Origin of the sequence: Nocardia sp. alder85J (genome assembly GCF_020176955.2) — a bacterium.
In the GTDB taxonomy this organism is placed as follows: Bacteria; Actinomycetota; Actinomycetes; order Mycobacteriales; family Mycobacteriaceae; genus Nocardia.
On sequence record NZ_JAIUCZ020000014.1, the window covers coordinates 55,538 to 170,880 of the forward strand.

A 115,343-nucleotide genomic window follows, 5' to 3' on the forward strand; every position below is an offset into this window, starting at 1 on the left:
CGGCACCGGCGATCGTCACCGTTTGCGAGCCAGACCGCCGAACGCGCCGGAATCGCGCGGGTGCGCGCCCACCTCCTCGGCATGATCCGGCCGCCACAGCGGCAGATGGACCAGCCCGGGTTCCAGCAGCGTCCAGTTGTGGAAGTAGCCGCCGATCTCCTCCTTGGACCGCGGCACGATCTCGGTGGCGGTGCGCCCGGACAACCGCTGCGCCGCGAGCACCTCCTCGGGCTGGCCGTCGGCGGTGGCGTGGCTGATGGCCAGATAGCTGCCCGGCACCACCGCCTCCTGCAACCGGGCCACCGCGCCCGCCGGATCGGCGGCGTCGGGCAGGAAGTGCAGCACACCCATCAGCAGCACCGCGATCGGCCGCTCGAAGTCCAGCAGACCGGTGACCAGTGGATCGTGCAGCAGCGCATCGGGATCGGCGATATCGGCGTGCACCACCGCCACGCGCGGGTTGCCGTCCAGCAGGGCCCGGCTGTGCTCGACCGCCACCGGATCGACGTCGACATAGACGACGTTCACCTCCGGATTGCGCTCCTGCGCGACCTCGTGCACATTACCGACGGTCGGAATTCCGGAGCCGAGATCCAGGAACTGGATGACGTTGGCGTCCTCGACCAGATACCGCACGATCCGGCGTAGCAACTCCCGGTTGGCGCGCATGGTGTGGGCGACATTCGGTGTGAGCGCCTCGATCTGGCGGGCGAGCTCACGATCTATGTCGAAGTTGTGTGTACCTCCGACGAAATAATCGTAGACTCGGGAAGCGCTGGGACGGTCCAGGTCGATGCCTTCCGGTGCCCAACTGGGTCTGGTCATTCCAACCTCTCTGACAACCTGCCCGGCCGGAAGCCGAAGCAGGGCAATCGTATTCGAGGAACACTTACCATCCTGCGGTTAGCACACGCGTAACGATCCGGCTACGATCGGCAGATGGCGTGGGACGGCGGTTCGGTCGGCACGGAGGCCGGCGACACGGCCGAGCTCGCTCGGGGCTGGGCAGCGGCGCTGGCCAGCGGTGCCCGGGAACAGTCCGTCGCGCCGGGTGCGGCCGCGGTGATCCAGCTGCTCACGCGCTTGGCGGACGGCCTGGATACCGCCGCGCGCCAAGGCGATACGCAGGCCGCGGTGGCGCTCGGCGCCGAGCTGGCCCGCGCCCGGTTCATCGACGACGAGGTGCTCGGCCGGAGCGTCGCGACCCTGTCCGCTCACTTCGCCGCCCACGGCGTGGACGCCGCCGCCGTGCTGGGCGCCTTCGGTACCGGCTATCTGCGAGCGTTCCGGGCCTGGCTGCTCGCCGAGCAGGAGGGGATGCGGGCCGCCGAGATCGCGGCCCGCCGCGCCGCCGAGCAACGGCTGCGTGACAGTGAGGCGCGGTTGCGCTTCCACGCCCATCACGATCCGCTGACCGGACTGGCCAACCGGTCCCGCTTCTTCGACGGACTCACCGTCGCCTTCGCCGATTCCGGTGCGCTGGTGGGCCTGTGCCACATCGATCTCGACGGGCTCGAATCGGTCAACGAGACCCTCGGCCACGTGCTCGGCGACGAACTGCTCATCCAGGTGGCGGCCCGGGTCGCCGCGCTGGCCGGTGGCGAGCGGCTGGCCGCGCGCACCGGGGGCGACGAGTTCGCGATCCTGGTGCCGGACGCGTCCGGCAACGCGGAACTGGCCGGCCTCGCCGATGCCGTGCTGCGGGCGCTGGCCGACCCATTCGAGGTGCACGGGCAACGGCTGACCATGACCGCGGGCATCGGCGTGGCCGCCGAACGCGCCGAGCTCACCCATCCCGACGAGTTGTTGCAGGCCGCGGACACCGCGCTGTACTGGGCCAAGGCCGACGGCCGCGGCCGCTGGGCGATGTTCGACCCGGAGCGGCAGCAGCGCGAGCAGACCCGGCTCGATCTGGTGTCGGAACTGCCGGGCGCGGTGGCCCGCGGCGAGTTCTTCCTCGAATACCAGCCGATCGTCACCCTCGCCGACCACCGGCCCGGCGCGGTGGAGGCGCTGGTGCGCTGGCGGCATCCGGAGGAGGGTGTGCTGGCGCCGGGCCGCTTCATCGACCTGGCCGAGGATTCCGGGCACATCGGCGCACTGGGCTCGGAGGTGCTGACGATGGCCTGCCGGCAGGCCCGGCAATGGCACGACCGGCTCGGGGCGGCCGCGCCGGTGGTGAGCGTGAACGTGTCCGCCGCCGAGGTCGACGACGGCGACTGGCTGCCGCGGGTGCAGGACACCATCGCCGACACCGGCATCCCGACCTGGCAACTGCAACTGGAGCTGACCGAGCGGACGTTCATGCACACCACCGGCCGGCCGTTGCAGGCCCTGCGCATCCTCGCCGACAGCGGTGTCCGGATCGCGATCGACGATTTCGGCACCGGATATTCGAATCTGGCCTATCTCGGCCGGTTGCCGCTGCACGTGGTGAAGCTGGCGGGGCCGTTCATCCAGCGCATCCGCACCCCGGGCAGCGCCGGACGCAACGATCTGCTCGTGCTGGAATCCATCATCGGCCTCAGCCATGCGCTGGGCCTCACGGTCACCGCCGAATGCGTGGAGACCCGGTACCAGGCCGATCGGCTGCTCGAACTCGGCTGCGACAGCGCGCAGGGCTGGCTGTTCCACCGCCCGCTGGCGGTGGAACGGGCCACCGAACAGCTGACCGCCGCGGCGTCGGTGGCAGACTGAGTCGGTGCACGCCACAGCAGGCCGGTAGTTCGTGTCGACGACCGAAAGGCTGGTAGCACCGATGCAGAGCACCCGGATCGTCCTGGCCGCCCGTCCCGACGGCATGCCACAGCCGAGCGACTTCCGTACCGAGACCGTCACCCTGGATCCGCCCCGGCCCGGCTGGACGCTGCTGGAGACCCGCTACCTCTCGCTGGACCCGTACATGCGCGGGCGGATGAGCGATGCTCCCTCGTACGCCCCGCCGGTGCAGATCGGCCGGACCATGGTCGGCGCGACGGTGTCCCGGGTGGTGGCGAGCGTGCCCGGCGACGACGGGACCGAGGCCCTGAAACCCGGCGACATCGTACTGGGTTACGGTGGCTGGCAGACACATTCGGTGGAACGCACCGATCTGCTGCGGCTGCTGGATCCGGCCGCGGCGCCGGTGACCACCGCCCTCGGGGTGCTCGGCATGCCCGGCTTCACCGCCTACGCCGGGCTGTCGGTCATCGGGCGGCCGCAGCCGGGTGAGACCGTGGTGGTCGCGGCGGCCACCGGTCCGGTGGGTTCCGCGGTCGGGCAGATCGCGCGGATCAAGGGTGCCCGCGCGGTGGGCATCGCGGGCGGCCCGGCCAAGGTGGCGCTGCTGCGCGACTATTTCGGTTTCGACGCCGCCGTCGATCATCGGGCCCCGGATTTCGCCGAGCAACTGGCCGCCGCCACCGGTGACGGCATCGACGTGTACTTCGAGAACGTCGGCGGCGCGGTCTTCGACGCCGTGCTGCCGCGGCTGAACTCGTTCGCACGAATCCCGTTGTGCGGCTTGATCGCCGACTACAACGCCACCGGCCTGCCCGCCGGGCCGGATCGGCTGGGCCTGCTGATGTCCACGGTGCTGCGTAAGAGTCTGACCGTCCGGGGCTTCATCCAGTCCGAATTCGCCGCCGACCAGTATCCGGCCTTCCTCGACGACACCACCCGCTGGCTGCGCGACTCCCGGCTGGAGTATCTGGAGGACATCGTCGAGGGGCTGGACCAGGCGATCGAGGCATTCCGGGGACTGCTGGTCGGGAAGAATCTCGGCAAGCTGATCGTGCAGGTGGCGGACTAGCCTCCCGGCCGGGTCAGGTCTCGCCCAGCACCTCGTCCACCAGCGTCGCCACCGTCGCCGCGTGCTCGGTCAGATAGAAGTGCCCGCCCGGGAGCACCCGGATCCGGAATCCGGCGGCGGTGTGCCCGGCCCACTCCCGCACCTCGCCGACCGGTACCCGAGGGTCGCGGTCCCCGGTGACCGCGACGATCGGGCAACTCACCCGGACACCGGGTTCGCAGCGGTAGGTCTCCACCGCCGTGTAGTCGCTGCGCACCACCGACAGGTACATCCGGGCCATCTCCTGGTCGTCGAAGATCCGCCCGTCGGTGCCGCCCAGCAACCGCATCTCCGAGATCAGGCCGGCATCCGGGCGCCGGTGCACCGCCTCGGCCCGGTACCGCGCGGGCGCGCGCCGCGCCGACACGAAAAGTGCTGCGACCGAGAGCCCTTCCTGCTCCAATCGGCGGACGACCTCGAAGGCCTGAACCGCTCCCATGCTGTGGCCGAACAACGCCGTCGGCCGGTCCAGTGCCTTGCGGATGCTCGGCAGCACACCGTCGGCGAGTTCGGCGATCGACTCCAGCCGCGGTTCGGCGTACCGCTCCTGCCGGCCAGGATTCTGCACCCCGACGACCTCCACCCGCGACGCCAGCGACCGGGACAGCGGGAGGTAGGCCGTCGCCGAGCCACCGGCGTGCGGGAAACAGACCAGCCGGGCGGGCGCCGAGCCGTCGCCCGGCGGCAACCGCCGCAGCCACGGCCCGGTGATCACACCGCCTCCGTCTGCGGGGTATCGGTCTCGTCGGTGAGCGCCGCGGCCAGCCCGGCCCGGCGGGTCACCCCGAGCTTGCGGTAGACGCGGGTGAGGTGCTGTTCCACGGTGCTGGTCGTGATGTGCAGTTCGCGGGCGATCTCCCGATTGCGGCAGCCGTCGGCGGCCAGCCGGGCCACCTTCAGCTCGGACGGGCTCAGCGATTCCACCGCCCCGCGCGGATTCTCCTGGACCGGCACCGGGTGCAGGTTCGCCGCCCGCGGCCCGGCCAGCCGGCGGCGCAGTGGCTCCGCGCCGCACTGCTCGGCCAGCCGCAGCGCCCGCCGCGCGGCGGTCCGGGCCCGGTCACGCTCGCCGACCACGTGATAGGCGTCGGCCAGATCGGCCAGGGCCGTGGCGGTGTCGAGCAGTTGCGCACCGGATGCCGCGATGTGCACCGACTTTCGCAACAGCCCGACCCGCTGCGGCGGCGCACTGGTCGCGGCGATCAGTCGCAGCGACACACTGCCACTGGAATGCTTTGCGGCACTGCGAATCATGGCCAGATGCTCGGCAGCCCAGCGACGAGCCCCCGGCAGGTCGCCGGCCGCCAGCTGCACCTCGGCGAGGTCGTTGCGCCACGCGACCAGCCCCGGAATGTCCATGTGCCAGTTGCGCATCCGCTCCCCACAGGTGAGGAAATCGGCGCGGGCGCCGTCCAGTTCACCGACGGCGAGCCGGTACCGGCCCCGGGCGTGCAGATAGTGCAGGCCGACCCGTGCCATCGAGACCGTCTCCGGCACTTCGGTTTCCAGATACGAAGCGGCCTCCCGCAGCCGCCCCGCGGCGGTCGCCGCCTCGACCAGGCAGGCCACCGCCAGGCCACCGTAGGTGCCCAGGCCGTCGCCGCGCACCCGGCTCAGCGCCGTGACCGCGTGCCCGATCGCGTCGTCCACCGCGCCGGCCCGCAGATACATCGCCGACCGCCAGATCCCGAAGATCGCCTGCCAGGCCGGCGCCTGCCGCGCATTGGCCTCGAGCATCAGCGAATCACACCAGGACGCCGCCGATTCCAGCCGGTCGCTGTAGACCAGGGCATCCAACGCGGTCAGCAGTGAGCACACCGTCCGGTCGTCGAGGCGATGCGCCCGCAGCAGGCGCTGCGCCCGCGCGATGCTGTGATCGCAGGCGCCGTGCGTGAAGATGTCGGACAGCAGCGTCACCGCGACGCCGTCGGATTCGTACCAGCCGCACCGGCGCAGCGTCCGGTCCTGATCCGGACCGCCACCGCGAAGGTCCGGCTCGGCCGCGGCCGCGGTCGCCAGCCCCGGATACAGGCAGCGCAGCCACTGCTGGAACATGGCCCGGTTGGCGACCGCCAGCGGTTCGCCGGTGGTCGCGGCGTCGTCCAGCAGGCGCACCGCGCGGGTGGCGTCCTCGGTGCGGCCGGAGTAGAGCAGGTAGCGCGCGGCCATGGCCAGGCCGGACGCGGGCATCGCGCCGCTGTGCACCATGTTCACCAGCCGCGCGAAGCTGCGCGTCGAGGTCGACGGGCTCAGCCGCCAGCGAATCACCGCCAGGTGCACCAGCATCGAGCCGCGGTCGGCGTCGTTGTCGGCGGCCCGGCACGCCAGTTCGAGATATTCGATGGCACTGGGCACATCGTCGTCGGCGATGGCGTGCCGGGCCGCGTTGCGCAGCACCGACACCGCCCACGGCACCCGGACCTCCGCGCCGCCGATCAGGTGATCGGCCACCTGGGTGGCCGGCGCCGAACACTCGTACAACACCTCCGCTATCCGCTGGTGCAGTCGCCGCCGCAGGGTGATCGGCGTCTCGCGCAGCACCGCGTCCCGGACATCCCGATGCCGGAACTGGCTGTACGCCACGAGTTTCGCCGCGGTGAGCTCACCGATCGCCGCGCGCACCGCGGCCCGGTCCGCGTCCAGTATCTCGGCCAGGATCCACAACGACGTCGGTGCGTCGATCACGGCCAGTAGTTGCGCCACCCGCAGCCGGGCGGCCCCGCCGCCGCGTAAATACGACAGGGCCGATGTTTGCGACCAGGCGCGTTGTGGAACACCGTTCGTACCGCCCGTACCCGACGGTCTCCGACGAGATTCCGTTATTTGTCCAACAGGTTCCATGGGCATAACCCCCGCCCCACACAGCCGACCGGCCGCTGCTGCGACCGGCATCGGATACCGAAGGGCGACTTCGTCGTCCGCCGTTGCAGATACTAATCGCACGGTGGACCGGATGTGTTTACGAAAGCGACCGACCGGGACCGGTAATCCCAGGTCGGCCGGGCCCTCATTGATCCGACGAATTTCCGCGCTGACATATCAACGATCGGTTCAACCGCCACGCCGGGTCCGCGCAGGTCCGGAATTTTTCCGATCGCCGTCAGCGGGAATTGGTTGCACCCGAGACGACATCCGGGCGTATCGGGTGCACCGATACGCCACGGGGTGAAATGTCTGAAATTTTACGACGTCACATGTACGTCACAAAGGCCTTCCGGTCTCGAAATCTTCTGGCCGGTACCGACACGGGCTCGGCGACGAGCCCGTGTCTATGAAATAGGTCACACAACGCCTTCGGTCAGCGCGGACTCCGCTCCCGCACCGGCGGCCGGCTCGGCTTCCACCAGCGGCGGGCCGGTCATCGGCAGTGCCGCGACCACCACCGGCACCATGGCCGCCGCGGCGAACCAGAACACCGCGTGCAGACCGTCGAGCCAGCCCGTGGTCACCGAGACGGTGATCGCGGCGAAGGCGGCGATACCCAGACCGCCACCCATCTGCCGGGCCGTCATGCTCATGCCGTATCCGGAGGCAAAGTTGGCCTGCGGCAACGAGGTTGCCGCCGCCGAGGACACCGCCGTCATGAGCAGGCCGATCGCCAGACCGGACAGCAGACCGACCGGCAGCCAGACCGCCAGGAAGGCCGGGTGCGCGTCCAGCAGGGTGGCGAACAGGATCCCGGAGATGCCGAACAGGATGGCGCCCAACACAGTTGCGATCCGCTGGATGTCCGGGTTCTTGGACCGGCCCACGACGCCCGCGCCGATGGCCGCGGTGAAGGCGCCGGGCGAATTCGCCAGGCCCGCTTCCCATACCGAGTACTTCCACACCACGATCGTCCACAACGGACAGGCCAGCAGCCAGGCGTACATGGCGATGCCGAACAGGAACGAGACGCCGCTGGCCGCGGCGAACTTCCGGTCGGCCCAGAGCTTCACCTCGAACACCGGCACCGGATGCCGCAGCGAGCGGAGGATGCCGAGGACCAGCAACACCACACCGCCGAGGGTGGTGACGAGGAACGCCGCGCTGGTCCAGCCCCAGTCGCCGCCCTGGGTCAGCCCCACGACGACGGCGCCGACGCCCACGCCGACCAGGACCGCGCCGACCGGATCGGGCCGCACCCGCAGCTGCGGCCGGATCTCGGGCAGCCAGGCCAGGCCCGCCACGAAGGCCAGCAGGCCCACCGGCACGTTGATGAGGAACACCGCACGCCAGTCCCAGGCCCAGACCAGGACACCGCCGAGCGCGGGCCCGAAGGCGGCGGCCGCGGAGGAGGCCGCCGCCCAGGCCGCCACCGCGGCCACCCTGCGCTCGACGGGGTACGAGCCGAGCACCAGGCCCAGTGCGGCGGGGATCATGCCGCCGGCGGCGACGCCCTGCAGGGCTCGCGCGCCGATCAGGAATTCGACGTTCGGGGCGATGGTGCACAATGCGGAGGCCACCGTGAAGCCCAGCAGCGACCACACGAACACCGCCTTGCGCCCGAACACGTCGGCGTATCGGCCGACCGGGGTCAGCACCGCCGCGAAGAACACGGCGTATCCGGACACCACCCACGACAGGGTGGACAGTTTGGTGCCCGGGAAACTCTGATACATGTCCGTGAAAGCCACGTTTACCACGGACATGTCGAGGAAGGCCACGAAGGTGGCCACAGAGGTGATGAGCAGTACCCGGCGCGGTTCGACCGCGGCGGGGACCTCGTTCGCAACGCTGTCAGTCATCGTCCACCTGCCGAATAGTCGTCGAAGAACGCATCACAGACCCTTGCTGTCATTGAACCGAACGTTCATGCTCTTTCATTAACGCACGAACGTTCGCTCGGGTCAAGGCGACGGCGAGCGGGCGGCGAGCACATATCGCGGGCCGCACCCGCATCGACCACCGGAATCTCGCGACAACGGGATCGACGTCCGGGACCAGGGGCTATACCTGGCCGAACGATCGTTCAGCTAATATGGACAGGGCCGTACACACTGGGGCGGCGACTAAGGAGAACTAGGCGGATGACCGAGACACGGCCCATGCGTGGGCAGGATACCCGCCGCGCCATTCTGCGCGAAGCGGTTCAGGTCGGCACGGCGGAAGGTCTGGACCGGCTCACCATAGGCCGGCTGGCCACCGCCCTCGGCGCCAGCAAGAGTGGGGTCTTCGGCCTGTTCGGCTCCAAGGAGGAGCTGCAACTGGCCGCGATCGAGGAGGCCAAGGCCAGTTTCATCACCGAGGTGATCGGACCGGCGCTGCGGCAGCCCTCGGGCATCGGGCGGTTGCAGACCCTGTGCGAGGCCTGGCTCGAACACACCAGTAAGGACACCGCCGCCGGCGGGGCCTGCTTCTTCCTCTCCGTCGGCGCCGAGTACGGGTCCCGGCCCGGGCGGGTGCGCGACGCCATCGTCTCCGTCTGGCGGCAGTGGCACGACTTCCATCGCCAAACCATCGTCGAGGCACAGCAACTCGGCGAGATCCGCGCCGACACCGACCCGGTCCAGCTGGCCTTCGAGCTGTCCGCCTTCGAACGCAGCGCCGCCTCCGACCGGACCCTGTTCGAGGATACCGAGGTTTTCGAGCGGGCGCGCGCCGCGATGCGGCGGGTGCTGCGCGAGAACGCCGTTCAGCCCGACCGAATTCCCTTGACGGCCTAGCGATTCCGCCGGGCCGCCGGCATCCGTGCGGCGGCCCGGCACCCCAGGTTAGGGGACGCGTAGGGGTTACGCGGCCGGGCCGGGTCGGCGACAGTTGGCCTATGCGTTCAGTTTCCGGTCCCGACGTCCAGGCCGGACGCCTCACTCCCCTGCGCCGGCGCCCCCGGGTCGGCCACATAGAGTTCCTCAACTGGCTGCCGATCCTGTGGGGCCTGGCCCGCTCGGGCAGCCTGATCGAACTCGACCTCGTCCGGGGCAGCCCGGAACGGCTCAATGCCGAACTGGCCTCCGGCGTGCTGGACATGGGGCCGATCAGCCTCGTCGAATTCCTTTCGCACGCCGACGATCTGGTGATGCTTCCGGATCTGGCGATCGGCTGCGACGGGCCGGTGATGTCGTGCCTGATCGTCAGCCGGGTACCGCTGGAGCGGCTCGACGGGGTTCCGGTGGCGCTGAGCTCCACCAGCCGCACCTCGGTCCGGCTGGCCGAACTGCTGCTGGCCGAGCGCATCGGCGTGCGGCCCCGATTCTTCTCCAGCCCACCGAATCTCGACGTGATGTTCGCGCAGGCGCCCGCGGCGGTGCTGATCGGCGACGTCGCATTGCGCACCGCGCTGTACTACGCGCCCATGCGCGGGCTGGTGGTGCACGACCTGGGCCGGATGTGGCGGGAATGGACGGGGCTGCCGTTCGTGTTCGCCGTGGTCGCCGCGCGCCGCGAATTCCTCGACCGCGAACCGGAGACGGTGCGCCGGGTGCACTCCGCCTGGCTCGACGCCCGCGACCGGGCCATCACCGAGATGGACGAACTGTGCGAGCGGACCGCGCGCTGGGAACAGTTCGACGCCGACACCCTGCACCGGTACTACACCGACGCACTGGACTTCCGGCTCGGCCCACGCCAGCAGCAGGGCATCGCGGAATTCGCCGCGCGCACCGGATTCGGTGTGGATGTTCCTGCGACACTGCTGGACTCGGCCTAGCCGGGCACTGGAGGTAGCTCATCGTGATCGTGCCGACGACGACAGAACTGAGCCCGGCCGCGCGCATCGATACGCTGGCACGGGAGACCGGCCGCCGGGTCGCGGTGGTCTACGAGGGTAGTACCTACGGGTACGCCGCCCTCGCCGAGCAGGCGCGGCGGCTGGCCGCGGCCCTTGCCCGCGGCGGCGCCGGCGACGGTGACCGCGTGGTGTATCTGGGCGGCAACAGCGTCACCTTCCTGACCACCTTCCTCGCGGCCGCGCGGCTGGGCGCGGTGTTCGTGCCGGTCAACTCGCGGCTGACCGCGCCGGAGGTGGCGATCGTGCTGGCGGACTGCGCACCCCACACCATCGTGGCCGAACCGGAGTACCGCCCGATCGCCGAGGCCGCCGCGCCCGGCCCGGCCCGATTGCTCTCGGTCCCCGGCGATCCGGCCCTGGCCGTGGGCGAGGCGCCGCCGCCGTGGGAGTCGCTACCCGCCGAGACGCCCGCGGCGCCGGCGGCGGTGCACTGCGAGCCCGGCCGAATCGCCATGCTGGCCTACACATCCGGCACCACCGGCCGGCCCAAGGGCGTCGAGCTGACGCACGGCAACCTGTGGTGGAACGGCATCAATCAGGACATGGTCGCCACCGCGGCGGCGCTGGACGTCACCCTGGTGGTGGCGCCGCTGTTCCACACCGCGCCCTTCGGCTGCTTCATGCTGCGCACGCTGATGCGCGGCGGCACCGTCGTGCTGCGCCGCGGCTTCGAGGCCGCGAACATGCTCGCCGACCTCGAGACATATGGTGTGACGACAGTTTTCGCGGTACCCGCGATGTTCGCCGCGGTCGCCGCGCGCGACGATTTCGCGGCCGCCGACCTGTCGGCGCTGCGTACCGCCGTCACCGCCGGGGCGCCCGCGCCCGCCCCGCTCATCGAGCGCTACCGCGAGCGGGGCATCGCGCTGCAACAGGCGTACGGCCTGACCGAGACGCTGTTCGTCGCCTACCTGCCCGCCGATCGGATCGCCGCACATCCGGGCTCGGTGGGACTCGCGCTGCCCTACACCGACATCCGGATCATCGACCCGTCCGATCCGGAGTTGCCCGGGGCCGCGGCGCTGCCGCCGGGAGAACGCGGCGAGGTGGTCCTGCGCGCGCCCACGGTGGCCCGGGGCTACCGCAACAAGCCCGAGGCCACCGCGGAGGTGTTCGCCGACGGCTGGTTCCGCACCGGCGACATCGGCTACCTCGACCCCGACGGTTATCTGTACCTGGTCGACCGGCGCAAGGACATGATCATCGTCGGTGGCGACAACGTCTACTCCGCCGAGGTCGAACAGGTGCTCGGACGCCACCCGGACGTCGAGGACGTCGCGGTGGTGGGCCTGCCCGACGAGCACGAGGGTGAGAGCGTGGTCGCGATCGTCACCGGCCACACCGCCACCGGCCTGGCCGAACTGCGCCGGTTCGCCGAGCAGGAACTGGCGCGCTACAAGCTGCCGACCCGGGTGGTCCACGCCGAGCGCATCCCGCGCAACGCGATGGGCAAGATCGACAAACCGGCCATCCGCGCGGCCCTCGCCGCCGGGGACGAGAACATCTTCAGCGCGGCCGCCGCGGCACCGGCCGAAACGCCCGCCACGGCTCCCGTGGTCACCCCCGCGCCCGCGCCGGATCCGGTGCCCGCCTGGTTGTTCTCGCTGCCGTCGCTGCCGCCGGACGAGCAGCACCGCCTGGTCTTCGACGTGGTGGTCGCCGGCATCGCCCGCACCATCCGCGGCGCCCGGCCGGTGGTCGGGCCCGAGGACCGGTTGCAGGACATCGGATTGGGCTCGCTGGCCGCGGTCGAACTCGCCCGCCGCCTCGGCGACACCTTCCGGCTGCGGCTGCCCAGCACCACCCTGTTCGATCACGACACCGTCGACGCGCTGGTCCGCCACCTGTGCGCCCAGGTCGCCGCGGGCAACGCCCGGCCGGAGGTGCTGGACCGGCTGACCGACTTCGAACGCGCGGTCCGGGACGCGCCGGCCGATCCGGCCGTGCGCGCGGAATTGCGTACCCGGTTGCGCGGCGCGCTCAATCGCCTCGCCGTCGACGACCGCCCCCTCGCGCCGGTACCCGCCGGCGCCGCCACCGACCGAGATCTGTTCGCCCTGCTCGACGCCGAGCTCGGCCCGGCCTGAGCCGCGGAGGAAGAATCATGACCGACGAGGCAACCCTGCGGCGCTACCTCGAGCGCGCCACCACCGCGCTGCTGGAGACCCGGGCACAACTGCACCGGCTGGAGGCCGCGCACAACGAGCCGATCGCGGTGGTCGGGATCGGCTGCCGGTACCCCGGCGGCATCCGCACCCCGCAACAGCTGTGGGAGCTGGTGGCCGGCGAGCGGGACGTGATCGGGCCGTTCCCGGCCGATCGGGGCTGGGAGCCGGCGACACTGCTCGGCGACGACCCGGACCGGCCGCACACCGTGACCGCGGAGGCCGGCGGATTCCTGGACGCCCCTTTCGAATTCGATGCCGACTTCTTCGGGATCTCACCGCGCGAGGCGACCGCGATGGATCCGCAGCAGCGGCTGCTGCTCGAAGTGTCCTGGGAGGCACTGGAACACGGCGGCCTCGATCCGATCACGCTGCGCGGCACCGATTGTGGCGTGTTCGTCGGCGCGATGTACCACGACTACGCCAGCCGGCTGCGGCAGGTGCCCGGCGAGCTGGAGGCCCAGCTGGGCACCGGCAGCGCCGCCGGGGTGCTGTCGGGCCGGATCGCCTACACCTTCGGCTTCTCCGGCCCCACCGTGACCGTGGACACCGCCTGCTCGTCGTCGCTGGTCGCGATGCATCAGGCCGTGGCCGCGCTGCGCAACGGGGAATGCCCGCTGGCTCTGGCCGGCGGGGTGACGGTGATGTCGACCCCGGCGAGTTTCATCGAGTTCAGCCGCCAGCGCGGGCTGGCCCGCGACGGCCGCTGCAAGTCGTACGCCGCCGGGGCCGACGGCACCGGCTTCTCCGAGGGCGTCGGCGTGCTGGTGCTGGAACGGTTGTCCGACGCGCAGCGCCTCGGCCACCGGGTGCACGCGGTGCTGCGCGGGTCGGCGGTCAATTCCGACGGCGCGGCGGCCGGGCTGACCGTACCCAGCGGCGCGGCCCAGCAGCGCGTGGTCCGGCAGGCCCTGGCCGCGGCGGGACTGCAACCGGGTGAGATCGATGTCGTCGACGGCCACGGCACCGGCACCACCCTCGGCGATCCGATCGAGGCGCGGGCACTGCTGGAGGTGTTCGGCGAGCGCGAGGCCGAGCCGCTGTGGCTCGGCTCGGTGAAGTCGAATCTCGGGCACACCCAGGCCGCCGCCGGGGTGGCCGGGGTGATCAAGATGATCATGGCGATGCGGCACGGCATCGTCCCGGCGACGCTGCACGTCGACGCGCCGACCCCGCACGTGGACTGGTCCGCCGGCGCGGTCCGGCCGGTGCTCACGGCCCGGCCGTGGCCGGAGACCGGACGGCCGCGCCGGGCCGGGGTGTCGTCGTTCGGCATCAGCGGCACCAACGCCCATCTGATCGTGGAGCAGGCGCCGGCCGGACAGGCGGCCGCGACGCCGCGGAATCCGTTGTCGCCCTGGGTGGTCTGGGAGCTGTCCGCGCGCTCGGAGGCGGCGCTGGCCGGACAGGCGGCGGAACTGGCCCGATACGTCCGCGACCACGCCGACCTGCCCCTGGACGGGGTGGGCCGGGCGCTGGCGACGCGGACCCGATTCGCCCGGCGCGCAGTGATATTCGGGCACGACCGCGGGGAACTGCTGGCGGCGCTGACCGCCGTGGCCGCCGGCGGCCGCTCCGCCGCGGTGGTGCAGGGCGCCACGACGGCGCCGGGCGAGGCCGGGGAGCGGACCACCGCCGGCGCGACGGCCGTGATGTTCCCGGGGCAGGGCGCGCAGCGGGTGGCCATGGGCCGCGAACTGCACGCCGCCCACCCGGTTTTCGCGCAGCACTTCGACGAGCTCTGCGCCGCCTTCGGCGCGCACTTCGAGACCCCGCTCGCCGACGTGATCTTCGCCGAGCCCGGCACCGCCGCGGCGGAACTGCTGGGCCGCACCGACTACACCCAGGCGGCGCTGTTCGCCGTCGAGGTGGCGCTCTACCGGGTGGCCGAATCCCTGGGCCTGCGACCGGATTACCTGATCGGCCACTCCATCGGCGAGCTGACCGCCGCGCATCTGGCGGGCGTGTGGACCCTGCCGGACGCCGTCGCGGTGGTCGCCGCCCGGGGCCGGCTGATGGCCCGATTGCCCGGACGCGGCACCATGATCGCCGTCGCGGCCGCCGAGCACAAGGTGACCCCGCTGCTGGTCGGCCGTGAGCACGTGGCGTCGCTGGCCGCGGTGAACGGCACCTCGGCGGTGGTGGTGTCCGGCGTCGACACCGTGATCGGCGAGATCGCGGCCACGCTGGAGACCTTGGGGCGCAGGGTATCCCGGCTGCGGGTGGCGCACGCGTTCCACTCCCCGCTGATGGATCCGATGCTGGACGAGTTCGCCGAGGTGTGCCAGACGGTGGCGTATCACGAGCCGTCGATTCCGATCGTCTCGAATGTCACCGGCGCCCTGGCGGATCCGGATCAGTTGCGGGATCCGGAGTACTGGGTGGAGCAGGTGCGCCGGCCGGTCCGCTTCTACGACGGGCTGCGCAGCCTGCACGACGAACTCGGGGTGCGGGTGTTCGTGGAGTCCGGCCCCGGCAGCACGCTCACCGCGCTCGCGCGGGAGGCGTTCACCGCCGAGCCGGGGGTGACGGCCGCCCCGCTGCTGCCCGGCCGGGCCGCCGAGACGCCCGCGGTGATCGCCGGGCTCGCGGCCGCGCAGACCGCGGGCGCGCCGATCGAGTGGTACCCGGAGGCCGCCGCCGAGGTCGAACTGCCGACCTACGCGTTCCGGCGCCGCCGCTACTGGCTCGACGCGGGCGTGGCCACCGGCGGTCCCGCCGCCGGTGAGCCCACCGGACATCCGGTGCTGGACCGGCGGCTGTCGCTGGCCGACGGCGTCGTCCTGTTCACCGGCGGTCTGTCCCGGGCACGCAGCCCGTGGCTGGCCGATCATGCCGTGCACGAGGCGACGCTGCTGCCCGCGACGGCCTTCCTGGACATGGCGCTGCTGGCCGCCGACCGGACCGGCGCGGACCGCGTCGAGGAACTCACGCTGCTCGAGCCGCTGCTGGTCCCCGAGGCCGGCGAAACGGAGATGCAGGCGATCCTCGGCGCGGCCGGCCGCGCCGGTGAGCGCACGCTGACCGTGCATTCGCGCCGCCTGCCGCACGGCCAGTGGGTCCGCCACGCGGAGGCCACCCTGTCGGCCCGGTTCGCCCCGCCGCCGCCGGTGCGGATCCGCAGCTGGCCACCGGACAACGCGGAACCGGTCGATCTGACCGAGCGCTACCGCGCACTGGCCGCCGCCGGCTACCACTACGGGCCCGCCTTCCGCGGCACCCGTGCGCTGTACGTGCGCGGCGACGAGATGTTCAGCGAGATCGACCTGCCCGCCGGGATCGATCCGGCCGGTCACCTGATCCATCCGGCGGTGCTCGACGCCGCGCTGCACCCGCTGGCGGCGATCGACGGCCCCACCCGGCTGCCGTTCTCCTGGCGCGGCGTGCGCAGCCACGCGCCCGCGACCGGGCCGCTGCGGGCCCGGCTGACCGATATCGGCACCGACGAGGCCGCGCTCGAGGTGGTCGACACCGCCGACCGGCCGGTGCTGTCCGCGGAGCTGCTGGTGTTGCGGCCGGTCACCGCGGCCGCGCTGACCGGCGACCACAACGACGATCACCATGTGCTGGACTGGGTGCCCGCGCCCGCCATCACCCCCACCGACGGACTGCACTGGTCGGAACTGAGCTGGTTCGAACTCCCCGAATTCGAGCCGACGCCGGCCGGTGTGCGCGCCGCGGTGGCGGCGACGCTGCCGCGGATCCGGTCCTGGCTCACCGAGGCCGACGAGGGCCTGCTGGGCATCCGCACCCGTGGCGCGGTCACGCTGCCCGGCGAGCCGGGCAGCAGTGCGGCCGCCGCGGCCGTCTGGGGTCTGGTCCGTTCGGCGCAGACCGAACATCCGGGCCGATTCCTGCTGCTGGACACCGACGGCGACCCGGTCGGGCCACTGCCGGCCGATGAGCCCCAGATCGTCGCGCGCGCAGGCGAATTGCGGGTGCCGCGGCTTGTTCCCGGCTCCGGCTCGGGCGGCGGCGCGCCGTGGCGGCCGGGTGGCACGGTCCTGGTCACCGGGGCCGGCGGCGGGCTCGGCGGGCTGGTGGCCCGGCATCTCGCGGCCCGCGCCGAGGTCGGTCACCTGCTGCTGCTGGGCCGCGGGCCGATCGATACCGACGGCATCGACATCCCGGTCACCACGGCCCGTTGCGATATCGCCGACCGGGACGCGCTGGCCGCGGTGCTGGCCGCGATCCCGGCGGACCGGCCGCTGACGGCGGTGGTGCACGCCGCCGGTGTCGCCGACGACGGACTGCTGGAATCGTTGTCGCCGGAGCAGTTCGACCGGGTGCTGCGGCCGAAGGTGGACGGCGCCTGGAATCTGCACGAGCTGACCGCGCATCTGAATCTCTCGGCGTTCGTGCTGTTCTCGTCGGTGGCGGGAGTGCTGGGCGCGGCCGGGCAGGCCAATTACGCTGCCGCCAATGCCTATCTGGACGGCCTGGCCCGCCTGCGCCGGGAACGCGGCCTGTCCGCCACGGCCCTGGCCTGGGGCCTGTGGTCGCGCGAGACCGGGGTGTCCGGACATCTGACCGCCGCCGACCGGGCGCGGCTGGCCCGCACCGGCATGGCGGCGCTGGCCGACGCCGAGGGGCTGGCCCTGTTCGACGCCGCCTGCGGTGCGGACGAACCGAATCCGGTGCTGATGGCGCTGGACCGCTCCCGGCTGGACGAGCAGGCCGCCCCGCCGCTGCGCGGCCTGGCCCGCTCCCGCCCCGACGGCGCCGTGCGGGCGCCCGAGACCTTCTCCTTCTCCGCCCGTTTCGCGGCGCTGGGCGCGACCGGGCGGCGCGAGCTCATCCACGATCTGGTCTACGAACTGGTGGCCGCGGTGCTCGGGCACACCGACGAGGCGCCCGACACCGACCGGACCTTCGCCGAACTGGGCTTCGATTCGCTGACCGGGATGGAGCTGCGCACCCGGCTGGTCGACACCACCGGCCTGCGGTTACCCGCGACGCTGGTGTTCGATCATCCGACCCCCGATGCGCTGGCCGCGCACCTGCACGCGAAATTACTTGCCACGCAAGCGGAACCGGAAGCCGCAGCGGATCCGGAGACGCCGGTCGCGGGACCGGACGGCAACGGGGAATCCGATGCCGCGATCGCGTCCATGGACGTCGCCAACCTGATCCGGCTGGCCTACAGCAACGGTGACACCGCAGCCGACACCGGCTCGGACGGCGACACCGATTTCTGGACCGACGGCCACGACTTCTTCGGGGCCGAGGGCGCGGTCCTCAGCGACGGCAGCGCGACCGACGGGGTCTTCCGCAGTGTCTTCGGGCACCGGGCGCCGCGCGGCGTCGCCGGTGACGATCGAGGCCCGCGATGACCGATCCGAACGCCGAACTGGTTGCGGCGCTTCGCAACACACTGGTCGAACGCGACCGGCTGCGGCAGGACAACGCGCGGCTGACCGCCCGGCTCGCCGAGCCGATCGCGATCATCGGGATGAGCTGCCGGTTCCCCGGCGGCGTCCGCACGCTCACCGACTGGTGGGAACTGCTGGCCGAGGGCCGGGACGCGGTCGGCGACTTCCCGGCCGACCGGGGCTGGCGCGAGGACGACCGATCCGAACGCGGCGACTATCCCCGCGTCGGCGGATTCCTCACCGACGCACTCGATTTCGATCCCGACCTGTTCGGCATCTCGCCGCGCGAGGCGCTCGCGATGGATCCACAACAGCGGCTGCTGCTGGAAGTGTCCTGGGAGGCGATCGAACACGCGCGCCTGGATCCGCTGGCGCTACGGGGTTCGCCGACAGCGGTTTTCGCGGGCGTGATGTACCACGACTACGCGGACCGGCTGCCCACGGTGCCCGAACGCGTGGAGGGACATCTGCGCACCGGCAGCCTGGCCAGCGTGGTGTCCGGACGGGTGGCGTACGCGCTGGGCCTGCACGGCCCGGCGGTCACCGTCGACACCGCCTGTTCCTCCTCACTGGTGACCATGCATCTGGCGGCGCAGGCGCTGCGTCAGGGCGAGTGCACGCTCGCGCTGGCCGGCGGCGTCACGGTGATGTCGACGCCGAAGGTGTTCGCCGAATTCGCCCGGCAGGGCGGTTTGGCTCCGGACGGCCGCTGCAAGGCGTTCGCGGCCGCGGCGGACGGCACCGGCTGGGCCGAGGGCGTCGGCGTGCTGGTCCTGGAACGACTCTCGGAGGCACAGCGACTCGGGCACCGGATCCTCGCGGTGATGCGCGGCTCGGCGGTCAACTCCGACGGCGCCTCCAACGGGCTCACCGCGCCGAACGGGCCCGCGCAGCAGCGGGTGATCCGGCAGGCGCTGACCTCCGCCGGTCTGCGCACCGGTGACATCGATGTGGTGGAGGGGCACGGCACCGGCACCCGGCTCGGCGACCCGGTCGAGATCCAGGCGTTGCTGGAGACCTACGGCCGCGGCCGCACCCGCCCGCTGTGGCTGGGCTCGGTGAAATCCAATGTGGGCCATACCCAGGCCGCGGCCGGGGTCGCCGGGGTGATCAAGACGGTGCTGGGCATGCAGCACGGCGTCGTCCCGCCGACCATGCACGTGGACGAGCCGTCGCCACATGTCGACTGGTCCGCCGGGCCGGTGCGGCTGGTCACCGAGCCACAGCCGTGGCCCGAGACCGGCGGTCCGCGCCGGGCGGCGGTGTCGTCGTTCGGGATCAGCGGGACCAACGCGCACATCGTCCTGGAACAGGCGCCTGCCGGTGCGGCGAGCGGCGGTACGGCCGTATCGCCGCAGTTGCCGGTGGTCTGGCCGTTGTCGGGACATACCGCCGCGGCGGTCGCCGGGCAGGCGGCGCGGTTGCGCGATCATCTGGCCGCGCATCCGGCGGCCGGGATCGCCGACATCGGGCTGTCGCTGGCCACGACCCGTGCCCTGTTCGGGCCGCGCGCGGCCGTGATCGGCAGCGACCGTGGCGAATTCGACGAGCGGCTGGCCACGCTCGCCGCCGGTGAACCGGCGGCGGGCGTGGTGTCCGGCGAGGCGACGCCCAAGACACGGCTGGCGCTGCTGTTCCCGGGGCAGGGTTCGCAGCGGCTCGGGATGGGCGCCGAACTGTACCGGCGCTACCCGGTCTTCGCGGCCGCCTTCGACAAGATCTGCGCCGCAATGGATCCCAAGCTGCCCCGGCCGCTGCGCGAGGTCCTCTGGGCCGCACCGGATTCCGCCGCGGCGGCGTTGCTGGACGGCACCGATTTCACGCAGGCGGCACTGTTCACGGTGGAGGTGGCGCTGTACGAACTGCTGCGCTCCTGGGGTGTGGAACCGGCCTTCCTGCTGGGACATTCGATCGGTGAGGTCACCGCCGCCTATCTGGCGGGAGTGTGGTCGCCGGCCGACGCCACCACGCTGGTGGCCGCGCGCGGGCGGCTGATGCAGAGCCTGCCGCCCGGCGGCGCCATGCTCGCCGTCGCGGCCGACGAGACGGCGGTGACCGGTCTGCTGGCGGGCCGGACCGCGCGGGCGGGTATCGCGGCGATCAACGGGCCGACGGCGGTGGTGGTCTCCGGTGACGAGCCGGTGATCGACGAGATCGCCGAACTGGCGGCCGCACGCGGCTTCCCGGCCCGGCGGCTGCGGGTCGGTCACGCCTTCCACTCGCCGCGGATGCGGCCGATCCTCGACGACTTCGCGGCCGTGTGCGGCACGCTCACCTTCCGGCAGCCGACCGTGCCGATCGTCTCCAATCTGACCGGGCAACCCGCCGATCCCGCCGAATTGTGCACGCCCGGTTACTGGGTGCGGCACATCGCCGAACCGGTCCGGTTCGCCGACGGGGTGCGCTGGCTCCAGGACAAGGGCCGGGTCACCCTCTTCCTGGAGACCGGTCCGGGCGCGGCACTGGCCTCGGCGGTCGCCGATGCCGGCGGCGCCGCGACGGTCGCCTCCACCCTGCGCCGCGACCGGCCGGAACCGGAATCGGTGGCCGGCGCACTGGCCGAGGCGTTCGTGGCCGGCGCCACGGTGGACTGGGCCGCCCGGCTGCCCGCCGCCACCGTGGTCGACCTGCCCGGCTATGCCTTTCAGCGGCAACGGTTCTGGCTCGACGCCGCGGCCGCGGGCGCGGATGTGCAGACCGCCGGGCTCAGCGCCGCCGGGCATCCGCTGCTCGGCGCACTGGTGTCGGCGCCCGACGGCGAGACCACCGTGCTGACCGGGCGGCTGTCGGCCACCACCCCCGACTGGCTGGCCGATCATCGCGTGGGTGGCCGAATCCTGGTGCCCGCCACCGCCTTCGTCGATCTGACCCTGCGCGCGGCCGAGGAGGTCGGCAGCGACCGGATCGTGAGCCTGGTGGTGAACACACCGCTGCCGCTGACCGGCGAACCGGTGCCGATCCAGGTCCGCGTCGGACCGCCCGACCCCACCGGCGCGCACCCGGTCTCGATCGCGGCCCGCACCGGCGAGGACGGCTGGACGATCCACGCCGAGGCCGTCGTCACCGCGGGCACCGGCGCCCGGCCGCCCGCGGCCACCGCCGCGTGGCCGCCACCGGGTGCGGTCCGGCTCGACGCCGACGAGATCTACCGGCACCTGGCCGAATCGGGGCTGGACTACGGTCCGGCCTTCCGCGGCCTGCGCGAACTGTGGCGCGACGGAACGGATCTGGTGGCCCGGGTACGCCTGCCCGAAGACGTCGACACCAGCGGCTACCGAATCCACCCCGCGCTGCTGGACGCGGCGCTGCACGCGGCGGCCGCCCGCGACACCGGCGGTGAATCCACCTCGGACGGCACCTATCTCCCGTTCGCCTGGCACGGCATCACGGTGGACGCGGTCGGCGCCACCGAGGTCCGCGTGCGGCTGTCGAACCCCTCGCCGGACCGCATCACCGTGACCCTCACCGATCCGGACGGACTGCTCGTCGCCACCGTCGAAGCGCTGGAACTGCGCCCGGCCCCGGTCGCCTCGGCCGCCGCAACCGCCACCCGCCGCACCCCGCTCTACGCGGTCGACTGGACACCGCTCACCGACGAACCGGCCCCCGCCACCACGGACCGGACGGACGGACCGAGACCCATCATCCTGCGGGCCGACGAAATGCTGCCCTCCGGAGTTCCTGCGGCACAGCCGCTCCCGGACGCGGGATCGTTCTCCCCGCAGGCCACCCGCGCACTGCTGGTGCAGGTGCTCGACCGGGTGCAGTTGCTGCTGGCCGAATCCGACGCTCCGCTGGTGGTCGTCACCAGGAGGGCGGTGGCGCTCGATCCGGCGATCGAGGATCCCGACGGCAGCGCCGGGGCGGTCCGGGGCCTGCTGCGCAGCGCACAGGCCGAGTATCCGGAGCGAATCGTATTGCTGGACCTGGATTCCCGTGGCGGCGAGCTGCCCGGGCCGGAGCTGGACGCGCTGGTGCGGCGCGCACTGGCGACCGGCGAGCCCGACCTCGCGGTCCGGGACGCGGCGCTGTATGTGCCGCGGCTGGCCCGGGCCGCCGCCGACGGCCCCGATCTGTTGCGCGGCGATCCGTGGCGGTTGATCGTCGGGGTACCGGGCACCATCGACTCGGTGCGGTTGGAGCACACCGAGGCGGCGAGCGCACCGCTGGCGCCGCATCAGGTTCGCATCGCGATGCGGGCGGCGGGGGTGAACTTCCGCGATGTGCTGATCGGGCTGGGCATGTATCCCGATCCCGGAGCCCCACTCGGCGGTGAGGGCGCGGGCGTGGTGCTCGAAACCGGTTCCGCGGTCACCGAACTGGCTCCCGGCGATCGGGTGATGGGCCTGTTCGACGGGATCGGCTCGACCGTCACCACCGACCATCGGCTGGTCACCGCGATCCCCGCGGGCTGGTCCTACGCCCAGGCGGCCGCGGTTCCCGTGGTGTTCCTCACCGCCTACTACGGGTTGGCCGATCTGGCCGGGCTGCGGGCCGGGGAATCGGTGCTGATCCATGCGGCGACCGGTGGAGTCGGCACGGCCGCAATGCAATTGGCGCGACACTGGGGGGCCGAGATCTTCGCGACCGCCGGTCCCGGCAAATGGCAGGTGCTGCGCGAGCGCGGACTCGACGACGACCACATCGCGAACTCCCGGACCCTGGACTTCGAACAGGAGTTCCGCACCGTCACCGAAGGCGCCGGGGTCGATGTCGTACTCGACGCGCTGGCAGGCGAATTCGTCGACGCGTCGCTGCGGCTGCTGCCGCGCGGCGGGCGGTTCGTGGAGATGGGTGTCACCGATATTCGCGATCCCGCCGCGGTCGCCGCGGCGCACGCCGAGGTCGACTATCACTCGTTCCTGATCACCGAGGTGGATCCGGAGCGGATCGCGGAGATGCTCACCGCCCTGGTGACCCTGTTCGATCAGGGCGTCCTCACGCCCCCGCCGATCACCGGCTGGGACGTGCGCGAGGCGGTCGGCGCGCTGCGGTACGTGGGGCAGGCGCGGCACATCGGCAAGGTGGTGCTGCACTGGCCGCCGGCGCTGGATCCGGACGGCACCGTGCTGGTCACCGGCGGCACCGGCATGATCGGCCGCACGGTGGCCCGGCATCTGGTGACCGCCTACGGCGCGCGGAATCTGGTGCTGGCGGGGCGATCCGGTCCGTCCGCCCCGGGCGCGGCGGAACTGGCCGCGGAACTCGGGGCGCTCGGTGCCCGGGTCCGGCTGGCGGCCTGCGACATCACCGACGCGGCCGCGCTGGCCGGGCTGCTGGACGAGATTCCCGCCGAGCACCCGCCCACGCTGGTGATCCACGCCGCCGGCGTCGTCGACGACGCGCTGTTCGCCGATCAGAGCGCCGGACATCTGGATCGGGTGCTGCCCGCCAAGATCACCGCCGCCTGGCAGCTGCACCGGCTCACCGCCGGCCACGACCTCGCGGGCTTCCTGGTGTTCTCCTCGGCCGCAGGCGTTCTCGGCACCGCCGGGCAGGCCAACTACGCCGCCGCCAACGCCTACCTGGATGCCCTGGCCGACCATCGCCGCCATCTGCTGCTGCCGGCGCTGTCGCTGGCCTGGGGGCTGTGGGCGCAACCCAGCGGGGTCAGTGCCCATCTCGGGGAGCGCGATCTGGCCCGCATGCGCCGCAACGGATTCCACGCACTGACCGACGAGCAGGCGCTGGCCCTGTTCGACGCGGCCCTGCGCGGCGGACGCGGCACCGCGGTCCCGATCACCGTCGACATCGCCGCCGTGACGGATCCGCCGCCGCTCCTGCGCACTCTGGTGCGCACCCGTCGCGCCGCCGCACCCGCGGTCGCGACCGCCGACCTGCCGGGCCTGCTGGCCGGGCGCGGCGCCGCCGATCAGCGCCGGCTGCTGCTGGACCTGATCGCGCGGCACGTGGCCACGGTGCTCGACCACGGCGCCGGGCGCGGTTTCGATCACGAGAAACCGTTCGCGGACCTGGGTTTCGACTCGCTGACCACGGTCGAGCTGCGCAACCACCTGCGCCGGTCGACGGGGGTGACGCTGTCGCCGACGGCGATCTTCGATCACCCGACCCCGGCCGCGCTGGCCGAGCACCTGCACACGGTGCTGGCCCGCCCCGAACCCACCGGTGATCTGGTGGCCGAGGCGGGACGACTGCTGGATCGGCTGATCGAAACCGGCGCCGCCCGAGCGGATCTGGAACGCCTGGCCGGCCGGCTCGCCACCGCGATGCATCAGCGCGACGGTGACGCCACCGCCGAACTCATCGAGATCGCCGAAGACGACGAGATCTTCGACCTCATCGACCGGCGCGCGGACGGTCTGCGCGCCTGATCGGCCGCCGATCGGAGCAGTGGAACATGAATGTGAGCGAGGAATACGACGTCGTGGTCGCCGGTGGCGGTTCGGCCGGGGTGGCCGCCGCCGTCGCCGCCCGCCGCGCCGGGGCGCGCACACTGCTGGTGGAGCGCGGCCCCTGTCTGGGTGGCGCGGCCACGCTGCGCAATGTGCTGACCTACTGCGGGATCTACACCCGCCAGGATCCGCCGCGGCAGGTGGTGTTCGGGGTGGCCGAGCAGGTCCTGCAACAGCTGCGGGCCCGGTCAGCGGTCAGCGAACCGACCCGATTCACCTCCGTCACCGTGGTTTTCGATCCGGAGTCGGTCAAGCGGGTACTGGACCAGCTGTGCCTGGACACCGGGGTGCGGGTCCGCCTGGACAGTCAGCTGGTGGACGCCACCCGCGGCGAGACCGGCATCGACTCCGCGCTGGTCGCCGATCATCAAGGCGTGCACACGATCCGGGCCACCGCGTGGATCGACGCCACCGGCGAGGCGGATCTGGCGGCCTTCGCCGGGGCCGCGGTGCGCTACGGCAACGACGGTGTGGTGCAGAACGGTACGCTCGGCGTCCGATTCGGCGGCATACCCCCGCACGCCGAGGTCACCCGCGACACCCTCGCGGTCGCCATCGCGGGCGCCAAGCGCCGCGGTGCGGCGCTGTCGGCCGAACGCGGCCTGGTGGCGCGGCTGCCGATCTCCGGCGATGTCGTCGCCTACGTCGTCGACGAGGGCTACGACGCTCGCGACGCCGGGGAGCTGACCCGCGCCGAGATGAGCGCCCGCCGGCAGGCGGGCGAATACCTGGCCGTGCTGCGCACGCTGCCCGGCTGCGGCAACGCCTACATCGTCGGCACCGGACCGGAGATCGGCACCCGGGAATCCCGCCACGTCCTCGGCCGCTACCGGCTGTCCACCGACGAGGTCCTCACCGGCGCCCGGCATCCCGATCGAATCGCGCTGGGCGCCTGGCCGATCGAATACCACCCGGGTCCCGGACTGGTCCCGCAGTGGCAGTTCATCGCCGGTGACGGGTACTACGACATCCCCTTCGGCGTCCTGCACAGCATCGACACCGACAATCTGTTCGCCGCCGGCCGGACCGTGGACGCCGACCGGTACGCCGGGGCGTCGCTGCGCGTCATGGGCACGGCCTTCGCGACCGGCCAGGCCGCCGGGGTCGGCGCGGCGCTGTACGCCCTGCACGGCCTCCATCCCCCGGTTCCGGTGGTGCAGCGCGAATTGCTGCGCCAGGGCGCGTATCTGGGGCACTGAGCACCCCGCGACAGCGATCGAGGCCCGGCGGACGATCCGCCGGGCCTCGCCGTGCCGGGTGACCGCCGGTCGAGTCCGAGCCCGGCACGCACGGCAGCGGCCGCGCCGCCCCGGTTCGGGCGGCGCGGCCGTGTCCGTGGCCGGACCCGATGATCAGGCGGCCGCCACCGAGGTCGGCTCCGAAGCCGTTTCCGCCCTGGCGGTTTCACCGTGCAGGCCGAACACCAGGCCGTTCTTCCAGGCGCTGCGCTCGAACATCCGATAGATCGGCGTCGCGACGAAGGTCGTCACGATCGTCATGACCGCCAGGATCGTGTACAGCGACTGGTTGATCAGGCCCTGGGTCAGGCCGACATTGAGCAGCACCAACTCCATCAGCCCGCGAGCGTTGGCCAGCGAACCCATGGAACCCGCTTCCCGCCAGCTCATCCCCTGCCAGCGGGCCGCCAGCGTCACCGCGCCGAACTTGCCGACGAACGACACCACCAGCACCACACCCACGACGATCAGCGCCGCCGGGTGGAACAGCAGGCTCAGTTTGGTGTTCAGACCGGTGAAGATGAAGAACGCGGGCAGCAGCAGATGCGACACGATCGGCTCGGTGCGTTCCCGTACCGCGTCCAGCAACCGGCCGCGCGGCATCACGACGCCGGCGATGAACGCGCCGAACACCGAGTACACCCCGACCCAGTCGGTGAACCAGGCGCCGGCCAGCAGCACCATCAGCATCGCCATGAACGGCCCGACGGGAAGCGCTGCGCCGGCACGCATCTCGCGCTCCCCCCAGGCGTCGAGCCGCTTCAGCAGCCGTGTTCCCACCACCAGCATGAACACCACGAAGCCGACACCGCCGGCCACCGCCAGGACCGCGCCGTTCATATTGGTCTTGGTGGTGGCGACCACGGTGGCCAGCAGGATCCAGGACACCGCGTCGTCGGAGGCCGCGCACGACAGCGCCATCGTCCCGAGCCGGGTGTTGTGCAGCCCGGAGTCGTGAATGATCCACGCCAGCATGGGGAACGACGTGATCGCGATGGCCGCGGCGAGGAACAGCCCACCCTGCCAGGCGTGTACCTTGCCGGTGAAGTAGTCACCGTGACCGACGAGCAGGAACCCGGTGATGCCGCCGAGCGCCATCGGCACCACCACGCCCGCCGAGGCGGTGACCCCCGCGACCTTGATGTGGTCGGTGAGAATGCTGGTCCGGAAGGACGTCCCCACCAGGAACATGTACAGCACCAGGCCCAACTGGCCGATCACATACATGACCGTCAGCGACGGATGCGGAATCGACTGTCCCCCGATGACCAGGGTGGTGGGGAACAGCCAGTGCTGCGCCTGCGGCCACACCAGGCCGAACACCGAAGGGCCGAGCAGGAATCCGGCCGCCATGATGGCGACCACCTGCACCTGCCCGAGCCGCTTGAACAGCTGCCACACCAGACGATAGGCGACGAGGATCACCGTCATCTGCAGGAAGAAGTGGAGAGTCAGGTCCAGAAAGGACGGCATCGCAGCTCCTTCCGGGCTATGCCACGACGGCGCTGGGATAGATCGGGCAGTCGGTGAGCAGATCGAACGGCGCGAACAGGCTCCAGTCCTTCTCCGCCCGAAGCCGATTCACCAGCGGGCTCTCACCGGTCCAGAAGTCGCCGCTGACCAGCCGGACGTGCCACTTCGGGTCCAGATCGGCCGCCAGGTCCAGGATGACCTGGCCCATGATCGGCTGCCGATGGTCGTACACCGCGCAGATCAGCCGGTAGTAGGTCTCGTAACCGGTCTTGAAGAAGGCGTTGTAGAGATCGGCGATCTCGGTCTCGGTCTTGTTGCCCTCCAGCCGATCCGCGGCCAGTTCGGCGGCCTTGCGTCCGGTGGCCAGGGCCAGCAGCACGCCGCCGGAGAACACCGGGTCGGTGAAACTGCCGGCGTCGCCGACAAGGAAATAGCCGGGCCCGGCAAGGGTTTCGGAGTGGTACTCGAAGTTGCGCTCGCCCTTGAGCTCCCGGATCACCTTCGCACCGCGCAGCCGCTCCTGGATGCGCGGCAGGCGGGCCAGGTGCTCGTCGAAAACGGCCTCCGGGCGGTCGGATTGCAGAATCGCCATCGGTGCGACGGCGCCGATGCTGATGGCGTCCGAGCGCAGCGGGATGCCCCACATCCAGCCGTCGGGGTGGATGCCGAGCTGGGTGTCACCCTCCACGCCCGGATTCTGGCTCTCGTCGAGATCGCCGTAGTGCTTGAACACCGCGGCCATCTTCAGCCGGCTGTCGGCCACCCGCAGGTTCAGCCGCTTCGGGATCACCCCGGCCCGGCCGGAGGCGTCCGCGATGAATGTCGCCGTGGCGTGGTGGGTTTCGCCGTTCACGGTGTAGGTGACGCCGGTGACGCGGCCGTCGACGACGTCGACGTCGGTGACGGTCGCCTCCTCCAGCACGGTCACCCCGGCCGCGGCGGTCTCGTCGAGCAGGGTCTTGTCGAATTCGGCGCGCTCGACCTGGATGGCCCAGGTGCGGCGGTTGTCGCCGATCATGCCGAAGTCGATGCGGCGCACGCTACCGGCCATCCCGGTCAGCTCCACGCCGGGCTTGTAGGCGTACGGCTTGGCCATCACCGCGTCGAGCAGGCCCAGCTGATCGAGGATCTCGGTGGTGTAGGGCAGGAACGACTCCCCGATGTGGAAACGCGGAAAGGGCACCTTTTCCAGCAGCAGTACCGAATATCCGCGCCGCAGCATGGTCAGCGCATACGCGCACCCCGCGGGCCCGCCGCCGATGACGATGGTGTCGTAGGACGTGTCGGCCATGGTTGTGACTCCGTTTCCGTATCAGCGGAAGGTGATTCGTTGAACGACCCGAGCCAGTTCGGCCTCGGGATCGGCGGCCGCGTCGGTGCGGCGCCAGGCGACGTAGTGATCGGGCCGAACCAGCAGGACGCCGTCGTCGCCGATGCCGCGCAGGTCGTTCCAGATGTCGGAAGTGCCTGCGGCGGCATCGAATACCACGGATTCCAGCGGTATCCCGGTTCGATCCCGCAGCCGGTGCGCCGCCTCGCGCCACGGCTGCCCGGCGCTGCCGGTGACGAGGGTGTACGAGTCGATCCCGACGAAGTCGTGGGTCGACCGCCGGGTGCCGTCCCGATCGACCCAGGCGTGCGGCAGCCGGTGACCGGGCCGGGCGACCGGAAAGAACTCGGCTCCCATGGGATCGGAGTCCGGCGTGGGGGTGCCGTCGGGGATCAGCGCCCCCTGCTCGTACACCGCGCCGAGTTCGATATCCAGTGCCTGACAGTCGATCCGGTGGGTGTTGAAGACCTCACCGGCGCGGGCGCGGGCGGTCCGGCCGCGTGCCGACTGCTCGAAGTAGGTGTTGAAGAAGGTGGGCCGCATCCATTCCGGCACGTGCGGTCCCAGCCCGAGCGCGGCCTCGCTGACCAGTTCCGAGTTGGCGATGATGCCCACCGCCCAGTCGAGATTGCGGCGGCCGATCGGCCGCCGCTCCGGCTCGTAGGTGTCGAGCAGTTCCGCACCGGCGTGCCCGCGCTCCACCGCGGCGATCTTCCAGGCCAGGTTGTGCACGTCCTGCACGGCGGTGTTGAGGCCCAGTCCCGCCGCCGGCGGTAGCTTGTGCGCGGCGTCGCCGGCGAGGAAAACTCTTCCGCTGCGGTAACTCTGGGCGTTGACCGCGTCCACGGTCCAGTTGCTGACCTTGTGCAGCCGCACCCGCAGCGCCGGGGTGCCGAGGGTGTCGCGGATGCGGGCGAGCACCGCCTCGCGGTCGGAGCGGGCCGGGTCGTCGGGGCCGGTGGTGAAGTGCAGGCCCCACTCCTCGCTGAAACGTCCCCAGGTGGGGCCCATTTCGACCAGGGTGGCGCCGGACAGCTCCGGCCGCTTGGGATTCACGAAGTAGGTAAGCAGCGCGCCGTCGCGCTGCCAGCGGGACAGGTCCGCGCTGAAATGCACCGTGGTGACGTGATGGAATTTCGGCCAGCCGTCGAACCGCACACCCAGTTTCGGGCCGACGGTACGACCGCCGTCGGCGGCGATCAGGTACTTCGCCGTCACCGTCGTGGTGCCGCCGCTCTCGTCGCGCACGGTCGCGACGAGCCGGTCGTCGTGCTCGACCCAGTCGATCAGCTCGTGCCCGTAGCGGACCCGATCCGGCGCGCGCCGCTCGGCGGCCGCGCGCAGCAACGGTTCCGAGCGGATCTGCGGCAGGTTGGTGGCCGACACCGGGCTGGCCGCCTCCCAGTACTCCCGCAGTTCACCGCCGCCGAAGGCGTCCATCTCGTGGATCACCCGGCCGTCGAAGGGCCCCTTGCCGGCCAGGGTGGTCTGCCAGCACACCTTGCCGAACTTCTCCAGCGGGGCGCCGGCGAGATCGAACTCCTCGGCGATCCCGTGCTGGCGGAAGATCTCCATGGTGCGGTGATTCATGTAGTGCGCCTTGGGAAGCCGCGCGGTCTCCGGTCGCGCTTCGATCAGCCGGTGATCGATTCCCAAGTTGGACAGAAAGATCGACGCCGTCAGTCCGCCGACGCCCGCGCCGACGACCAGAACCGTCGTCTCTATTGCCGTCTCGCTCGTCATCGCGCCACCTCACCGTCAATGTCCGTGATGCTCGGGCAGATCCGGTCCGACCGCGGTCGGACCCTGGGGGTAGGGGAACGATTCCGGGATGCCGCCGTCGTGACCGGCGATGGTCTGCGCGGTGTCGAGGGCGCCGGTGATCGGGGTGTCCTCGCCGGGTACCAGCCAGATGTGCAGATCCCAGGCCCGCGGATGTACCAGGCCGGGCGGATTCGGCAGCGCCAGTGGGATGGTGCCCGGATCGGCGCCCATCCACGGCTCCGCCGGCGGCTGCATCACCATGTCGAAATTGGGGAAGGCGTGCACGCCGCGCTCGTGGAAACCCCAGTCGGTCGGGTACACACACAGCCCGTTCTCGATCGGGGTGATGCCCGGGGTGTAGACCGCCCCGTAGAACCAGCCCACCAGCTCGTACGGGAACGACGGCGTATAGGCGTCGTCGTACCCCGGATTCGGGTTCAGCGACCGGTAGAACAATCCGGTCGGCTCCCCGCTGACGACCGTGTCCCGGGCCGTCGTCCCCGCGGTGACGCCGTCGATACCGCGGGCGATGATGTCCAGGGAGCGCGGCAGATTCAGCAGGCCGACACCCACGTCGCGGTACTGCACCCAGCCGTGCGAATCCGGTCCCCACGCGCCGAGCGCGGCCAGTTGCATCACGTCGTCGGGGCCGTTGAGGGTGCGCAGGTGTCCCAGCCGGTTCAGCACCCGCTGCTGATCGGCGGTGAGACTGTCGGCCCGCTCCTGCGCGGTGCACTGCCGGTCCGACACCGGGACCACGTCGGGGGTCATGGTGTCGGCGTCGGCCGCCGCCAGCGGCGGCACCGCCACCGCCGTCCAGGCGGTCAGTGCCAGTGCGCCGCGCAGCAGCGTCGAAAACATCGCAGCCATCGAAAAGATCTCCCGGGTCAGGCGGTCGGCGGAGCCGGCTGGTCGATGAACTCGAACAGTTCGTCGTCACCGGCGGTGTCCAGGTCGTCGAGGATCCCGTCGAGTTCGCCGCCGCGCAGGCGCAGCAGCAAGCCGTCCAGGCGAGCGGTGATGTCGGCCACCGCATCCGGATCCAGTTCGGCCTCGTCGCAACTGTCGGCGAGAGTCGCGATCTGGGCCTTGATCACCGCGGCGGGATCGACCGCGGGGGCGATCTCGTCGCGGATGTAGCGCGCCAGCGCCAGCGGGGTCGGATAGTCGAACACCACGGTGGTGGCGAGTTTCAGGCCCGTCGCGGTCTTCAGCCGGTTGCGGAATTCCACCGCGCCCAGCGAATCGAAGCCGAGATCGGTGAACGCCTGGTCCTGTCCGATCGCCTCCGGCGACTCGTGCCCCAGCACCGCCGCGGCGTGACTGCGAATCGTGGCCAGTATCAGCGCTTCCTGATCGCCTCGACCGCGACCGTTGAGCGAGGCAGCCAGTTTCGACGAGGCGTCGGCGACGGAGCTGTCCGCCGTGCGCCTGACACCGCGCAGCAGCCCGCGCAGTGCCGGAGGCAGCATCTGCGCGTCCTGGGCGCCGACGGCCTGGATGGCCGGCACGTCCAGTTTCGCGGCGACGGTCAGCGAACGGCCCAGCCGTAGCGCGGCATCGAGCATGGCCAGGCCGTCCTCAGTGGGGATCGGCAGCAGGCCGTCGCGGCGCATCCGGGCGAAATCCTGTTCCGACAGGTGCCCGGTGATGCCGCTGGCCTGCTCCCAGATGCCCCACGCCAGGGAGGACGCCGGCAACCCGAGGCGATGCCGGTGTGCCGCCAGAGCGTCCAGGAACACGTTGGCCGCCGCGTAGTTCGCCTGCCCCGGGCCGCCGAGGACACCGGCGACCGACGAATACAGCACGAACGCGGACAGTTCCAGATCGGCGGTGGCCTCGTGCAGATTCCACGCCGCCTGCGCCTTCGCCCGGAACACCGATTCCACCTGTTGGGTGGTGAGATCGGTGAACAGCCCGTCGTCGACCACACCCGCGGCGTGCACGACGGCGGTGAGCGGATGCTCCGGCGGCACCGCCGCCAGCACCGCGTCCACTGCCGCGCGATCGGCGGTGTCGCAGGCGGCGATGGTCACCGCGGCGCCGAGTCCGGTGAGTTCGGCGTCGAGTTCCGCCGCACCGGCCGCCGCGGCGCCACTGCGGCTGAGCAGCAGCACGTTCCGGGCGCCGTGGGCCTGCACCAGATGCCGGGCCACCGCGGCGCCGAGCACGCCGGTGCCGCCGGTGACGACCACCGTGCCCGCCGGATCCAGCGGAACCGGCACGGTCAGCACGTTCTTGCCGACGTGCCGGGCCTGGCTGAGGTACCGGAACGCCTCCGGCGCCCGGCGCAGATCCCACGGAGTCACCGGAAGCGGTTGCAACACACCGGATTCGAACAGCTTCAGCAGTTCGGACAGGATGTCGTGCAGTCGTTGCGGCCCGGCCTCCATCAGCACGAACCCGCGGTAGGTGACACCCGGATGGTCGGTGGCGACCTCGTCGGGATCGCGGACGTCGGTCTGGCCCATCTCGATGAAGCGGCCGCCGCGCGGCAGCAGACGCAGTGAGGCGTCCACGAATTCGCCGGCGAGCGAGTCGAGGATCACGTCCATGCCCCGGCCGCCGGTCGCCGCCAGGAACTGCGCCTCGAAGTCCAGGGTCCGCGAGTTGGCGATGTGCTCGTCGTCGAAACCCATGCCGCGCAGCGTGTCCCACTTGGGCAGGCTCGCTGTCGTGTAGACCTCCAGCCCGAGATGACGGGCCAGTTGCACCGCGGCCATGCCGACGCCACCGGTCGCGGCGTGGATCAGCAGGCTCTCGCCCTCCCGCACCGAGGCCAGGTCCACCAGCGCGTAGTAGGCGGTGGCGAAGACGGCCGGCACCGCCGCCGCCTGATCGAAGGTCCAGCCCTCGGGCATCGGCACCACCATCGAGCGGTCCGACACCACCGTGTCGCCGATCCCGGCGAACAGGCCCATCACCCGGTCGCCGGGCGCGAATTCGGTGACGTCGGCGGCGACGTCGACCACGACGCCCGCGCCCTCGCCGCCGATCGGGGCGTCCGGGTCCGGATACATGCCGAGCACGATCAGCACATCGCGGAAGTTCATGCCGGTGGCCCGCAGCCGGACCCGCACCTGACCGGAAGTCAGTGCCGCACCGGCGGTCTCGTCCGCGAGGGCGACGATGTTGTCGCCGTCGAGGGTGCCCTTGCCCAGCGAGCCCAGCCGCCACGCGGCGGTCCCGATCAGGTCCGAGCCGCCGAGGCTGTCGGCGCCGGCCCGCGCCAGCCGCGGCACGTGCGCGACTCCGCCACGCACCGCGACCTGCGGTTCGGCCTCGAGTGCCAGCGCCGCGGCCACCGCCGCGCGGTACTCCTCGGGCTTGTCGACGTCGACGAGCACCAGCCGTTCCGGATTCTCCGCCTGCGCACTGCGCAGCAGGCCCCACACCGGGGCCGCCGCCAGATCGGTGACGTCTTCGCCGCCCTCGACCGCGATCGCGCCGCTGGTGACCACCACGACGACCGGCGCCGGCCGGCGGTCCTCGGCCCACAGGCCGCGGACCCGGGCGAGTACCCCGGTCACGGTGGTGAGCGCGCGGGCGGCGGTGTCGGTTCCGGCCGCGCCACCGGTCCGGCACCGCAGCACGATCGCCTCGGTGCCGGCGTGGGTGAACTGCTCGGCCGGGAACGGCCGCCCCGCAGCCGAATCCGTGGTGTCCCAGTGACCTTCCAGCGCGGGCTGCGACATCGCCACCCAGTTCACGGCGTACAGATCCGCGGCCGCCGCGGCGGTCGGCGCGAGCCGATCGGCCGACAGCGCCCGCACGGTCAGCGCCGAGACGGCCGCCACCGTGTTACCCGCCGCGTCGGCGACGGTGACCGACAGCCGGTCGGTGCCGTTGGGCGCCAGATGCACTCGCAGCGCGGTGGCGCCGACGGCGTACAGCGAGACGCCTTCCCAGGCGAACGGCAGCCGCACGGGCTGCCCCGGCTCGTCGCCGGTGACCGCCACCGCGGCCATCGCGTGCAGCGACGCGTCCAGCAGCACCGGGTGGATGCCGAACTCCGCCGCCTCGGCGCGGATCGGCTCGGGCAGTTCCACTTCGGCGAACAGTTCCGCACCGCGGCGCCACATCGCGGTCAGGCCCCGGAAGGCCGGGCCGTAGCCGTAACCGGCGGCGGCCAGTTGCTCGTAGACGTCACCGACCTCCACCGCGACCGCGTCGCGCGGCGGCCACACCGCGAATTCGGTGGCCGGTGGCGCACTCTCGGTGGTCGAGAGGTTGCCGGTGGCGTGACAGGTCCAGTCCGGACCGGCGGCGTCATGCGACCGCGAGTAGATCGCCACGCTCGGCTCGGCCGCGCCGTCGACGACCACCTGGACGTCGGCGCCGGTGCCGCTGAGCACCAGCGGCGCCTGCAACACCAGTTCGCCGATCCCGGTCGCACCCACCAGATCGGCGGCACGCAGCGCCATCTCGATGAAGGCGGTGCCGGGCACCAGGATGTTGCCGGCCATGGCGTGATCGGCGAGCCACGGCTGCGCGGCGACCGATACCCGGCCGGTCGCGACCACCCCGGTGCCGGCGGCGAGCGGAATGGTGGCCGCCAGCAACGGATGTCCGAGCGTGCCCAGACCGGCGGCGCTGAGATCCCCGGCGCCGGCGGGCTTCTCCAGCCAGAACCGGCGGCGCTGGAACGCGTAGGTCGGCAGATCCACGTGCTGCGACCGCCCGGCCAGCAGCGTCGACGCCCAGTCCACGGTCGTCCCGGCGACGAACGCCGCCGCCAGCGCGGCGTGGAAGGACAGCGCCTCTTCGCGTTTCGGATCCATCGCGGGCGCGGCGGTCAGCGGATCGTTGTCGTCGTCGGCCAGGCCGTCGCGGGTCAGTGCCGTCAGGGTCGTGCCGGGTCCGGCCTCGAGGAAGACCGTCGCACCGTACGCGCGGGCCGCCCGCACCCCGGCCAGATAACGGACCGGCTCACGCACGTGCCGCACCCAGTAGTCGGGATCGCACAGCTGCTGCGGATCGGCGAGTTCACCGGTGACGTTGGACACCACCGGAATCGCCGGCGGATGGTAGGTCAGGCTCGCACAGACACCGGCGAAGTCGGCCAGGATCGGATCCATCCGCGGCGAGTGGAAGGCGTGGCTGACCCGCAGCCGCCGCGCGGTGTACCCGCGCTCGGCCACCACCGCCGCCACCTCGTCCACGGCGGCCTCGTCACCGGAGACCACCACGGTGGCCGGGCCGTTGACGGCCGCGATCGCGATCCGCCCGGAGCGGCCGGCCAGCAGCGGGGCCACGTCCTCCTCGGCCATCGGCACCGACAGCATGGCGCCGCCTTCGGGCAGCGCCTGCATCAGCAGGCCCCGCGCCGCAACGAGTTTCGCGGCGTCGGCCAGCGACCAGACCCCCGCCAGATAGGCGGCGGTCACCTCGCCGATGGAGTGACCCATCAGCAGATCCGGTCGCACACCGAACGATTCGAACAGCCGGTAGGTCGCGACCTCGACGCAGAACAGCGCGGCCTGGGTGTAGGAGGTCTGGGCGAGCAGCGCCGCGGCGCTGCTGTCCGGATCGGCGAAGATCACCTCCCGCAGCGGCGGATCGAAGCGATCGTCGAACTGCGCGCACACCTCGTCGAAGGCATTCGCGTAGACCGGGTAGGCGTCGTAGAGCGTGCGGCCCATGCCGATCCGCTGCGCGCCCTGGCCGGGGAACAGCAGGGCCGTCTTGGCGCCGGGAAGCGACTGCCCGACAGCCACGTTCGGCGACGGCTTCGCCGCGTTCAGCGCCGCCAGCGCGCTCACCAACTCCGCGCGGTCGGCGCCGAGCAGGACCGCCCGATGCGTGAGCCGGGCCCGGCCGGCCGCCAGCGTGTACCCGATACCCTCCGCGGATGCCTCGGGATGCGACGCGACGAATTCGGCCAGCCGCGCCGCCTGTGCGGCCCGGGCCTCCTCGGTACTGCCGGACAACGCCCAGGCCAGCACCGGAGGCAGTGCCACCTCCTCGACCGGAACCGTTGGCACAGCTCCGTTTTCGGCGACGTCGGTGACTTCGCCGTCGGATTCCGCGGCGGGAGCGGACTGTTCGTACTGCTCCAGGATCACGTGCGCGTTGGTGCCGCTGATCCCGAACGCGGACACGCCCGCCCGGCGCGGCCGGCCGTCGTGCTCCCACGGCTGCGCCTCGGTGGCCAGCCGCACGTCGCCGACGGTCCAATCCACGTGCGGGGAGGGCTCACCCACGTGCAGGGTGGGCGGCACGGTCTCGTTGTGCATCGCCATCACCATCTTGATGACGCCCGCGACACCCGCGGCGGCGCTGGAGTGGCCCATGTTGGACTTCACCGAGCCCAGCCACAGCGGCGTGCGGCGACCGCGGCCGTAGGTGGCCAGCAGCGCCTGCGCCTCGATCGGATCGCCCAGCGGTGTGCCGGTGCCGTGCGCCTCCACCACGTCGACGTCGGCGGTGGTCAGCCGGGCACTGTTCAGCGCCGCCTCGATCACCCGGCGCTGCGAGGGGCCGTTGGGGGCGGTGAGCCCGTTGGAGGCGCCGTCGGAGTTCACCGCGGACCCGCGGATCACCGCCAGCACCCGGTGCCCGCGCCGCTGCGCCTCCGAAAGCCGCTCCAGCACAAGCATTCCCACGCCCTCGGCCCAGGCCGTGCCGTTGGCGTCCGCGGAGAACGGCTTGGCCCGCCCGTCCGGCGAGATCACCCGCTGCCGGGAGAAGGCGATGAACGCCTCCGCCGTCGGCATCACGGTCACACCGCCGGCCAGTGCCAGATTGCACTCGCCGGAGCGCAGGGCCCGCGCCGCGTCGTGCATCGCCACCAGCGACGACGAGCAGGCGGTGTCGATCGACACCGCCGGGCCCTCCAGCCCGAGCACGTACGCCACCCGGCCGGACGCGACACTGGTGGTGCGGCCGGTCATCAGCAGGCCCGCCAGGCCGCTGCGGTCCTCGGCGATGCTGGGCCCGTACTGGACCTCGATGATGCCGGTGAACACGCCGGTTGTACTGCCCCGCAACGTGGTCGGATCGATCCCGGACCGCTCCAGCGCCTCCCAGGACACCTCCAGCAGCTGCCGCTGCTGGGGCTCCATGGCCAGCGCCTCCTTCGGACTCACGCCGAAGAACGCGGCGTCGAAATCCGTTGCGCCACGGAGGAATCCTCCCTCACGCGCATAAGAGGTGCCCTCGTGGTCGGGGTCCGGGTGATAGAGCCCGGCCACATCCCAGCCGCGGTCGTCGGGGAACTCCGAGATCACGTCGCGGCCGTCGGCCACCACCTGCCACAGTTCCTCCGGCGATGTCACGCCGCCGGGAAAACGGCAGGCCATGCCGATGATCGCGATCGGTTCCACCGCTCGCGACTCCAGTTCCTGCAAACGCTGCCGCGTCTTGTGCAGGTCGATTGCAGCCCGCTTCAGATAGGTGCGCAGTTTTTCTTCGGTCGCCATGCCCGTCTCCAGAATTCGGCAAGGTTCGGCTGTCACGGCGGAACGACTGCCGGTGCCGCGAACGATCCCATCGTCGCCGCCCGGGACGAATGTAGGTAACCCCTAGACGGCCCCTAACTGTCGGATCGGGGGCGGACGACGGTCACGAGTTCTGCCTATACTCCAGTGCGGCGCACAGTCATTCGCGTTCGCCTGCCCGAAGACGGGCCGGAACAGAGTTAGGTCACCGGTATGAAACGCAGAGGGAATCCGCGCGGTCTCGGAATTCCGAAAAGATATCGATCGGCACTGCCGGCGTTCGCGCTGGCATGTCTGCTGGCCGCCGCGACGGCCACGGCGGCGACCGCGCACGCCGAACCCGGCGACGGCGGCTGCGGCAGTCCGCATTGGGTGGGCAGCTGGCTGATGTCACCGTCGGACGCCGTACCCGTCTCGGATATGGCGCTGACCCCCACCCGATCGTTGTTCGATCAGACGTACCGGATCGTGGTGGTGCCGCATCTGGGCGGGCAGACGCTGCGCATCCACCTCACCAATCGCCACAATCCGCTGCCGGTCACCTTCGGCGCGGTCACGGTGGCGGCTCAGGATCAGGGCTCCACGATCCGCCCGGACACGCTGCGGCAGGTCACTTTCGGCGGGCAGGGGTCGGTGACCGCGGCGCCGGACGCCGATCTGGTCAGCGATCCGATCCAGCTCGATGTCGACGCCTTCGAACCGCTGGCCATCAGCGTCTTCGTGCCCGGCCTGTCGGTCATGGCCGCGGAGAACATCGTCGGCCTGTCGACCAGTTACTACGGTCCGCCCGGCTCCGGCGATCACACCGCCGACCCGGCCGGCGACGCGCTGACCCAGACCACCACGAGCGTGCTGTTCGCCTTCGGCGTCGACGTGCTCGCGCCGGCGGCATATTCCAGCGTGGTCACCGTGGGTGATTCCATCAGCACCGGATACGAGGGTGCGACATATTACGAGGGCCCGCAGGATCCGGCGGTGGTGGACCGTAATCTCCGCTACACCGATTTTCTCCAGCGCCGCCTGACGGCCGCGGGAATTCCGCTGTCGGTATTGAATTCCAGCACCTGGGGAAACCGCCTAGTGCTCGATGAAACCATTCCGCAGACCGGGCCCGGCGCACTCGCTCGCCTGCAACGCGACGTGATCGACACCGCGGGAATCAGCGATGTCATTCTCGCGATGGGAACCAACGATCTGGCATTTCCGCCGACCCAGACCCCGGAACAGCTGGCGGCGGCCTACACCGATGTCGCCGACCGTTTGCACGCGGCCGGAATCCGATTGCACCTGGCCACGATTCCGCCGTCGGTGCGGTCGTTCATCGCCGGCGGCATCTCACCGAACTCCGACCCGGTGCGGCAGCAGGTGAACGCCTGGATCCGCAGCCAGCACGTGGCCGACGACGTGATCGACTTCGACGCGGTGCTGCGTGATCCGGCGGATCCGGCCGCCGACCGGCCGGATCTGGTGTCGCCCACTCTGGTGCACCCCAATCCGCGGGGGCACCAGGCGATGGCCGACAGCATCGATCTCGGGGTGTTCCAGGGATCGCGGTGCCGATAATCGGTGCGTTACAACCGATCTCGGGTCTCGGCCTGGGTGCGGAAGACCGGGGACATGCGCCGGGCCATCCGATCGGCGAAACCCGGGGAGAGCTGGGTGGTCGCGAACATCGACCGCACCGGCATCCCCATGTCCAGCACCTCGGGCCGGTCCCGCCGGATCGCGCCGACGATCTTCCCGGCGATCCGGTCCACCGTGGTCGACCCGAGGATCGGGCTGGCCTTCACGCCCTTGTCGACCCAGACCTGGTACATGCCGTCACCTTTGACGAAACCGGGCAGGACCACCGAGAAGCCGAGCGGGGTGCCGTTGTACTCGGCCCGCAGCGACTGCGACAGCGCCGCGAGCCCGGCCTTGGTGGCGGCGTAGGGCGCCTGATAGGCCGGCGCCACCTTGGCCGCGCCGCTGGAGACGAACACGACGTGACCGGCGCCCCGCTCGGCCATCCCCGGCAGCACCCGGCGGGTCAGCAGCATGGGCGCCGTCAGGTTCACATTGATGATCCAATTCAGCTCGGCCGGTTCGTATTTCGCCAGCGCCGAGGCCAGTTCCACACCGGCGTTGTTGATCAGCACGTCGATCGGCCCCAGTGCCTGTTCGGCCCGATCCACCAGATCGTCGAGCGTGCCGAGGTCGGCCAGATCGCCGATCACGGGCTCGGCCTTCACCCCTTTGCCCCGCAGTTCCTCGGCGAGCGAGCCGAGGACGTCCGCCTGCCGCCCGACCAGCGCCACATGCGCGCCCTCGGCGGCCAGCAGCCGCGCCACCTGTTTGCCGATGCCACCGGAGGCACCCGTCAACAGCACGGTCCGGTCCTTGAGATCCTTCACAGCTCCTCCTGGAGTTCTGTCGACGAGAGATACGAGCGCCGGACGGCGCAACCGTGTCCGAACGACCGTTCGCCGATGCGATCAGGCTCACCCGCAGCGACCGCGCAGGTAAACCCCTATCCGCCCCCTAAGCGAGGCGGCGCCGACGACACCACAGCTTCCTTGACCACCGACCAGTTCGCCGGTAAGTTCGACCGCACGCACGTTCGTTCTTTGAACTATGATCAATGGTACGCCCGCAAAGCTCCGCGGCAACACGCTCGAGAGGGGAAGCCATGGCGAATTCCGCCGGGCTCGGCTACACCGAAGACACCGATCCGGATTGCCTCACCGACGATGTTGCCGTCGAGATGCTGCGCAGCGCCCCCTGGCGGCGGATCGCCCTCGTCGGCGACAGTACCGCCCACGGTGTCGGCGATGCCAGCCCCGGATATCGGGAACTGTTCTGGGCCGCCCGGGTCGTCTCCGTATTGCGGACCGCCGTCGGTGAGGTCGAATTCCTGAACCTCGGCCGGATCAACGCCACCACCCGCCAGGTGGCCGACGAACAACTGGATGCCGCACTGCGTTTCGAGCCGGACCTGTTGTATGTCGCCTGCGGCGGTAACGATCTGTGGACGGATCAACCGGATTACGAGGCCGCCGAGCGCAATCTGGACCGGATTTTCGGCGCGGGCCGCAAGATCGGCGCCCGCCTGGCCACCATGACGATCGCCGACGCGGTCCCGGAGGACCAGCCCCAGCTGGCCCCGTTCCGCGACCGCCTGGATCGGATCAACAAGGTCATCCGCCGGGTCGCCGACCGCCACGACGCCATCCTGGTCGACCTGTGGTGGCATCCGGTGGGCCGCCGGCCCGACATCCTCTCCGCCGACAACATCCACTTCAACATCTCCGGCCACGCCGTCGTCGCGGCCGAGGTGGTCAAGGCGCTGTCGGCCGCGAGCAACAGCCACTGAACCACGCCCTCGCACCCGGACACCCGTGCCCGGCGGCCCCACCGCCGGGCACGGCCATGCCGCCCGGTCCCGGAGGCCACTGCCCAGGCCGGTCGGCCCCAGCGCGGCCCACCGGACCCGGTGATCATCCAGTGCGGCGACCGGTCACCATCGCGCTGTGACAAGCGGCCGGTCACCAGACCCGGTAATCCACTCCCACGGTGTACCCGGTGACCCGATCGGTCACGACGGTCAGCCGCAGCCGCCACATACCGGCCAGTGGCACCCGAATGCGCTGCGACACAAAATACTTCGACCCCAGCTCGACCGGGTCCACGCCGCGGAACGCGATGCCGATCGGCCCCGGCCCGCCCGCGGCCCGGGTCAGCTGCCCGCTGACCGACTCCGCCCCCACCGCCGCACCGGTGCCGTCCCGCAGCCGCACGGTCAGCTCCTGGTCCCCTACCCCGGCGTGATCCACGGTGACCTCCGCACGCAGCGGACCCACCGCGGTCGTGAACGCAACCGGCGGATCGTAGGCGTCCCGCGCCGGGGTGGTCCCGGCCAGCACGGCAGTGACCACCAAAATCAGTATCTGACAGGCTAATTCGACTGTCAGCAGAGTACGCCCCCACCGCCGCGACACCGTCCGCGCGACCAGCACCGCCACCAGCGCCACGCCGACCACCGCCACCTTCAGCAGCAACAGCCGCCCCCATACCGTCGACCACAGCGCGGCCACCGGATCCACCGACCGCCACGCCTGATAGACACCGGTCACCGCCAACGCCCCCACGGCCACCGATGCGACCCCGGTCAGCCGCGGCAGCAACTCCGCTCGCTCCTCGCGCCGCCACACCAGCACCGCGAGCACCAGCCCCGCCACCCACACGGCCATCGCCGCCACATGCACCGCAGTCGACACCACCGCCAACCACCGTGTATGCCCGGACACCGCGTGCCCGGAAACAGCCGTGGCCACGACGATCACCAGCAACCCTGCCCAGCGCACCGCGCGGAGCCCCACTGCCACCATGTCGTCCCGCCGGGCACGGGTGGTCACCGCCGGACCGGCCGAGGGTCCATGGCCGGTCGGCCCCGTGACGGCAGATGCTCGCGAGCGGCGCACAGACATCAGCACCGGTAGAGCCGCGAGCACCCGAATGAGTTGCGGCAGTGTCGAAGACGAGTCGAGCACACGATTCCACACCGCCAGCTCGAACCAGCCGCCCGGCCCGGCCAGCCGGACCGGTGCCGCCACCACGACGAGTAGCGACCCCACCGCCACCGCCACCGCACCGATGCGAATCAATTGCGGCACCGCCGGGCTCCGCGCGCCGCCGGGCCAGACCCGTGCGGCCACCACCGGTACCCCGACACCGAGTACGACACCGAAATACACTACGGCCGTGAGCATCCGGACCATTCCGTCCGCGGCGACCGCCATCGGATCCCGAGCCGGGGCCACCGTCGCCGGCAGGTCCGGCGGCTCCCCCACCCCGAACACGCTCGACCCGCCGACGGTGTGCCCGTCCGCCGACAGCACCACCCAACTGAGCAGATACGTCCCCGTCGGCAGCTCCGGCCGCAGCGCGACCCACACCGTCCGGCCACCGTCGGCCGACCCGACCGGCCCGGTATCGACCCGCCGCCCGTCCTGATCGGTCACGGTCATCCCGGCCCCCGCCGCCGTCACCGCCTCGTCGAAGTTCGCCGAAACACGAGGTGGCGCAGCGTCGACCGCCACCCCATACGCCGGATCGGTGGCCACCAGCACCGCATGGGCAGCCGCCGTCGCTGCCGCACCCCAGCAGAGTGCGGCCACCACGAACACGCCCAGCAGACCCCGGCAGACCCACCGCGCCCTGTTCACACGCAGCCTCTCCGGCCGCTCATTCCTCCGGCCGGTCCGAGGTGGTCACGCGAGCGGCACGCACTCGCAGCAGCGGGTACGCGGCCGTGACCAGACCGAGTACGGCGATGATCAGGGCGGCGGTCGCCACCACGGTGGCGGTGTCGCTGGAATCGTGCGGCGCTCCGACGCTTTCCGCGGCGATCGCCGGCGCCGCACCACCGTGGTTGTGTCCCGCTGCCACCGGCCCGCCGAGATGCAGGACCGGGGAGGGATGTTCAGCTTCGGTGCCGTCGGCGCTGCGCTCGATCCAGGACACCGTGGTGCCGTCGCTGTAGGTCTGTACGGCGGGCAGGAATACGTCGCCGGATTTCGGTAGCGCGCCCAGCAGCAGGCGGAACTCGCCGAACTGGCCGGGGCCGATCGCGGCGCCGTCGCGGGCGGTGAAGGTCACCGTCGACACCGCGTCGGTCACCTTGCCGCCTTCGCCGTCGTCGACCGGCTGCGGCAGCGCGGTCCGGCGGACGGCCGCATCCCAGCCCGGCGTCGGCTCGGTGCGCACCTCGGTGAACGGATGGTCCTGCGGCAGCGACACTTCCAACTTCACCGTCCCGGCGGTCGCCGATTCGTCGGGTACCCGCAGGGTCACCACGGCGAATCCGCCGGGTGCGGCGTCCGGTGCGGCGGCGGTGACGTGCGCGGCCGCCGTCGCGGCCCCCAGCGCCGGACCGGCGAGCGCCGCGAGCAGTACGGCCGCGCCCCCGGCCCGGCGGTGCCACGGTGTCCGGGAGACGGACCCGGGCGCGGACGTCCTCATGGCTGTACCTCCTTGCGGGCGGCTGCGATCTCCGTTGCGTCGACCAGGGTGACACCACGCCCCTCATGCGCGATCACCACCGGCCCGTCGTAATCGGAGATCCGTTCAGCGGCACGGGAAATCGGATCGGTGGTGCCCACGACCGGCAACGGCGGGCTCAGATGGTCGAGCACCGGATCGGCATCGGGGGCTTGGGCCAGGACGACGGCGCGAGCGGAGCCGAGCACCTCCGCGATCTGCACCGGCCCGGAATCGTTGCGTTGCAACAGGACCGGTAGCGCCGAGGCCGCGCCGAGCAGGGCGCGGGCCGCGCCGACGGTGGCCCGGGATCCGATGGTGGGCGCCTCGCCGTCGAGCGGAACCGTCAGCGCCGCAGCGACGGTCGCCTCGCCGGACGCACCGAACAGCGGAAAGCCCAAGCGTCCCAGCCATTCGTCGTCGAAGTACTTCGACAGGTACGACCGGCCGGAATCCGGCGCGATCACGACCACCACCGCCTCCGGGCCGAGCCCGCGGGCCACCCGCAGCGCCGCCGCCACCGCGGTGCCGGAGGATCCGCCGAGCAGCAGGCCCTCCTCGCGGGCCAGCCGCTGCAACACGTGCAGCGCCTCGGCGTCACCGACGCGTTCGAGCGCATCGATCACGTCGGTGTGGTACGAGGCCGGCCACTGGTCGGCCTCCGTCTCCGGATGCAGGTGGTGCCCGACGGATTCGACGTACCAGGCCCGGCCGTCGCCGCCGCCGTACGCCGAGGTCTCCGGGTCCGCGCCGATCACCCGGACCGCGCCCCCGGATGCCTCCTTCAGGAATTCACCCGCGCCACTGACGGTTCCGCCGGTTCCCACGCCGGCGACGTAATGCGTCACCGCACCGCCGGTCTGGGCCCAGATCTCCGGGCCCGTGGTGGCCCGGTGCGCCTCCGGATTCGCGGGATTGTCGTACTGCCCGGCCAGCCAGCCGCCGGGGATCTCCGCCGCCAGCCGGCGCGCGACGTTCCGCACGAACTCCGGGTGGTGCGAGGGCCGGCTGCCCGGTGAGACGTGCACTTCCGCCCCGTAGGCCCGCAGCAGCGCGACCTTCTCGGCACTGGACTTGTCCGGGACCACCACCACCGAGCGATAGCCACGGGCCGCCGCGATCGCGGCCAGCGCGATCCCGGTATTGCCGGAGGTCGCCTCCACCACGGTGCCGCCCGGCCGCAACTCACCGGACCGCTCGGCCGCGAGGATCATCGACAGCGCCGCCCGATCCTTCACGCTGCCCAGCGGATTCAGATACTCGAGCTTCACGTACACGGTGGCCGCGAGCCCCTCGGTCACCCGATTCAACCGCACCAGCGGCGTATTGCCGATCGCCCCGGCGATCGACTCGAACACCCCACTCATGCCACCAACCTCCCTGTCTCGCCGAGCAGCGCGAGGATCTCGCGGCGCAGTTCCAGATAGCGCGGGGCGTCGTGCACCCGTGGCCGTGATAGATCGATGCGCACGTCCCGCACCACCTTTCCCGGTCGTGCCGTCAGCACGACCACTCGGTCGGCCAGCCGCAGTGCCTCGTCCACGTCGTGGGTCACCAGCACCGCGGTGAAGCCGTCTTCCTGCCACAGCCGGCCGATCTCGGCCTGTAGCGTCGCGCGGGTCAGCGCGTCGAGTTTGCCCAGCGGTTCGTCCAGCAGGAACAGCCGTGGCCGGTTCACCAGCGCCCGTGCCAGCGAAACCCGTTGCGCCATACCGCCGGACAGCTGGGCCGGATACGAATCGCGGAAGCCGTCCAGGCCGACCAGGGTCAGCGCCCGGGTGACCCGCTCACCGTCGGCGGCCAGCGTGCCACGGGCCTGCGGTCCGAGCGCCACGTTCTGTTCCACTGTCCGCCACGGGAACAGCGTCGGATCCTGGAACATCAACGCGCGGTGCGGATCCGGTCCGGCGACCGTGGCGCCGTCGACCCGGACCGTGCCGCGCGCGGGTCGTTCCAGCCCGGCCAGCAGCCGCAGCAGCGTGGACTTGCCGCAGCCGGAAGGCCCCAGCAGCGCGACGAATTCGCCGGATTCGATGTGTAGCGAGACGTCGGTCAGCACCCGCAACCGGCCCAGTTCCTGGGCCCGGGTCGGGACCGGCGCGGGCCGGCCGCGCAGCCGATCGAGCAGCGTCCGCTGCCGGGGCCCGCCCACCGCGAATTGATGTGACACCGACTCGATGTCGATCACACTGCCCCGGTTCACCATCGCACCAGATCCTTCTCCCAGGCCAGCACGCGATTGCGGATCCGGAACAGGATCACCATCAGCGTCCGGCACACCACGATCATGATCGCGATCGCCGCGTACATCCGCGGGTACGCGGCCCAGCCCTTGGTCCACTGGATGTACCAGCCGAGCCCGTTCTTCACCCCGAGCAGTTCCGCGACCGCCAGCGCGCCCAGTGAGGCGCCCAGGCCCATGAACAGGCCGGTGAAGATGCTCGGCAACGCCCCTGGCACCGCCACCCGCCAGATCAGGAATCGCGGTGTGGCGCCGAGGGTCTGCGCCACGTCGAAGTAGCCGCGCGGCACCCCGGCGATACCGGCGCGGGTCAGCACCGACACCGGGAACCACACCCCGAACGCGACCATGAAGACGCTGCCGCTGTAGCTGGTCGGGAACAGCACCAGCACCAGCGGCAACAGGGTCGCCGGCGGCACCGGCCCGAGGGTCTGCAATACCGGATGCCCCCAGTAGGAGGCCAGTCTCGACCAGCCCAGCGCGATTCCGGTGCCCAGCCCCGCCGAGGCGCCGATACCGAAGCCGATCAGCAACAGCAGCAGCGAATGCCAGGTACTGGAGGCGAGGATGCCGCCGTCCTCGTAGAAGATCAGCAGCATATGTTGCGGCGACGCGAAATACGGCGGCCGCAACCATCCGCTCTTGGCGGTGGTGAACTCCCACACCAGCACCCACAGCCCGACCACCGTGAGCCACGGCGCCCAGTGCCGTAACCACAACGCCGACGCCCGGTTCCGGTAGGCATGGCCCGCCCAGCCGGTCAGCGCGACGGCCGCGACGGTCCACACCAGCCCGGCGGCCAGCGGATCGGCGGCGTGCAGGCGATCCGGAACCAGCAGTGTCGCAACGGCGTCCAGCACCCACAGCGCCCAGGCGGCGGTGAACACCGCGCCGGGCCGATAGCGCCGTGCCGCGGTGACCGGGGCCGGAGCCTCGGCCACCGTTTCGCTGTCGGCCCGCAGCGCCTCGGAAGTCGTGGTCACGGTACTCACCAGGTGAGGCCGAGATCGGCGTACACCTTGTCGGACAATGCCTTCGGGTCGGTCTTACGGTCCAGGTAGCCGGTCCTGGCAAACTTCTCGATGCCGGGTTCCAGCGCCCCCCGCAGCCGGGCCGCCGACGGGTCGAAACCGTAGGTCTTCAGCGTCGCCTCGATGATCGGCTGATCCGCCGCGACGTACTTCCTCGACGCCTCGATGGCCGCGGTCGCGCCGACATTGGCGCCGGCCCAGCGGCTGCCCTCGGCCCACGCCGTCACCAATGCCCTTGCGACATCCGGATCTTCGCGCAGCAGGCGGCCGTTGATGGCAGTGGCACAGCAGAACTGCTCCCGGTTGGCGCCCTGGGTGTTGTTGGTCAACTCCCGCGCCCTACCCTTCAGCGTGGGCAGCAGCGCATTCGGATCGCTGCCCGCGATGGCGACGATCTCACCCTTCGCCAGCGCATCGCCGAGCTGATCCCCCGGATACACCTTCCAGTCCACGTCCTGACTGGGATCTATGCCCGCGTCGAGCAGATCGAGGGAGAAGAACGACATCGCCGAATCCCCGATCGCCGCCACCCCGATCGGCTTGTTACGAAGGTCCGCAACGGTTTTGATCGGACTGTCGGTCGGCACCGCGATACGCAGGCAGCCCTCGTGCAGCCCGGCCGCCAGTTTCGCGTCGATACCCTGCTCGATCGGCTTCAGCCAGGAGAAGAAGATGCCCGGCGCGCCGTCGAGTTTGCCCGCACCCACCGCATCCTTGATCTCGTCCGACCCGGTCTTGACGATCTGCACGTCCAGCCCGTGCTTCTCGAAGATCTTCTGCTCGTAGGCGACGTACAGTGGCGCCTCGCACACCCCGCCGCCGTACCCGATCTTCAACGCGCGGTTGACCTTTCCCGATCCCGGTGTGCGCCGGGTGGTCAACCAGGCGGCCAGCCCGCCGCCGGCCACCACGACCGCCGCGATTCCCGTCCCCGCCAGCAGCTTCCGCCGCGACAGCGCCGAGCCCACGGGCTCCTCGGGCACACCCAGGTCCTCTTCCTCGTCCGGCGAGTCGACCGGGCTCGCCGAATCCACTACCGCCGCACCGGCGTCCGCCGACTCCGGACCGCCCGCACCGGAACCCGCCGCCGGCGCCTGATGCTCGTCGTCGCCCTGCGGCGGCTGGGATGAAGTAGACATCGAAACCTCGAATCCGTACCCGGGTCGCCGCGCCCGGCCATCCTCACCGGCGGCGCCATGGCTGTAGAGTCGCAGGACGACGTGCACTGCAACAGAATTGCAGTCACCACGATCCGATTACCCTCCGCGCACACCACCGGACACGCCGGGCTCGGCCGCACACCCGCGCCCGGATCGACGGCGTGACTCCCGCTGTTCGCGAGATTCGGTGGACAGCACCGGCGCGGCCGCCCGGAAACGACACGGGAGACCCGCCGGTATCCGGCGGGTCTCCCGTGACGAGTCGGCGCGCGTTACCGCTTGACGCGTTCGCGCTTCTCCCGCACCCGCACCGAGATGCGGACCGGGGAACCGTCGAAGCCGAACTCCTCGCGCAGCCGCCGTTCCAGGAAGCGGCGATAGCCGGCCTCCAGGAATCCGGTGGTGAACAGCACGAACGTCGGCGGCCGGGTGGTCGCCTGGGTGGCGAACAGCACGCGCGGCAGGCGGCCGCCGCGCATCGGCGGCGGGGTCGCGGCGACGACCTCCTTCAGCCAGTTGTTGAGCCGGCCGGTCGGAATGCGCTTGTCCCAGGACTCCAGCGCGGTTTCCATGGCGGGCACGAGTTTCTGCACCGAACGCCCGGTGTGGGCGGAGATGTTCACCCGCTGCGCCCACCGGATCTGCACCGTCTCGCGGTCGATCTCGCGCTCGAGTTGCTCGCGGCGGTCCTCGTCGACGAGATCCCACTTGTTGAACGCCAGGACCAGCGCGCGCCCGGCCTCGACCACCATCGTGATCACCCGCAGATCCTGCTCGGTGATCGGGACCGACGCGTCGATCAGCATGACCGCCACCTCGGCGGCCTCGATCGCCGCCTTGGTGCGCAGCGACGCGTAGTACTCGGTGCCCGCGGCGGTGCCGACCTTGCGCCGCAGTCCGGCGGTGTCGACGAAACGCCAAGGCCTGCCGTCCAATTCGACCAGCGAGTCGACGGGATCGACGGTGGTGCCGGCCACATCGTGCACCACCGAGCGCTCGTCGCCGGCCAGCTTGTTCAGCAGGCTGGACTTGCCGACGTTCGGCTTGCCGACCAGCGCCACGCGGCGCGGGCCGCCGGTGGCGGGGCCGATGTCCTCGCGCGGCGTCTCCGGCAGCACCTCCAGCACGTCGTCGAGCAGATCGCCGGTGCCGCGACCGTGCGCGGCGCTGACCAGGCGCGGCTCGCCGAGGCCCAGCGACCACAACACCGCCGCCTCGGCCTCCATCCGCTCGCCGTCGACCTTGTTGGCGACCAGGATCACCGGCGTCTTCGAGCGGCGCAACGTCTTCGCCGCCGCCTCGTCGGTCGAGGTGGCGCCGACGGTGGCGTCGACGACCAGCAGGATCGCGTCCGCGGTCCGCATCGCCAGTTCGGCCTGCCGGGCCACGGCCTGTTGCAGTCCCTTGGCGTCCGGCTCCCAGCCGCCGGTGTCCTGCACCAGGAACTTGCGGCCCGCCCACTGCGCCTCGTAGGAGACGCGGTCGCGGGTCACGCCCGGCACATCCTCCACGACCGCCTCGCGACGGCCCAGGATCCGGTTCACCAGAGTGGATTTGCCGACGTTCGGCCGGCCGACCACCGCCAGCGTCGGCATCGGGACGTGCGTGCCGAATTCGCCGTCGTCACCCGAATCGGCGATCTCCCAATCGGATTCGTCGGTCCAGGTACCGTCGGCCACCTCGATCTCGGTCACGACTGCCCTCCCACCGAAATTCGTTCCGCCACAACGTGATACAGCTCGTCGATGACCTCGTCCATGGTGAGATCGCTGGTGTCGACGAGCACCGCGTCCTCCGCCGCCCGTAGCGGCGACACCGCGCGGGTGGAGTCGAGGTTGTCGCGGCGCTGCACATCGGCGAGGACCGCCGCGTAGTCGTCGCCGCGGCCCTCCGCGATGTTCTGCTGGTTGCGCCGCGACGCGCGGGCCTCCGCCGAGGCGGTCAGATAGATCTTGGCGTCGGCGCCGGTCAGCACGACCGTGCCGATGTCGCGGCCCTCGACGACGATCCGGCCGGCCGCCGCGGCCAGCTCGCGCTGCAACGCCACCAGCTGCTCCCGGACCTCGGGCACCGCCGACACCGCCGACACCGCCTTGGTGACCGCGTTACCGCGGATCTCGTCGGAGACGTCCTCGCCGTCGAGCGCGATCGACTCGTGGCTGGGATCGGTGCCGATGGCCAGCGGCAGATCCTTCACCGCGGCGGCGATGGCCGACGGATCGGCCAGATCGGCGCCGACGCGCAGCACCCGCAGCGTGGCCACCCGGTACATGGCGCCGGTGTCCAGGTAGCGGGCGCCCAACCGGGTCGCCAGCCGACGGGACACGCTGGACTTGCCGGTGCCGGAAGGCCCGTCCATCGCCACCGTCAGCGGCGAGGAACCGGTCAGACGATCCGCAACGTCATTCGACATGTGGTCCCCCACGGTCTTCACACCGTTCACAACGACACCGCCTCGTACAGCTTTCCGATTTCGTCGCGGCCGAGCACCCGCAGGGTGCCGGGCCGTTGGTCGCCGAGCGCGACCGGGCCGATATGCGTTCGGACCAGACCGATCACCGGATGGCCCACCGCGTCGAGCAGCCGGCGCACGATGTGCTTGCGGCCCTCGTGCAGCACCACTTTGACCAGCGATCTGCCCTCGCCGAGTTCCAGCACCTGGAATCGGTCCACCTTCGCGGGACCGTCCTCCAGCTCCACACCGTGGTGCAGTTGCTTGCCGGTCTCGCGCTTCACCTCGCCCTGCACGGTGGCCAGATAGGTCTTGGACACCTGGAACGAGGGGTGCATCAGCCGATGGGCCAGATCGCCGTCGTTGGTGAGCAGCAGCAGACCCTCGGTGTCGGCGTCGAGGCGGCCGACGTGGAACAGCCGCTGACCGGCCATCACCCGCTCCGCGACCAGGTCGCCGACACACGGTCGGTTCAGTTCGTCGGACATGGTCGACTGCCAGCCCTTGGGCTTGTTCAGCGCGAGGTAGACCTGCTCCTCGCGCACGACCACGCGGACACCGTCGACTCGGACGACCGCCGTCTCCGGATCGACGCGCAGGCCCTGCTCGCGCACGATGATGCCGTCGACCTCGACGCGGCCCGCATCGATGAGTTCCTCGGCGGCGCGACGGGAGGCCACACCCGCCTTCGCCAGCACCTTCTGCAACCGCTCACCCTCACCCCAGGGCAGCTTCTTCGGGCTCTGCGGCTCCGCCACCGCGTCGACGTTCTGCCGCCGGGCCGGTTTGGCGAAGCTCAGCACGGTCGGCTGCCGCTTCTGTCGCTCCGGCTTGGCCTTGCGGGTCGCCTTGTTCTGCGGCCGGGCAACGTATCCGGCCGATCCGGCGCTGCGCTCGGGTGCCCCGCCGCGGCCATCGTCGGCAGAGCCGTCGCGCCCGGTGCTCGGGCGCCCACGGCCCGCGACCGTGCCGCGGCTCGCCGACGCACGGGTATCGGAGGCCGAGCCCCAGCTCGCGCCCCGGTCCGCGGTGCGACCACCGCGTGCGGAGTCGCCGTAACCACCACGGGTGGAGTTCCTGGACCCTCCTGCGGCGGAGTCGCCGTACGACCCGCGCGGGGAATCGCCGGACCGGCTGCGCCCGGAGTCCCGGGACCCGCGGTAGCCGTCGCGATCACCGTAACCACCACGGTCGGAGCTGCCACGGCCACCGGAACCGTACGAACCGCCACCGCCGTAACCACCGCGACCACCGTCGCGGGACGAACCACCGGCGTAACCACCCCGGCTGTCGTCACGGGAAGATCCGCCGCCGTAACCACCGCGACCACCGTCGCGGGAAGCGCCGCCGCCGTAACCGCCACGACCACCGTCACGGGACGAACCGCCCCCGTACCCACCCCGGCCCGAATCGCGGGACGAACCCCCGCCGTAACCACCACGACCACCGTCACGGGACGAACCGCCCCCGTACCCACCCCGGCCCGAGTCACGGGACGAACCCCCGTTGTATCCGCCGCGGGACGAGCCGCCCGCGTTACCGCCCCGGCCGGAATCGCTGTACGACCCGCGACCGGTGGCACCGGAATCACCGCGACCGGAATTCCCCGATCCACGTCCCCGATCGCCGTATCCCCCCCGTGGCGTGTCGCCGTATCGGCGATCGCCGTCCCCACGTCCCCCGCGCTGCTCTCCTCGAGCGCCGCGTCCATGAGCCGAACCACCTCTGGGTTCGGCCCCGTGTTTTCTGTCATCCGGTGTGCCATCTCGGCGAGCGGGTGTATTCACGATTCCTCTGGTTGTTCCGCAGGCTCCGCTTCGAAGTCCTGTCAATCCTCTGTACCGAGGTCGATGTCCGCCTCGGCAGGTTTTCTGAGCCGGGTGTACCGCGGGTCGGTATCCAGACTCTCGTTGATCTCATCGATCAGGTCGACGCCCGGCAACAGGGGCGCCAGCGCCGGCAGATCCGTCAGCGATGCGAGCCCGATCCGTTCCAGGAACAGTTCGGTGGTGACGTACATCGTGCCGTTGGTCTCCGGATCGGCCCCGGCCTCGGCGATGAGGCCGCGTGCCACCAGGGTGCGGATGACGCCGTCGACGTTCACTCCGCGGACGGCGCTCACTCGTGCTCGGGTAACCGGTTGACGATAGGCGATCACCGCCAAGGTCTCCAAAGCGGCCCTGGTGAGCTTCGAGCGGGACCCGTCGAGCAACATGCGTTCCACATAGGGCGCATAGTCGGTACGAGTGTAGTAGCGCCAGCCGTCGCCGACGAAACGCAGGTCGATTCCGCTGCCGCGAGCGGTCAGTTCCGCCGACATCTCGCGCAGGGTGCTTTCCACCCGGGACACGGCGTCGCCGAGGGCGGCGGCCAGCAATTCCGTCGGGGCGGGCGCGTCCACCACCAGCAGCATCGCCTCCAGCGCCGACCGGAACTCCGGTTCGTCGAGAATGTCCGGGGTGACGGGAGCGGCCTCCGGTTCGTCGGCATCCGGCAGCGGTTCGTTTCCCGGCTGGTCGGTGTCGGCGGTCATCGTCACCCGTAATCCTCCTCGAACGTCACCATCGGTGCCGTTTCGTCTATTTCCCCGATCCAGCTGATCGCCAGCGGCCCGAGTGGGTCGGGCTGGTCGAACTCGATCGTCTTCCCTCGATACAGCTCCAGCAGCGCCAGGAACCGGGCCACGATCTGGATCGGCAGGTCACAGCCCGCACAGACCTCCCCGAACGTGGTCCAGTTACCGGCGCCGCGCGCCTTCAGCAACTCCAGCACCAGCGCCGCCTGCTCGGCCACCGAGAAGGCGTGGGTGTGGATGTGGTCCAGCCCGACCCGCGGCTTGGGCCGCGGCCGGAACGCCGCCGCGGCGACCTGCGCGAACGCCGCGGCGTCGACACCGAGCGTAACCTCCGGCAACAACGCCAGATACCGGTCCTCCAGGGACACCGCACGCGGATAACGCCGCAGCGCCACCGCTTCCAGCTCACCGAGCAGCTCGGCGACCTGCTTGAACGCCCGGTATTGCAGCAACCGGGCGAACAGCAGATCCCGAGCCTCCAGCAGTGCCAGATCCTCTTCGTCGGTCACCTCGCCGGACGGCAACAACCGCGCCGCCTTGAGGTCCAGCAAGGTGGCCGCCACCACCAGGAATTCCGTGGTCTGGTCGAGGATCTTGTCCGCGCGCAGCGTGGTGTCCTGATCCAGACTCGCGGTGAGCTGGCGAGTGTAGGCAATGAATTCATCGGTGACCTGGTGCAACGCCACTTCCGTGACGTCCAGGCGGCGCTGGCTGATCAGCTGCAACAACAGGTCGAAGGGACCCTCGAAGTTGCTCAGCCGGAGATGGAACCCGGCCGATCCCTCGGTATCGCTCAACGGCCCGACCGGTGAATGACTTCCCGTGCCATCGCGCGATAGGCCTCGGCGCCGCCGGATTTCGGCGCCCAGGTGGTGATCGGCTCCCCCGCCACACTGGCGTCGGGGAACCGGACGGTGCGTGCGATCACCGAGTCGTAGACCAGGTCCCCGAACACCTCGACGACCCGGCTCATGACCTGCCGGGAGTGCAGCAGTCGCGCATCGAACATGGTGACCAGGATGCCGTCCAGGGTCAGCCGCTGGTTCAACCGGTCCCGCACCTTCTCGACCGTGTCCGTCAGCAGTGCCAGACCGCGCAGCGAGAAGTACTCGCACTCCATCGGAATGATCACGCCGTCGGCGCAGGCCAGCGCGTTCACGGTCAGCAGACCCAGCGACGGCTGGCAGTCGATGAGGACATAGTCGTAGCGGTCGCCCAGCGGTGCCAGCGCACGGCCCAGGGTCTGCTCCCGGCCCACCTCGTTGACCAGCTGGATCTCCGCTGCCGACAGATCGATGTTGCTGGGCAGCAGGTCCATGCCGTCGACCTTGGTGTTCAGCAGGACGTCGTCGATGCGGGCGCGGCCGCCGACGAGCAGGTTGTGCACGGTGAGATCCAAGTCGTGGTGCGCGACACCCAGACCCGCGGATAGCGCACCCTGCGGATCGAGGTCGACGAGCAGCACTCTGCGGCCGTACTCCGCGAGTGCAGCACCGAGGTTGATGGTGGATGTGGTCTTGCCGACGCCGCCTTTCTGGTTGCACATGGCGACGATCAACGCGTCACCGTTGCGGGACACCGGGGGTGGAGCGGGGATGTCGCGCAACGGGCGTCCGGTCGGTCCGATTTCGGTGCCGTCCGCCACGATGTCTTTAGCCTCCCATAATGTTTGGGCCGCCTGCTCGATCCGCTGGCCTGGTCGGGTATTCGAAAGCGGTTCTGCCGCAGCTCGCATCGGCTGCTCCGACGCATCGGCTGTCGTCATATCCGCTGCTCCTTCGATATTCCTGCCTCGCCCCGCCCCCATCGCAGCAGGGCGGTCGCCCAGCGCCGGCGTCGGGCAAAGTGCAGCACCGCCGCAGCGCACCGGGACCTCATAGACGCTACCGCCTAGAAGCGCAAGAGCGACGCTCGGACACGCATTGTGAGCCTGCCCCTATGAGCGCGTCGCGCACGGCTTCGTCCCGGCGCGCCGGACCTCGTTGGCCGAGCACGGATTACATCATCCGTCACTTCCGCCCCCGACGTGGGCGTGTCGCGAACGTCACCGCCCCGATCACAACCCGACCTTCCAGATTATCGGGACGATTCGCATTCAGCGGGCCCGTGGATGTGCCGTCGCCCACACTTCGTGGAGTGTGTTCACCGTCACCAGTGTGTAGATCTGCGTGGTGGTCACCGAGGCGTGTCCCAGCAACTCCTGCACCACACGGACATCCGCGCCACCGTCGAGCAGATGGGTGGCGAAGGAGTGCCGCAGGGTGTGCGGCGACACCGCCGCCGCGATCCCGGCCCGGCCCGCCGCATCCTGCAACACCTGCCAGGCGCTCTGCCGGGACAACCGGCCGCCGCGCACATTCAGGAACAGTGCGGGATTGCCGAGCCCGCGCGCCGACAACATGGGACGACCACGCACCAGATAGGCGTCGACGGCCGCCAGCGCGGGCCGGCCCACCGGCACCATGCGCTGCTTACCGCCCTTGCCGTGCAACAGCACCGCGCGGTCGGCGGCATCCAGATCGTCGACGTCCAGGCCGACCACCTCGGAGATCCGCGCGCCGGTGGAATACAGCAACTCCAGCATCGCCCGATCGCGCAGGCCGCGCGGGCCACTACCGGCCACGCCGCCGCCCGCCGCGTCCAGCAGCCGCGAGATCTGATCGTAGGGAAGGGCTTTCGGCAGCCGCCGGGCGGGCGTGGGCGGCTTCACCGGATGGGCGACATCGGCGGCGGCCAGCCCCTCGGCGGCCGCGAACCGATGCAGCCCGCGCACGGCGACCAGGGCCCGCGCCGCGGAACTGGCCGCCAGGGGCGGATATCCGTACTCGCCGGCCCGCAGCGACACCATGAAATCGGCGATGTCGGCCTCGTGCACCTCGGCCAGGCCGCCGATTCCGCGCTGTGTCAAGAACTCCCGATATCGGTCCAGATCACGCCGGTAGGCACTGAGGGTGTTGCGCGCGGCACCCCGCTCGACCGTCATATGGTCGAGGTAGGCCCCGATCTGCCGCGCCAGCACCGCATCACCCGCCTATCGGGGCGATAGCCGTAGTAGCCCGGACGCTGCTGCTGCGCGCACCGGCAGCGGCGGGGCCGCAACGGCATGGACAATAGTCATGGACCCCATCATTGCAGCCCCCACCGACAATCTCGCCGATCGAAACCGACTCGCGTCTGCGCCGGAGTGATGACACCGCCGATCGGAATAAACCGCGCAGCCGGTGGCGATCTTATCGGAGCGCCTGCGCCAGCAGCACGGCCTGCAACACCGCGACCACCGAAATGGCCACCACCCGTAGCCAATTGGCGTCGCAGAGCCGCCGATACAGCGAATCGAGCGTGCCGTCCGGACGTCGTGCGTAGCGCGGCCGCCGCAGCCGCGATCGCATCCTCGCGGCCGCGCGGGATCTGTTCGCCGAACGCGGCTACGAACGGACCACCATCCGCGCCGTCGCGGCGGCCGCGGAGGTCGATCCGGCCCTGGTGATGCAGCATTTCGGCACCAAGGAGCAGTTGTTCACCGCGTGCGTCCGCGACGCCGACACCGCCTTCGACGGGCAGGACCCGCTGGAGTACGTGCTCGGCATGCTGGCCTCGCGCCTGGAGAACGAGCCGACCGCCTCGCTGGCGCTGCTCCGCTCGATGCTCACCCACCCCGAGGCGACCGACGAGTTGCGCCGGGCCCTGGAGGAACAACAGGAACGGTTCGCCACCGGCATCGAGGCACCCGACAGCCGGCTGCGGGCCGATCTCATCGGCGCCGTCATCCTCGGCGTCGTCCTCAACCGCCACCTGCTGCGCCCGTCCGCACTCGCCGCAGCCGACCCCGAGCACATCCTCGACCTGCTGCGCCCCTGCCTGCGGGAACTGACCGGGGCCTGAGCCCGCGCGGTCGACCATGTCACCGATGCCGCCGATCGCGACCCGGCGAACGACGCGTCGTGACCACCGGCACTCCGTACGGATCCGGGTGGCGGCTCAGACGATATTGCCCGCGACCAGGATTCCGATGATCGCCAGTACCCCGGCCGTGAGGAGGTTGGCGTTCCGATCGATCCGCGCGCTGCGCAGTCGATATCCGGCGAGCGCGCCGAGCGCCGTGGCCACCACGATCGTGCCGATGGTGACCAGAGCGAACACCACCAGCGTGCCGACCGCGGCGGTCGTGCTCACCGCCCCGGCGGCCAGGAATACCGGCAGGATCGTCAGATCCGGCGAGGCGGCCGCACCGAACGGCACCACGAAGGCGAGCAACCGGCCCACCCGGCCGCGGCCCTGCTCGTGCTCGTGCTCGTGACCGTGCTCGTGCTCGTGCTCGTGCTCGTGCTCGTGACCATCATGACCGTGCCGGTCCGCAGGTCCGTGGCTGTGGCTGTGCACCCGGCGACCACGGGCCCGGCCGCCGTGGCTGTGCCCGCCCGCCTGGTCGTGACTGTGCCCGTGCCCCCGGCCCACCAGTTCCAGCGCGGCGAACACCACCCCGGTGGCGATCAGCAGTCCACCGACGATCAGGTTCTCCCGCCGCTCCACGATCCCGCGGAACTGCACACCGACCCCGATCACGATCGCGCCCAGCAGCAGCGAGAAGGCCACGTGCGCCACACCCGCCAGCAGCGACAGCCGCAACACCTTGGGCAGCGGGCTGCGCCGGGCGCGGGCCACCACCGCCAGCGGAACCCAGTGATCCGGCAGCACCGCATGTCCGAAGCCGGCGCCCGCAGCCGCGGCGAGCAGGGCGGGAGCAACGAAACCCATAGCCGAAAATATACACTCATCTTCGCATTCGTGAAGATGAGAAAGTGGCGGTGCCGGTGCCGCGAGCAGGCGATGTCACACTGGGTGGGCAAGGCCGCGACAGGAGGGCGACGCGATGAGCATCGGCAAAACGACCACGCGGACCACGCCCGCCGGACACGAGGAAGGGCTGACCGGCCGACAGGTGGACGAGGCCGTGCGCATGCTGTCCATGCTCGCCGAGCCGACCCGGCTACGGCTGCTGTGGGCCCTGCGCGACGGTGAGTTCGGCGTCACCGCGCTGGCCGAGGCCGCCGAATGCACGCCGACCGCCGCCAGCCAGCACCTGTCGAAGCTACGCCTGGTCGGCTTGGTGCAGCAGCGCGCCGACGGGCGCGCCCGTCTCTACCGGCTGTCCGGCGGCCACGTGCTGCGCCTGCTCGCCGAGGCGCTCGCCCAGGCCGAGCACACCGTCTCCGGGCTGCCGCATCACGGTTGAGCGAGGGATCGCGTCTCCTCCGGTTTCACCGCTGCCTCCCTGGTTACTCGCCACTCGGGAACCGAAAGGAGATGACAACATGCTGATGCTTACTCCCACTGCCGTCGAAGCCGTGCGCTCACTCACGTCCACGGCGGGTACCGCCGAGGATGCGGGCCTGCGGATCTCCACCAACGACGGTGCGCAGACGCTGGAACTCGCGGTCGCCTCGGCGCCTGCCGAGCACGACCGGATCGTGGACACCGCGGGGTCCCGCGTCTTCCTCGACGAGCAGGCAGCCGCCTTCCTCGACGACAAGGTGCTGGATACGAGCATGGACGAAAGCGGCCGTAGCGCTTTCGTTCTCGCTCCGCAGGCCGGCCCCTCGGCCAACTGATCCGGGCGGCCGTCCGGGCATCCCGCCCGGGCGGCCGTTATCCCTTCCCGTTGCCGGCGGACTTCCGTTCCAGGAAGTCCGTCGGCATCCCCGGCCACGGCGTCTCCGCCGGGCGAGGCCGAATTCCCCTGTCCCGCACCGCGGCCAGCGCCAGTACACCGGCCACCGCGGTGGCGTTCTCGATCTCACCGGACAGCGCCGCCCGTACCGCCTCGTCCACCGGCAGGCGCAGCACCCGCAGGTCCGCCTCCTCCATTTCCGGTGGCGGACGGTGGGTTTCGGACAGGCCCGTGGCCAGATAGATCCGCAGCGCCTCGTCGGTGAAACCGGGCGACAGCGCCATCTCCACCAGCACCGACCATCGTTCGGCGGCCAGGCCGGTCTCCTCCGCGAGCTCTCGCTGCGCGGCGGCCAGCGGCGATTCGCCCGGCTCGTCGAGCAGGCCCGCGGGCAACTCCAGCAACCGGCGGCCGATCGGATGCCGATACTGGTCGATCAGCACCAGATCACCGTCGTCGTCGACGGCGACAACCGCTACCGCGCCGTACTTCTCGACCACCTCGCGCTGCGCGACGTGCCCGCCGGGCATCACCACCTGATCCAGCCGCAGCGCCAGGATCGCGCCCGAATAGACCGTGCTGGTCGACACCCGCTCGAACTCGTGGGTGCCCGCCTCGTCCGGACTTCCCCCCTGCTCGCTCACTGCGCCACCCGTTCACCCTCGTCGACGGACACCTCGTCCGGAATGTCCACCGGAAGCTGTTCGGCCGCGCGGTATTTCAGCGCCGCGTTGATCAGCCCGGAGAACAGCGGATGCGGCCGGGTCGGCCGGCTCTTCAACTCCGGATGCGCCTGGGTGGCAACGAAATACGGATGCACATCGGCGGGCAGCTCGACGAACTCGACCAGATGCCCGTCCGGCGAGGTACCGCTGAACCGCAGGCCGCTCTTGGCGATCCGATCCCGGTAGGCGTTGTTCACCTCGTAACGGTGCCGGTGCCGCTCGGACACCTCGGTGCCGCCGTACGCCTGCGCGACCACCGAACCCGGTTGCAGTACAGCCGGATACGCGCCGAGCCGCATGGTGCCGCCGAGATCGGCCTCACCGGCCACCGCCTGCTCCTGATCGGCCATCGTGGAGATCACCGGATGCTGTGTCTCCGGCTCGAATTCGGCCGAGTTGGCGTCGGCCAGACCCACCGAGCGCGCGGCCTCGATGACCACGCACTGCAAGCCGAGGCACAGCCCCAGCAGCGGGATGCCGTGACTGCGGGCGTAGCGGATCGCACCCACCTTGCCCTCGATACCGCGAATACCGAAACCGCCCGGGATGAGGACCGCGTGCACGTCCTCGAGATGCTTGGCCGCACCGGCGGCGCTCTCGCAGTCGTCGGACTGCACCCAGCGGATGTTCACCTTCGCCCGCGCGGCGAAGCCGCCCGCGCGCAGCGCCTCGGTGACCGACAGATAGGCGTCGGGCAGGTCGACGTATTTGCCGACGAGCGCGACGGTGACCGCCTCCCGCGGATTGTGCACCCGGTCCAGCAGATCGCCCCACACCGTCCAGTCGACATCGCGGAACGGCAGGCCGAGCCGGCGCACCACATAGGCGTCGAGGCCCTCACGATGCAGTACGCGCGGGATGTCGTAGATCGACGGCGCGTCCGGGGTGGAGATGCAGGCGTCGACGTCGACGTCGCACATCAGCGCGATCTTGTTCTTCAGCGGCTGCGGCACCTCGCGGTCACAGCGCAGGATCAGCGCGTCGGGCTGGATACCGATGCTGCGCAGCGCCGCCACCGAATGCTGGGTCGGCTTGGTCTTCAGCTCGCCCGAGGGCGCCAGATACGGCACCAGCGACACGTGCAGGAAGAACACGTTGTCCCGGCCGACGTCGTGCCGGATCTGCCGGGCCGCCTCGAGGAACGGCTGCGATTCGATGTCACCGACGGTGCCACCGATCTCGGTGATGACCACGTCCGGGATCTGCCCGTTCAGGTCGGGCCCCGCCATGGCCTGGATGCGATTCTTGATCTCGTCGGTGATGTGCGGGATCACCTGCACGGTATCGCCGAGATACTCGCCGCGGCGCTCCTTGGCGATCACCGTGGAGTAGACCTGCCCGGTGGTGACGTTGGCGTCACGCGACAGGTCGCGGTCGAGGAATCGCTCGTAGTGACCGACATCGAGGTCGGTCTCGCCACCGTCCTCGGTCACGAACACCTCGCCGTGTTGGAACGGGTTCATGGTGCCGGGATCGACATTGAGGTACGGATCGAGCTTCTGCATGGTGACGCGCAATCCGCGCGCGGTGAGCAGTTGGCCGAGGCTGGAGGCCGTAAGTCCCTTGCCGAGCGAGGAGGCCACCCCGCCGCTGACGAAGATGTGCTTGGTAGTCACGTGATGTGACTGAAGGGGCGAACGCGCCGGAATCCGTGATTGACCCACGGGACTTCACAGTAACACGGAAATCGTTGACGAATCACACGCCACGCATGGTTGCCACACGATGGCTGACTCCGCAGCCGTCACATCCGCCCCACCCACCACGACTCCCCCACCCGCACCGCACACACCGCCGACCCGAATGCTGCGAATACGCCGCATATCCGCCGTCGCCCCGGCACAGCGGCCCAGCCGTCACCCCAGCACAGCGTCCCAGCCCTCAGCCCGGCACAACCGCTCCGTTCTCAGCCCGGCACAACCGCTCCGTTCTCAGCCCGGCACAACCGCTCCGTTCCCAGCCCGGCACAACCGCTCCGTTCCCAGCCCGGCACAACCGCTCCGTTCCCAGCCCGGCACAGCCGCTCCGTTCCCAGTGCGGCACAGCCGCTCCGTTCTCAGTGCGGCACAGCCGCGACGGTGAACGCGGTGGCCTTCGGCCCGACCCCGTAGCGGCCGGTGCCACCGGCGAGTTGCTCGCCGAGGGCGAGGGCGGTGGTGAGGCGGCCGATCTCACGATCGGTGTCGTCGACGGTGGAGACTGTGGCGGCCAGTTGTGCGTCGGTGCGGACCACCGCGATCGGCCCGGGCTCGGCGGCCGCACCGGGCCGGCCGGCCAGCACCACCCCGGCCGCCCGCCCGCGCAGCCCGCCGGCGAAGCGGGCGACGATCGAGCCCTGGTTGTTCTCCGCGGCCCGCGCGCCCTCCCCGGTCACCAGCACCGCCGCCTGGGCCGGCTGCACCTCGCCCGCGGTCAGGAAACCGCCGCCGCGCAGCGTGTCCAGGATGAGCGTGCGCTCCTGCGGCGTGGAGCGCTGCGCGCCCCCGGCCGGATCGGTGAGCAGCGCCACCCCGAGCAGATCCCCCGCCAGGCTGCCCTGGTCGACCGCGGCGGTCGACAGCTGCGCCCCGGCGGGAATCATGTTGGTCACCGCGGTGCGCAGCCGGTCGCCCTGCCCGGAATCGATGAACGAGTCGGTCAGCGCGATCTTCCCGGTGATCACCGCACCGGCCGCGGTCAGCGCCCGGGTGACGGCGTCGACGTCACCGGTGTCGGCATCGGGGGTGGTGAACATCAGCACGCTGCGGTCGGTGAGCACGCCACCGAGGATCCGCCCGCCCGAGCGGGCCAGGAACGCGTCCGAGGCGTTCAGTTGATCGGCGAGCCGGCCGTTGGTCTCGGCCAGCCCGTCGGCACGCTGCTGTAGCTGCGCGTGGTCCGACCGCAGCGAGGACAGCAGCCCGCCGGACAGCGCCTGGGCGCCGAGCACCAGTCCGACCGCCAGGGCGAGGAAGATCGCCGCGATCGACACGGCGTGCTGACGGAACGAAATCATGTGCCCCCTATCTGTTGTCGGTGAGCAGGCCGTGCAACCAGACCCGCAGGTGATGCCAGACGGTGAGAAGGTGGTCGACCACCGGGCCACCGGCGTGTGCCACCATCGCGGCGACGATCATGGCCACCAGGGCCGCCAGCACCACCAGGGAGACGGCCCACATCGAGGAGCGATGCCGGTACAGCGTCGCCACGGCTTTCGCGTCGACCAGCTTCGGCCCGAGCTTCAGCCGGGTGAGGAAGGTGGCCGGATTCGACTGCCGCCGACTGCGATCGAAGAAGTCGTCGAGCGCCGCCGCCGCACCGACGGTGACGATCATCGCCGCACCGTGGTGATCGGCCAGCAGCAGCGCCAGATCCGCCGCCGAACCCGACGACGGGAAGGTGGTCGCGCCGATACCCAGATCCTGGATGCGCTCCAAACCGTTTGCGTGCCCGTCGGTGTCGGCGGGCAGGATCACCTCGGCCCCGCATTCCAGTGTGCGCGAGGTGATCTCCTCCGGATCGCCGACGATCAGGTCCGGCCGGTACCCGGCCCGCACCAGCGCATCCGCACCGCGGCCGACGCCGACCAGGATCGGCAGGTACTCCTTGATGAACGGCTTCAACGCGGCCAGGTCCTCGCGGTGTTCCGGTCCGTCGGCGACGACGACCACATGCCGGTGGCGCATCGACAGTTCCAGCTTCGGCACCCCGAGACCGTCTATGAGCAGTGCGCTTTCGGTACGCACGAATTCGATCGTGTTGCCCGCGAACGCCTCCAGATGGTCCACCAGGCCGGTACGCGCCTCGATCATCCGCTCGGCGACCGCCGCCTCGGTGAGGACCAGGCCCGCGATCAGCGACTCCGGCTCCTTGCGAGTCAGCTTGTCGGCGTAGATCACACCGTCGTGCACCCGTACCCGGCTGCCGTCCTTGACCCGGCCGAACAGGTCCGGCGAGACCGCGTCCATGAGCAGAATTCCGTTGGCCACCAGTACTTCCGGACCGAGATTCGGGTACCGGCCGGAGATCGACGGCGAGGCGTTCACCACCGCCACCACTCCGGACTCGATCAGCCGGTCGGCGGTGAGGCGGTCCAGATCCATCTCGTCGAGCACCACGATGTCGCCGGGGCCGACACGCTTCAGCAACCGGCGCGTGTTGCGGTCCACCCGGGCGATCCCGGTCAGGCCCGGTAGCGTTTCGGTGCTCCTCGACGACAGCGTCGGCATCCTCATGAGCTCCGATGATGGCCGTGTGCTATCACCACATGCGGGAGGCGCGCCGACTGATAGCATATGCGCCTGGCTGCACATGACGCCGGTGGCCGTTTGGCCGGAAACATCCCGATATGCTTCTCCTTACTTCCGAGTAAGGAGATTCGTCATGGCCAGCACCACGGTCGACACCGTCGTCCCCGCTCCGCGTGAGGTCGTGTACCAACTGTTCGCCGCACGCGACAGTGTCAACGCCTACCTGCCGATCAACTTCACCCTGCGCAGGCCCGGCAGCGGGGAACCCCACGGGGTGGGCGCGCGCTACGCGGTCGGACTCGGCGGTGTCGGCGTCATCGAGGAGACCACCGCCCTGGTCCCCGGCGAGCGCATCGAATACAAGATCGTGGCAGGCGCTCCCGTGAAGGAGCACATCGGAATCATCACCTTCGCCGATGCCGACGGCGGCACGCTGGTGAGCTACACGATGACGTCCTACCCGAAAATCCCGGTGCCCGACCGGATCATGGCGGGCGCCCTGCGCGGCCTGATCAAGCCGATCCTGTCCGCCGCGCGCAAGGCCGTCGCGAAGTAGTGCAGCCCCGCGTGGCGGCGGCCCGGTACCGCTCGCCGCCACGCGCCGGATCTCATTCCCCCAGCCGCCATTGCGGGTCGCGCAGCCGCTCCGACGGTGTGCGCGTGGCCAACCCGTGGCCCTGATCCTCGTACATCACGAACGACGCCGCCAGATACATCGCGAGCATCGGGGCCTCCTCGAGCGGCCGATCCTCCAGATCTATCCGATACGCGGCATCCTCGGCCGCCGGCACCTCGCTGGCGAAGACGTCGCCGTCCTCGACGAAGGTGCGCCGGAACGGTTCCAGCCGAAGCACTCCCGGGCTCAGCCGGGTCCAGCGGAAATCCACACAGTCCGAGACGTACGGCCGGGCATACTCCACGAAACCCGTCCCGTCGGGCCAGAACGCGAAGACCTCGTCGTCCATCGCCGAGTAGTACCCGGCCTCCGCACTCCACAGTCCGACGATCTCGTCCTCCTCAGGCACCCACCCAGTGGACCACGCGGCGGCCACCGGGTACAGGCCCGTGCCGCAGCCGGTTTCGGCTCAGCGAGCCACCGGTGCGGGAGCCCGCCCGCCCGCCTTCTCCGCATCCGCGGTGGCGAGCAGTTCCTCGGCATGCGCTCGACCGGTTTCGGTGTCGTCGAGACCGGCGAGCATGCGGGCGAGTTCCTTCACCCGCTCGTCGGTGTCGAGCGTGCGCACGCCACTGTTGACGCCCTTGCCGTCGTCGACCTTGTCGACCACGAGATGGGTGTCCGCGAAGGCCGCCACCTGCGGCAGGTGCGTCACCACGATCACCTGGTGGGTGCGGGCCAACCGGGCCAGCCGGCGGCCGATCTCGACCGCGGCCCGGCCGCCGACACCGGCGTCGACCTCGTCGAACACCATCGTGGTGCCGTGCTCGGAACTGGCCAGCACCACTTCCAGCGCCAGCATCACCCGCGACAGCTCACCGCCGGAAGCGCTCTTGCTCAACAGCATCGGCTGCGCACCGGAATGCGCCGCCAGCCGGAACTCCACCTCGTCGACCCCGGAGCCACCGGCGTGCAGCGCGGTTCCGTCCACGGTGAGCGGCGCCGAATCCTGCGCACCGGCCGGCATCGGCCGCACCACGACCTCGAGTTTCGCCCGGCCCATCGCCAGCCCGCCCAGCTCCGCGCTGACGGCGACCGACAACTTCTTCGCGGCCTTCGTGCGCGCGGTGGTCAACTTCTTCGCCACCTCACGCACCTGCTCGGCGGCGGTCTCGACGTCGGCGGCCAGCGCCGCCAGCGCCTCTTCGGAGACGTCCAGCGACGACAGCCGGGTACGCGCGTCGTCGGCCCACGCGATCACGCCGTCCACATCCGGTGCGTACTTGCGGGTCAGCGCCTTCAGTTCGGCCTGCCGGGTCAGCAGTGAATCCAGCGCGCCGGGATCCGACGGCAGATCGGTCAGGTAGCTGCTCAGTTCGGTGGTCAGGTCGATCACCACCGAGATCGCCTCGCCGAGACGCGGCGCCAATTCGGTGAGCAGCGGATCGCCGGAACCCTCCAGCCGGGCCCGCGCGGTGCCGAGCAGATCCAGCGCCCCCGAGCCCTCCCCCGGCGAATCGGCGGGACCGGCCAGCGCGTCGTGCGCGGCGGCGGCCGCCTCCCGCAGCGAATCCAGATCCGACAGCCGCCGCACCTCCGCCACGATCCGCTCGTCCTCACCGGCGACCGGTGCGACCGTATCGATCTCGGACAGCGAATGCTTCAGCCGGTCCGCCTCCAGCGCGAGTTCCCGGCTGCGCGCGGTCCGTTCCAGCAGTTCGGCCCGCGCCTGCATCCAGGTGCGGCGAGCCAGCCGATACTTGCGTACCAGCCCCGCGACCGCATCGCCCGCGAACCGGTCCAGCGCGTGCAGTTGCTGGTCGGGGCGTTGTAATCGCAGCTGGTCGTTCTGCCCGTGCACGGTCAGCAGCGGCGCGGTGAAATCGGACAGCACCGAGGCGGGCACACTGCGGCCGCCCAGATGCGCGCGGGAGCGGCCGTCGCTGCCGACGGTCCGCACCGCGATCACGCTGCCGTCGTCGTCACGCTGCGCCCCGGCGGATTCCAGCACCTTCTCGACCTCGTCGCGAGCGTCGGCGTGCACCTCCTCGACGGTGAACCGGCCCTCCACCACCGCGCGGGACTCGCCGCGGCGGACCCGGCCCGCATCGGCGCGCGCCCCGCCGAGCAGGTGCAGGCTGGTCACCACCATGGTCTTGCCCGCACCGGTCTCACCGGTCAGGCAGGTCAGACCCTCGTGGAATTGAGCTGTGGCGCTGGATATTACGCCCAGACCGTCAATCCGGATCTCTGTCAGCACTCGTGCTCTCCGTTCGGCGGTTCTCGATCTCGCCCGACCGGGAGCGCGGTGAGGGCACCCCCGGTGCCTCCTCCGCGCCCGGCCGCTCAGGCCGTCGACCTCGCCAGCCTGTCACGGGCAACTGGAATTTGCGCACCATCCGGTCGGCGAACGGGGTCGAATCCAGCCGCACCCACCGGACGGGCTCGGCCCCGCGCACCGCCTCGAACCGGGCGCCACGCGGCAGCGCCAAGGTACGCCGGCCGTCCAGGAAAACTATCGCGTCGTGGCCCGCCGCAACGGTTTCCACGGCGATCCGCGAATCCGGGCTGGTCACCAGCGGACGCGCGAACAGGGCATGAGCGTTGCTCGGGATCACCAGCAGCGCCGCGAGTTCCGGCCACACCACCGGACCACCGGCGGAGAACGCGTAGGCCGTGGAGCCGGTGGGTGTCGCGACCAGCACGCCGTCGCAGCCGAATTGGGACACCGGCCGGCCGTCGACCTCGAGCACGACCTCCAGCACACCCATCCGGATGGCATTCTCGATGCTGGCCTCGTTGAGTGCCCAGCCGCGTTCCACCACGACATCATCGACGCGGACACTGACATCGATGGTCATCCGCTGCTCGACGCTGTAGTCGCCGCGCACCACCTGGGCCAGCGCCTCGTCCAGATCCTCACCCTCTGCCTCGGTGAGAAAACCGATGCGGCCCAGATTGATTCCCAGCACCGGCACCCGCGCCAGGCGGGCCAGTTCGGCCGCGCGCAGGAAGGTGCCGTCGCCGCCGAGGGCCAGCACCATCTCGCAGCCGATCGCCGCCTCCGCGCAGTGGTCGACGGTCCACACCAGCACGTCCTCGGGAACGCTGGTGTCACAGTCCGGTTCGGGGCCGTCCTCGAGGCGGGTCTCCGCCATCTCGTCCGCGAGCACCCGCAGGCCGATCTCCGCCTCCGAGAACACCTTCGCCACCCGATGTGCGGCCTCGGCCAGCTCGGTGCGCCCGGTGTGGGCCACGAGCAAGATCTCTCGCTTCACTGTGGGCCCTCCTCCACCGCCCGTTGCACCAGTTCCGCGACCTCGTCGTCCCGCTCGCCGGCGCCGGAGTCGCCGGACGTGTTCTCCGTCCGGTGCAGCCAGAGAAAATACTCCACATTGCCCGAAGGTCCGGGCAGCGGGCTGGCCACCACCCCGCGCGTGTGCAGACCCAGCTGCGCCGCCGCGGCCGCGACCGTGCGGACCGCCTCGGCGCGCAGTGCCGGATCACGCACCACACCGCCGGAGCCTACTCGCTGTTTCCCGACCTCGAACTGCGGTTTCACCATGGGCAGCAGATCGGCGCCGGGGGCGCAGCACTGCGCGAGCGCGGGCAGCACCAGCGCGAGCGAGATGAAGGACAGATCGGCCACCACCACCTGCACCGGGCCATCGATCGCCTCGGGGGTGAGGGTGCGGACATTGGTACGGTCGAACACCCGCACCCGTTCGTCGGTGCGCAGCCGCCACACCAGCTGGCCGTAGCCGACATCCACCGCCGCGACCTCGCGGGCGCCCCGCGACAGCAGCACATCGGTGAAGCCACCGGTGGACGCCCCGGCGTCCAGGCAGCGCTTGCGCGTGATGTCGACACCCAGCGGTTCGAAGGCCGCGAGCGCACCCAGCAGTTTGTGTGCACCCCGCGAGGCCCACTGCACCTCGTCGGGTTCGTCACGGACCAGCAGCGGCGTGGCGGTCTCGACCGCCGTCGCCGGTTTCGACGCGACAGCACCGTTGATCAGGACGCGGCCCGCACCGATCAGTTCGACCGCATGCTCGCGCGACCGCGCGAGGCCGCGCCGAACCAGCTCCGCGTCCACTCGTGCGCGTTTGGCCACCTCAGACCTTGTCCACCGTGGCCAATGCCTGGACGAGGACCTCGTGCGCCTGCTCGAGGATGCGGGCCCGCCGGGTGATGTCGGTGCCGGACGGCGGCTCGCCCGGAGCGTGGTCGGCCGCGGAGCGCGCGGACAGCTCCGCCAGCAGCGCATCGATCTCCGCACGTACCCGCTCCGGATCGGCGAATTCCGCCGGATTGCCGCCCTGGAGATGCTGGCCGGGCAGCGGCGCCCCCGGCCGGGGACCGGCCGGACCGGGAACGGGCGGACGAGGTGTCGGGGTAGTCATGGTGCCGTCAACGCTACCGGAGTCGCCATTCGAACACACGTCCCGCGGCCCCTGCACGGGTTGCGTACGGACAGCCGCGCCCGCTCCGGCGAAACGGACGAATCGCAACCGCCCTCGGCGCCGGGTTCCGGCGAGCCGGATTCGGCACTCCGGCAATCACCCGGCACATCAGCCACCACCACTCCCCAACTCGGGATATCGGACATTCCTCGGCTTACCGGCGAGACCGGCTCACGACCCGATAACTTCGCGCAACACCCACCCGACCGGCCGGGAGATTGGCAGAATGGCCACATGCGGCAACTGGAGAAGACGGTCGGCGCTACCCCTCGATCACGGGACGGCCGTGCGATACCCACCGGACCACTCGCGGTGGCGGCCGGACTGTTCACCATCGTCGTCGGCGCCGAATGGTTGCACCGGCGGGCCTCACGCCGCGGCCCCGACGGGCCGGGCTGGGCCGACACCGGATCCGACGGCACCGAAGCGGTCGTGGTGCTGGGATATCCCGCCCGGCACGACGGCACCCCGCACCCCATGCAGCGCTGGCGCTGCCGCATCGCGTCCCGCTCGATGCACCGGGACGGCATCGTGGTCTTCACCGGCGGCGCCGTGCGACGCACCCGTGCCGAGGCGAACGTCATGGCCCGCTACGCCCGGGACGTGCTCGGCATCCCCGCCGACCGCATCGTGACCGAGACCCGGGCCCGGAGTACCTGGCAGAACATCGAATTCAGCATCCCGCTGATCGAGCACGCGGACCGGATCATCCTGGTCTCCGACCCGATGCACGCCGCCCGTGCCCGCCGCTACCTGCGCGTCCAGCGCCCGGACCTCGCCGCTCGCCTCGCCCCGGCCGCGGACTACCGCCCGTTCGAGCAATGGTGGTTGAAGGTGCCCACCGCGGCCCACGAACTGGCCGCCATCAGCCGCCGCCGCGCCGGTCGCGCACTCGCCCGTCTGTACCCCACCGACACCACCGCCATCGCGGCGCCGGTCACGACGATGGCGTCGGCGTAGGCGGGTGGAGTCAGGCCACCGGGATGGCGCGGCCCGGGTGGCCGCGCAGCAGGTCCGCCAGGGTATCGGCCACATCGCCCGCTTCCGGGTCGACCGGATCCACTTCGGCCACTGGATGATTCAGCGCGTCGAGGGAGTCGGCGACATAGCTCGGCAGCCGCCCGGCGGGTTGTTTGCGCAGATCGGCGAGGGTGCTGACGCCGGTGAGGACCAGCAGGGATTCGAGGCCGACACAGTGGGCGCCGTCGATGTCGGTGTCGAGGCGGTCGCCGACCACGAGCGCGGATCGGGTACCGGCCCTGGTCAAGGCGTCCTCGAGCAGCGGGGCACAGGGTTTGCCCGCCACGACCGGTTCCAGATCGGTGGCCGCGCGCAGCGCCGTCACCATCGCACCGTTGCCGGGTGCGAGCCCACGCTCCAGCGGCAGGGTGGCGTCGGTGTTGGCGGCCACCCAGAGCGCGCCGGCCCGCAGCGCGAAGGAGGCCTCGGCGAGATCCGGCCAGGCCGTCTGCGGCGAATGACCCTGCACCACCGCGTCGGGACGTTGGGTGTCGAAGCGGCGGACCGGGCGCAGGCCGACGTGGGCGATCTCGGCGGCCAGGTCGTCGGACCCGACCACCAGCACCGTCGCGCCCGGCGGCAAGCGGTCGGCGAGTACGTGGGCCGCCGCCTGCGCGCTGGTCACCACGTCGTCTTCGGTTGCGGTGAAACCCATTCCGGCCAGATGCTCGGCGACGGACACGGCCGAGCGGCTGGCGTTGTTGGTGACGTACATCAGCGTCTGCGCGCTCGAACCACCCGAAAGTGCCTCTGGCGCACCGGGAACGACCACGTTCCCGCGGTACAGCGTGCCGTCGAGGTCCAGCAGCAGCGCGCCGAACCGTTCTCGTAACTGCGTCACTGGTCCACCTGACTCCGGGTCTGCTACTGCTCGGCGTCCGGATCGTCGAACGGCTCGGCATCGGAAGGCTTTGCGTCCGAATCTGTTTCGGCGTCGTCGGCGCCGTTGCCGATGCCCAGTTCCTCGGCCCGCCACTCGGCGTCGGTCTCACCGTCCACGTCGGCGGTGGCGGCGTTGAGGAACCACTGCAACGCATCGTCACGGCGATCGGCGGCCAGCAGCGCCTCCGCATAAGCGTAGAACAGGCGGGCCGCGGCGGGACCGGTGCGGGTGCGATCTAGATCCGCGGTCTGCAAGCTGACCACGGCCTGGTCGTACTGGCCCAGATCCATACGGGCGCCCGCGACGACGATCCGCAGCTCGGCGGCCTCGTCACCACTGAGCTGACGAGCCTCGTCGCTGCGACCGAGCTCGATCGCCCGCTCGGGCCGGCCCAGACCACGTTCGCAGTCGGCCATCACCGCGAGCAGGCCCGCACCGCCGGACATCCGGCGCGCGGTGCGCAGTTCCGAGAGCGCCTCGGCCCATTCACCGGCGTGGTAGGCGGTGACGCCCGCGGTCTCACGGACCACGGCGATGCGGCCGGCGCGCTGACGCGCTGCCCGGGCATGCTCCAGCGCGGCCTCGGGATCGTCGACGATCAGTTCCGCCGCCATCACCAGGTGGCGGGCGACGGTCTCCGCATTGTTCTTGTCCAGACTCAGCAGATCGCGGCGGATCGCCGGGTCGAGATCGGACGCCTGCACGTCGTCGGGAATCGACGGCTCGTCCGGGCGACCGGCACGGCGATCGCCGTCGCGGCCGCCGGCCACATAGGCGCCTTCGCCACCGCGACGACGCTCCGGGTAGCCGTCGGCGTCGCCGACCGGCTCGCGATCGCCGGATTCCTCGCGATCGCCGGATTCCTCGGAATCGACCGCGCCGGAATCGTCGGCATCGGAATCAGCGGCCTCGAATTCGTCTTCTTCGTCGCTGTCTTCGTCTTCTTCGTCATCGAATTCTTCGTCGCCGTCGAATTCATCGTCTTCATCGTCGAATTCGTCATCCTCGTCATCGAATTCGCCGTCTTCCAGATCGGCATCGGTATCGAGGTCGGCATCGGTGTCGACGACACCGGCATCTGCCGCATCGTCGAGCAACTCGTGGTCGAGACCCTGTTCGGCAAGGCTGCTGTCGGCAAGACTGTTGTCGACCTCGTCCGGACGCACATCGCGATCCCGGTCGAAGCGCCGTCCGGATGACTCCGCTCGCTGAAAACCACCGCGACGATCATCGGAGCGATCGCCGCGCGGGCGATCGGAACGGTCGAAGCCACGCCGGTCGTCCGGCCGACCGGAGCCGCCACGCCGATCATCGGACCGGTTGAACCCACCCCGGCGGTCATCCGAACGATTGAATCCGCCTCGGCGGTCGTCCGAGCGATCGAAACCACGATTCTCACGCGGACGATCGAAACCACGGTCACCACCCGAACGGTCGTGGCCGCCCCGGCGGTCGTCGGAACCGCGTCCCTCGGACCGGTTGAACCCGCCACGACGGTCGTCGGACCGATTGAATCCACCCCGCCGATCGTCGGAGCGATCGAAACCACGGTTCTCGCGCGGACGATCACCACCCGAACGATTGAACCCACCAGGACGATCATCGGAACGGCCGGGGCGGCGATCGTCGGATCGGTTGAATCCACCTCGACGGTCGTCGGAGCGATCGAAACCACGGTTCTCGCGCGGACGATCACCACCCGAACGATTGAACCCACCGGGACGATCGCCGGAACGACCCGAACCACCACGGCGGTCATCGAACCCACCGCGACGATCATCCGAACGATCGAAACCACCGCTGCGGCGGTCGTTCGAACGATCGAAACCGCCACGGCGGTCATCGGAACCGCGTCCCTCGGACCGATTGAACCCGCCACGACGGTCGTCGGACCGATTGAATCCACCCCGCCGATCGTCGGAGCGATCGAAACCACGATTCTCGCGCGGACGATCACCACCCGAACGATTGAACCCACCGGGACGATCGCCGGAACGACCCGAACCACCACGACGATCATCGGAACGATCGAAACCGCCACGGCCCTCGTCGCGCCGGCCGTAACCACGGTTGTCGCCGGAACCCTCCCGGCGGTCGCCGGAACGGCCGTAGCCTCCGCGATCACCACCGGACCGGTCGAAACCACCGCGATTGTCGTCCGAGCGACCGTAACCACGGTTGCCACTCGGACGGTCGGAGCCGCCGCGCCGGTCGTCGGAGCGGCCGTAACCACCACGATCACCACCCGAGCGGTGGTAACCACCCCGGTTGTCGTCACGGTTGTAGCCGCCGCGATTATCGTCGGAACGGTTGTAGCCGCCCCGGTCACCACCGGAACGGCTGTCGCCACCGCGGTCGCCCGAGCCTCCTCGGCCGGCGTTGTCGCGGTCGTTGTCACGTCGGAAACCGCCGCGATCGTCGCCCGAGCGGTTGAAGCCGCCACCGGTTCGACGATCACCCGACCTGTCGTTGCGCCTGTCGCCACCCGACTGGTCGTCTCCGCGCGCCGGCCTGCCCGAGCCACTCGATCCCTGACCGGCACTGCTCCGGCGGAAGGGCTTCCGGCCGTCGTTGTGCTCCGACACAGTGATCCTTTCTTCTCCTGCTCGGTAACCGACCGCGGCGCTAGAATCCACGCGCGGTGGGACGGGCCGGCGGCCCGCCCGACTCAAATTCAATCACGCCCGGACGCGGCCGCGTCCGGGCGGTACAGGTTCGTAAACGTCGAGAAGGGGACCCGTATTCGGGTCCCCTTCTCGAGAATGTATGTTCCGGCGGTGTCCTACTCTCCCACACCCTGGCGAGTGCAGTACCATCGGCGCTGGCAGGCTTAGCTTCCGGGTTCGGAATGGGACCGGGCGTTTCCCCACCGCTATAACCGCCGTAACTCTATGAAACTATCCACAACCCTGCCCCGACAGCCTCTGATACCCAGCAAGGATAAAACTCCTCACTCGTATCGGAAACCACCCGAACAAAGCTCGTGTGCTGTTTCAGACACTACACAGTGGACGCGTAACACCTTCGTTGGTAAGCCCTCGGCCTATTAGTACCGGTCACCTCCACACGTTACCGCGCTTCCAGTTCCGGCCTATCAACCCAATCGTCTATTGGGAGCCTTACCCCCTTCAAGGGGTGAGAAACCTCATCTAGGAACAGGCTTCCCGCTTAGATGCTTTCAGCGGTTATCCCTTCCGAACGTAGCAAACCAGCCATGCCCCTGGCGGAACAACTGGCACACCAGAGGTTCGTCCGTCCCGGTCCTCTCGTACTAGGGACAGCCTTCCTCAAGTTTCTAACGCGCGCGGCGGATAGAGACCGAACTGTCTCACGACGTTCTAAACCCAGCTCGCGTGCCGCTTTAATGGGCGAACAGCCCAACCCTTGGGACCTACTCCAGCCCCAGGATGCGACGAGCCGACATCGAGGTGCCAAACCATCCCGTCGATATGGACTCTTGGGGAAGATCAGCCTGTTATCCCCGGGGTACCTTTTATCCGTTGAGCGACACCGCTTCCACATGCCGGTGCCGGATCACTAGTCCCGACTTTCGTCCCTGCTCGACCTGTCAGTCTCACAGTCAAGCTCCCTTGTGCACTTACACTCAACACCTGATTGCCAACCAGGCTGAGGGAACCTTTGGGCGCCTCCGTTACATTTTAGGAGGCAACCGCCCCAGTTAAACTACCCACCAGGCACTGTCCCTGAACCGGATCACGGCCCGAGGTTAGAAGTCCAATACGACCAGAGTGGTATTTCAACGACGACTCCACCAGAACTAGCGTCCCAGCTTCACAGTCTCCCACCTATCCTACACAAACCGTACCGAACACCAATACCAAGCTATAGTGAAGGTCCCGGGGTCTTTTCGTCCTGCCGCGCGTAACGAGCATCTTTACTCGTAATGCAATTTCGCCGAGTCTGTGGTGGAGACAGCAGAGAAGTCGTTACGCCATTCGTGCAGGTCGGAACTTACCCGACAAGGAATTTCGCTACCTTAGGATGGTTATAGTTACCACCGCCGTTTACCGGGGCTTAAATTCTCAGCTTCGCCCTCACGGGCTAACCGGTCCTCTTAACCTTCCGGCACCGGGCAGGCGTCAGTCCGTATACATCGTCTTACGACTTCGCACGGACCTGTGTTTTTAGTAAACAGTCGCTTCTCTCTGGTCTCTGCGACCACCACCAGCTCCGAGAGCAAAGTCTCATCACCAGCACTGGTCCCCCTTCTCCCGAAGTTACGGGGGCATTTTGCCGAGTTCCTTCACCACAGTTCTCTCGATCGCCTCGGTATTCTCTACCTGACCACCTGTGTCGGTTTGGGGTACGGGCCGTGTACCAACTCACTAGAGGCTTTTCTCGGCAGCATAGGATCATGGAATTCACCTCAAACGGCTACGCATCACCTCTCAGGCCGATGAGCGACGGATTTACCTGCCACTCGCCCTACAGGCTTACACCCGGTAATCCACCACCGGGCCCCACTACCTTCCTGCGTCACCCCATCGCTTGACTACTACACCCAGGATCCCGTGCATCCCCTTTGGGTCTCCCGAAGGAGATCCCGCCAGTTCAGGACGGTTAGCACAGATGATTCGCCATTGGGCGCGGATACACGGGTACGGGAATATCAACCCGTTGTCCATCGACTACGCCTGTCGGCCTCGCCTTAGGTCCCGACTCACCCTGGGCAGATTAACTTGACCCAGGAACCCTTGGTCATCCGGCGGACGAGTTTCCCACTCGTCTTTCGCTACTCATGCCTGCATTCTCACTCCCACAGCCTCCACAACTCGGTCACCCGGCTGCTTCCCTGGCTGCAGGACGCTCCCCTACCCATCCAGACCACTACCCCGAAGGGAATGTACACGTCTGAATGCCGCGGCTTCGGCGGTGTGCTTGAGCCCCGCTACATTATCGGCGCAGGATCACTTGACCAGTGAGCTATTACGCACTCTTTCAAGGGTGGCTGCTTCTAAGCCAACCTCCTGGTTGTCTCAGCGACCCCACATCCTTTTCCACTTAGCACACGCTTAGGGGCCTTAGCCGGCGATCTGGGCTGTTTCCCTCTCGACTACGAACCTTATCGCCCGCAGTCTCACTGCCGCACTCTCACACCCCGGCATTCGGAGTTTGGCTGACTTCGGTAAGCTTGTAGGCCCCCTAGGCCATCCAGTAGCTCTACCTCCAGGGTGAAACATGCGACGCTGCACCTAAATGCATTTCGGGGAGAACCAGCTATCACGGAGTTTGATTGGCCTTTCACCCCTACCCACAGCTCATCCCCTCAGTTTTCAACCTAAGTGGGTTCGGGCCTCCACGACGTCTTACCGTCGCTTCACCCTGGCCATGGGTAGATCACCCCGCTTCGGGTCCATAGTGTGCGACTCGACGCCCTATTCGGACTCGCTTTCGCTACGGCTACCCCACACGGGTTAACCTCGCCACACACCGATGACTCGCAGGCTCATTCTTCAAAAGGCACGCCATCACCCCACACACGAATGCGAGGGCCCTGACGGATTGTAAGCGCACGGTTTCAGGTACTATTTCACTCCCCTCCCGGGGTACTTTTCACCTTTCCCTCACGGTACTAGTCCGCTATCGGTCACCAGGTAGTATTCAGGCTTACCGGGTGGTCCCGGCAGATTCACAGCAGATTTCACGGGCCCGCTGCTACTCGGGTATTCACTACGCAAGACAGAATGTTTTCATCTACCGGACTCTCACCGTCTACGGTCGGCCATCCCAGACCAGTTCGACTAACACCCTGTTTTCTGACTCACGCTCCCCACGGCAGTAGGAAGAAAATGAACCCCACAACCCCGTACAGACAACGACTGCCGTCTATCACATCCATACGGTTTAGCCTCATCCGCTTTCGCTCGCCACTACTCACGGAATCACATGTTGTTTTCTCTTCCTGTGGGTACTGAGATGTTTCACTTCCCCACGTTCCCTCCACACACCCTATATATTCAGATGCGGGTGACACGACATCACTCGTGCCGGGTTTCCCCATTCGGACATCCTCGGATCTCAGCTCGGTTGACAGCTCCCCGAGGCTTATCGCAGCCTCCTACGTCCTTCATCGGCTCCTGGTGCCAAGGCATCCACCGAACGCTCTTACACACTTACAAACAAAGATGCTCGCGTCCACTGTGCAGTTCTCAAACAACACACAAAACCAGATCCCACCCGGCACCAGCCACAGAACCCTGCGCGGTATGACCGACAATCCAGCCTCGTCGTTATCTTCCTGGAAAGAACGTCTGTTCTTTCAGGACCCAACAGTGTGTCGACTACAATCCAGCACCCCGGGACCACAGTGGATCCGAGAGTATCGCCGGCGCATGTCAGCGTTCCACCCATGAGCACCACCGGACTACATGCGAGCCCGTCATGGTCTCTGCCAGCCACGACATCACCTCTGTGACACCGGGTCTGGAGAATGCTCCTTAGAAAGGAGGTGATCCAGCCGCACCTTCCGGTACGGCTACCTTGTTACGACTTCGTCCCAATCGCCAATCCCACCTTCGACGGCTCCCTCCACAAGGGTTAGGCCACCGGCTTCGGGTGTTACCGACTTTCATGACGTGACGGGCGGTGTGTACAAGGCCCGGGAACGTATTCACCGCAGCGTTGCTGATCTGCGATTACTAGCGACTCCAACTTCACGGGGTCGAGTTGCAGACCCCGATCCGAACTGAGACCGGCTTTAAGGGATTCGCTCCACCTCACGGTCTCGCAGCCCTCTGTACCGGCCATTGTAGCATGTGTGAAGCCCTGGACATAAGGGGCATGATGACTTGACGTCGTCCCCACCTTCCTCCGAGTTGACCCCGGCAGTCTCCTGCGAGTCCCCGCCATTACGCGCTGGCAACACAGGACAAGGGTTGCGCTCGTTGCGGGACTTAACCCAACATCTCACGACACGAGCTGACGACAGCCATGCACCACCTGTACACCGGCCACAAGGGGGCCTACATCTCTGCAGGTTTCCGGTGTATGTCAAACCCAGGTAAGGTTCTTCGCGTTGCATCGAATTAATCCACATGCTCCGCCGCTTGTGCGGGCCCCCGTCAATTCCTTTGAGTTTTAGCCTTGCGGCCGTACTCCCCAGGCGGGGTACTTAATGCGTTAGCTACGGCACGGATCCCGTGGAAGGAAACCCACACCTAGTACCCACCGTTTACGGCGTGGACTACCAGGGTATCTAATCCTGTTCGCTACCCACGCTTTCGCTTCTCAGCGTCAGTTACTTCCCAGAGACCCGCCTTCGCCACCGGTGTTCCTCCTGATATCTGCGCATTTCACCGCTACACCAGGAATTCCAGTCTCCCCTGAAGTACTCTAGTCCGCCCGTATCGACTGCAAGCTTGCAGTTGAGCTGCAAGTTTTCACAATCGACGCGACGAACCGCCTACAAGCTCTTTACGCCCAGTAATTCCGGACAACGCTCGCACCCTACGTATTACCGCGGCTGCTGGCACGTAGTTGGCCGGTGCTTCTTATACAGGTACCGTCACTTGCGCTTCGTCCCTGTCGAAAGAGGTTTACAACCCGAAGGCCGTCGTCCCTCACGCGGCGTCGCTGCATCAGGCTTCCGCCCATTGTGCAATATTCCCCACTGCTGCCTCCCGTAGGAGTCTGGGCCGTGTCTCAGTCCCAGTGTGGCCGGTCACCCTCTCAGGTCGGCTACCCGTCGTCGCCTTGGTAGGCCATTACCCCACCAACAAGCTGATAGGCCGCGGGCCCATCTCGCACCGATAAATCTTTCCACCACCAGACATGCATCCAGCAGTCCTATCCGGTATTAGACCCAGTTTCCCAGGCTTATCCCAGAGTGCAAGGCAGATCACCCACGTGTTACTCACCCGTTCGCCGCTCGTGTACCCGAAGGCCTTACCGCTCGACTTGCATGTGTTAAGCACGCCGCCAGCGTTCGTCCTGAGCCAGGATCAAACTCTCCGTTGAAGACTCTCGAAACACCCCTCCGAAGAGAAGCGAATCAGAAAAATTCAAAGGCCAGAGTCCGAAAACCCGACATTCAAAAACAACGCCAGCAATTAAGCTGACTAAATGTCCAGTCCCCCACACGGGGGTATGAGAAACCGGAACCAAAAATATTTGGCACTGACATTCATCGACACACTATTGAGTTCTCAAAGAACAGGCGCACTCACCATCCAGCCGGACTAACCGACCTTCTGAAGAGGCAACTTTTCCAGCCTAGCCACTTCGACCCAGGGAGTCAAGCTCCGGGTCTCGCGGGTCTTGCATGGTGATCAGGCGCTCATCGTCCGGCCTCGTTTCCCTGGCCTCTCGGCTCCGGGTCGGCGTCCGTGTCGCTCTGACCTGGACTAAGTTACGTGCCGGAAAACGCGGCGTCAAATCCCCAAGACAGCGAGTCTTTGCGCTGGTCAGGGCAGCGCGATCGAGCGGCTACACGGCCTGGGCCACCCGATTGTGACCCAGGTCATGCTCGCGGTCATCGGCCGGCGCGCAGCATCCCGGCGAAATTCTTCTTGCCGCGCCGCAGTACGAGCCAGCGTCCGTGCAGGTAGTCGCCTTCTGCGGGGATCCACTCGGGGTCGGAGATGCGTGTGTTGTTCACCGACGCGCCACCTTCGTTCACCGCGCGACGCGCCGCACCCCGGCTGTCGGATAGGCCGGACGCGACCAGCAGATCGACGATCGTCGCATCGGCGGTCGCCGCCGGGACCTCGCCGTCGGTGGCCGCCTCGGAGAGCGCGGCCCGCAGCGTCGACTCGTCCAGTTCCCCGAGGTCACCCCGGCCGAACAGGGCCTGACTGGCCAGTTGCACCGCGCGGGTGTTCGCCTCGCCGTGGACCAGCGTCGTCATCTCGGCGGCGAGCCGACGCTGCGCCTCGCGGGCGTGCGGTCGCTCGGCGGTCGCCTGCTCCAGCTCCGCCAGCTCCTCCCGGTCCAGGAAGGTGAACCAGCGCAGGTACCGGACCACGTCGGCGTCGCCGGTGTTCACGAAGTACTGGTACCAGGCGTACGGGCTGGTCATCTCCGGGTCGAGCCACAGACTGCCGCCGCCGGTGGACTTGCCGAACTTCTTGCCGTCCGCCGAGGTCACCAGGGGCACGGTCAGCGCGTGCACATGCTCGCCGTCGACCCGGCGGTTCAGCTCGACACCGGCGATGATGTTGCCCCACTGATCCGACCCGCCCACCTGCAACCGGCAGCCGTGGTTGCGGCGTAGCTGCAGGAAGTCGTTGGCCTGCAACAGCATGTAGCTGAACTCCGTGTACGACATGCCGTCGCCCTCGAGCCGCCGCTTGACGGTGTCGCGGGCCAGCATGACGTTCACCGAGAAGTGCTTGCCGATGTCGCGCAGGAAGCTGACGGTGCCGAGCGGGCCGGTCCAGTCCATGTTGTTCACGATGATCGCGGCGTTCGGCCCGTCGCCGAGGTCGACGAAGCGTTCCAGCTGGCCGCGGATCCGGCCCGCCCACTCGGCGACCGTGTCGGTGGAGTTCATGACGCGCTCGCCGACATCACGCGGATCGCCGATGAGGCCGGTGGCGCCGCCGGCGAGGACGACCGGCCGGTGTCCGGCCGCCTGGAATCGCTTCAACGCGAGCAGGGGCACCAGGTGCCCGGCGTGCAGGCTCGCCGCGGTCGGGTCGAAACCGGCATACAGGGTGATCGGTCCCTTCGCCGCCTCCGCCCGCAGGGCGTCCAAGTCGGTGGACTGTGCGATCAGTCCACGCCAGGTCAGTTCATCGATGATGTCGACGCTCACATCGCCCTATCTTTCCGCACGTCGCCGGACCGGCGCTGGCCAGGTCGCACGCGACGATCGCGCCGCCTCCGACAGTGATACCGGAGACGGCGCGGAAGGTTCGACCGAATGTCAGCGAGCGGTGAGGCGCTCGCGGGCGATCCAGGCGAAGATCGCGGCCAGCACCAGCGGGAAGACCGCCAGCCCGGGGCCGTGCAGCTGGAAGGCCTGGGTGGCGGCGGCGCACACCGTGACGATCGTCAGCCCGGCCGCCGCGTAGCCGCTCAGCCGCGGCACCATCAGGCCGATGCCGCCGGAGACCTCGACCGCGCCGACGAAGTAGCGGTACCACTCGCCCCAGCCGATGTCCTGAAAGGACTTCACGGCATCGGCCTGGCCGACCAGTTTCGGCAGGCCCGAGGCGAGGATGAAGAACAGGCCGAGCAGGATCTGCAGGGTCCACAACACCCGGTTGCGGATCGTGCCGGGCTGGACGGAGTCGTGAGTGGGGGCGGCGGCGGTCATGGTGAATATCCTTCCGGGGCTTGGCAGTTCGGCTGTCGAATGCGCTCACCCATACAGACGGGGGCCGCCGCGGAAACTCATCGCACTCGGCGGGATTCAGGTGAAGGCGGCTCGCAGCGCGGTCAGATGGACCCGGCTGGCGGTCGCCGCGGTGTCGGCGGCACGGGCCCGGATCGCCTCGAACAGCCGCTCGTGCGCCTCGTGGTCGGCCTCCGGGTCGGCCAGCGGGCGGAGGCTCAGCATGTCGGCCATGGCGTGGTGCAGCCGCGGCACGAAGGCGTCGAACATCTGCGACAGCACCTCGTTGTGGGCGGCGACGATGACGGTGCGATGGAATGCGGTGTCGGCGTCGACGAGCGCTTCGATCGGCCCCGTCACCGCGGCCCGACCGGCGAGGGCACGGCGCATCATCCGCAGATCGGCGGGGGTGCGGCGGATCGCGGCCAGCGCGGCGGCCTCGGTCTCGATGGCCAGCCGGGCCTCGATGACCGTGACGATATCGCTACGGCGCAGCACCGACTCCCAATCCTCGGCCCGGTCCAGCGCGGTCACGAACACACCGGCGCCCTGCCGGCTCTCCAGCACGCCCTGACCGGCGAGTTCCCGGATCGCCTCGCGCAGGGTCGACCGGCCCACACCGAGCTGGACCGCGAGCGTGGTCTCCCCCGGCAGCCGGTGCCCGAGCGGCCATTCGCCCGCGCGAATCCGCTCGAGCAGAACCTCCGCGGCCTGCGCGGCCAGCGGATGCCTCCGGACATGCGGCACGTTGCGCCAACCTCTCTACTTGTCTGAGGAGTTATCACCGTCTAGTCTAGGCCACATGGCTCAGGGTGTGCTGCTTCTCCTTCTCCGCCGCGGCGGGGTCTGACGCGACCGGCACCCCGCCCGCGGGCCGTTGTGCTGTGCCGGTCGACCCCCTTCGACGCGAAAGCACTCGCCGACATCATGACTTCCCACTGGAATCGCCAGCGTCCTTCCGTCATGCCCTCACATCGGTATTCCGATGTCTACCACAAGGTTTCGGTGCCGCTGACGCAGCGGCAGTGGCCGGCCAACCGGATAACCGCGGCGCCGCTGTGGGTACCGGTCGATCTGCGCGACGGCAACCAGGCCCTCGCCGAACCGATGGATCCGGACCGCAAGCGCCGGTTCTTCGAACTCATGGTCGCCATGGGGTACAAGGAGATCGAGGTCGGCTACCCCAGCGCCTCGCAGACCGACTTCGATTTCGTCCGGCTGATCGGCACCGCGGGCCTGGCCCCGGAGGACGTGACGATCGTCGTGTTCACCCCCGCGCGACGGGATCTCATCGAGCGCACGGTGGCGTCGGTGGCGGGACTGACCAACGACGTGGTGATCCACATGTACACGGCCACCGCGCCGGTGTGGCGGGATGTGGTGCTCGGCCGGTCCCGGGCCGAGGTGGCGGAGCTGATCCGCGACGCCGGCCGCGACATCCTGGAGCTGGCCGGGGATCGCGCGAACATCCGATTCGAGTTCTCCCCCGAGGTCTTCATGCTCACCGAACCGGATTACGTTCTGGAGGTGTGTGATTCGATGACCACGCTGTGGGACGCCACCCCGCGGCGTCCGGTGATCCTGAATCTGCCCGCCACCGTGGAGGTCGCGACCCCGAACGTGTACGCGGACCAGATCGAGTACATGCACCGCAACCTGTCCCGCCGCGACAGCGTGATCCTGTCCGTGCACCCGCACAACGACCGCGGCACCGGTGTCGCCTGCGCGGAACTGGCCGTACTGGCCGGCGCGCAACGGGTGGAGGGCTGCGTCTTCGGCAACGGTGAGCGCACCGGCAATGTGGACATCGCCACGCTGGCCTTGAATCTCCATGCGCAGGGGGTGGATCCGATGATCGACTTCTCCGATATCGACGCGATCCGCCGCACCGTCGAATACTGCACCCGGATGCCGGTGCCCGAGCGGCACCCGTACGTCGGCGACCTGGTGTACACCGCCTTCTCCGGCACCCATCAGGACGCCATCAAGAAGGGCTTCGCCGAACACCGGGACCGGGCCACCCGCCTGCACCGCTCCGAACGCGAAATCCCCTGGCAGGTACCCTATCTGCCGATCGACCCGGCCGATGTGGGCCGCTCCTACGATGCGGTGATCCGGGTGAACTCACAGTCCGGCAAGGGCGGCATCGCCTACCTGCTGCACACCGAGTACGACCTGGATCTCCCCCGCCGCTTGCAGATCGACTTCGCCCACCACGTGCAGCGGCACACCGACGACACCGGAGCCGAGGTGACGGCGGCCACCCTGCTGGCGTTGCTGACTGCGACCTACTCCCCCGCGTCGAGTCGAATCCGTCTCCTCGACAGCATAGTTCGCAAGGAGCAGCTGCACCTGACCCTCGACGTCGACGGCCGTCCCACCGAATACCGCATCCCGGTCGCGACACCCGCCGAATCCCTGGCGTCACTGCTCACCGAATCGGGCACGGACATCGAGGTTCTGGCGGTGACCCGCCACCCCCGCCCCGACGGTTCCACCGTGGCCTACCTGGAGTACCGCACCGCCGGAAACACCCGCTGGGCCATCGGCTTCGGCGATACCGCGGCCACAGCGGCCGTCGCCGCGATTGTCGCCGCCGCCGAACTCGCCGTCCCCGAGCAACATCCGGTCGACGTGCACTGATCCGGTCCGACACCGGGCACGCGCCGTTCCAGCGGAAGGGTGCGTGCCCGCGAAACCCGCCCTCAGCGATGCCGGCCACCGCGTATCCCACCGTGGTGGGAACACGCTCCCCGAGTGTGCTCCGCATGGCTCTCGGTGCCGTCCTCGCACGGAATGCCACCCGAGCCGGTGTCGGAACTACCGCTGCCGGAACCGGATCCGGATCCGGTCGACGGCAGCGAGGGGCGCGCCACGCACGAGCCGGCGGCACCGCCGGTCCCACAGGCGACGACATCGGGCACCGCCGCCAGTGCGGACAGGGTCGGCAGTAGCGACAACGCGAGACCGGCGGTGAAAACCGCCACCGCCCGGCCGGGGCTCGAGAACCCCTGCTCGCCCGATCCGGAACGAGGTCGCCGCATTGCCTGGTTCATCGATGAAACTCCTTGCTCCAGTACATATCTCCGCCGGGCCGCTGCCGGAAGACCGCCGATGCTATCAATCGGATCGGGCTGCGAGGGGTGATTCGGCCGCGCCGGATCGCACGCCGGAGCTATCGCGCGGCACGGGTCCGGCCGCGTCGCGCCGGGCGGACGTCAGGCGGAGTGGTCGATGCGGGGGGCGCGGGGGCTGCGGCGGTAGGCGGAGACGGCGGGTGAGGCGGGGAGCCAGAAGCGCCAGGGGCGGTCGGCGGCGAGACTGACGCCGACTCGGGGGCCGGTGGCGATGTCTGCGGAATTCGCTGGAGTGGAAGGGAGTTCGAGGCGGATCTCGGAGGACGGGTCGAGCAGAGGGGTGCCGTAGTCGGCCAGAGTCAGACCGAGGGCGCTGCCGAGGTTGCCGGGGCCGCGGGCCAGGGCGGCGTCGGTGCGGGCGGCGGGGCGGCGGGTGCGGGCGAGGTCGTGGCCGGCGATGACCTCACCGGATCGGATCAGCGCGGCGCTCGCGGTACCGTCCGGGCCCGTGGTGACGTTGACGCAGGTGTGCATGCCGTAGCTGAAGTACACGTAGAGGACGCCGGGCGGGCCGAACATCACCGCGTTGCGGCGGGTACGGCCGGGGGCGGAGTGGGAGGCGGGGTCGGGCCAGGGACCCGCGGGGTCGCCGCCGTAGGCCTCCACCTCGACGATGCGTACCGCCACCGGACCGGATCGCAGGGTGGCGCCGAGCAGGCGGCGGGCCGCCGTCACCGGATCCACGGCGAGTTCTTCAGCCGACACAGCGGACCATTCTCGCCGATCGCCGAACCCGGCGCGCTCGGGGCCGTCCACCTGCGCGGGAACACGCGGGGAACTCGACGCGTTAGCACTCTCAGAGGTCGAGTGCTAACTCTGGACTCGGCCGGCGACAAGTGGACGATCAGGAGAATCGCTATGGCTATTGCAGTTCGTCGTACCAGCTGGGATCCGTTCACCGCACTGCTGCGGCAGGTCGACGGTGACTTCGACGCGATCGTGCGGCGCGCCTTCACCGGCGCCGTACCGGCCCGCACCGGTTTCGTACCGGCCGCCGACGTGGCCCGGGACGGGGCCGACGTGGTGGTCACCCTGGAGTTGCCGGGTGTGGCCGCCGAGGACGTGACGGTCGAGGTCGCCGATCATCGGCTGCGCGTCACCGGTCAGCGCCGCGAGGAGCAGGCCACCGACAAGGACGGGGTGCTGATCCGCGAGATCCGCACCGGTTCGTTCCGGCGCGAGTTCGCGCTCCCCGAGCACGTCACCGCCGAGGCGATCGAGGCCGAGCAGGCCGACGGCATCCTGCGGATCCGGGTGCGCGAGGTGGCGGCGCCGAAGCCGCAGGCCCGCAAGATCGAGGTGCGGAGCTCCGCGCCGCGGGCGGTCGAGGCCGACACCCCGGCACAGGGCGAGTGATTTCATTCCCCCGAAATTCCGGCCCGGCAGCGCGCTGCCGGGCCGGAATCGTCTGTCAGCCGGGCACATTCACCAGCCAGTGATCCACCCCGCCGTGCCCGGAGCAGGCGCCGCGACGGTGCTGCGCGAAGCTGTACTCGCCGTCGCGGCACAGGACCGTCGCATCGCCCGGGGCCGTCTGCGACTGCTCGGGGCGGTGCACGCAGGCATGGTCGACATTCTCGTAATCACCTGCGGGACAGGAGATGAAGGCCGGTGCGGCTTCGGCGCCGGGTGCGGCCAAGGTGGCACCGGTGACGAAGATCCCGGCAATCAGTGCGATACGCCACAAACGGACATCGGCGCAACGCATTTCGTTGTTCACTTGCGAAACTCCTACGGCTGTACAACGTTCCGGCCGAAGTAGCTCCTGGCCGGGGACCGCCGCCACTCTATGCCCCGGCACGCCGGTGTGCGGAGGTTATCGGATCACTGTTCGGACTCGGTCCGCCGCAGGCCGGACAGTTTGCCCGGATTGACCTGGAACCACACATCGTGCAAGCGGTCGTCGACGATGCCGTAGGTGATCGCGCCGAGCTGATATTCGCCGAGCACCACCAGCAGGCCGAGTTCGCCGTTGATCGTCGCCGGTTCCAGCCGGGCGCCGGCCACCTCGGGTTTCGCTATCACACCCAGCAGCCAGCGGGCGACGTGATCGGGGCCGAACAGCGGGCGGCGGGCGGCGGTGACCTTGCCGCCGCCGTCGTTCCACAGCGTCACATCGGGGGCGAGCAACTCCATCAGCGCGTTCACGTCACCACCGTGGGCCGCCGCGAGGAACTTCCGGGTGACCTCGGCGCGCCGATCGCCGTCGGTGTCGAAGCGGGGCCGGCGGGACTCCACGTGCGCGCGGGCACGGTGGGCGATCTGCCGGATCGTCGCCTCCGGCCGGTCGACGAAGCCGGCGATCTCGGCGTGCGAGTAGCCGAACACCTCACGCAACACGAACACCGCGCGTTCGATCGGACTCAGGGTTTCCAGGACCACCAGCATCGCGGTCGATACGGTGTCGGCCATCTCGGACTCCTCGGCGGCGTTCGGTGCGGTCAGCAGCGGCTCCGGCAGCCAGGGGCCGACGTAGTTCTCCCGGGTGGCGCGGGCGGAGGTGAGCCGGTTCAGCGACAGATTGGTCACCGTCCGCACCAGGTAGGATTTCGGGTGCTCGACCGAATCACGTTCCACCTCATGCCATTTCAGCCAGGCGTCCTGCAGGATGTCCTCGGCGTCGGTGACCGTGCCCAGCATCCGGTACGCGGTGCCGAACAACAGGCGGCGATGCTCGAGGAACGGGTCGGCGACGGTGTCGTCGTGGATGTCGTCCTGCACGGGGTCATCGTCTCCCATGACGCGGGGGGCTCGGAAGATTCACGCGGCCTTGGTTGCCCGCGCCGCCGCACGGGCCCCGGCGGAGAACTTCACCGGCATGTTCGCGCGCCGGCTCAGCCGGAACGACGGCCACGGGCTGGAGCTCACGAACTCCTTGTACAACACCGCCGCACGGCCGGTCAGATACCAGGGGCCGGGCGTGTCGTCACCCCGGGTGAACTGGATGACCCCGTCCCGGCGGCCCAGGCTCACCGGCTGATGGATGTAGCCGAAGCGGAACGGCCGCACGGCCTTTCCGCGCAATCGCCGCGCGATGGTGTCGGCCACGTACGCACCGGTCGGCATGCCGCTCTGGCAGGTGCCGTGGATCCGGCCCCACGGCTGCGACACCGCGGCGGCATCGCCGACGGCGTACACGTCCGGATGCGAGACCGACCGCAACGTGGGATCGGTGATCACCGCACCCTGGTCGTCGGTGTCGATGCCGGCGGCGGCCGCCAGTTCGGGGACGCGCACACCGGCGGTCCAGAGGGTCAGATCCGAGTGCAGGACCTCGCCGGTGTCCAGTTCGACCGCCTCGGGCAGCACCTTCGCGACCCGGACACCGACGCGGCGGGCGATGCCGAACCGATCCAGCGCGCGGGTGAGGTGAGCACGGGCCTTCGCACCCATCATCGCGCCCGGCTCGCCGGTGCCGATCATGGTGACGGTGACGCCGGGATGGCTGTCGGCGATTTCCGTGGCGACCTCGATCCCGGTCAGCCCGGCCCCCACCACGGTGACCGCGCCACCGGTCGCCGCCAGGCGATCGGCGAATTCGTGCGCGAGTTGCGGGCTGTTGAGGGTCCAGGCGTGCTCGGCGGCGCCGGGCACGCGCGCGGTGTCGGTGATGCTGCCGAGGGCGTAGACCAGGGTGTCGTAGGGCAGCACCGCGCCGTCGTCGAGGGTGACGCGATGCGCGGCGGTATCGATGGCGGTGGCCCGCGCCCGGTGGAAATCGACGCCGGTACCGGCCAGCAATTCGGGAATGCGCAGGTCGGCGAGCTGCTGACCGGCGGCGATCTGGTGACTGCGCAGCCGCTCGGTGAATCGTTCGGAGGGATTGACCAAAGTGAGGTGGACCGGCAGCCGGTGGGTGCGGTGGGCCAGCCGGGCGGTGGCCATCATGCCGGTGTAGCCGGCGCCGAGGACGACGATCTCATGGGTCGGGGTGGCGTTCATCGTGGGCTCCGAGGGCTCGGTGGATTCGATGTCGGCTATGGGACAAGGCAGCTCACCCATCCGTGACACCCGATGACGTGACCCGCATCACAGGCGTCGAACCCCTCGGGAACAGGAACCCGGTGGACACGGGTTGACACACCGAGAGCACCCCGCCCCCGAGCTAGTGAGGATTCCATGGCCGTGCAGGTCGAGATCTGGACCGACATCAACTGCCCGTTCTGCTACCTGGGCAAACGCCGGTTCGAGGAGGCGCTGCACGGATTCCCGCACCGGGACGCGGTGCAGGTCGTGCACCGCTCCTTCGAACTCGATCCGACGCTGCCCGCCGGGCACAGCGAGGCGGTGGTCCCGCACATCGCGCACAAGTACGGGATCAGCGAGGCTCAGGCCGAGGCCAACGAGCGCGGCCTGGGTGCGCAGGCCGAGGCGATGGGTCTGCCCTACCGGACCTCCGGCCGCGATTTCGGCAACAGCTTCGACATGCACCGCCTGTTGCAGTACGCGCTGGCACACGGCAAACAGGAACAGATGCTCGACGCGCTCTACCGCGGCAACTTCGCCGAGGCGCAGCCGGTGTTCGGCGACACCGACCGCCTGGTGAAGCTCGCCACCGAGGCCGGATTCGACGAGACCGACGTGCGCGCGGTCCTCGGCGACCCGGACGCCTACGCCGACGCGGTCCGCGACGACGAGCGCGAGGCCGCCCGCCTCGGCGCGACCGGGGTGCCGTTCTTCGTGTTCGACCGCAAATACGGTGTGTCCGGGGCCCAGCCCGCGGAGGTCTTCACCCAGGTGCTCGAGCGGGCGTGGTCCGACCACGAACCGGCGCTCGAGGTGATCGGCGACGCGGACGCCTGCGGACCGGACGGGTGCGCACTGCCGGAACGGGATTGAATTCGGCGGTCAGGCCGAACGGCGAGTGACCCTGAGCAGAGCGGTCGCGGGGTTGACGTAGGCGCTGGTGTCCCCGGTCCGCAGGCTGAGGGTGTCGTCCGCCACCACGACGAGGAAGGCCACCAGCAGCACGGCCGCGAGTTGCGCCCACGCCAGCCACGCGGCGCCGATCGGCGCCGTCGCCAGCACCACGGGCACGGCGGCCAGCCGCGTCCAAGCCCGCGGCAGTCCGAGCACGACCCGGAACATCGTCTGCCCCACGAAGAACAGCGCCACTCCACCCGACAACGCCCACGCCGCAGGCCAACTCGACGCACTGTGCCCGTGCGCGACGGTGAGTCGAATTCCCGCGGCCGTCACGATGATTCCGATCAGCAGCGGATACAGCGCGTACCCGTAGGCCAGCACCGCCGGTCGCACCCGCTGCGTCCGGGGCAGCGCCTCGAGCGCCAGTTCCCCCCGCTCGTCGTCGAAACCGAAATAGGCCCACCACAATACGTAGGCCAACCCCAGCCCGAGCGCGACGGTCGTCACCAGCGCGACACCGATCTCCATCCCCGCCAGCGCCGCCCCGACCGCCACCACCGACTCACCGAGCGCGACGATGATCACCAGCCCGTGCCGCTCGGCGAAATGGCTTGCCCGGATGACGAATCCACCGGTGTCGACCAGATACGGCGTGACGATCTGCACCGCCAGCGCCGCCCCCCAGATCACATAGCGCGGCCACCCGTGCACCAGCCCACCGGCCAGCACCAGCCCCGCCGACAGCAGATTCAGCGGCGCGATCCGCAACGCGGCCGAACTCGCGGAACCGCCTCCGTTGGAATAGAACAGGCCGGTGTGCACGGTGTTCACCACGAAGTAGCCGATGCCGAAGGCGAGGCCGGAGCCGTGGAACGCTTCGGGGACCGCCAGGGCTACGACGAAGAAGCCCAGCATACCCACCAGGAGCCAGGTGCGCCGGACCGTACTGTTCGGGGCCACTTCGTTGGTCAGGAATACGTAGCCTGAATACATCCACCAGATCACACCGAACATCAGTGCCACCCGGCCGAGTTCGACCCAGCCCGGATGTTCGCTGAACACGTGGGTCAGCTGGGTGATGGTGAAGACGAAGACCAGATCGAAGAACAGCTCCAGGGTGGAGGCGCGCAGTTGCCCGCCTTCGGCGGCATCTTCTGCCTGGCCGGATGGGTCGGTGCTCACGCGGGTGACAGTAGACGACGAACCTGGTTCCGCGCGAGGGCGAATGAGTGTCTCAAAGTTCGCTGTACGGCGTGGTCGACCGGTCGTCACCTCGCCTGAAATTGTTCCGTATGGACTCATCCGGCGATAAATTCCAGTGTTGTTCCAATGTTGGCCGGCTTCAGGCTGTTCAGCGGGCCGGAGTAGTCGACCAAACGCTGGAGGTATCCGCGGCTGTCGATGTAGTGCCGGGTGGCCACCGTGGAGCCCTCGGAGTGCCCCAATTGGGCGCTAGCACATTTCGAATCACCTGTCACCCCCGCGACATGGGTCGCGTTGGTGTCCCGGAAGTTGCCGAAGCACACCCATTCGAAGGCTGTCTCTGCCACTGCGGTCGTCAACGCCGTATCGGCGGTGCCGGGGGCGATCATCCTACCGCGCTGGGACAGGAAGACCGGTGTGCCCGGATCGGACGGGCGCACTCGTGCCTTCCACACACGTAGCATCGTGGTCAGCCACTCGGGCAGTGTGATGTAGTAGGCGGGACCTCGCTTACGTGCCAGCTGCCGGAACGCACCGCCTCTGCCGGCGATGACAGTGGCGTGGATGTGCAGCACGGCGGTCGATACGGCGGGATCGTCCAGGTCGGGAAGGTCGGACCAGAAAATCGCGAGCGCCTCCGACTTTCGGACACCGGTGCCGAGCAGTGTCAGGCACAGTGGCAGCAGGTACCGGGTTCGGTTCTGCCGCGCCATCAGCAGGTCGAAGAATCCGTCCAGCTCGCCCTGATCCAGTGCGCGCGCGTTGCCTTGGATCATCGGTTTCGGGACAGGTGCCATGGGGCTCACGTCGAAAAGGCCGGCCAGGGTCAGGATTCTGAATACTTCGCCGAGGATGATGTAGTGAATGTTGGCGGTGGAGACCGACAGGTCGGCGATGTCTTCGAGATAGTCGTTCAGGTAGGACGGCCTGCCTACTTCGCCGATGGCGAGGTGCCCAAGTTCCTCACCGAGTTTGATGGCGTCGGGATCGGCTCTCGGAGAGTCCGGTTTGTAGACCGCGAGTTCATATCGACGGTAGGTCTGTTCACGGATCTTCCCGGCTTTCCATGCCTTCCTCTTCAATTCGAGGTAGTGACGGAAGACGACATCCATGGGGTCCGTCGAGCGGAAAACCGGCCGCTGCGGCCGGCGGGGCCGTACGGATCCTTTGCGGCGGTTTCGTTCGAAGTTCAGCTCGAAGTCGTCGAGACATTCTTTACTGGTTGCACCGACACCGGAGGTACGGCAGTAAACGCCGTTGAAGGATCGGTGCCCGATTCGATCGATCCGCCACAGTCCGTCCGAGCCCTTCACCGGAGTGGGTTTTTGCCTAGGGCGCCCGCCCGGCTCCAATTTCTCGTTCGACATGGGTAGTGGTCTCGCTTCATTTGATAGATCAGCACCAGCACCTGGAGAAGTTTTCCTGCGAGAGAGCAGTCACCGAACGGTCGAGGCTTTTGCGAGCCTTTCAACATCAGGGATGGCCGGTATCTGTGGGTCAGTCATGTTTTCGACTGTCGGCTTCAGTCGTGCGGTGACCGAGGTGAAGACACTTCCTCGGTCACGGGTCGGCGATCAAGATCTGTCGTGTTCGCCCGTCGGTCGCTGCGTGTCACACCGAGACCGATTCGCGTGGCCTGCGTGCCGGATCGACCTGTCTGACCCGAGTTCTGGTTCCACAGCCGCTCCGGTGGAAGGCTACCGTCGGCCGCGGTTGGGATCGGACCACACTGCGGCGCCACTTATGGGTAAGCCGATATGAGTCATCGGCGTTGCACCGTAGGATCTTTCGCCGTGACGCCGATTCCCGCCTGGGCCCGCCGATGGCACCGAGCAGTCGCTGGGCTCAAAGGGACGCCTCCCACCGTTCAACGTCGTCGATGTGATAGCGGGCGCGACCGCCGATACCCTTGGTGAACTTCGGGCCGATTCCGAGACTGGCCCAGTTCGCCAGTGTTTTAGGTTTCAAGCCCAGCCGTTTCGCCAGTTCGATGCGGGTCAGCCACTTCGGGGGCGCAGTGGAAGGTGAACGTCTGTATCGCATGGGGCATCCTCAGGGTGTGTCCCATGGATGCAGCGCTCCGCGCCCGGTCCGGGCCGATTCCGATCCGATCGGGATGAGCCTGTCCTCATCATTACATCTTGAAAGATTTTGCTGGTCAAGGTGATTCGTTCCCACCGCTCGTGGGGCCACTTGCAGTGGTGACGAACCTGCCCGGTGACCAGTGGCGGCCGGCGGAGATCCCCTATCTGCCGATTTCGTCCGGTGATCACGATTCCCAGCACCGCCGATGTCGCGTATCGCCCCCAGCCGTCACACAATGGCCCGAGCCGGTCGACAGGCGAGGGGGATGACAGGGACCGGTCCAGGGCAGCCTGGATCCGGCGAACAGAACCCTTGAGTATTGTTGCCCGTCCGGCGATTTTGACGATCCATCACGCTCGTTCGCCGACACCACGACAGTGCACGAGACAGATCAGTACGCGTTCGGCTTGCCAGGGCGCGGTTGCATACTGGGCCGCGGGATTTCTCGGAAAAATTTGTCCACAGTGCTGTGGCTGCATCCGTACACTTCGGCGATCTGCCTATTCGACCAGCCCGGGTGGTTCGCAGCGATCCGGAGAATCTGCTCACGGTCCACCTTTTGCCGCCACCACTGCGACCGGCGGCGCTGTCCGCGGTGTCCGTGTGTGCGCGGCACTCGAATTCCGGAGTTGACGCGTCCGGTGTCTGTGTACGCGTACTGCGGATGTGAACCGACGCGCCCGGTCGCCCGGCCGCCGTGCGGTGAACCGCGGGGCTGGTCGGGCGGAGGTGAGCGGGCGCGTAGAGCGCACGCGCGGCAGTCGGCCGTGGCAAATCGGCTTCGGCATGAGCCCGGCAACGGTCGTGCGCGTTCGCGCGCTGCCCGGGTTTGCCGAGACGGACGCGTCGTGTCGGCGTGACTGATGTGCGTTCGAGGTGAAGTCTGCGTCGTGGCCACCGGATAGGCGCGGCGCCGGATCAATGTCGGGACCGTACGCGTCCTGGGTGGTGGGCGTGGCCGCCGGTGCGAGCGCCTCGTCCGGCAGGTCGGCGGCCTGTTTCCCGATCGCCAGGCCGTGGCGAACGCTCGCGGCATGATGGATCAATCAACGCGACGCCGATCATGACCGGCGGAACCGCGTGCACTGTCGAACAAACTCCTTACACCCGCCGCTGCGCAGCAGGTCGATATCGTCGATGCTGTCCGCACCGGCGGCCATACCGGCAATCAGCGTGGCCAGCTTCGGCGCGAGGTTCGCCGACCCCGACTTGATCCGAGGTGACGCGATACACACCTTCTCGGCCAACATGCCGGTCAGGCCCGTTTACTCGGCCAGCGTCATCACCGGGACCAGGCCAGCCACCGAGACCAAGATGTCCTCATCGAACACCGCCGAGCCCTCGGCGAACGTGTGAAACGATCGCACTGCAAGTGTCTTTCCGATCTTGCAACGGTTGATGCGTGAGAACACCAATCATCGCAGCTCGGAGGCACTTTCCCTATTCCCGCCGAAACCACACACCGATTACGTCGGTGGATCGAGGCTAAGCGTCGGCGATCTGCCTATCGGACCAGCCCGGGTGGTCGATGGCTATCTGCTCACGGTCCGCCTCGGTGAGGATCGGATGGGGATCGCGACCGGGCCGAGGCATGACGCGAAAGATCTTGTCGATAGCGCTGGGACTGCATCCGTAGGCGTCGGCGATGCGGGTGTTCGACCAGCTCGGATGCTGCTCCGCGATCTGCAGGATCCGCTGCCGATCGATTTTCCATTGGCTCCTTGGGCCGGGGCCCGTGACGGTCTGCGCGATCGCGTTGCGCAGATCACTGGCGACGGCCTGCACGCCCGCGTCGAGGTCAGTTGCCGGACGCGTCCTGTGATCAGCTTCGACGCTGATGGGCGCTGAGCCTCTCTGCAGGCGACGGGCGCCGGCCGAGTGCAGGCGCGGATGTGGGCGCAGACCAACGGCAGCGTTGCGGGAACGCGGCCGCAGCGAACCGCGCACGTTGCCGCTGATGGCGGACAGGGTGGGCGTATCAGCGATGCGGACGTCTGCGGGTGTGTCCGTCCGGCGGAGGTGTTCTTCGTACGTGTGACCGCCGGAGAAGCCGGAGTACGCATCGCTGTGCGTGTCGGCGGTGATCAGGGGGAGGTTGTCGCCGGGAACCATGTCCGCTTGGATCTTGATCGCCTGTCCGTAGCGGACGCTGGCGCCATGGTGGGTCATCAAGGCGACACCGACCATGACCGGCGGCACCGCATGTACTCCGACCCCTGCCATCGTGAGTCCCTGGTGCCAGTACGGGTAGGTGTTGAGGGCGACGGTGAGTCCGAGCAGTGCCAGTTCTGCTGCGGCGACCATGCGCCGGTCGTCGGTGATGCCGTACTCGCCGACCTTGTTCGTGCCGATCATGATCACGGCCAGGCAGGCGGAGATCATCACCTCGACCAGATAGCTGAACCAGTACAGCGGGTCTCCAGCACCGCCCGGGGCGATGTTGTGCTGCACATTGGTAGCACTCCACAGCATTCCCGCGAGGACGACACCGGCGAGTGTGACCAGCGACCAGGTTCGGTGCCGGTACAACGACGCCAACCGTGCATGGGCCGAGGTCATGCGACGCTGCACGGCAAGAGCTTTGCGCGCTGTCAGGAGGTCGGCGACGTCGGCCTTGCCGATCGCCCTGTCGGTGCGAAGGGCACGATCCTCGGCGTCGGAGTCTGCCTGGACGCGCTTCCAGCGGCGGAGCCGTTCGTTGTCTCGAATACGTTGGGCCAGTGCACGTTCGGCCTCGACCTCACGCTCGGACCAGGCCGCGGTGATCGCGGGGTCCCCTTGGTGGACCAGTTGTTGCTGCGCCCAGCGACGGAGCGTGGCGATTGGCGGGTCTGCGGGATCTTGATCCCCACCGGAGGTGCCGGTGTCGTTGGCATTGTCTGTCATCAGTGTCCTGCCTTTCTGGAGGGCTGGGTAGGCCACGGTCTGCGCCGATGCCGCTACGTCGTGGCGGACGAGGCGAATGTGTACGAGGGGTTTTGGCCGGTACTGCACGTAACGCGGTGGGACCGACGTGTACAGGAATGTGCGAGCACGGCGGCTTGCACGTGAGGGGAGACTCCGTGCGTGGACCGACTTCGACGGACTCTGTAGGGAGGTCGCGCCTGTGGCGGGCAAAGCATCGCCATGCATGTTCCGGCGGAGCGACGCCAACGGCATCGGGCGTACGCGGTACTGAACGCGGTCTGCCGACGTCGTCACTTCGGGACAGTTGTTCGCGCGGCGATCTGGCTCATGTATCCATGACAAGCACGAAAGACATTCGCCGTCTATGGATCTCGAAGTCACCACTTGTGGGGCCACCGGCAGTGGTGTGACGGGCAGCACGGTCCGCCAGGCATGCCCGTGTTGAGCAACGACCGCTTCCTACGATTCACGCGCCCCGGATGCAGGATCGCCGGTACACCCGCAGGGCGCCGACAACATCGACGATGTCCGGAACGGGCACGGCGGTGTCGACGGCAGTGCAGCCGCCTGAATGAGCAGTCTCCCGTTGCTGGATGGGCCAGGCGATACCGATGTGCCTGCACGTACAGATCATGTTTGTGGAGAATATGTACGCGGGCATTCCACGACTGAGGAATTCCTGCCGCCGACTTCCCTTGCGAGCCAACTGGACAGTAGCTCGAAATTCTGGCTACGGTGGAGTCGAGGGGAACGCGTTACGACGCGTTGCGATACGGTGGAGGAGGGTCCGTTGGACCCGATAGAACTGAGCGCATCCGCAGCGGCCTCTCGGGGGATGGTACAAGAATCGGTGAAACCGCCGTCCTTGCGCGGGTTTCTGCAGGATGCCCGGAAGAGTGTGGAGAACTGGCCCGGCAAGGGACCGTATCCGTCTCAGGAGGACTTCGCCAGGAGGGTCGGACTGACTCTTTCCTATTACGGAAAGCTGGAGACCGGTGAGCGGGCGGATCCGACACGGTCGGTGCTGGAAGGCATTGCTACCGAGTTGAATCTCGACGCTGTGCGCAGGGGGCACCTGTTCCGGCTGTCAGGACTGGACCCGGTCGGCGATCTCCCCAGCGCTGGGGCACTACGGCAGGCCCTCGATCCGTTGACCATGGATATCATCGACAGGCTCGACGCCGATCGTTACGTGGCGATCTTCGATACACAGTGCAACCTGCTGCGGTGCAACGACATGTACCGTCAGGCATTTCCGGGGATGGAAGTGGGACAGAATTCTATACTGTGGCACTTCGAGCCCTCTCCCGCCCGGAAAGTGTTGGTGGAGTGGGAACGGGAGGCCGAGTTCAATGTTTATTGGTTCCGTTACCTGCTGTGCCCGTACCGGGATACGCCGTGGGCGTCGGAGATGTTGCAGCGACTGAGCAGGAATCCCTGGTTCCGGCGGTACTGGGCGCATGAAGCGAGGGTCGTGTCAGGCCGGTCCGTCGAGAACTCGGCTATCCACCTGCGCGATCTCCATACGCAGTTGCTGTCGACGCTGCGCGTATCACAGGTGAGGCTGGGCAATGCTTTCGGCGACGTCATCGTGTTCGTCGGTGCCCGAGAGGAATACTCGGGGCCGGAACTGCCGCACGAATAGCGGAATCTTCTCGCCGGCCACGTTCTGTGGCCAGGCGAGAGTGCCTTGTACATCGCATGACCGGAACAGGGCGACACCGATTTTCCCGGTCGTGATGGGTGAGACAGCTAGAGTGCCTGTGCCGGTTGCAGGACGTTGTCGAGTTTGGCGAGAAATCGTCGGATCTGGGGGTCGGTGTCCGGTAGCCCGTAGGGGTCGAGGTCCCACCAGCAGCCGCGGTCGAACTCAGCAGGGTCGAGCCGATAAGTCTGGCCACGGTGCCCACGGAGGACGTGCCACAGCATGACGTCGGAGCGAGGTCGCGGAGCGGGACAATTGTTGATAGTCAACAGAAATGGCTGTGGGCCGACGATGTCGCAGACAGGCCGAGTGCCCAGTTCCTCTTGGACCTCACGCCCGACAGCGTCGAAAGGCAACTCGTCGCGATCGAGTCGGCCGCTCATCGGCAGGTACCGACCGGATGTGTGGTGACGGCCCAGAAACATGCGACGCTCGATCGGGTCGACGACAACAGCGTAGGCATACAGATGCACTGCGGGAGTGGGCTGCAGGTCTCGGCGGAAGACACCGTCGGCTGCGCGGAGCCAGCCCAGGACGACGCTGATGTCCTTGCGTTCCTGGTCATCCCACGGCACGATCGCGGCGACGAGATCAGTAATGGTGGCGGTGACCAATTGCACGGCGACTCACTGAGGTGATCCCAGCGACTTTCATGAGATCATTTGATGTTCGAATTGTGTGAGTACGAGAGCGGCTTTCACGAGGCCGCCGGCTCGTTCGGGGCTGATGGTGATGCGCTGCAGCGCCCTCCAGCGTTGACTGAGCAGCGCGAACCCGCGTTCGCCGAGGGCACGCATGCCACGGAGCAAGGCGTTGTAGGCGCGGTTGTCGACATGCAGATGTTCTCCGGGCGGCTGTTTGACAGGGGTGTGGACGCCGATGCCGGCGCCTTCGTAGCCGCTGTCTGCGAGGGTGGGCAGGTTCAGATGTGTTGCGGCCCGGTAGAGGTCGGCGAAGGCCAGTTCCCGGGCGGCGTTGATGTCGTGGATCGAGCCGGGGTTTTCGTCGCTGACCCACAGCGGGATTCCCTGCGGACTGGATACCGCTTGGATGTTCGCGCCCTGGGTGCGGGCTTTCCCGGAGTACCACAGGTCGATGACCTCGTCTTTCACGCTGACGGTCTTCTCGCCGACGCGGTCGGTCTCGAAGATCTTCCCGTCGAGGATGACGTAGGCCATGCCTTCGGCGGCGGCTCGTTCGAGGGCTTCGCGGAGTTCGGGTGCTTGGGCGGCAAGGACTTTCACGCCTTCGTCGCGGTACCGGTACGCGGTGGAGCGGCCGAGACCGAATCCGGTGCCGAGAATCGCCACGTCGTCGCGTTTGCGCATCCAGGCCAGCACGAACACCGCTTGCTTCCACGGGGTCAGTGCGCGGGTACCGCGGCGGGTGCCGAGTCGGCGGCGTTCACCGGCCAGCAGCCGCGACACGTAGTCGACCAGTTCACGCGGGACGTCGAGCATGGCAGAATAGGCGATCACGTGGAGTCCTCTGAGGGTGTGAATTCTGTGGTAAGAACTCACTTACAGGGGGCTCCACGCCTTTCCCGGCATTGCCCGGTATTCCTCGAATGTGCGTGTCTGATGGGCGATTGCGCCCATTCCATCGCTGGGATCACCTCACTGTACTCCGGGGCCGGGATGGATCTAGATGACAGCCCAGCGACGCATGAATTCATGTAACGGCGGTTCCTCGCCCTTGAGGTGCGTGAACTGTTCGCGAGGGGAGCAGTGGCGCACTCCGATGTTCGTGCGCTATGTGTTGTGCCGCATATGCTTTCACGACATGGGGACTGTCCGAACGCTTCGGGGCCTGCCCGTGCCGGCCTGAGGGGGTTGGGTTTGCCGACACGGGCAGGGGATCCCCCGAAGGGGGTCACAGGCGAGCGTGCGTCAGGTTCGTTGTGCGACCGGCATGCGTGAGGCCGACCAGATAGCCGCAGAGCCGGGTGAGGATCTCATTCACGCTGGCGACGGCTGTGCGGGCGTGGTCGGCATCGTATTCCGACCAGCTGACATCGGCGTGAAGCAGTCGGTAGGCGAGCAAGGTGCGCTGCCCCATGCGCAGCGGGACGGTGTTGTCGTCGCGTCCGTGGTAGAGGTGTATCGGTACTGTCGGCGCGGCGCGGGCGAGGGTTTCCTCGGCGAACACGTACCGCCACAGCAGGTCGTTCCATGGATCCGGGCGTGCGGTCCAGTGCGACAGTGGCTGCGGGAACTGGTCGAGGAGTGCCGAGACAGTGAGGTATTCGGCGGCAGCGGCGGCGCGTTTCCCGTCGAGGGTGAGGACGTGCCGCAGGGGCAGGTGCGGGTAGGCCCGGGACAGGCCGACCAGCCCGGCCAGCCCGAGTGCGGCGTAGGGACCGCGGCTGATCACCGGCGCGAGGGCGGCGAGGTCCGACGCGACCGCGCCGGCACAGATCCCTCGCAGGTTGACCTCCGGCGCGTACTGCGGCGCCAGTTCGCCCGCGGCGGCGACCGCCCGGCCGCCGTCGGCGTAGCCCCAGGCTGCGACCGGCATCGGCGGTGAGTCGAGATCCGGGATACGGTGCGCGGCGCGGGCGAGGTCGAGCACGATCCGGGCACCGGTGCGGGCAGAGAGGAACGTGTGCGGTCCTCGCCCGCTGACACCGTGGCCGTCACCGTCGGCGACCGCTACTACCCACCCTGCCGCCAGGGCTGCCGCGATCGTAGCGGTGTCCGGGTCGTACCCGGTGGCCAGGAGTTGTGAGGGTGCTCGCGCGGACAGGCCCCGGAAGGACGGGTGGTACACCAGGATCGCCGGTGCCCCCGCTCCGACGGGCGTGCCGGTGTCGGTGTCGGGGGTGATCACGATGCCCGAGGCGGGAATGAGGTCGCCGCGGGACGTGGTGGAGACGTAGAGGATCTGCCAGGCTCCCGCCGCATCCGGAAGATCGGGGACGAACGTCGGGCGCATCCGCAGCAGGTCCCCGGGGTGATGACGGTGGTCCAGGCTCGGCTGTATGTAGAAGTGGTCGTTCACGAGGGGCTCCCGGCGAGGTCTCGGGCCAGCGCGATCAGCCACGCGCTCACCGGGGCGAGCTGGCCGGTGGCGGCGTACCCGGTGTGGCGGCCGACCAGATCGGCGTACCGCAGCCACACCGCCGGATCGACCAGATCGGCGTCGTCCGCGCCGAGCTGTCCCCACGCGGCGGCCAGCTGCCCGGCAAGCTTCGGTAGCTGCCCGACGGGGTCCGCGACAACGGTCGCGGTGATCTGCGCCCAGCGCGCTCCTGCGGTTGCGGTGTCCTCGGCGGTCGGGGCGGGGGTACGGGGGTCCGCGGCGGCGGTGAGCCGCTGGGCGAGGGTGGCTTGCGGGGTGTAGTCGACACCGCCGGGCCCGACGGTGACGTCGTCGGCGAGCACACGGGTCCACGCCCCGGCCAGAGCGCTGGACAGCACTGCCTGGATCGAGGCGAGCGCGGCCAGCGGGTCCTGCAAGGTGGCCTGGGCGGCGATCTCGGCACCGATACGCAGCATCGCCGCGTGATCCGGTGCCGCACAAACCGGATCACCGTCTGCGCAAATCTCCGCTACCCGCCCGGTCAGCGCCCCGTACCCGCGTCCGGCGTCGTCGGCGGCGATCCCGCGACCCGCCGGTACCGTCGGCAGGCGCACCACCGACACGGCCGTGCCGGTGGTACCCGGCGCCGCATCCGGTGTGACTTGTCCGGGACTGCCGGGAAGCACCGACCCGGGGGCACGGCCGGGGTCGGAGACCAGCGCTATGCCCGCGATCCGGTCGGGTGCCACCGGCCCCTCCCCCGCACCGACCGCCTCGGCGAATCTCGAAACAATCTGCGCGCCTTGGGAATACCCGACTGCGGCCAGCATGGTGCGCGGGCAGGCGCCGACGACCCCGGCGGCGTCGGCGTCGAGCCCGCCGAGCCCGTCGAGGACCGACTGCGTGTAGGGATCCCTACCGCCACCGGGCACGATCCCCCCGAAACCAGCCGGATAGGGAATGTAGCTGCGCTGCACCAGATCCGGGACAACCGCAACCACCGGGCCAACCGACGCCCCGACCATCCCGGTATCCGCGGCCGGATCGGCGGTAGGGGACGACTGACCGGTGCCCTGCACCCCGAGCACATACAACGCCGGACATGGCAACTCGATCGGAACGGCTTGCACTGCAAGTGATCCCGGTCCCAACAGTATCCCGTTGACCGTGGCGGCTATCACGGCCGCGGCGGCGAGGCGTGTCATGGCTGCCCCACCCCCGCCGCCGCGCCGAATCCGGCCCCGACCGTGCCAGCAGCGAGCGCTCCGGCGAGGGCGGCGGGGACGCCGGCCACCGCGGCACCGGCAAGAGCACCGGCGGCTGCGCCGAGAGCGGTTCCGGCGACGCCGGAGGTGACGGTGCCGATGACCGGGATATCGATGACGGTGCCGATCGCGGCCCCGGCGACACCGCCGAGTGTGCCCCCGACGAGTCCTCCGACGATCGCCCCCGCTACCGCCACCGGCCCGCCCGCCAGGGCCGCGCCGATGGCCCCGCCTCCGGCTGCCCCAGCGATGGTGGCTCCGGAGACGCGGTCGGAGCGGCCCGCCGGTAACCCGATCGAGTCCAAGACGGTGGCCACCTGCGCCTCGGCACCGGCGGCGGCGGTGTTGATGTCGTCACGGATGTCCGGGGGCAGCCAATCCGGGCTGGGGGTCTGCCACTGGCCGATCCGGATCGTGTTGTCCGGCGGCGCAATCGGAGCCACCGGAGCCACAGGTTCCGAGGAATGCAGTTGTTCCAGCTCCACCGGCGGCGCGGGTTCCGGCGCCGGTATCGGGCGCGGTGCGGGCCCGTTGCGTACTTCCGGTGGCTGATCGGGATACACCGGCGGCGGAGGCGGAGCCGGGGTCTCGGTACCCGGCTGGGCAGAGCTGGTGACGGTGACACCGGGCTGATCGTCGACCGCCACGGCGGTGACCGCTGAGGCGTCCGGCACCGCGAGCATCATCAACACCACCACCACTGCGGGAACCACACCGGCAGCCAGCACACGACCCCGGTACACGTACCCCGGAGCCCGGACGAGGGCAGGAACAATAGATTCACTTCTGTTTTCAGGCACGACGAAATAAACCCTTCAAGCGAAGACTGACATGAATCGGAGAATGCGTGCTGCGACGCACGAGAGAAGGTGTTCCCGGTAGCCGGAAGCTGCCGGGAACACCGCTACCCGGTAATCAGAAAAACCGTGCCACCACGTTCGCGACCGTGGTCACGAACGACACGACATTCCACACCAGATCCGAGGCGGCATCGAGCAGGTACACGACGGCATTGAAATCCATGACTTCCTCCCTGGATGGGTACAGCTGTTCCACCATCACAACCCCGGCAGTGGCACCAGCGCCAGACTCGCAAGAGGGAAAAATATTGTCCGCACAACCGATACCCCGCCGGCCCACGGCAACGACCAGTGCCGATAGCAGTGATCGGGTATCGGCTGTGTGCATCGGAAAATCCCAGAATTCTCCCGAATGCACGTGCATCGCGTCGGCACCTCCATCGCCGGCAGTCACTGACACCTGCACTCGTCGGCATGCGAGGCAGAGGGTAGGGATGTCTGACAGCAAGTTCCCGAGCCGCGGCCGGATCGCCGTGCAGGGCTGCACCTGAAGGTGGGACCGACGAGGAAAACGCACCGTCCGGGGTCGGCCGTTCGCGGAAGACCGTGACAGCCGCCGAACGCGGTGCGCAGGTGCCGATCGCCGGAGTGGTCGCCGTGCCCGAACCGCGGGAGGCGGCACCACCGCTTGAAACGCCACTTGGTGTGGGAGGCCCGGCGCTGACCGCGATCGAGTGCTTGCTGCGCATCGAGATGCTGTCGCGTCCGATCCCGAATGCAGCCGGGTCGATGGCTGCGCGACCCACACTGGCAGTGGGGCCACAAGTGGTGGCGGCGAACGCTATGGACAGGCACAGTGTGTCGGCGCTTTGATGGTATCTGAGAACAGCAATTGTCTTGTCGCGACGGTCAAGGAGTTCGGCTCGCACCCGGACGAAAGATCCACCCGCCTCTGCGCCTCGGAGGCCGGTAGGTGGGATAACCGGTGGTACTGCGAATTTTACAGTCTCCGCCCGGTGTACAAGCCGCGTGATCCCCGCTCGGACAGCTACTTTGCGCTGACCGGATTACCCGGGTTGGAGTTTTCCGAGCTCTGTCGATCGATTTCTTGCACGGAAGGTGTTTGTGCAAATGCTTCGCCCGCCGAACCTCAGTGGTCCGTATCGAGCTTGTCTCTCGGCGTGCCGGTCGCTCAACAATCCGGTAACGCGCAATGTGGAGAATCACCCCGGACAGGAGGGGCGACATCGTCATGATGGTCTCGTCTGCCTCCGGTGACCGCCGGCCACGGCGTATCGACAGCCCGCGGTTCCCAGGCGATCTGGTCCAGGTCTCGGCCCTGGCGGTCAACATCGGTGCAAATCGAGGCTGGACGTTGCGGTATTGCTCCACCGGCGTTCTCGGTGCGCCGATTCTGGTCACAGGGACACTCCTGGTACCGACTGCGCCATGGCGCCACGGGCGGCGGCCGATCATCGTGTACAGCGGCTGGGTGTACGGGCTGGGCGCCATCCACGGGCCCAGCGTTCTGCTCGGCGCCGGAGGGCTTTTCGATATCGAACCGATCAGTTCGGCATTGGCGCGGGGATGGGCCGTCGCCATCTCCGATGGCGAACGCCCCGGCATCAATGCCGGGTCTCATCCATATCTGGCCGGCCGTTCTGCCGGGTACACGGTTCTCGATATGGCACGCGCGGCAGTGCAGACACCGGACTCGGGCCTGAGTGTGCGTGCACCGGTGGGGTTGTGGGGGTACAGCGAAGGTGGACGTGCGGTGGCGTGGGCAGCGGAGTTGCAGTCGGAGTACTGCCCGGACGTGCCGGTGAAAGTGGTTGTCGCAGGTGGTGTTCCGGCAGATCTGACCGCGTGCATCGAAGCGATCGACGGCGGCCCGTACAGCGGATTGGGGCTGGCCGCGCTGATCGGATTGTCGACCGCGCATCCGGATACCCCGATACAGCATCTGCTGTCACCGGCCGGGCAGACGGCAATACGCCAGGCGGAGGAAGCGAGCCTGCTGCATATCCTCACACGATTCCGGAACCCGTTGAGGCGCTTCACGATACTTCGCGACCCCTGGAACGATCCGGCATGGGCGGCGGTGTTGCTGGCCGAGGAGAACGGTCACCATCAGCCTCGCGTGCCGGTGTACCTCTATCACGGCACCCACGACGAGGTCGTGCCGATCCGGGTAGCGCAGCAACTGTACGCCGATTACCGCGTACGCGGCAGCGAAGTCACCTGGCTCGATATCCCCGGGGCAAACCATGCCCAAGGCGCCGAGTGGGGGGCACGGGCTGCCGTCGATCACCTCGCCGCGCATCTCGAACCGCTCTCCGACCGAACGCGGCGGCGCCGTGTCCGCAATCCGCCTCCTCGCCCCGACCATGGCAGTTCACCGGCACAGTCATGAGCCCATCCCGCAGATCCGGCCGTCGGCGCCCTCCCCTTACGGTCCACGGTTCCTCAGCGATCTTCACTTCCGCACGACCGGCGCACGAATCGAGACTCTGATGGCGAATACTCTGCACAGACGGCGATCTCGGAGGCACTGCTTAGCAGCATCGGCGATCGTTACTTCCACGGCGGTTGTCGGCGTGGTCGGCGCGGTGCCTGCGATGCACGCGAATCCTGTTGCACCGCTGAGTAATACATGTCCGGCGCTGTATGTGCTGGCGGTGCAGGGTGCGGATCAGTCGTCGCCGGACACGCCTGCGGATCTGGACACGGGGGTACTAGGCACGCTGCTGCGGTCGGTAACGGCGCAAGCCCCGGGTCTGGTGCAACGCGCCTACGTGCCCTATCAGCACCTCGACATCGGCACTGACGCGCCGGCGGTCACCCGCGATCCCGACAGCAGCACGGCGACCGGCGCCACCGACAGCTATGCCGCCTCGATCACAGCCACGCTCCAACGCGTCGACACGATGGCCTCCTCGGTGATCGCCCGGTGTCCGCGCACGCTGCTGGCTGCCGCGGGGTACACCGACGGCGCGCCGGTAATCGCGCAGTTCGCGCACCAGGCGGCGACAGGTACCGGGCCGGTGCCCCCCGACCGGATCGCCGGTGTGGCACTGTTCGGTGATCCCGGCAGGCCCGCGGGCACGACAGTGTTGCCGGGGCGCCCTGGACAGACCACACCGGATCCCGCACCGGGCACGACCGGCACTGCGGTCTCGGCGATCAACCTCCTCGACCCGCACCTGCCCGGTACCGGCGGCGTCGCGGTCCCCGGTGCCGCAACCGTGATCTCGACAGCGCCGAGCGAACCGGCGGACTACGAGGCCCTGAGTGGGCGGGTCGCACAGTTCTGTGTCCCTGGTGATGTCACCTGTGACAAGCCGGCGCACGGTGCGCTGCTGGACGTGGTCGCCAATATCGCGCGCCGTGGCGATTTCCGTGATCCGGTGTCGGCGATCGGCAGTATCGCGGACGCGTTGTCTGCGACGGTCATCAACGCCGGGATCACGATCGTCGGCAACGATCTGTCCGGTACCTCGTTGGACACGGTCGATTACCAGCCGCAGGAGTCGATCGCACAAAGGCTGGCCGACGCGTCCGATCCGCAGGCACCGCAGCCGGGTCCCAACGACGCGATCGCGGCGTTGTTCAAGCTGGGGACCATCGCGTTCAACACGGTGGTCAGCGTCGTCACCGACGTGTTCACTCCGGACACCATCGCTGCGCTGGCCACGGTCGGGCTGGCCGATCCGGTGGCCGCGCTGGGCATTCTGGGGACCAAGCTCGCCGGTGCCGTGGTCCAGGTCGTCTCCCCGGAGATGCCGGTCCGGCTCGTCGACGAAGCCTTCCAGGCGATCCGCGACACCGTAACCGACAACAGCGACCTGGCGAACCTCGACATGGTCGCCCAATACTCCTCGGCCATCGCCAGCCAGAACACCTACGGTCAAGTCCCCGCCACCACGACCGGTCAACCGCCTCTGGCCGCGGCCGCGACCTGGTTCGCGGCCCTCGCCCACGACATCGCCTCCACCAGAGCATCATTCGGCACACCTGCAGCCGACTTCACCACACCTGTCACAGCATCGTCGGCACCGACGACCACCGGGTTCCCAGCCCCCTCCGCACCTTCACCCGGCGCGACGGCGGTACCACCGTCATGACCGGCGACCGGACCCGCGCAGGCACCGGTACACCGCACCGGTCGAGCGCCGATGTCTCCGGTGATCCACGACTGGGATGGGGCTGGCTCGACGGACACCGGGACCCGGCACCCGCACCGGACATCTCACCGGGAGACCGCTTCGAATCCCGCCGTGGCACTCGGGATTTCACACGTGCGCCGCTGGCGAGGCTGTCGGCGTCGGTGCCGTGGCGGGGGTGGCTGGCCGCGGCCGCGGTGTTCGCGCTCGCCGCAGGGCTGGGTATCACCGGTGCACTCGCGGCGACCCGCGCGCCGGAACAGGTGGCGGCGCCGACATTCCCGCAGGCGGGCTCGCCGCACGTGTCCGTATCACCGACCGTCCCGGTGAATCCGGCCTGCGCCGGGCTCTTGGGCAGTGACGCGACGACCGTGACCGATGCCCCCGGTGACCGGGACACGCTGGCCGGGGTGATCGCGGCGTTCGAATACGGCTATTACGTCCAACGGTCGGGTGAGGCGCTGGCGGTATTGCTGGCGCCGGAGGCCGGAATCGATCCGGCCCGGCTGGCAGCGGGGATCGCGTCGATCCCGGCCGGAACCCGGCATTGCGTCGCAGTCACACCCGTCAGCAGCAATGCCGCGAACGTGCACCTCGTGGAGGTCCACCCCGACGGCGTACGCGTGGACTACCTGCAAGTCATCGACGTACGGATCGCCGCCGGCGCCACGGTCATCGTCGCCATCGCGAAAGCAGGATGACCGGTGACCGGCAGCGCCTCCTTCCCCCGGCACCGCGACGACTCACCGCCAGGAGCTGCTGGTGAGGCGGTGATCGGGTCGATCACCGTGCCGCCGCGGTCGCGGCGCGCGCCGGTGCGGCGGACACCGTTCCCGTTGACCGGCGCACATCCGCCGCTGTTCGCCGTCGTGGCTGCCCACGGTGGGGCGGGCGCGACGACGCTGGCGCGGTGGTGGGCGCATGCCGCCGACGGTGGCCGTGCCTGGCCCGGGTCGCCGGACACCACGCAACGTGTTGTGCTGGCAGCCCGCACCTGTATGCCGGGGTTGGTCGCGGCGGCGGACCGGTTACGGGAATGGCGGGCCGGGCTGACACCGGGCGGTGTGACAGTGACCGCACTGGTATTGACGCCGGTGCGGCCGGGCCGGCTCCCCGCGTCGGTGCGACGTTACCGCGACACCATCACCGACCTGCTCGACCCGGCCGCCGTGTTCAACCTCGGCTGGCACGACGAGTTGATCGCGCTCGAACCCGGCGACCTCGCGGTCTACACCCCGTTCGATCCCCTGCCGAGGCACAGGCGGTGGCGCGGTGTACCGGCGTTGACCGTGTCCGCACCGATCGAGGCAGCGCGGGCCGGGGCTGCAATCACCGCACTCATCGCCGCCTCGCGCCGACTGCCTTCCACCCACGAATCATGAAGGGACACCCATGTTTTCCTCACCAAGCCTGTACACCACCGATCTCACCGCTGCGGTCATGGTGCACGGCGACATCAATGTGCGGCCGACCCCGCCCCCGGGTTCGCAAGGGCTGCTGAACATCGTGAACTGGCTGGCGTGGGGATCGATGGTCGCCGGGATCGCGGCCTTGATCTACGCGGGCGGGAAATTCGGTTGGGAGAGGATGCACGGGGGCGCCATGGAATCGCCGAAGATCGTGTTCTTCGCGCTGATCGGTGGCGTCCTCATGACCTCGGCGGGGGCGATCATGAACGCTGTGGTGTCGGCCCAGTGACGCCTACGATCCTCCCGGGTTCCGTTGTGGTGGTGGCGAAGCCGTTGCCAGCAGATGTATCGGCACCACTGTTGCAGGTGCTCGGCTGGGCGGGCTGGATCGTGTGCGTGCTGTGCATCGCCCGGATCCTCTGGGCCGCCGCGCTGCTGGCGTTCCGCAGCCATCGCGACGACAGCGTCGAAGGACTATTCGGCGCGGTGATCGGTGGCGTCGTCGTCGGCTCGGCCGGGCTGATCGCCGGAGCCCTCTACGCCCCACTCTGACCGCCCTCCCACGCACCTGTCCATCACATGCACTTCAGGGAAACACGATGTCCCCCACACGAATCCGAGCCGATCGGCTCACGATCCCGATACTGCTTGCCACTGTCGTGGCGTGGTCGGCGACCGGCTGCGGACACGACACCCGCTACGTGGCTGCGCCCACCGGTGTCGATGTACACGCGGTCCCCACGCATGTGCGGTGGACGGACTTCCAAGGCGTGCAAGTCCCGGGCGCGGATCAAGGCCCCGCCGTCGTCAGTGGCCCCGTGGCTACCGGCTACCGGCGTACTCCGGCGGGGGCGGCGCTGGCGGCGATCGGGACCACGATCCGCATGTCGGTTGCCGACGACACTCAATATCGGCTGGTGGGGCGTCTACTGGCGGCCGGTCCCGGACGCGACGCATGGGCAGTGGCCCGCATTCGGCTGTCGATCCGCGGCCCCGTCCCTGCCGGGACGGCACCGCAGGTTCTCGGCTACCGGCTGACCGGCTGGAGCCCGGACAGCGATGGCGTCGTGATCTACACCCGCCAGCACGACGGGTCGCTGACGGCCAATTCCGCCACCGTCGTCTGGAGCGACGGCGACTGGAAGCTCGCCCTACCGGCCCCGCCCGCAGGCGGCCTCGTGACCGCAGTGACCGCGACACCCCCGGACATGGTCCTCCTCCCCCAGCCCTGACCAGAGAGGCACCCCTCGTCATGAACATGCGCGCCCCACGCTGGCTGCTGCCGGCGGTCGCGGTCCTGATCCTGCTGCTCGCTGCCGTCACCTCGACGATCGGCGCACGACACGACACCGGTCCGGCAGTAGTGTCGCCGGTGACCGGCTCGGCGCCAACGGTGTCGTTCGTGCCGGGCGCACGGCCCGGGTTCGGGTTGCCCACCACCGACGGGTTCGGGACACGGCTGGATACCCCGGTCGACCCGCAAGGGATCGTGCTGCCGCAGGACCCGGGTCAGCGACCGGATCCGGTGCTGGGGCCGTTCTATTTGCGCGCCGCGCCGGCGGGGATGGTGTGGGAACGCGGCTGGGGCACTGCGGCGTTGCCGTTCTCGATCAGCGACGGCCCCCGCCAGGTGCGTGACGGGGTCGCGTCCGGGTTCTCCGACACGCCGCAGGGCGCCGGTCTGGCGGCGTGGGATGCGTTCGCGCGGGCCCTGGCCGCGCCAGAGGGTATGTGGCAGCAGGTGGTCGCGCAGCGGTTCACCGATGGCGGGGAGCCGTTGGTGGATCGCTTCGCTGCCAGTCGCGCCGACAACCCGGACACCGGCCGCAATCTCGTGGTACCGGCCGGGTTCCGGATCCACCCGGACTATCGCCCGGACTTCGCCGTGGTCGACATCGCCGTCCGCACCCCCTCGGCGATCGCCTACAGCAGCTGGCCGATGGCATGGACCGGCGGCGACTGGCGGGTCCGCGTCGACGACATCGACGCCCTCTGGCAACCGGCCACCGCGGTGACCTCGCTGGCAGATTTCGGGGTCTGGCAATGACATTCCCCTCGATACGCACCGTCACAAGGATCACTATCGCCGTCACCGTACCGGGAGCCGGTATGCTGTGTGCCGGCCAGGTGCGCGCGGCCCCGGGCAATACTGTCGCGCCTCCTTCGGGGTCTCCGGCGCCGCACAGTGGGTTGTGTGATCTGCCGGGTGCGATCGGCACGGCCTGTGACGGGTTGAAGAAGGTGGTGACCGACGCGGGTGGCAACGCGACCGGTCAGATCGTGTCGTCGGCGTTCGATGCGATGGTCAAATCGTTGTTGCGGGGGCTGGCGAAAGCACTGGAATGGTGCCTGGACTGGTGGATCACGCTGCCGTCGCCTGCGTTGGCCGACCCGGCCACCGGTGCCCCGGGACCGGTGCTGACCGCGGTCCGTGAGTACACCGGTGACCTGCAACTGTTGTTGATGACCGGCGCGATCATCGTGACCGGCGCCCGGCTGGCGATGGCCCGCCGCGGCGGGCTGGTGGCCGAAACCCAGGAAACGTTCCTGGTGTTCGCGCGCGCGGTCCTCGCGTCGTGGATGTTCGCCGCGCTGGTCGCGGTCGGCACCCGGTTCGGGGACGCATTCAGTACCTGGGTGATCACCGACGCCACCAACAACGACGCCTCGACCGCGGTGAAGAACATGGTCAACGCCGACCTCGCCTCCCCCAGCAACGGATTGGGGTCCGGGGCGATGTTCCTCGTCGCGATTCTCGGCGTTATCGGTGCCCTGCTGCAACTGGTGCTGCTGGTCATCCGCCAGGCCCTGCTGATCGTTGTCGTCGCGTTGATCCCGGTCGCTGCGTCGGCGGCCGGCACCGGGCCCGGCTCCCAAGCCTACAAACGCCTGGTGTCCTGGTCGCTGGCGTTCATGCTCTACAAGCCCGTCGGCGCGCTGGTGTATGTGGTCGCGTTCAGCGCCGGGAGCCGACCCGGCAGCGACCCGCAGCAGACGCTGCTGAGCTTGATCCTGCTGGCACTGGTCTCGCTGGTACTGCCCGCGATCATCCGGCTGGTCGCTCCCGCGGTCGCCACGATGGGCGGCAGCAGCATGGGCATGATCGCCGCCGGAGCCGTCGGCGCCGGCATCGGCCACGCCATCGGCAGCCGCGGCGCAAACAGCAGCGGCAGTGAGAGTTCCGGTGCCCGACCGGTCGACGAACACTCGGGCGGCCCAGGTGCCGCCGACAGCGGCGGTGGCCGATGGAGTGGTCGCCCAACCGGCGGCGGCTCAGCTACCGACAGCGGTGCCGCCACGTCGGCACCACAGGCGACCGCCGGGACCGGTGGTGCGAAGGCCACGGCCGCTGGTGCCGGTGGGGAGGCTGCGGCCGGGGCGGGCGCCGCCGCCGGTCCGATGGGGGCGGCGGCGTCCGCGGCGGTCGAGACCGGCAAGAAGCTGTACGGCGGGATGAACGAAGCGGCAACGCCGGATCCTGGTGACGAGGTGCCGCAGTGACCGCGCGGCTGTACGGGCGGTGGGAGAAGCCGCGGTCGGCCGGGTTCTTCGGCATGACGTTCGGGGTGTCGATGGTCGGGATCGGGCTGGTGATCGCCGTGATGATCGGCTACCTGATCACCCGGTCGCTGCCGGTGACCGGGCTGCAGATCCTCGCCTCCGCTGCCGTGTTCACCCCGATGGTGATCACCCGCAACGGACGCACCGGCTGGGAGATCCTGCTGCTGCGTACCCAATTCGCCATGGCCGGAGTCCGCGGGGAACAGGTGTATCGTGCCGGCCGGTTCTCCCTGATCCCCGGAACCAGCCGGTTACCTGGCTTGGCCGCGGATTCCCAGCTGACCGAATACGAGACCCCCGGCGGTCAGCGGTTCGGGTTGATCCACCTCCGCCGCACCGACCACTACACGGTCGTGTTGCGTGTCCTGCCCGCCGGGGAGGAACTGGTCGACCAAGCCCAGATCGATTCCTGGGTCGACGGCTACGGTCAGTTCCTCGCCGCGCAGGGACGCAGCGGCGATGTCGTCGCCGTCACCAGTGTCTGCGAAACAGTCCGCGAGACCCGGCTCAAGCAACGCCGCGAAGTCGCACGCCTGGTCCGCGAGAACGCGCCAGCGTATGCGGCGACGGTGATGCGGGAAGCCGCCGCCGTGGCCGGTGGGCGGGTGCGCATCGAGGCCCGGATCGCGATCACCTACCGGGCCCGCGGCAAGCTGCGTCGCAACCAGCCCGAGCAGGCCCGCGAGATCGCGCAACGCCTGCAAGGAGTCCTGTCACAGCTGGCTCGCGCGGGACTGCCCGCCGCCCCGATGCCGGCGTGGGAGTTACTGGGACTGGTGCGGTCCCGCTTCGATATCGCCGCCCAGGACAACATCGAAGCCGCCGGGCCGTCGATCAGCGACACGCAATCGTGGGACACCGTCGGACCGGTGTCGGCGCTGGACCGGTGGGACCACTATGTGCACGACGCGGCCCGTTCGGTCACCTGGGAAATGGACACCGCCCCTCTCGGCGCGATCAGCGAGAACGTGCTGAAAGCGCTGCTGGAACCGCGCGCCGACCTGCCCCGCAAACGGGTCGCGGTGGTGTACCGGCTGCATTCCGCCGCGGAAGCGACCGAGATCGTCGACAGCGACTTCCGCGACGCGCTGGCCGCCGAGCAGACCGAACCCGGCGGCATCGCCAGCGCTGCCGCCAGCATCCGTGTCGACAACACCAAAGCCGCCCGCCAGGAACAAGCCCGCGGCGCCGGACTGACCCGCTTTGGTCTGCTCGTCACCGCCACCGCCCGCCTCGACGACGACATGCCCGTGATCGCCGCCTCGATCGAATCCCTGTCCGCCGCGTCACGACTGACACTGCGACGCTGCTACGGCTACCAGGCCTCCGCCTTCGCCGCCTCGCTGGGGATCGGCGTCATTCTCCCGGAGCACAGCTCGATCTCGAAGCGGCTGACATGAGCCCGGACGATCGGGCAATGACTGGCCGCACGGTGCGCACGACCCGCACCGGCGGGATCACGGTCATGACACCGCGCTACCGGGCCGAAACCGAGCAGACTGCCGCGGCCGGGGGCGTAGCGGGCTGGTGGGCGCGCCGGCTGCTCGACAGCGACGACCACCGCCGCCAGACCGCGGCCCGGCGCGTCGGCGACACTCACCGGGACCGTTTCGCCCGTGAGACGGCCGCGCTGACCGACCGTGGGTACGCCGGTCCCGGTGGCGGCCGCGCGGCGGTGGTGCCCTCGACACCGGAATGGCGGTCCACCACCACCCAGGTCGCCGGGCTGTGGCCGTTCGCCGTCGGCGCCAGCGCACCCGTGATCGGAGTCCCCGTCGGCGCGCACTACGTGACCGGCGGCCCGGTCCACTTCGACCCGATGTCGTGGTTCCTGCGCGGATTCCTCACCGCCCCCATCGCGTTCGTCCTCGCACTCAACGGCTACGGCAAAAGCTCCCTGATCCGCCGCATCGTCACCGGTGCGGTCGCCGCCGGCGAAACAGTCCTCTGCCTCGGCGACACCAAACCCGACTACCGCGACCTCGTCGGCCTGCTCGGCGGGCAGATCGTCGACATCGGCTACGGCCACGGCACCCTCAATCCCCTCGCCGTCGGGGCCCTCGGCACAATCGCCGACCGGCTCCCCGACCCCGATATGCGCCGCCGGGTCGCCGCCCGTGTACTCGCCGGGCAGGTCACCATCGTCGCGGGGCTCATCGAACTCGTGCGCGGCGCGCGGGTCGCCGACTACGAGGAAACCCTCATCGCGGCCGGACTGCGCGCTTTGTACACCACCGGCGGGTTCACCGCCGCCCATCCGCCGCTGCTGGTCGATCTGCTGGCCGTGATCGCCACCGGCGGCGACGAGATGCGCCGCTTCGCCGAAGAAGACGACGAGGCCGCCTATCGGGCCGGCACGAAAACGCTGCGCCGGTCCCTGCGGGCGTTGTGCGAGGGACCGTTCGGGGAAGTGTTCAACGGGCACACCACAATCCCGCTGGACGTCTCCACACCTGCGGTATGTGTCGACGTGTCATGGATCCCCGAAGGGGACACGAAACTCTTGGCCGCGGTGCTCATGGTCTGCTGGAGCGAGGGATTCGGAGCGATCGCTGCCGCCCACACCCTCGCCGACGCCGGACTGGCTCCGAAACGCACCTTCGAGGTCGTAATGGACGAAATCTGGCGGGTCCTCGGCGCCGGCGAGCACATGATCGACCGCGTCGACGCGCTCACCCGCCTCAACCGCGCCCTCGGCACCGGCCTGATCATGTGCAGCCACACCATCAAAGACCTCGCCTCCTTCGAATCCCCCGCCTCCGGGCACAAGGCCCTCGGCTTTCTGGAAAGAGCGCGCGCCAAGATCATCGGCCCCGTCCCGCCCGACGAAGTCGAACGCCTCCGCGCGGTGGTGTCGTTCTCCGACACCGAGAAAATGCTGCTCACCTCGTGGGCCGCCCCACGCCCGCCCAGCGACGACCTGCTCGACGAACAGGCCCGCCAGGCACCACCAGGCACGGGGTGTTTCCTGCTGAAGACCGGGGAAGCCGACCAGCCCGGCATCCCCTTCCGCCTGGTCTACACCCCCACCGAACGCGCTGCGGGAGTCCACAACACCAACAAGCGGTTCGACGACATCCACAGCACCGTCAGCCCGCCGAGCGAACGGTAGTAGTTTTGTAGGTTCTCATGATTAATTGCGCCTTATCACTTGTTTTGCGCAAATTCTGCGCCTGCGCAAGTTCGGTGAGAATCCTGCCGCGTGCCTCTCGGATGTCGGGTGCTTCTGGGTGGATGGTCGTCGGCATGACCCAAAACAATGGATTGACAAAGGTTTTCGGCTCTTCGGGCACTGGCTCGGTGAGTGTTCGGTATCGACGCCAGGACGGGAGGTTTGTGGATATGTCGTTGCGGCAGTTGGACATCGGCGATGTTGTCGCGGGTCTGCCGGTGCGGGAGTTCCGTTCCTACAAGGGGCGACGTCACTACTCGGGCTGGTACTGGTCGGCGACGACGGGGGGCCACGTCGTGTACGAGAGCCGGTTGGAGTTGGCGAGATTGATTGTCGCTGATCAGGATTCGTCTGTGGTGGGCATCGCCGCGCAGCCGTTCCTGCTGGAGGGGCCGGACGGTGGGCGTGCGCGTCGGCATGTGCCGGACTTCCTGTTGGCCAGGGCGGACGGCACGGTGGTGGTGGTCGATGTGAAAGCGGTGTCACGGCTGGACGATCCGACGGTGGTGTCGCAGTTCGCGTGGACGCGGGCGCTGTGCGAGCTGCGGGGCTTCGAGTTCGAGGTGTGGAGCGGTGCGGACCCGGTCGTGCTGGAGAACCTGCGCTTCCTGGCCGGCTACCGGCGGCCGTCGACGATCGCCGCGGGCCTGGTGAAGGTGGTGCTGGAGGCGGCGACGGAACCGGTGCGTCTGGCGGAGCTGGAGAAGGGCTTGGCGGTCGCGTGCCGGCGGTGGTCGGTGCGGCCGGTGGTGCTGCATTTGCTGTGGTCGGCGCGTTTGACCGCGGATCTGTCGATGCCGTTGGACGGCGCGACCGTGGTGAAGGCGGTGGCGGCGTGAACGCGCGGACGGTGAAGATCACGGTGGGGACCTCGCTGTTGTTCGACGGCGAGATGGTGCGGGTCGCGGAGTTCGACGGTCGCACGGTGACCGTCTGCC

The 115,343-nt window shown here is 69.2% G+C and carries 83 protein-coding genes, 3 rRNA genes and 3 pseudogenes (1 of these 89 cut by a window edge); 32 read left to right on the top strand and 57 right to left on the bottom strand.

Annotated elements, in window-relative coordinates:
• Positions 1–15: 15 nt before the first annotated feature.
• A complete protein-coding gene (locus LBW94_RS38540) occupies positions 16–825 on the bottom strand; it encodes an SAM-dependent methyltransferase (protein WP_225057866.1) in 810 nt (269 codons plus the stop codon).
• A 114-nt stretch (positions 826–939) separates the two neighbouring features.
• Between LBW94_RS38540 and LBW94_RS38545 the strand changes: the two genes are divergently transcribed.
• Entirely contained in the window at positions 940–2,697 is a 1,758-nt protein-coding gene (locus tag LBW94_RS38545; protein ID WP_225057865.1) for a putative bifunctional diguanylate cyclase/phosphodiesterase, read from the top strand.
• Between the two features lie 61 nt (positions 2,698–2,758).
• Positions 2,759–3,790: an NADP-dependent oxidoreductase gene (locus LBW94_RS38550; protein WP_225057864.1), complete on the top strand. Its 1,032-nt coding sequence runs from the start codon at positions 2,759–2,761 to the stop codon at positions 3,788–3,790.
• A 13-nt stretch (positions 3,791–3,803) separates the two neighbouring features.
• Here LBW94_RS38550 and LBW94_RS38555 read toward each other — a convergent pair whose 3' ends face one another.
• The 3 genes from LBW94_RS38555 to LBW94_RS38565 form a co-directional block, all read right to left on the bottom strand.
• The gene (locus tag LBW94_RS38555) at positions 3,804–4,544 is read right to left on the bottom strand and encodes a thioesterase II family protein (RefSeq protein ID WP_225057863.1); all 741 of its coding nucleotides are present in this window, start codon (positions 4,542–4,544) and stop codon (positions 3,804–3,806) included.
• Positions 4,541–6,514, bottom strand: a complete 1,974-nt coding sequence (locus LBW94_RS38560) for a helix-turn-helix domain-containing protein (RefSeq protein WP_225057862.1) — start codon at positions 6,512–6,514, stop codon at positions 4,541–4,543. The genes LBW94_RS38555 and LBW94_RS38560 overlap by 4 nt, the downstream gene beginning before the upstream one ends.
• 596 nt (positions 6,515–7,110) lie before the next feature.
• Positions 7,111–8,556: a DHA2 family efflux MFS transporter permease subunit gene (locus LBW94_RS38565; RefSeq protein WP_225057861.1), complete on the bottom strand. Its 1,446-nt coding sequence runs from the start codon at positions 8,554–8,556 to the stop codon at positions 7,111–7,113.
• 282 nt (positions 8,557–8,838) lie between these two features.
• Between LBW94_RS38565 and LBW94_RS38570 the strand changes: the two genes are divergently transcribed.
• From LBW94_RS38570 to LBW94_RS38595, 6 genes are all read left to right on the top strand, one after another.
• Complete coding sequence (locus LBW94_RS38570; RefSeq protein WP_225057860.1) at positions 8,839–9,474, top strand: TetR/AcrR family transcriptional regulator; 636 nt, start codon at positions 8,839–8,841, stop codon at positions 9,472–9,474.
• Between the two features lie 101 nt (positions 9,475–9,575).
• The gene (locus tag LBW94_RS38575) at positions 9,576–10,457 is read left to right on the top strand and encodes a menaquinone biosynthetic enzyme MqnA/MqnD family protein (protein WP_225057859.1); all 882 of its coding nucleotides are present in this window, start codon (positions 9,576–9,578) and stop codon (positions 10,455–10,457) included.
• Positions 10,458–10,480: 23 nt separating this feature from the next.
• Positions 10,481–12,625, top strand: a complete 2,145-nt coding sequence (locus LBW94_RS38580) for an AMP-binding protein (protein ID WP_225057858.1) — start codon at positions 10,481–10,483, stop codon at positions 12,623–12,625.
• 17 nt (positions 12,626–12,642) lie between these two features.
• A complete protein-coding gene (locus tag LBW94_RS38585) occupies positions 12,643–18,036 on the top strand; it encodes a type I polyketide synthase (protein ID WP_225057857.1) in 5,394 nt (1,797 codons plus the stop codon).
• Entirely contained in the window at positions 18,033–24,407 is a 6,375-nt protein-coding gene (locus LBW94_RS38590) for a type I polyketide synthase (RefSeq protein WP_225057856.1), read from the top strand. Before LBW94_RS38585 ends, LBW94_RS38590 begins: the two co-directional genes overlap by 4 nt.
• 26 nt (positions 24,408–24,433) lie before the next feature.
• A complete protein-coding gene (locus LBW94_RS38595; protein WP_225057855.1) occupies positions 24,434–25,687 on the top strand; it encodes an FAD-dependent oxidoreductase in 1,254 nt (417 codons plus the stop codon).
• 153 nt (positions 25,688–25,840) lie between these two features.
• Here LBW94_RS38595 and LBW94_RS38600 read toward each other — a convergent pair whose 3' ends face one another.
• The 5 genes from LBW94_RS38600 to LBW94_RS38620 are packed head-to-tail and all read right to left on the bottom strand — an operon-like array spanning position 25,841 to position 37,714.
• The gene (locus LBW94_RS38600) at positions 25,841–27,199 is read right to left on the bottom strand and encodes a cation:proton antiporter (RefSeq protein WP_225057854.1); all 1,359 of its coding nucleotides are present in this window, start codon (positions 27,197–27,199) and stop codon (positions 25,841–25,843) included.
• Between the two features lie 16 nt (positions 27,200–27,215).
• Complete coding sequence (locus tag LBW94_RS38605; RefSeq protein ID WP_225057853.1) at positions 27,216–28,490, bottom strand: NAD(P)/FAD-dependent oxidoreductase; 1,275 nt, start codon at positions 28,488–28,490, stop codon at positions 27,216–27,218.
• A gap of 21 nt (positions 28,491–28,511) precedes the next feature.
• Positions 28,512–30,272 carry an FAD-dependent monooxygenase gene (locus tag LBW94_RS38610; protein WP_225057852.1) on the bottom strand — a complete coding sequence of 587 codons (1,761 nt, stop codon included), beginning with the start codon at positions 30,270–30,272 and terminating at the stop codon, positions 28,512–28,514.
• 15 nt (positions 30,273–30,287) lie between these two features.
• Positions 30,288–31,163: a hypothetical protein gene (locus LBW94_RS38615; protein ID WP_225057851.1), complete on the bottom strand. Its 876-nt coding sequence runs from the start codon at positions 31,161–31,163 to the stop codon at positions 30,288–30,290.
• Positions 31,164–31,180: 17 nt separating this feature from the next.
• The gene (locus LBW94_RS38620; RefSeq protein WP_225057850.1) at positions 31,181–37,714 is read right to left on the bottom strand and encodes a type I polyketide synthase; all 6,534 of its coding nucleotides are present in this window, start codon (positions 37,712–37,714) and stop codon (positions 31,181–31,183) included.
• A 231-nt stretch (positions 37,715–37,945) separates the two neighbouring features.
• On the opposite strand from LBW94_RS38620, the gene LBW94_RS38625 reads away from it, so the two are divergent.
• Entirely contained in the window at positions 37,946–39,295 is a 1,350-nt protein-coding gene (locus LBW94_RS38625; RefSeq protein ID WP_225057849.1) for a GDSL-type esterase/lipase family protein, read from the top strand.
• Between the two features lie 8 nt (positions 39,296–39,303).
• On the opposite strand, the gene LBW94_RS38630 is transcribed toward LBW94_RS38625, so the two are convergent.
• Complete coding sequence (locus tag LBW94_RS38630) at positions 39,304–40,125, bottom strand: SDR family NAD(P)-dependent oxidoreductase (RefSeq protein ID WP_225057848.1); 822 nt, start codon at positions 40,123–40,125, stop codon at positions 39,304–39,306.
• Positions 40,126–40,400: 275 nt separating this feature from the next.
• Between LBW94_RS38630 and LBW94_RS38635 the strand changes: the two genes are divergently transcribed.
• Positions 40,401–41,084, top strand: coding sequence for an SGNH/GDSL hydrolase family protein (locus tag LBW94_RS38635; protein ID WP_225057847.1), 684 nt, complete (start codon positions 40,401–40,403; stop codon positions 41,082–41,084).
• A 172-nt stretch (positions 41,085–41,256) separates the two neighbouring features.
• Here LBW94_RS38635 and LBW94_RS38640 read toward each other — a convergent pair whose 3' ends face one another.
• The 14 genes and pseudogenes from LBW94_RS38640 to LBW94_RS38705 form a co-directional block, all read right to left on the bottom strand.
• Positions 41,257–42,936: a copper resistance CopC/CopD family protein gene (locus tag LBW94_RS38640; protein WP_225057846.1), complete on the bottom strand. Its 1,680-nt coding sequence runs from the start codon at positions 42,934–42,936 to the stop codon at positions 41,257–41,259.
• 19 nt (positions 42,937–42,955) lie between these two features.
• The gene (locus LBW94_RS38645) at positions 42,956–43,732 is read right to left on the bottom strand and encodes a YcnI family protein (protein WP_225057845.1); all 777 of its coding nucleotides are present in this window, start codon (positions 43,730–43,732) and stop codon (positions 42,956–42,958) included.
• Positions 43,729–45,117, bottom strand: coding sequence for a PLP-dependent cysteine synthase family protein (locus LBW94_RS38650; protein WP_225057844.1), 1,389 nt, complete (start codon positions 45,115–45,117; stop codon positions 43,729–43,731). The genes LBW94_RS38645 and LBW94_RS38650 overlap by 4 nt, the downstream gene beginning before the upstream one ends.
• Positions 45,114–45,956, bottom strand: coding sequence for an ABC transporter ATP-binding protein (locus LBW94_RS38655; protein ID WP_225057843.1), 843 nt, complete (start codon positions 45,954–45,956; stop codon positions 45,114–45,116). Before LBW94_RS38655 ends, LBW94_RS38650 begins: the two co-directional genes overlap by 4 nt.
• A complete protein-coding gene (locus tag LBW94_RS38660) occupies positions 45,950–46,975 on the bottom strand; it encodes an ABC transporter permease (protein WP_225057842.1) in 1,026 nt (341 codons plus the stop codon). The genes LBW94_RS38655 and LBW94_RS38660 overlap by 7 nt, the downstream gene beginning before the upstream one ends.
• 5 nt (positions 46,976–46,980) lie before the next feature.
• Positions 46,981–48,162: an ABC transporter substrate-binding protein gene (locus LBW94_RS38665; RefSeq protein ID WP_225057841.1), complete on the bottom strand. Its 1,182-nt coding sequence runs from the start codon at positions 48,160–48,162 to the stop codon at positions 46,981–46,983.
• A 293-nt stretch (positions 48,163–48,455) separates the two neighbouring features.
• Positions 48,456–49,877, bottom strand: a complete 1,422-nt coding sequence (gene der / locus LBW94_RS38670; RefSeq protein ID WP_225057840.1) for a ribosome biogenesis GTPase Der — start codon at positions 49,875–49,877, stop codon at positions 48,456–48,458.
• Positions 49,874–50,596, bottom strand: coding sequence for a (d)CMP kinase (gene cmk, locus LBW94_RS38675; RefSeq protein WP_225057839.1), 723 nt, complete (start codon positions 50,594–50,596; stop codon positions 49,874–49,876). The genes der and cmk overlap by 4 nt, the downstream gene beginning before the upstream one ends.
• Before the next feature lie 26 nt (positions 50,597–50,622).
• Positions 50,623–51,435, bottom strand: a pseudogene (locus LBW94_RS38680) (pseudouridine synthase); the annotation flags it as partial.
• A gap of 1,028 nt (positions 51,436–52,463) precedes the next feature.
• On the bottom strand, positions 52,464–53,168 hold the full coding sequence (scpB, locus tag LBW94_RS38685; RefSeq protein ID WP_225057990.1) for an SMC-Scp complex subunit ScpB: 705 nt from the start codon (positions 53,166–53,168) through the stop codon (positions 52,464–52,466).
• A 2-nt stretch (positions 53,169–53,170) separates the two neighbouring features.
• Entirely contained in the window at positions 53,171–54,007 is an 837-nt protein-coding gene (locus tag LBW94_RS38690) for a segregation and condensation protein A (RefSeq protein WP_225057838.1), read from the bottom strand.
• Entirely contained in the window at positions 54,004–54,975 is a 972-nt protein-coding gene (locus tag LBW94_RS38695; RefSeq protein WP_416277042.1) for a ParA family protein, read from the bottom strand. Before LBW94_RS38695 ends, LBW94_RS38690 begins: the two co-directional genes overlap by 4 nt.
• Positions 54,976–55,305: 330 nt before the next feature.
• Positions 55,306–56,229 (bottom strand): site-specific tyrosine recombinase XerD, encoded by a 924-nt coding sequence (gene xerD, locus LBW94_RS38700; RefSeq protein WP_225057837.1) that lies wholly within the window; start codon positions 56,227–56,229, stop codon positions 55,306–55,308.
• Between the two features lie 211 nt (positions 56,230–56,440).
• Positions 56,441–56,599 carry a hypothetical protein gene (locus tag LBW94_RS38705; protein ID WP_225057836.1) on the bottom strand — a complete coding sequence of 53 codons (159 nt, stop codon included), beginning with the start codon at positions 56,597–56,599 and terminating at the stop codon, positions 56,441–56,443.
• A 97-nt stretch (positions 56,600–56,696) separates the two neighbouring features.
• Between LBW94_RS38705 and LBW94_RS38710 the strand changes: the two genes are divergently transcribed.
• On the top strand, positions 56,697–57,092 hold the full coding sequence (locus tag LBW94_RS38710) for a hypothetical protein (protein ID WP_255634290.1): 396 nt from the start codon (positions 56,697–56,699) through the stop codon (positions 57,090–57,092).
• 96 nt (positions 57,093–57,188) lie between these two features.
• Here LBW94_RS38710 and LBW94_RS38715 read toward each other — a convergent pair whose 3' ends face one another.
• Positions 57,189–57,965 carry a hypothetical protein gene (locus LBW94_RS38715; protein ID WP_225057835.1) on the bottom strand — a complete coding sequence of 259 codons (777 nt, stop codon included), beginning with the start codon at positions 57,963–57,965 and terminating at the stop codon, positions 57,189–57,191.
• A 115-nt stretch (positions 57,966–58,080) separates the two neighbouring features.
• Here LBW94_RS38715 and LBW94_RS38720 point away from each other — a divergent pair, with 115 nt between their 5' ends.
• Positions 58,081–58,443: an ArsR/SmtB family transcription factor gene (locus LBW94_RS38720; protein WP_225057834.1), complete on the top strand. Its 363-nt coding sequence runs from the start codon at positions 58,081–58,083 to the stop codon at positions 58,441–58,443.
• 79 nt (positions 58,444–58,522) lie between these two features.
• Positions 58,523–58,819, top strand: coding sequence for a hypothetical protein (locus LBW94_RS38725; RefSeq protein ID WP_225057833.1), 297 nt, complete (start codon positions 58,523–58,525; stop codon positions 58,817–58,819).
• Between the two features lie 37 nt (positions 58,820–58,856).
• On the opposite strand, the gene LBW94_RS38730 is transcribed toward LBW94_RS38725, so the two are convergent.
• The 4 genes from LBW94_RS38730 to steA all read right to left on the bottom strand — a co-directional run bounded on the left by LBW94_RS38730 (position 58,857) and on the right by steA (position 63,817).
• The gene (locus LBW94_RS38730) at positions 58,857–59,522 is read right to left on the bottom strand and encodes an NUDIX domain-containing protein (RefSeq protein ID WP_225057832.1); all 666 of its coding nucleotides are present in this window, start codon (positions 59,520–59,522) and stop codon (positions 58,857–58,859) included.
• Complete coding sequence (locus LBW94_RS38735) at positions 59,519–61,267, bottom strand: CTP synthase (RefSeq protein ID WP_416277043.1); 1,749 nt, start codon at positions 61,265–61,267, stop codon at positions 59,519–59,521. The genes LBW94_RS38730 and LBW94_RS38735 overlap by 4 nt, the downstream gene beginning before the upstream one ends.
• Positions 61,268–61,659: 392 nt before the next feature.
• Positions 61,660–62,598, bottom strand: coding sequence for a copper transporter (locus LBW94_RS38740; protein ID WP_225057830.1), 939 nt, complete (start codon positions 62,596–62,598; stop codon positions 61,660–61,662).
• A 7-nt stretch (positions 62,599–62,605) separates the two neighbouring features.
• Positions 62,606–63,817 (bottom strand): putative cytokinetic ring protein SteA, encoded by a 1,212-nt coding sequence (gene steA / locus LBW94_RS38745; RefSeq protein ID WP_225057829.1) that lies wholly within the window; start codon positions 63,815–63,817, stop codon positions 62,606–62,608.
• A 148-nt stretch (positions 63,818–63,965) separates the two neighbouring features.
• On the opposite strand from steA, the gene LBW94_RS38750 reads away from it, so the two are divergent.
• Entirely contained in the window at positions 63,966–64,388 is a 423-nt protein-coding gene (locus LBW94_RS38750) for an SRPBCC family protein (RefSeq protein WP_225057828.1), read from the top strand.
• 52 nt (positions 64,389–64,440) lie between these two features.
• Here the strand turns inward: LBW94_RS38750 and LBW94_RS38755 are convergent, their stop codons facing one another.
• From LBW94_RS38755 to LBW94_RS38775, 5 genes are read right to left on the bottom strand one after another with little or no spacing between them, the layout of a single operon-like run.
• On the bottom strand, positions 64,441–64,857 hold the full coding sequence (locus tag LBW94_RS38755; protein ID WP_225057827.1) for a hypothetical protein: 417 nt from the start codon (positions 64,855–64,857) through the stop codon (positions 64,441–64,443).
• A gap of 60 nt (positions 64,858–64,917) precedes the next feature.
• The gene (gene recN, locus LBW94_RS38760) at positions 64,918–66,708 is read right to left on the bottom strand and encodes a DNA repair protein RecN (protein ID WP_225057826.1); all 1,791 of its coding nucleotides are present in this window, start codon (positions 66,706–66,708) and stop codon (positions 64,918–64,920) included.
• Positions 66,686–67,726 (bottom strand): NAD kinase, encoded by a 1,041-nt coding sequence (locus tag LBW94_RS38765; protein ID WP_225057825.1) that lies wholly within the window; start codon positions 67,724–67,726, stop codon positions 66,686–66,688. The genes recN and LBW94_RS38765 overlap by 23 nt, the downstream gene beginning before the upstream one ends.
• On the bottom strand, positions 67,723–68,562 hold the full coding sequence (locus LBW94_RS38770; RefSeq protein ID WP_225057824.1) for a TlyA family RNA methyltransferase: 840 nt from the start codon (positions 68,560–68,562) through the stop codon (positions 67,723–67,725). The genes LBW94_RS38765 and LBW94_RS38770 overlap by 4 nt, the downstream gene beginning before the upstream one ends.
• Before the next feature lies 1 nt (position 68,563).
• A complete protein-coding gene (locus LBW94_RS38775) occupies positions 68,564–68,851 on the bottom strand; it encodes a hypothetical protein (protein WP_225057823.1) in 288 nt (95 codons plus the stop codon).
• Positions 68,852–69,145: 294 nt separating this feature from the next.
• Between LBW94_RS38775 and LBW94_RS38780 the strand changes: the two genes are divergently transcribed.
• The gene (locus LBW94_RS38780) at positions 69,146–69,871 is read left to right on the top strand and encodes a YdcF family protein (protein WP_225057822.1); all 726 of its coding nucleotides are present in this window, start codon (positions 69,146–69,148) and stop codon (positions 69,869–69,871) included.
• Between the two features lie 10 nt (positions 69,872–69,881).
• Here the strand turns inward: LBW94_RS38780 and LBW94_RS38785 are convergent, their stop codons facing one another.
• The 8 genes and pseudogenes from LBW94_RS38785 to LBW94_RS38820 form a co-directional block, all read right to left on the bottom strand.
• Positions 69,882–70,772 carry an HAD-IIA family hydrolase gene (locus LBW94_RS38785; RefSeq protein WP_225057821.1) on the bottom strand — a complete coding sequence of 297 codons (891 nt, stop codon included), beginning with the start codon at positions 70,770–70,772 and terminating at the stop codon, positions 69,882–69,884.
• Positions 70,773–70,888: 116 nt separating this feature from the next.
• Positions 70,889–71,696 (bottom strand): annotated as a pseudogene (locus tag LBW94_RS38790) (hypothetical protein); the annotation flags it as partial.
• A gap of 1,887 nt (positions 71,697–73,583) precedes the next feature.
• Positions 73,584–73,700: ribosomal RNA gene (rrf, locus tag LBW94_RS38795) — 5S ribosomal RNA — on the bottom strand.
• Between the two features lie 140 nt (positions 73,701–73,840).
• A 23S ribosomal RNA gene (locus LBW94_RS38800) occupies positions 73,841–76,954 on the bottom strand.
• Between the two features lie 322 nt (positions 76,955–77,276).
• Positions 77,277–78,791, bottom strand: a 16S ribosomal RNA gene (locus LBW94_RS38805).
• The 16S, 23S and 5S rRNA genes sit together here, the layout of an rRNA operon.
• A 514-nt stretch (positions 78,792–79,305) precedes the next feature.
• On the bottom strand, positions 79,306–80,589 hold the full coding sequence (gene tyrS / locus LBW94_RS38810) for a tyrosine--tRNA ligase (protein ID WP_225062570.1): 1,284 nt from the start codon (positions 80,587–80,589) through the stop codon (positions 79,306–79,308).
• Between the two features lie 111 nt (positions 80,590–80,700).
• Positions 80,701–81,093, bottom strand: a complete 393-nt coding sequence (locus tag LBW94_RS38815; protein ID WP_225062569.1) for a DoxX family protein — start codon at positions 81,091–81,093, stop codon at positions 80,701–80,703.
• A 96-nt stretch (positions 81,094–81,189) separates the two neighbouring features.
• Entirely contained in the window at positions 81,190–81,858 is a 669-nt protein-coding gene (locus tag LBW94_RS38820; protein WP_225062568.1) for a FadR/GntR family transcriptional regulator, read from the bottom strand.
• 216 nt (positions 81,859–82,074) lie between these two features.
• Here LBW94_RS38820 and LBW94_RS38825 point away from each other — a divergent pair, with 216 nt between their 5' ends.
• On the top strand, positions 82,075–83,754 hold the full coding sequence (locus LBW94_RS38825; protein ID WP_225062567.1) for a 2-isopropylmalate synthase: 1,680 nt from the start codon (positions 82,075–82,077) through the stop codon (positions 83,752–83,754).
• Between the two features lie 575 nt (positions 83,755–84,329).
• Here LBW94_RS38825 and LBW94_RS38830 read toward each other — a convergent pair.
• Entirely contained in the window at positions 84,330–84,953 is a 624-nt protein-coding gene (locus tag LBW94_RS38830) for a DNA-3-methyladenine glycosylase (protein ID WP_225062566.1), read from the bottom strand.
• 153 nt (positions 84,954–85,106) lie between these two features.
• Here LBW94_RS38830 and LBW94_RS38835 point away from each other — a divergent pair, with 153 nt between their 5' ends.
• A complete protein-coding gene (locus tag LBW94_RS38835) occupies positions 85,107–85,604 on the top strand; it encodes an Hsp20/alpha crystallin family protein (protein ID WP_225062565.1) in 498 nt (165 codons plus the stop codon).
• Between the two features lie 55 nt (positions 85,605–85,659).
• Here the strand turns inward: LBW94_RS38835 and LBW94_RS38840 are convergent, their stop codons facing one another.
• From LBW94_RS38840 to LBW94_RS38850, 3 genes are all read right to left on the bottom strand, one after another.
• Positions 85,660–85,968 (bottom strand): DUF3761 domain-containing protein, encoded by a 309-nt coding sequence (locus LBW94_RS38840; RefSeq protein WP_225062564.1) that lies wholly within the window; start codon positions 85,966–85,968, stop codon positions 85,660–85,662.
• A gap of 104 nt (positions 85,969–86,072) precedes the next feature.
• Positions 86,073–86,987 carry an RNA polymerase sigma-70 factor gene (locus tag LBW94_RS38845; protein WP_225062563.1) on the bottom strand — a complete coding sequence of 305 codons (915 nt, stop codon included), beginning with the start codon at positions 86,985–86,987 and terminating at the stop codon, positions 86,073–86,075.
• Positions 86,988–87,008: 21 nt separating this feature from the next.
• Positions 87,009–88,190, bottom strand: coding sequence for an NAD(P)/FAD-dependent oxidoreductase (locus LBW94_RS38850; protein WP_225062562.1), 1,182 nt, complete (start codon positions 88,188–88,190; stop codon positions 87,009–87,011).
• A gap of 177 nt (positions 88,191–88,367) precedes the next feature.
• On the opposite strand from LBW94_RS38850, the gene LBW94_RS38855 reads away from it, so the two are divergent.
• Positions 88,368–89,087 carry a DsbA family oxidoreductase gene (locus LBW94_RS38855; protein ID WP_225062561.1) on the top strand — a complete coding sequence of 240 codons (720 nt, stop codon included), beginning with the start codon at positions 88,368–88,370 and terminating at the stop codon, positions 89,085–89,087.
• A gap of 9 nt (positions 89,088–89,096) precedes the next feature.
• Here LBW94_RS38855 and LBW94_RS38860 read toward each other — a convergent pair whose 3' ends face one another.
• The 6 genes and pseudogenes from LBW94_RS38860 to LBW94_RS38880 form a co-directional block, all read right to left on the bottom strand.
• Positions 89,097–90,296, bottom strand: coding sequence for a low temperature requirement protein A (locus LBW94_RS38860; RefSeq protein WP_225062560.1), 1,200 nt, complete (start codon positions 90,294–90,296; stop codon positions 89,097–89,099).
• Between the two features lie 116 nt (positions 90,297–90,412).
• Entirely contained in the window at positions 90,413–91,684 is a 1,272-nt protein-coding gene (locus LBW94_RS38865; protein ID WP_225062559.1) for a tyrosine-type recombinase/integrase, read from the bottom strand.
• Positions 91,685–92,162: 478 nt separating this feature from the next.
• Positions 92,163–92,360, bottom strand: coding sequence for a helix-turn-helix transcriptional regulator (locus LBW94_RS38870; RefSeq protein ID WP_225062558.1), 198 nt, complete (start codon positions 92,358–92,360; stop codon positions 92,163–92,165).
• 433 nt (positions 92,361–92,793) lie between these two features.
• Positions 92,794–93,438, bottom strand: coding sequence for a helix-turn-helix domain-containing protein (locus tag LBW94_RS44605; protein ID WP_225062557.1), 645 nt, complete (start codon positions 93,436–93,438; stop codon positions 92,794–92,796).
• Positions 93,439–93,502: 64 nt separating this feature from the next.
• Positions 93,503–93,769, bottom strand: a pseudogene (locus tag LBW94_RS38875) (IS1380 family transposase); the annotation flags it as partial.
• Between the two features lie 118 nt (positions 93,770–93,887).
• Complete coding sequence (locus tag LBW94_RS38880) at positions 93,888–95,288, bottom strand: hypothetical protein (RefSeq protein WP_225062556.1); 1,401 nt, start codon at positions 95,286–95,288, stop codon at positions 93,888–93,890.
• An 811-nt stretch (positions 95,289–96,099) separates the two neighbouring features.
• Between LBW94_RS38880 and LBW94_RS38885 the strand changes: the two genes are divergently transcribed.
• The gene (locus tag LBW94_RS38885) at positions 96,100–96,954 is read left to right on the top strand and encodes a helix-turn-helix domain-containing protein (RefSeq protein ID WP_225062555.1); all 855 of its coding nucleotides are present in this window, start codon (positions 96,100–96,102) and stop codon (positions 96,952–96,954) included.
• Between the two features lie 107 nt (positions 96,955–97,061).
• Here LBW94_RS38885 and LBW94_RS38890 read toward each other — a convergent pair whose 3' ends face one another.
• From LBW94_RS38890 to LBW94_RS38910, 5 genes are all read right to left on the bottom strand, one after another.
• A complete protein-coding gene (locus tag LBW94_RS38890) occupies positions 97,062–97,634 on the bottom strand; it encodes an NUDIX domain-containing protein (RefSeq protein WP_225062554.1) in 573 nt (190 codons plus the stop codon).
• Positions 97,635–97,664: 30 nt separating this feature from the next.
• A complete protein-coding gene (locus LBW94_RS38895; protein ID WP_225062836.1) occupies positions 97,665–98,492 on the bottom strand; it encodes a transposase family protein in 828 nt (275 codons plus the stop codon).
• A gap of 394 nt (positions 98,493–98,886) precedes the next feature.
• Positions 98,887–100,014 carry a lipase family protein gene (locus LBW94_RS38900; protein WP_225061037.1) on the bottom strand — a complete coding sequence of 376 codons (1,128 nt, stop codon included), beginning with the start codon at positions 100,012–100,014 and terminating at the stop codon, positions 98,887–98,889.
• Positions 100,011–101,036, bottom strand: coding sequence for a cutinase family protein (locus tag LBW94_RS38905; protein ID WP_225061038.1), 1,026 nt, complete (start codon positions 101,034–101,036; stop codon positions 100,011–100,013). Before LBW94_RS38905 ends, LBW94_RS38900 begins: the two co-directional genes overlap by 4 nt.
• A gap of 200 nt (positions 101,037–101,236) precedes the next feature.
• Positions 101,237–102,028, bottom strand: coding sequence for a hypothetical protein (locus LBW94_RS38910; protein WP_225061039.1), 792 nt, complete (start codon positions 102,026–102,028; stop codon positions 101,237–101,239).
• A gap of 1,285 nt (positions 102,029–103,313) precedes the next feature.
• On the opposite strand from LBW94_RS38910, the gene LBW94_RS38915 reads away from it, so the two are divergent.
• The 13 genes from LBW94_RS38915 to LBW94_RS38975 all read left to right on the top strand — a co-directional run.
• On the top strand, positions 103,314–104,513 hold the full coding sequence (locus tag LBW94_RS38915) for a lipase family protein (RefSeq protein ID WP_225061040.1): 1,200 nt from the start codon (positions 103,314–103,316) through the stop codon (positions 104,511–104,513).
• A gap of 205 nt (positions 104,514–104,718) precedes the next feature.
• Positions 104,719–106,224, top strand: coding sequence for a cutinase family protein (locus LBW94_RS38920; protein WP_225061041.1), 1,506 nt, complete (start codon positions 104,719–104,721; stop codon positions 106,222–106,224).
• Complete coding sequence (locus tag LBW94_RS38925) at positions 106,221–106,964, top strand: hypothetical protein (protein ID WP_266273162.1); 744 nt, start codon at positions 106,221–106,223, stop codon at positions 106,962–106,964. Before LBW94_RS38920 ends, LBW94_RS38925 begins: the two co-directional genes overlap by 4 nt.
• A gap of 3 nt (positions 106,965–106,967) precedes the next feature.
• Positions 106,968–107,645: a hypothetical protein gene (locus tag LBW94_RS38930; protein ID WP_225061043.1), complete on the top strand. Its 678-nt coding sequence runs from the start codon at positions 106,968–106,970 to the stop codon at positions 107,643–107,645.
• A 10-nt stretch (positions 107,646–107,655) separates the two neighbouring features.
• Positions 107,656–107,961, top strand: coding sequence for a hypothetical protein (locus LBW94_RS38935; RefSeq protein WP_225061044.1), 306 nt, complete (start codon positions 107,656–107,658; stop codon positions 107,959–107,961).
• A 32-nt stretch (positions 107,962–107,993) separates the two neighbouring features.
• Positions 107,994–108,224: a hypothetical protein gene (locus tag LBW94_RS38940; RefSeq protein WP_225061045.1), complete on the top strand. Its 231-nt coding sequence runs from the start codon at positions 107,994–107,996 to the stop codon at positions 108,222–108,224.
• 47 nt (positions 108,225–108,271) lie between these two features.
• Positions 108,272–108,904 carry a hypothetical protein gene (locus LBW94_RS38945; RefSeq protein ID WP_225061046.1) on the top strand — a complete coding sequence of 211 codons (633 nt, stop codon included), beginning with the start codon at positions 108,272–108,274 and terminating at the stop codon, positions 108,902–108,904.
• A 20-nt stretch (positions 108,905–108,924) separates the two neighbouring features.
• Positions 108,925–109,719, top strand: coding sequence for a hypothetical protein (locus LBW94_RS38950; protein ID WP_225061047.1), 795 nt, complete (start codon positions 108,925–108,927; stop codon positions 109,717–109,719).
• Between the two features lie 197 nt (positions 109,720–109,916).
• Positions 109,917–111,173: a hypothetical protein gene (locus LBW94_RS38955; protein ID WP_225061048.1), complete on the top strand. Its 1,257-nt coding sequence runs from the start codon at positions 109,917–109,919 to the stop codon at positions 111,171–111,173.
• The gene (locus LBW94_RS38960) at positions 111,170–112,633 is read left to right on the top strand and encodes an SCO6880 family protein (protein ID WP_225061049.1); all 1,464 of its coding nucleotides are present in this window, start codon (positions 111,170–111,172) and stop codon (positions 112,631–112,633) included. Before LBW94_RS38955 ends, LBW94_RS38960 begins: the two co-directional genes overlap by 4 nt.
• A 17-nt stretch (positions 112,634–112,650) precedes the next feature.
• Positions 112,651–114,345 carry a hypothetical protein gene (locus LBW94_RS38965; RefSeq protein WP_225061050.1) on the top strand — a complete coding sequence of 565 codons (1,695 nt, stop codon included), beginning with the start codon at positions 112,651–112,653 and terminating at the stop codon, positions 114,343–114,345.
• A gap of 122 nt (positions 114,346–114,467) precedes the next feature.
• A complete protein-coding gene (locus tag LBW94_RS38970) occupies positions 114,468–115,244 on the top strand; it encodes a TnsA-like heteromeric transposase endonuclease subunit (protein ID WP_225061051.1) in 777 nt (258 codons plus the stop codon).
• Positions 115,241–115,343, top strand: partial view of a helix-turn-helix domain-containing protein gene (locus LBW94_RS38975; RefSeq protein ID WP_225061052.1) — the 5' end (the start) only. Its footprint extends 1,952 nt past the window's final position; only the first 103 of its 2,055 coding nucleotides appear in the window; it begins with the start codon at positions 115,241–115,243; its stop codon lies beyond the right edge, outside the window. Before LBW94_RS38970 ends, LBW94_RS38975 begins: the two co-directional genes overlap by 4 nt.

What these genes read in the sequence shown, in the direction of transcription:
- LBW94_RS38725 (WP_225057833.1), top strand. Translation starts at nt 58,523, where the DNA reads ATGCTGATGCTTACTCCCACTGCCGTCGAAGCCGTGCGCTCACTCACG.
- LBW94_RS38710 (WP_255634290.1), top strand. Translation starts at nt 56,697, where the DNA reads ATGCAGCATTTCGGCACCAAGGAGCAGTTGTTCACCGCGTGCGTCCGC.
- LBW94_RS38720 (WP_225057834.1), top strand. Translation starts at nt 58,081, where the DNA reads ATGAGCATCGGCAAAACGACCACGCGGACCACGCCCGCCGGACACGAG.
- LBW94_RS38595 (WP_225057855.1), top strand. Translation starts at nt 24,434, where the DNA reads ATGAATGTGAGCGAGGAATACGACGTCGTGGTCGCCGGTGGCGGTTCG.
- LBW94_RS38590 (WP_225057856.1), top strand. Translation starts at nt 18,033, where the DNA reads ATGACCGATCCGAACGCCGAACTGGTTGCGGCGCTTCGCAACACACTG.
- LBW94_RS38635 (WP_225057847.1), top strand. Translation starts at nt 40,401, where the DNA reads ATGGCGAATTCCGCCGGGCTCGGCTACACCGAAGACACCGATCCGGAT.
- LBW94_RS38695 (WP_416277042.1), bottom strand. Translation starts at nt 54,975, where the DNA reads ATGACGACAGCCGATGCGTCGGAGCAGCCGATGCGAGCTGCGGCAGAA.
- LBW94_RS38645 (WP_225057845.1), bottom strand. Translation starts at nt 43,732, where the DNA reads ATGAGGACGTCCGCGCCCGGGTCCGTCTCCCGGACACCGTGGCACCGC.
- LBW94_RS38650 (WP_225057844.1), bottom strand. Translation starts at nt 45,117, where the DNA reads ATGAGTGGGGTGTTCGAGTCGATCGCCGGGGCGATCGGCAATACGCCG.
- LBW94_RS38585 (WP_225057857.1), top strand. Translation starts at nt 12,643, where the DNA reads ATGACCGACGAGGCAACCCTGCGGCGCTACCTCGAGCGCGCCACCACC.
- LBW94_RS38545 (WP_225057865.1), top strand. Translation starts at nt 940, where the DNA reads ATGGCGTGGGACGGCGGTTCGGTCGGCACGGAGGCCGGCGACACGGCC.
- LBW94_RS38920 (WP_225061041.1), top strand. Translation starts at nt 104,719, where the DNA reads ATGCACGCGAATCCTGTTGCACCGCTGAGTAATACATGTCCGGCGCTG.
- steA (WP_225057829.1), bottom strand. Translation starts at nt 63,817, where the DNA reads ATGAGGATGCCGACGCTGTCGTCGAGGAGCACCGAAACGCTACCGGGC.
- LBW94_RS38615 (WP_225057851.1), bottom strand. Translation starts at nt 31,163, where the DNA reads ATGGCTGCGATGTTTTCGACGCTGCTGCGCGGCGCACTGGCACTGACC.
- LBW94_RS38665 (WP_225057841.1), bottom strand. Translation starts at nt 48,162, where the DNA reads ATGTCTACTTCATCCCAGCCGCCGCAGGGCGACGACGAGCATCAGGCG.
- LBW94_RS38575 (WP_225057859.1), top strand. Translation starts at nt 9,576, where the DNA reads ATGCGTTCAGTTTCCGGTCCCGACGTCCAGGCCGGACGCCTCACTCCC.
- LBW94_RS38625 (WP_225057849.1), top strand. Translation starts at nt 37,946, where the DNA reads ATGAAACGCAGAGGGAATCCGCGCGGTCTCGGAATTCCGAAAAGATAT.
- LBW94_RS38945 (WP_225061046.1), top strand. Translation starts at nt 108,272, where the DNA reads ATGTCCCCCACACGAATCCGAGCCGATCGGCTCACGATCCCGATACTG.
- LBW94_RS38605 (WP_225057853.1), bottom strand. Translation starts at nt 28,490, where the DNA reads ATGGCCGACACGTCCTACGACACCATCGTCATCGGCGGCGGGCCCGCG.
- LBW94_RS38935 (WP_225061044.1), top strand. Translation starts at nt 107,656, where the DNA reads ATGTTTTCCTCACCAAGCCTGTACACCACCGATCTCACCGCTGCGGTC.
- LBW94_RS38865 (WP_225062559.1), bottom strand. Translation starts at nt 91,684, where the DNA reads ATGTCGAACGAGAAATTGGAGCCGGGCGGGCGCCCTAGGCAAAAACCC.
- LBW94_RS38815 (WP_225062569.1), bottom strand. Translation starts at nt 81,093, where the DNA reads ATGACCGCCGCCGCCCCCACTCACGACTCCGTCCAGCCCGGCACGATC.
- LBW94_RS44605 (WP_225062557.1), bottom strand. Translation starts at nt 93,438, where the DNA reads ATGCCGCGAGCGTTCGCCACGGCCTGGCGATCGGGAAACAGGCCGCCG.
- LBW94_RS38715 (WP_225057835.1), bottom strand. Translation starts at nt 57,965, where the DNA reads ATGGGTTTCGTTGCTCCCGCCCTGCTCGCCGCGGCTGCGGGCGCCGGC.
- LBW94_RS38620 (WP_225057850.1), bottom strand. Translation starts at nt 37,714, where the DNA reads ATGGCGACCGAAGAAAAACTGCGCACCTATCTGAAGCGGGCTGCAATC.
- LBW94_RS38965 (WP_225061050.1), top strand. Translation starts at nt 112,651, where the DNA reads ATGACTGGCCGCACGGTGCGCACGACCCGCACCGGCGGGATCACGGTC.
- LBW94_RS38750 (WP_225057828.1), top strand. Translation starts at nt 63,966, where the DNA reads ATGGCCAGCACCACGGTCGACACCGTCGTCCCCGCTCCGCGTGAGGTC.
- LBW94_RS38925 (WP_266273162.1), top strand. Translation starts at nt 106,221, where the DNA reads ATGACCGGCGACCGGACCCGCGCAGGCACCGGTACACCGCACCGGTCG.
- LBW94_RS38950 (WP_225061047.1), top strand. Translation starts at nt 108,925, where the DNA reads ATGAACATGCGCGCCCCACGCTGGCTGCTGCCGGCGGTCGCGGTCCTG.
- scpB (WP_225057990.1), bottom strand. Translation starts at nt 53,168, where the DNA reads ATGACCGCCGACACCGACCAGCCGGGAAACGAACCGCTGCCGGATGCC.
- LBW94_RS38835 (WP_225062565.1), top strand. Translation starts at nt 85,107, where the DNA reads ATGGCTATTGCAGTTCGTCGTACCAGCTGGGATCCGTTCACCGCACTG.
- LBW94_RS38565 (WP_225057861.1), bottom strand. Translation starts at nt 8,556, where the DNA reads ATGACTGACAGCGTTGCGAACGAGGTCCCCGCCGCGGTCGAACCGCGC.
- LBW94_RS38870 (WP_225062558.1), bottom strand. Translation starts at nt 92,360, where the DNA reads ATGCGATACAGACGTTCACCTTCCACTGCGCCCCCGAAGTGGCTGACC.
- LBW94_RS38970 (WP_225061051.1), top strand. Translation starts at nt 114,468, where the DNA reads ATGGTCGTCGGCATGACCCAAAACAATGGATTGACAAAGGTTTTCGGC.
- LBW94_RS38850 (WP_225062562.1), bottom strand. Translation starts at nt 88,190, where the DNA reads ATGAACGCCACCCCGACCCATGAGATCGTCGTCCTCGGCGCCGGCTAC.
- LBW94_RS38775 (WP_225057823.1), bottom strand. Translation starts at nt 68,851, where the DNA reads ATGACTACCCCGACACCTCGTCCGCCCGTTCCCGGTCCGGCCGGTCCC.
- LBW94_RS38855 (WP_225062561.1), top strand. Translation starts at nt 88,368, where the DNA reads ATGGCCGTGCAGGTCGAGATCTGGACCGACATCAACTGCCCGTTCTGC.
- LBW94_RS38705 (WP_225057836.1), bottom strand. Translation starts at nt 56,599, where the DNA reads ATGCGATCGCGGCTGCGGCGGCCGCGCTACGCACGACGTCCGGACGGC.
- LBW94_RS38600 (WP_225057854.1), bottom strand. Translation starts at nt 27,199, where the DNA reads ATGCCGTCCTTTCTGGACCTGACTCTCCACTTCTTCCTGCAGATGACG.
- cmk (WP_225057839.1), bottom strand. Translation starts at nt 50,596, where the DNA reads ATGTCGAATGACGTTGCGGATCGTCTGACCGGTTCCTCGCCGCTGACG.
- LBW94_RS38780 (WP_225057822.1), top strand. Translation starts at nt 69,146, where the DNA reads ATGCGGCAACTGGAGAAGACGGTCGGCGCTACCCCTCGATCACGGGAC.
- LBW94_RS38880 (WP_225062556.1), bottom strand. Translation starts at nt 95,288, where the DNA reads ATGACAGACAATGCCAACGACACCGGCACCTCCGGTGGGGATCAAGAT.
- LBW94_RS38825 (WP_225062567.1), top strand. Translation starts at nt 82,075, where the DNA reads ATGCCCTCACATCGGTATTCCGATGTCTACCACAAGGTTTCGGTGCCG.
- LBW94_RS38570 (WP_225057860.1), top strand. Translation starts at nt 8,839, where the DNA reads ATGACCGAGACACGGCCCATGCGTGGGCAGGATACCCGCCGCGCCATT.
- LBW94_RS38540 (WP_225057866.1), bottom strand. Translation starts at nt 825, where the DNA reads ATGACCAGACCCAGTTGGGCACCGGAAGGCATCGACCTGGACCGTCCC.
- LBW94_RS38550 (WP_225057864.1), top strand. Translation starts at nt 2,759, where the DNA reads ATGCAGAGCACCCGGATCGTCCTGGCCGCCCGTCCCGACGGCATGCCA.
- LBW94_RS38610 (WP_225057852.1), bottom strand. Translation starts at nt 30,272, where the DNA reads ATGACGAGCGAGACGGCAATAGAGACGACGGTTCTGGTCGTCGGCGCG.
- LBW94_RS38740 (WP_225057830.1), bottom strand. Translation starts at nt 62,598, where the DNA reads ATGATTTCGTTCCGTCAGCACGCCGTGTCGATCGCGGCGATCTTCCTC.
- LBW94_RS38845 (WP_225062563.1), bottom strand. Translation starts at nt 86,987, where the DNA reads ATGGGAGACGATGACCCCGTGCAGGACGACATCCACGACGACACCGTC.
- LBW94_RS38655 (WP_225057843.1), bottom strand. Translation starts at nt 45,956, where the DNA reads ATGGTGAACCGGGGCAGTGTGATCGACATCGAGTCGGTGTCACATCAA.
- LBW94_RS38915 (WP_225061040.1), top strand. Translation starts at nt 103,314, where the DNA reads ATGTGGAGAATCACCCCGGACAGGAGGGGCGACATCGTCATGATGGTC.